The following is a 108,082-nucleotide window of genomic DNA, read 5'->3' on the forward strand; positions in this document are numbered from 1 at the left end:
CGGGGTCGGGGTGAAGCTCGACGGCAAACTGATTGCCAGCGGCGGCGACATTCAGCTCGACGCAAACGGGCAACTGAGTCTGGCCGACACCTCGGCCACCGGCGCGGTCAACGTCAAAGCCGCCAGCCTCGACGCGCAAGCTCCGGTCTACGCAGGCACATCGCTCAACGTGCAAACCCAAGGCAACCTGACCAACCGCCAGACCCTCGCCGCCCGCGACAGCGTGGTGCTCAGCGCCGGCGGGCAACTGACCAACGCCGGCGCCATCGAAGCCGGGGTCAATGCCGACGGCAGCCGTAACAGCAACGGTGATTTGAGCCTTCGCGCACAGAATCTGAGCAACAGTGGCAAGAGCCTCAGCGCCAGCCGCAACCTGACGGTCAACGCCGCGCAGACCCTGAACAATCAGGGCGGTACCCTCAGTGGCCAGACCACGACGGTCACTGCCGGGACGCTGGATAACCGCAATGCTGGCAAAGTGCAGGGCAACAATAGCCTGGCCCTGACCGCCAATCAGGTGCTGAACAATCAAGGCACGCTCACCAGCACCGGCAAACTCACCGGCAACATCGGCCAGCTGATCAACAGCAACGGTGAGCTGGGTAGTCAGAGCGACGTGGTACTGACAGTCACCTCGCTGGACAACGTCGCCGGCCTGATCAGCGCTGGCCGTCTACTCGACATCACCGCCTTCGGCGCCATCAACAACCGCACCGGGCAGATCGGTGCGAAACAGGCCTTGATGTTGAAAGCGCAACAACTGGACAACAGCCAGCAAGGCCAGTTGACCAGCGAGGGCACACTGACCACGCGCATCAGCGACCAGTTGAGCAACCAGAACAAGGGCCTGATCCAGGCCAACGGTGCGATGGACGTGCAGGCCACGCGCCTGGATAACCGCGCCGGCAAGATTTCCGGTCTCGACACCCTGACCGTCAGCAGCGCGACCACCGACAACCGTGCGGGTGTTTTGCGCGCCGACAAAGCGACGACGCTGCTGATCGATAATCTGGATAACCGCGACAAGGGCCGCGCCGAGAGCAAGGCAGCGCTGACCTTCGAAGGCAGCACACTGAACAACAGCAATGGCGGCTTGCTGACCTCGACCGGACTATTGAGCCTCAAAGCCCGGGATGTCACCAACGATGCCGGACGGATTTCCGGCAAGGGCGATATCGCCGCCAGCATCGACAACTTGACTCAGCAATCGGGCGAGCTGGTTGCCGAAGGCAATCTGAAACTCACCGGCAAGACTCTCAACAGTCGTCAGGACAGCCTCGTCGGGTCGCTCAAGACCCTGACTGTCAACGTCGACCAGATCGACAACCGCGCGAGCACCTTGTCCAGCCAACTCGACCTGCATATCAACGGCAAGCGTCTGGACAACAGTGAAGGCGGCAAGGTGCTGTCCGATACCACGCTGGGCCTGAAAGTCGCGCAGATCATCAACGCCACCAATGGCCTGATTTTCAGCAAGGGCGCAGCGACGCTCAGCGGCATCGGTTTGAGCAACGTGGGCGGGCGAATCGTCAGCCAGAACACACTGAACCTCACCTTCGACAATGCCCTCGACAACCAGCAAGGCCTGATCAGCAGTGAAGGGCAGATGACCCTGAATGTCGGCAGCCTCGACAATCGCCTGGGCAAGCTGTCGAGCCTTGAAGCGATGGCACTGACCAGCGTCGCCGCGGTGCAAAACCAGAGCGGTCTGATCGCCTCGCAGAAGGGCCTGACGTTTACCAGCGGCAGCCTTGATAACAGTGACAACGGCATTATCAGCGCCAAGGCCGATTCGACCCTGACCACCGGTGAGTTCAAAAACCGTCAGGGCGGCAGCCTTGCCACGGACGGGACGCTGTTGCTGACCACCGCGCACCTGGATAACTCCGGTGGCATCATCGGCAGCCAGAAAAAACTGCAGGCTTCCGTTACTTCGCTGCAGCAGGATGGCGGCGAGCTATTCAGCAATGCCGACCTGACGCTCGACCTGAATAACGGTCTGCTCGACAACCAGCGCGGCTATATTCATACGCCTGGCCAGTTGCTGCTGAAAAACCTCAAAGAGGTGAACAACGGCGGAGGTGAAATTTCCGCCGCCAAGGCCTGGAACCTCAACGCACAAAGCCTGAACAACGACGGCGGCAAGCTGCTCAGCAATGAAAAACTCACCCTGGTCATCGACCGTGCGCTGAGCAACGTAAAAGGCCTGATCGCCTCCGCTGGTCTCGAAGCGCGCAGTGCCAGCCTCGACAACAGCGGCGGTGAGATTCGTGGGCGTGGCGCGGTAGATTTCACCGTCACCGATCTGTTCGACAACCAGGCTGGCGTGGTCATCGCCGACGATGGCTTGACGCTCACTGCCGCGCGTCTGGATAACCGTCAGGAAGGCCTGGTCGGTTCGACCCAAGCGCTGCAGCTGGTCGTCGACCGTGTCGACAACCGCAGCGGTGAACTGTCGAGCAAGGCCGGTGTGAGCCTGATCGGCGCCTGGCTCGACAACAGCGACAGCGGCTACATGCTGGCGGGCGGCAATCTGGCGTTGACCGTCAACGAGGTAATCAACCGCAACAACGGCGTGCTGTCCGGCGCCACCGGCCTGACGCTGGTCGGCAAAAGTCTGGAAAACAGCGCTCGCCTGGCCACGCAACAAGACCTCGCCATCACTCTTTCCGGCGAGCTGAACAACGCGCAGGGCAGTCTGTTCAGCGAAGGTGCGCTGGCGATCGATGCGCAAAACCTCAATAACGATGGCGGTACGCTGTCCAGCGCCAAAGCGCTCAGCGTCGACACACGCGGTGCGGTCAGCAACCGTGGCGGCCAGTTGTTGACCGATGCAGCGTTGACGCTCACCAGCAGCGCGCTGGACAACCAGCAGAAAGGCGTGATCAGCAGCAAAAGCAATCTGCACATCACTACCGGCGAACTCAATAACAGTCAGGCGAGCATTTACGCCGCCGATCAGCTTGAGTTGAGCGCCGGCAAAGTGACCAATACGGCTGGCAGCCTCGGCGCTGGCAATGCGTTGACTGCCGATATTCAGGGCCTCGATCAGCAGGGCGGCAAACTGTTCAGCAGCCACGCCAGCGTCAGCGTCGACCTGCACGGTGGTGCGCTGAACAACCAGGGCGGGGTGATCAATGCGCCGGGACAGTTGCTGCTGAAAAATCTCGCTGAGGTGAACAACCGTGGCGGCGAGATTTCCAGCGAGCAGGCCTTTGAACTGATCGCCAAATCGCTGGACAACAGCGGCGGCCAAGTGTTGAGCAATCAGAAACTGAGCCTGACCCTCGACAAGGCTCTGACTTCGATCAAAGGCACGATCGCAGCAGCAGCGTTGCAGGTTCGCGCGGCCAGTCTGGACAACAGCGATGGCGGCGTATTGCTCAGTGACAGCGATATCTCGGTGACCGTCGATGGCCTGCTCGACAACCACAACAAGGGCAGCATCCGCGCCGCGCAACAACTGACCCTCAACAGCACCGGCCTGAACAACCAGAACGGCACATTGGTGGGCGCCGCCGGCATCGCCATCGATCTGGGCGCCACCGCGCAGGATCTCAACAACCAGGGCGGGGTGATCAGCAGCAAAGGCGCGCTGAGTATCGCGCACCTGCGTGACCTCAATAACCAGGACGGCGTGATCAACAGCAAAGGCGTGCTGAGCATCGCCACCCTGCGTGACCTGAACAACCAGAAAGGTGAAATTTCCAGCGTCAACAGCTTCAGCCTCAACGCCAACAGTCTGGACAATCGCGGCGGCAACCTGATCAGCAATCAGCAACTGACCCTCACGGCGGCCGAGCTGAAAAACAACGGCGGCCTGATCTCAGGCTGGATCGGCGTGACCCTGGCCGGCGGCACTATCGATAACAGCCTCGGCGGCGCGATCTCCAGCCAGCTCGGCAATGTCAGCATCGACCTCAGTGGCGCGCTGATCAACCACAGCCAGGGTGGCGTCGGCAGCAAGGGCGAGCTTTACATCAAGGCCGCCAGCCTCAACAACAGCGCCGGCACGCTGACCAGCGACGGCAAGCAAACCCTGACCGTGCTCGGCGGCGAACTCAACAACGCCTCCGGTGGTTTGATCAAAAGCGCTGAAACCCTTGATATCCGTGCTGCGAGCCTGAACAACGCCTCGGGTAACCTGAACGCGAAAAAAGCCATGACCTTCACCGGTGGTGCGTTGAACAACACTGGCGGCAGCCTGGTCGGCGATGACCGCGTCACACTCGACCTGCTCGGCGCGCTGACCAACGTCAACGGCGCACTCGGCAGCACCGGGCCGTTGTTGCTGACGCGCTCTACCGGTGTCGACAACCGTGGCGGCCAGATCATCAGCCAGAACCTGCTGAGCCTGCTCACCAGCGGCGATCTCAACAACAGCCAGCGCGGCACAATCGCGGCCAGCAGCCAACTGAATCTCACCGCCGACGGCCTGCTGCGCAACGACGGCGATGGCCTGATTTCCAGTGGCGCCGCCGACGCCACCCTCACCGCAGCCGCACTGAACAACGCCGGCGGCGCCGTGCAAAGCATGACCGCGCTGACCGTCAACACCGGCAACGGCGCAATCGACAACCAGGGCGGCAAGATCATTGCGCAGAACGGCGACCTGAACCTCACCGCCGCCAGCCTCGACAGCCGAGGCGGCGTGCTGTCGAGCCTCAAAGGTCTGCTGCAAACCCGTCTGACCGGTGTCCTGCGCAACGGCCAGTCAGGCAAGATCGAAGGCAGCCGCCTCGACCTGCGTGCATTGGGCGGCATCTACAGCGACGGCGGGCGGATCGCCGCCAACAGCGGCGACATCCTGCTCAACGCCGGCGGCAACGCCCTCGACAACAGCGGCGGCGGCATCTATGCCCGTGGCCAGGTGAACGTCACCGCCGGCGCGATGAACAACACGGCCGGCCAGGTCAGCGGCAGCCTCATCGGCCTCGGCCTTGGCGGCAATCTCACCAACAACGGCGGCCTGATCGAAAGCGCCAGCACCCTGGCGATTCGCGCCGCCAACCTCAACAACCAGAGCGGCAAACTCCGCGCCCTCGGCGGCAGCGGCAAAACCGATTTCCAGATCGGCAGCCAGTTCGACAACCGCAATGGCCTGGTGGAAACCGCCAACACCGACTTCACCCTTGCCGCACCGAGCTTGCTCAACGCTGACGGCACGGTGACCCATGTCGGCCTCGGTGAGTTCGGCATCTCCACCGCCAACGTAATGAACGCCGGCGGCTCACTGGTGACCCGTGGCGGCCTGACCCTGAACGCGGACAGCTGGACCAACAGCAGCGTGATTCAGGCGGGGCGGTTGACGGTAAATGTCGGCAATTTCGTGCAGACGGCCAGTGGGCAGTTGCTGGCCTCGAATCAGTTGGTGGGACGTGGCGGGAACTGGACGAATGAGGGGTTGATTGCCAGTGATGGCTTGCTCGATATTCAGCTGAGCGGCAATTACGGCGGCAATGGGCGAGTGAGCAGCGTCGGCGATCTGGGGCTGCTGGCTTCGCGCATCGATTTAAGCAGTGTGGCGAGCATCACCGGTGCATCGACCGCCACGGTCACCAGCCGTGGCACCCTGACCAATCTGGGGCGGCTCACCTCGGCCGACAGCCTGACCGTCAATACTGCGTCGCTGGTCAACAACGGGACGTTGGGCAGCGCTGGCAATCTGCGGATCAACAGTGATTCATTGCTCAACGAGAACGGTCTGATCTTCAGCGGCCGTGACATGAACCTGCGCGTCGGGTCGCTTACCAACCGTTACGCCGACATCTATGGCATGGGCAATATCAGTATTGCCCGCGACGACAGCAACGGCTGGAGCTCTTCGATCAATAACATTTCGGCGACGATCGAAAGTGTGGGTGATCTGAGTCTGGCGGCCGATCACATCGAGAATCGTAAGGATGTGTTTGAGGTTGCTGCCGGTGGCGGGCTGGTCTCGGGAACCATTGGTGTTCGATGCACGACGTGCACCTCGTTCAGTGGCCTCAACTTCGAGAGCCGCTTGCCCAGCCACTTGGTCTGGGTTGAAAAATACCACTCGACCATTGTCAAGGACTCGGCATCAGGCACCTTGACTGCCGGGCGCGACCTTACGGGCAACGGACGCGAATTTATTAACAACGCCTCGGTAGTCAGCGCGGGCCGCAATTTAACTTTCAACGTACAGAACTTCACTAACCAGGGGGCGACGGTTGGGGATTACACGGTCACGCGCTGGATTGATACGCCTAAGGCAGCCAGAGGCTGGAACTTCTGGCAGGACGTTTTGAATTACAACGCCGCTAACGATCCGGATTACGACTCAGGTTTCACCGGAGTGCTGAACGGCAAAAGAACGATGGTTCCCAATATTCATACCTGGGACATGAATGAAGTCGAATCACTTACCAGAATAGGCGGGCGTCAAGGGGGCGGCGAAGCGATCAGATACCTCATGTTCGGCTCGATCGCTGTCGAGTACGATTCCGGAAAGCTCCACTATGCTGCACCCAGTTACGACACCGGCGTACGTGCAGAGGCGCCGGACTTTATCAAGAACGCGGCATTCACCAGAAATACCATCACTGAAAGCTCCCCGACGGCCAACGCCAACGCGGTCGTTCAGGCAGGTGGCACCGTCTACATAAATGCTACCAACAAACTGGACAACGGCGTGGTTCGTAACGGTAACGCCGCTGCCGCGGGCGCTTCTCGTCTGGGCTCGACTCAATTGGCGGGCCAGGTAACGCCGACCGTCATTCGCATCAACGCGCAGTTGCCTCCAGACTTGGCCCAACAACAGGTCAACCCACTGGCCTTGCCGGGCTTCACCCTGCCGAGCGGCGACAACGGCCTGTTCCGTCTGAGCAAAAAGGACGGTAGCGAGCAGGCGATGGTGGCCGCCGAAGCCTGGAAGATCAGCTCCATCAGCGCCGCACCCTCGACACATGCGGGCGGGATGCCGGTCCGACATGCGACCGATTTCAAGATCGACGACAACGCCCCGGTCTCGGTGAAAAACCGCGAACTGGCACTGGCTGATCGTCAGTCGCTGAATCTCAACGACAAGACCGCAATGATCAGCGTCAATGCCGCCGAGAGCGGCGGACTTGTCCGGGTTTCAGCGCCTGATCGTGGCAATGTTTCCTTTGACGTGCCACGTGTACAGGGTCTGCCTGACACCAGCGTGCGCTCCAACCCGCACAAATACCTGATCGAAACCAACCCGGCGCTGACCGACATCAAGCGGTTCATGAGCTCGGACTATCTGCTGGACAAGCTCGGCTACGACCCCGACACCAGCGCCAAGCGCCTGGGCGATGGCCTGTTCGAACAGCGCATGGTGCAGCAGGCCGTGGTGGCCCGTACCGGCCAACGCTTCATCGACGGCCAGACCTCCGACGAAGCGATGTTCAAGTATCTGATGAACAACGCCATCGCCAGCAAGGATCAGCTCAACCTGTCGATGGGCGTCACCTTGACCGCGCAACAAGTCGCAGCGCTGACCCATGACATCGTCTGGCTCGAAGAGCACGAAGTGAATGGCGAAAAAGTGTTGGTGCCGGTGCTGTATCTGGCCCAGGCGGACAACCGGCTCGCACCCAATGGCGCGTTGATTCAGGGCAACGACGTAACCCTCATTGCCGGTGGCAACCTCGATAACGCAGGCACGCTGCGCGCCTCCAACAACCTCTCGGCTGAAGCTGGCAACAACCTCACCAACAGCGGTTTGATCGAAGCGGGCGAGCGCCTGACGCTCAAGGCCGGCAACGACATCATCAACAAGTCCGGCGGCATCATTTCCGGCAAGGACGTCACCCTGACCACGGTCAACGGTGACGTCATCAACCAGCGTGACGTGAACAGCGTTGACGTCAGCCGGGGCGGCAACGTGTTCCACCGGGACTACCTGGACAACGCCGCCCGGATCGAGGCAGCCAACGATCTGACGATCAAGGCTGGCCGCGATATCAATAACATCGGCGGTGTTTTGAAAAGCGGTCAGGACATGACGCTCGATGCAGATCGCGACGTCAATATCACTTCGGTTCAGGACCGTAGTACGAATGGGCGGGGTAGTAGCTTCCTCAACCAGACCATCACCCAGCACGGCGCTGAAGTGACGTCCGGACGGGATCTGTCGATCAGTGCTGATCGCGACGTGGCGATCGTGGCCAGTCGACTGGATGCCAAGCGCGATCTCAGCGTCGATTCGGGTAACGACATCGTCATCACTTCGGCCGCCGATGAGAGCGACTACGTTTCGCGCAGCAAAAAACGCGCGAACGAAACTCACAGCATCACGCAGCAATCATCAGTGTTGAACGCCGGTCGCGACATCGCGCTGAACGCCGGCAACGACCTGGGCATCATTGCCAGCCGCATCAAAGCGACCGAGGACATCAGCCTCGATGCCGAGCAGGACATTACCGTAGCTTCGGCGAAGGATGAGAGTTCGTCTTATTACTACAAGAAGAAAAAGGGTTCATTCGGTAAAAGTAAAACCACAGAGCGAGGAAGCTACGACAGCACCAACGTGGCTTCTGTGATTGAGGCTGGCCATGATCTGACGGTCAACACCACCCAGTCGGCCGAAGGCGGCGTCTCTTTGAATGGAGGCCACGACGTTACTGTCATTGGCAGCCAAATGAAGGCTGGTAATAACCTTGTCCTGGGGGCGTTGAACGATATCTCGGTGCTCTCCAGTGTTGACGAGCACAGTGACTACAGCAAAACCACCAAGAAGGGATCTTTCGGTCTCTCCAAGAGTGGCAAAAGCGCAGTCAACACGAGCACCAGTCAGATCGCCAGCGAGTTCCAGGCTGGCAAAGACGTAGTCGTTGCTTCAGGCAAGGATTTCCTGTTGCAGGCCAGCACCGTTTCAGCGGCCAACGACGTCGAGTTCCGCGCCGGTCTGGTCGATGACAGCGGTGACATAAACCTGATTTCGGCCGACGAAACCGACTACAGCCGAAGTGAAGCCTACAAAAAGAAAACCGGGCTTTCTGTTTCCGGCGGTTTCCTTTCCCTTTCTTCAGCCAAAGAGGCGGGACGGCTGGGTGAAGGCAGCACGAGCGTTGGCAGCATGGTCAGCGCCGGGCGGGACACGATCCTGAGCGCCGAGCGCGATATCAACGTTCTAGGCAGCGGCATCGATGCCGGACGCCACGTCAGCATGGACGCGGGTCGAGACGTCAGCATAGTCGCCGCTTCCGACGAAAGTGCCGAGCAGGCCTGGTCGAAATCGAAAAAAGCCGGTATCGGCGTTTCCAGTGACGCTAATGGCGTGAGTTTCTTTGCCGGTGCCGATGGGCTCAAGGAAAAGGACCGGCGCGAACAGCAGACCGGTGCCGCCAGCCAGATCAGTGCCGGCCAGGATCTGAGCATCAACGCCAAACGCGACATCAACCAGACCGGCTCGGATCTGGTGGCGAATAACGACATCAACCTGACCGCCGGGCGCAATATCAACATTGACGCGGCTCGCGAAACGCTTTTGGTGGAACAGCAGCGCGAGGCCGAACGCAATGGCTTGGGCGTGAGCCTGAACCATAACTACGGCCAGACCAAAGACGCTGTAAATGGCGCCGGTAAAGGTGAGGACAACGTCAGCAAAGGCTCGAGCACCCTCAAGGCGGTGGATGCAGTCGGCCAATTTGTTTCGGGCCCGACTGCGGACGTCAAGTTCGGCAACAGCAAGCAAAGCAGCAGTCAGCAGAGCATCGAGCAGAGCAATCGTTCGTCAACCTTGAATGCCGGCCACGACCTGAACCTGAATGCCAAAAATGATGTGACGGTAAAGGGTGCGAAGTTCCAGGCGGGGCGCGACATCAATGTCGTCGGACGCGATGTCACCTTCGACGTCGCCAAAGGCAATGTCAGCCAAGACAGTACCCAGCGCGAAAGCTGGGGCGGCATCCATGGCGGAACCAGTGGTGGCTTCAAGATCGGTGTCGGCGGCAGCTACGGGGTCGCCACTGAAGATGGTTCACATGGCACTTCCACGCCGACTCAACTGGGTGCTGGCCGGGACGTCAATCTGCAAGCCGAACACGATCTCAACCTGATCGGTACTCAGGTCACGGCTCGCCGTGATATCGAGCTCAACGCTTTCAATGACCTCAACATCCGCTCGACACAGAACGACAGCAGCAGTGACCGCAACCGCCACAACGGCGGCGGGGAGCTGGGTCTGGTATTCGGTTCCGAGGGTGTTGGTGTGTACGCCAGCGTCAACCTGGGCAAAGGCAATCTGGAGCGTGAGGGCGAGCGTCAGCAGGAGGCTTACCTCTATGCAGGCGACCGACTGGGCTTCACCAGCGGCAAGGACACCAATATCGCTGGCGCTACGTTGCGTGGTGATGAGGTCAATGGGCGCGTGGGCGGTGATCTGAATGTCTCTTCGGTCCCTGACACCGGGAAAGTGAAGGGTAAAGAGTTCGATATCAGTGTAACCGCCACATTTGGTCCGGGCGCTGGTGTCAGCGGTTCAGTCGGTTACGGCCAGACCACCGGCAAGACGAACTGGATCGAACAGCAAACCAGCATTACCGGTAAAAGCAAAGTCGATATCCGTACCGAAAATCACACTCAACTGGACGGTGCACTGATCGCTGCCGACAACGGTAATTTGAAACTGGATACCGGCACGTTGGGCTTCAGTGACATCGCCGGTACAGACAAAGAGCACGGTTATTACCTGAACGTCGGTGGCAGTTACACCGCTGGCAAAGGCAGCGGTGCTCAGGACGGCAGCCAGGTTGGTAAAGGCAAGGAAGGCGAAACTGGCTGGAGCGTCAACGGCTGGAAGTACGACAAAGACCGAGAACAGATCGTGCGCGGCACCGTCGGCGCCGGCGAGATCGTGGTACGCCAGGACGCCGAAACGGGCAAGGATTCGACTGCCGGTTTGAATCGCGACGTAGACAAAGGTTACGAAATCACCAAGGACAAGGAGTCTCGCACCGATCTGTACGTGAGCAAATCGTCACTTGAGGCCGTCGCCGATCCTTCGGGCACATTGAAGGACTGGGCAGAAAAAATAGAGAACTACGGTGACGCCACTCAGGGCTCTATCGAAGCTGCGCTGTCCCTCGTCACAGGGCCTGTCAACCTGGTTGGTCAGGCCTGGAACAATCTTCAGGCACAGCGAGTATCGCTGGATGAAGTGCCAGCCTCGGCGCGTCAGGATCTGGGGGACGAACTGGCACTTAGCATTGCCAAAAATCTGGTGCGCAATGGAGGGAAGCCGGGGGATATAAATGATCTGAAGCCTGAAGACGTAATAGTCATTCGCAAATTCGCGCAGGTATTCGTCACATTCGCACAGCAGCAACAGGGCTGCAGTGATTCAACCGGATGTGGTGATAAAAGTCAGGCATCGGATCCGGTTCATACCCACTTCCGGGACACGGATGGCGAAAATCGCGCCATCGGAACCGTAAATCTGGTTCCCGATTCTCCGGGCGACAAGCTCCTGTTTGAGGCTGAAAAGCTACAAAGCTACATGGACGCGCTACCCAAGGAGCAAGTTCAGCTACTTGGCCTCGCCATTCAGGCAGCGATGGGGCCAGCAAAAGCTGCTGTTGGTCTGGCAGGAAATGTCCTGATCGCCAAGCTATTCGGCGACAAGATTGATGCCGCCAAGGATGCAATTGCCAAGGGGATTGCCAGCGAGCTCAGCGGTGAAGACAAGAAACGCCTGGAAGCCAGCGATAACGCCTTCAAGAAGATGTTTGGGCTCGGTGTAAGCGATCAAAAGGGCGACGTTTATGTGCGCGGGGCCACTACGCTGCTGAACATCGCGCTAGGCACCGCAACCAACATGGCAGGTAGCATCACTGGCAAGGTTTTCAGTATCGCCGGAAACAAGGGAACCGGCGGCGGGAAGCTGACAGATCCTATAGATCCCAAGCATCCGGGTTGGGCAGATGAACTTGGCGACTCCCCAGGCAAAGGCTGGGTTGACGGACCAAAGGCCAATCCACCTGTTTCCCCGTTCCATGGCGATGCGCCCAAGACTCACGTCGAGACGGTTGTTAAAGTCGATACCACCAAGTCCGTCAAGGGTAGCCATGAATATGAACTGCTCAACAATCCTGCTGCCAGAAGCCCGAACACCCGTTATGAGCTTGATAACGGCACAAGCTTCACCACCAACAGCAAAGGCATGGTCGAGGAATTGACATTTACACCGACCAAAGAGAAGGTTCCTCGGGATCCGAGACAAACTGAAGCAGGCAAGGAAGGCAGAGACACGGATGTGGGCGGGCATGCGCAAGCGTGTAGCCAGGGCGGCACGTGCGATGGGTACAATCTGTTTCCACAGGATAAGAATTTCAACAATTCGGCCTACAAGGTTTTCTATGAAAATAGAATCAAGGAGGCGCTCAATGATCCTTCTAAAACTGTAGGGCAGACGACAATCAAGTTCGAGAGAGCAGATCCAGGCAATCCGAGACCCGATTCACTAATATTGACGTACACCATAGATGGCAAGCCAAAAACCGTGACGTTTAAAAACGAAGCCAAGCATGTTCCAGAGGTAAAAGCGTGATTACTCAGGATTTTGAAATCGTCAACCAGATTTTTCAATTGGTTGAAGCCGGGATTGTCAAGGGATACGACGCTTTCAGCTACAGCGTCGAATGGGGCGGTAACTATATGGAAGCAGAGCTTTCCGTTGAGAAAGACGGTGTTGAGAGGTGGGATGCCGAAACGGATTTTAATAATTCAAAAATCTACATGCTCGTGGAGAAGCTTCACGAAAATGCAGCTGTAAGGGGCGAACCATGGAAATCCTTCGTGCTCTCGTATCGCGATGGCGAACAAGTGCGAACGAAATTTGGTTATTGAACCACGGGGCGTCGAACGGACAGGCATGGTCATCGAAGATCTAGAAGTCATTAAAAGCATTTTCCGAATCGTTCATGGCGGCATCGTCCACGGCTACGACTCTTTTCGTTACGAGATCGAGATGGGAGAAGGGTTTATGGAAGCCGAGTTGACCGTCGAAAAGAACGGCATTGAAGTGACGGATGCCGAGATCGATTTTAATATTTCCGACGTGTATTTTCTGGCAAAAGAACTAAAAGCCAACGCCGTGCAACGTGGAGAGCCTTGGAAGTCTCTCGCCATGTCATACCGCGAGGGCGAACAGGTGAGAACGAATTTCAGCTATTGACCTCTCACCAGACTCATACAGCGGATCAAACTGCGCAACCCACGATCTCTGCATCTGTGCCGCCACTCAGAGAGAACTCTGCATCCGACGCAAGCTGGAGTTTTTACAGTGATTACCGAAGACATAAAGATCGTTCAAGAGATCTTTCAGTTGGTCGAAGCCGGCATCGTCCATGGCTATGACGCGTTTCGTTATGGCGTGGAGTTGGGGGAGGGCTACATCGAGACGGAGCTATGCGTTGAGAAAGATGGCGTCGAGGACTGGAACGCTGAAACTGATATTAACGGGGCGATTATCCTTCGTTTGGTCGACCAGCTTCAGGAAAACGCAGTCAAGCGTGGCGAGCCATGGAAGTCATTCGTCCTCTCCTATCGAGAAGGCGAACAAGTCAAAACGAAATTCGAGTATTGATTTCGGACTTTCCGATCAAAAGATCGCAGCCTTCGGCAGCTCCTACACACAATCCGTAGGATCTGCCAGAGGCTGCGATCTTTTGCGTTCACTTCGGATAAAGCGGCGGCAACCCGCTTTCACTCACCGGATCCTGCACTCGTTCCGCTGCCGGTATCGTGCGAATCGCCCGCCACAAATCCTCACCCTGCCAGTGCTGCCCGGTCTCGCTGTACAGCGCGCCATTCAACCCGTCCAGCGCATCCGATAACGGCACAAACCGCGCCGCCATGTCTGCCAGTGTCTCCGGTTGTTGCCGCGCCCAGGCGTCCAGTGCCTGGCGGGTGGCGTGCGGGTCGTTGGCCTGGCTGGCGCGTTTGATGTCGTCGAGCAGGGTGCGTGGGCTCGGGCCGGTCTGGGCGGCGCGGTGGATTGCCGGTTGCCAGCGGGCGCGCCACCAGAGGCCGAAGCCGAGCAGGGTGGTGCAGGCGAGGATCAGGGTGCTGAGCTTCCACCACCATAGGGTGTCGTTGTCGGCTGCGCTGGGTTGCAGGGTGCCGGCCGGGGTGTCGATTTGCAGGCTCGGGTTGTTCGCGATTTGCAGAGTGCGTGCGGGCAGGCTGCTGTGTTCGAGGTGGTCTTCGAAGGTGTTCCACCAGACCACGTCGACGGTCGGCAGGTCGATCGCGCCGCTGCGGCTGGGCACCAGGGCTTCGCGTTCTTCGCGGCTGCCGATGATGCCGCGGTCGCTGCTCTGGTTGCTCAGTACCGGTTGGTCGGGGTAGCGGCGCAGGCCGTTGACGTCGGTGGCGGGCAGGGCCGGAAGTTGCGAACTGGCCAGGCCTTCGACTTTCAGGGTCAGGCTGCGGGTCAGGGAGTCGCCGACCTGGGTGTGATCCGGTTCCGGGCTCCAGCTTTCGCTGAGGCTGAGGCTGCGTGCCGGCAACCATGGTGCATCGACCGGGTAAGTCAGCGGTTTCGGTTTCACCGTCAGCGGAATCGAAGAAGAACTGACGCGCATCAATTTACCCGGCTTCGGCCCCGAGGCGTCCGGTGATGGCTGGGTATCGACCAGCGTGGCACTGAAAGTCTGCGGGGCGATGGTCAGCATGCCGCTGTGCTGCGGATAGATCGCGTAGCGCATCTCGATCACGCCGTGGCGCACGCCGTTGATGTCTTTCTCGTAAGTGCGGGTGTCGCCGAGCTGTTCGATACGCGCATCGGCGAGTTGCAACGGGCTCAGGCTGCTGTCGTCGTACAGCGACACCGAGTGGTAAATGCGCAGGGTCAGAATCGCTTGGGCCTGCACGTAGACACTGGTCTGATCGAGGCTGGCTTCGATGAACACCGGATCGAGGCTGTTGTTGTCTTCGCGGTTATCGCTGGCGATCACTTGCACGGTGATCGACTGGCTCTGCGCGTCGCCCAGTTGCAGCGGCGGAATCACCACGCTGCCGTTCTCTTTCGGCAGCAGGGTGATGATCCAGCGTGTGGTCGCGCGAGTGTCACCGTTGAGCGAATTGAGCTGGTTGACCTGCCGCGTGCCGCGCACTTCGAACAGCGATTCCAGCGCTGAAAGGTCAGGCTTGCCGAACTGCGTGACGTCGTCCGTTTCGAGGGTGAGCTCGACCGTCTCGCCGGAGTTCAGGCGACTGCGATCCACGCTGGCGGTCAGCTCGCCCGCTTGAGCGGTGGCCGTGCAGATCAGCAGGGGCAGCAAGAGAGCGGTGAAGCGGGTCATCGAATGTTTTCCTGATCTTGATCCTGATGTTGCTGCTGTTCGTACCAGAATTTGCGCCTGAGCAGTTCGCCCGGGTCGTCCGGGATCTTGCCCAGCCATTGCTCGAGTGCCTGACGCTGCTCGCCTTCGAGATTGTTCTCGCTCGGTCGCAGGGTCGGCACCGTGTCGGTTTCTTCTTCCTCGTTGCCGGCGGGTATTTCGTTGGGGCCTGGCAGCGGCGGGGCGGTTGGCGGCGGTTCGCTGGCGGACTCGGTCGGTTGCGCCTCGCTCCGGGTTTCGCTGCTCACCGCCGGAGGGGGCGCGGTGGTGGGCGAGGGTTCATCGCCGGGCAGACTTTGTTCGTTCGGCTGATTGTCCGGTTCGGTCGGCGGCGGGGCGTTTTTCTGCTTCAGCAGGTTTTCCACCAGCGTCTTGTTGGTCTGCGCCGGGCGCAGATCCGGTTGCAGTTCCAGCGCCTGTTCGTAGGCGTCGATCGCCGCTTCCAGCTCGCCGCTTTTCGCCAGGGCGTTGCCACGATTGTAGTGGGCGCGGGCATCGCCGCCCTCGGCGAAGCGCTGAGCGGCGCCACTGTAGTCGCCGGCCTCGTACAACGCCACACCTTGCCACTGGTGATCGTCGAAATGCTGCGCGGCCTCGGCCGGGCGTTTCTGCTTGAGCAGGTGCAAACCCTGCTGGTCGGGTCGCAGCCACAAGTCTTCGAAGTCGAAAGCGTAGCTCGGTTGCGGCAGGCACCACAGCAGCGGCAGGCAGAACAGCCAGCCGCGGCGCCCGGCACAGGCGGCGAGCAACAGCAGCGGCAAAAGCAGCCAGTAACCCTGATCAGCCCATGTGTCGAGGCGCACCGTCTGGCCGTCATCGCGCAGGCTGCGCGGGCCGTTGAGCAGACCAAGGGCGCCGAGATCGGCCTCGTCGAGACGCGCCGGGTGATACTCGCCGCCAACGCTGTCAAGGAAAGTCGCCAGGCCCGGGCTGTCGAGTTGCGGCACACGAATCGCGCCTTGCTCGTCCTTGAGGAAACTGCCGTCTTCCTGGGCAATCGGCGCACCTTCGGCGGTGCCGACGCCGAGCATCAGCAATTGCGTCGACTCACCACTGAGTGCGCGGCGGATACCCCGGCGTTCTTCTTCATTGAGCGACGAACCGATCAGCAAAATCCGTCCCTGACCGAGCGCACCTTGCTTGAGCAGCGCCAAGGCTTTGCTCACGGCCAGATCAGCGCGGTGGCCGCTTTGTGGCATCAGCGACGGCTTGAGGGCGTCGAGCAGATTGCGGCTGGTCGCCAGATCATCGGACAGCGGCACCAGCGTGTGTGCGCTGCCGGCATAAACGACGATGGCGGTCTGCGCATCGCTACGCGCCTGCAACAGGTCGAACAGCTTGCGCCGCGCCTGTTCGAGGCGTGTTGGCGGCGAATCGGTGGCGAGCATTTCCGCGGTCAATTCCAGCACCACCACCAGTGGATCGGCGGGTTTCTGGCTGGTCTGTTCGACACGTTCCCAGCTCGGCCCGAGCAAGGCCAGAATCGTCAGCAGCCAGGCCACGCCGAGGGCGATCCACGGCAGTCTGCTCTGACGACCGCTGCCGCCACTGAGCAGCGCAGCATGAAACGCAGGCGGCAGAATCATCTGCCAGCGACCGGCGCGTTTCTGTCGGTGCCAGAGTTGCCAGAGCAGCCAGCCGAGCAGCGGCAACAACAGCAGCCACCAAGGGCGGAACCAGTGCGGCCAGAGCGCGATCATCGGCGCCTCCGCAGACGCAGGCGTTGCAGGCGCTCACGCCAGTCAGGCAGCGGACTTTGCAAATACAGTTGCTTGGTAAACAGGCGTTGCAGTGGATTGTCCGGCCACAGTTCGCGGACGACCAGCAACAGACTCAACCACAGCGCCAAGGCCAGAGGCCAGTGATACAAGGCTTGCGCCGGGCGCGCCTGAGTCGGTTGCTGAGTCACCGGTTCGAGCTGATCGAGGGTGTCCTTGATCGCTTGCAGCTCCAAGCCGTCGTGGGCGCGGAAGTACTGGCCGCCGGTGACTTCGGCGATGGCCTTGAGCGCCGGCTCATCCAGATCGAGGCTCGGATTGACGCCGAGAAGGCCGGTCGAGCCGCTGTCCTCGGGGTTGGCGCCGATGCCGATCGGATAAATCCGCACGCCTTCGCTCGCCGCCAGTTTTGCAGCGGTCAGCGGATTGATTTCGCCGCCGTTGTTGGCGCCATCGGTCACCAGAATCAGCACGCGACTTTGCGCCGGCCGCAGGCGCAGGCGTTTCAAGGCCAGACCGATGGCATCGCCAATCGCGGTGTTTTTGCCAGCGATACCGATCCGCGCCTCGTCGAGCCACACCCGCACGGTGCGTCGATCAAAGGTCAGCGGCGCTTGCAGGTAGGCCTGACTGCCAAACAGGATCAGACCGACGCGGTCGCCGTCGCGGCTTTCGAGGAAGTCGCCGAGCAAATGCTGCACCAGCGACAGGCGACTGACTTCTTCGTCCTGCCACTGCATGTCGGGGAAATCCATCGAGCCGGACACGTCCACCGCCACCAGCAGATCACGGCCACTGGCGGCAATCGGCAGCGGATCGCCGAGCCATTGCGGACGGGCCGCAGCGATCAGCAGAATCAGCCACAACAGAATGAACGGCGCCTGCTGACGCCAGGCCGGCAAGTTGGCACGGGCACGGCGGCGGGCCAGGCCTTCGAGGTCGGCGAGGAAACTGACTTTCAGCGCCGGCTCGCCGCTGTCGGCCACCGGCAAGACCAGACGCATCAGCCACGGCAGCGGCAACAGCACGAAGATCCACGGCCAGGCGAACTCAAACATGTTTGCGAATCCACGTCTCGACCGCCTGAGTCAGGCCGGCGATGGCTTTGTCGTCGAGTTTGCATTCCGGTTTGTAGGCGCCTTCGACCAGCACCATCCAGCGCGTCAGGCCGGCGGCGGGGCAACGGTTATCGAGGAAAGCCAGCCATTTACGCCCGTTGAGCGTGTGGCTCTGGCTGTAGGGATAGTGGTTGCGGCACAAGCGCTTGAGCAGGCCGTTGAGTTGCTGCAGCCAGGCGCCGGCCGGCGCGCCGTCGTAGGGTTTGGGCATCTGCGCCAGTTCGGCGAGGGCGGCGACGCGCACCGGATCCAGTGGTTGTTCGGCGCGCACTACCGGGCGTTTCTTCATTGGAATGAACCGCCGCAGCTTCCACACGGCAAAGCCCAGCAGCGGCAACAACAGAAGCAGCAGCCACCAGCCCGGCGCCGGTGGCCAGAAGGCAATCGGCGGTGGCGAAATCAGCGGTTGCAGTTGCTCGAGGCCGTTCATCGACCTTTCCCCGGACGCTGCGGGTTCAAGAACTCGCGCATCTGCTCGACCATCTCGCTCTGCGTGCTCAACGGCATCAGCAGCACCCGCAGTTTCTGCGCGAGCAACTCCCAGCGAGCGATGCGCGCTTCGGCCTGGGCGCGATAAGTCTGGCGCAGGTCGAAGTTCAGCGTGTCGATTTCCAGCTGCGCGCCACGCTCGGCGAAGCGCAGCAGGCCGGCGGCGGGCAGGGCGTGATCGAGCGGATCGGACAGCGGCAACATCAGCAGATCGCAATGCCGCGCCAGCAGGCTCAGTTGCTGCTCGGCGCTGTCGGACAGCGCGCGCTCGTCGCAAATGACAATCGCCAGACTGCCCGGTCGCAGCACTTCCCGCGCCCGGCGCAGCGCTACGCCGAAGGCATCGCGATCCGGCTCACGCTCGCTGTGCAGCGACTGGTTCACCTTCACCAAGCGGTTGAGTAACTGCAACAGACTTTGTTTGCTGCGGCGCGGCTTGATTTCGTAGTGCTCGTTGTCGCCGAACACCAGCCCGCCGACGCGGTCGTTGTGTCCGAGCGCGGCCCAGCCAATCAACGCCGCGACCTGCGCCGCCAGCACCGACTTGAACATCAGCCCCGAGCCAAAAAACAGCCGAGTGCTCTGCTCGACCATGATGAAAATCGGCCGCTCGCGTTCTTCATGGAACAGCTTGGTGTGCGGTTCCTGGGTGCGCGCGGTGACGCGCCAGTCGATGGTGCGCACATCGTCGCCGGCCTGATAGACCCGCACCTGATCGAAATCGACGCCCCGGCCACGGAATTTCGAGTGATGCAGGCCGATCAGCGGGCTGCGCTGACTCGGCGTGGAAAACAGCTGCACCTCGCGCACGCGGTGACGCATTTCGATCAGCTCGGCGAGGCTGATGCGGATACCGGGTGCGGAGGGCAGGGCGGCGTTCATGGGGGTCAAGCGACGGCGACGACGTCGAGAATCCGTTGCACGACGCGATCCTGATCGATGCCGGCGGCTTCGGCTTCAAACGACAGAATGATGCGATGGCGCAGCACGTCGAACAGCACGGCCTGGATGTCTTCGGGGCTGACGAAATCGCGACCGGCCAGCCAGGCATGAGCGCGGGCGCAACGATCAAGGGCAATCGAGCCACGTGGACTGGCGCCGTAGGCGATCCACTCGGCCATTTCCGGATCGAACTTGGCCGGGTTGCGCGTGGCCATGACCAATTGCACCAGGTATTCCTCCACGGCGTCGGCCATGTACAACCCGAGGATTTCCTTGCGCGCGGCGAAAATCGCCTGCTGGCTGACCCGGCGCTCGGGTTTGGTCTCACCGTTCAGCGCCTCGCCACGGGCCTGCTGGAGGATGCGCCGTTCGACGGCGGCGTCTGGGAAGCCGATCTTGACGTGCATGAGGAAACGGTCGAGCTGAGCTTCAGGCAACGGATAGGTGCCTTCCTGTTCGATCGGGTTCTGCGTGGCCATCACCAGAAACAGCGGCGACAGCTCATACGTGCTGCGCCCGACGCTGACCTGACGCTCGGCCATCGCTTCGAGCAAGGCCGATTGCACCTTGGCCGGCGCCCGGTTGATTTCGTCCGCCAACACCAGGTTGTGGAAAATCGGCCCCTGCTGGAACACGAAACTGCCGGTTTCCGGGCGATAGATCTCGGTGCCGGTGATGTCGGCCGGCAGCAGGTCAGGGGTGAACTGGATGCGATGGAACTGGGCTTCGATGCCCTCGGCGAGTTCTTTGATCGCTTTGGTCTTGGCCAGACCCGGCGCGCCCTCGACCAGCATGTGGCCGTCGGCAAGCAGGGCGATGAGCAACCGCTCGATGAGTTTTTCCTGGCCGAGAATCTGCGTTGAAAGAAAGGTTCGCAGCGCCAGCAGCGCTTCACGATGTTCCATCGGTGACTGTTCCTGGAAAGGGGCTGGCCCGAGGCGTCTGGATAACGCCGGGGCTGGGGGCGTTACTTTAATCCATCGCGGGGGGCGGCGACTAACGGGATTTTGTGCAAAAGAGCAAAAGATCGCCGCTTTGGACAGATCCAGAATTGGAATGCAATCCCCTGTAGGAGCTGCCGAAGGCTGCGATCTTTTGATCTTCCGTCAGCAGGAAATTTATCGGGTGCTGGTTCCGGCCTCTTCGCGAGCAGGCTCGCTCCCACATTTGGTATCCGTACACCAAATCCTGTGGGAGCGAGCCTGCTCGCGAAAGGGCCAGACCGGTCAGCATCAAACCTCGCTGATAAAGGTCCCGGTGCCATCGAGAATGTTCTTCAAGGTCTCGACAACCTCATCCATATCCACCATGTCCGGGTTGAAGCTGATCTCCAGCACATCATCGCCATTCAGCGCATCGGCATCCGCTGCGGCAATTTCGATCTTCAACAGATTCGCAGTCAGCGTGGCTTTCACACCATCGAGCGTCGAGGGCTCGCCATCCAGCGTGATCTCCAGCTCATCCTCATCCGGATAACGGCTCATCAGGAACATCTCGCCCTTGTCGCTGTGGCAGCAGAGCATGGCCATGTTGTCTTCTTCGTCGTCGCACGGGTTGACGATCAGTAGGGCGGTGGTCATTTGCATGGTCAATTCCTGCCTCAAAGGGCGTGTCGGTCGCTAATCGGCGCGATTCTGCCAGCCCTCGGGAATTTCTGCATGTGAGAGTGTCAGAGAATGTGTCGTGAACGCGACGTGGATCAATGGTCATTCCTTGCACGCATGTACCGTAAAAACGGGCATTCAGATCGGCGTATTCCACCACGACTGCTAGTGTTTACAGGTGCCAAGCCCTCGGTTTACGTGCCAATGACCGAATATGTCGCAGCACCGCAAGCAGACACATTGTCGCACCCATTAAGCTGCGCAACGGATGAGCACCCGTAAAGGCATTGTCGGCGCCGCTGGCAGTCGCTTTTGCAGATGCTCATTCATGGAAGGTGAATGTGACCTGAGTGTCCCGTCCAGCTTCACCCACCTGTCTCCCTGTGTCCTCTGCCCGAGAATCAGGAACAGGGCGACACCGGCCCCGAAAGGGGTGTTGCACGCGACGCTTTCCATCAATAACAAGCTTAAGCGGAGTACCACAGATGGCGTTCTTCACCGCAGCCAGCAAAGCCGACTTCCAGCACCAACTGCAAGCGGCACTGGCGCAGCACATCAGTGAACAGGCACTGCCACAAGTGGCGCTGTTCGCTGAACAATTCTTCGGCATCATTTCCCTGGACGAGCTGACTCAACGTCGCCTCTCCGACCTCGCTGGCTGTACGCTCTCTGCGTGGCGCCTGCTTGAGCGCTTCGATCACGCGCAACCGCAAGTGCGTGTCTACAACCCTGATTACGAACGCCACGGCTGGCAGTCGACCCACACCGCGGTCGAAGTCCTGCATCACGACCTGCCATTCCTGGTCGATTCGGTACGTACCGAGCTGAACCGTCGCGGCTACAGCATTCACACCCTGCAGACCACCGTGCTCAGCGTGCGTCGTGGCAGCAAGGGCGAATTGCTGGAAATCCTGCCCAAAGGCAGCACCGGCGAAGGCGTGCTGCACGAATCGCTGATGTACCTGGAAATCGACCGTTGCGCCAACGCGGCCGAGTTGAATGTGCTGAGCAAAGAGCTGGAACAGGTGCTCGGTGAAGTACGCGTCGCCGTCGCCGATTTCGAGCCGATGAAGGCCAAGGTGCAGGAGATCCTCACCCGCCTCGACAACAGCGCCTATCCCGTCGATGCCGACGAAAAGAACGAAGTCAAAAGCTTCCTGGAATGGCTGGTGGGCAACCACTTCACCTTCCTCGGCTACGAAGAGTTCGTGGTCACCGATCAGGCCGATGGCGGCCACATCGAGTACGACCAGAGCTCCTTCCTCGGCCTGACCAAACTGCTGCGCACCGGCCTGACCTACGAAGACCTGCGCATCGAAGACTACGCCGTCGCCTACCTGCGCGAACCGACCCTGCTGTCGTTCGCCAAGGCTGCGCACCCTAGTCGTGTGCACCGTCCGGCTTACCCGGACTACGTGTCGATCCGTGAGATCGACGCCGACGGCAAAGTCATCAAGGAACACCGTTTCATGGGCCTGTACACCTCTTCGGTGTATGGCGAGAGCGTGCGGGTCATCCCGTTCATCCGCCGCAAGGTCGAGGAAATCGAGCGCCGCTCCGGCTTCCAGTCCAAGGCTCACCTGGGCAAGGAGCTGGCGCAGGTTCTCGAAGTGCTGCCGCGTGACGACCTGTTCCAGACCCCGGTCGACGAGCTGTTCACCACCGTGATGTCGATCGTGCAGATCCAGGAACGCAACAAGATTCGCGTATTCCTGCGCAAAGATCCGTACGGCCGTTTCTGCTACTGCCTGGCTTACGTGCCGCGCGACATCTATTCCACCGAAGTCCGTCAGAAGATCCAGCAAGTGCTGATGGAACGCCTCAAGGCTTCCGACTGCGAATTCTGGACGTTCTTCTCCGAGTCCGTGCTGGCCCGCGTGCAGTTGATCCTGCGCGTCGATCCGAAAAACCGTCTCGACATCGACCCGGTGCTGCTGGAAAAAGAAGTGGTTCAGGCCTGCCGCAGCTGGCAGGACGACTACGCGGCACTGACCGTCGAAAGCTTCGGCGAAGCCCACGGCACCAACGTGCTGGCCGACTTCCCGAAAGGCTTCCCGGCCGGCTACCGCGAGCGTTTCGCGGCGCATTCGGCCGTGGTCGACATGCAGCACCTGCTGAGCCTCAACGAAAAAAATCCGTTGGTCATGAGCTTCTATCAGCCGCTTGGCCAGGTCTCCGGCCAGCGCGAGCTGCATTGCAAGCTGTATCACGCCGACACGCCGCTGGCACTGTCCGACGTGCTGCCGATTCTGGAAAACCTCGGCCTGCGTGTACTCGGTGAATTCCCGTATCGCCTGCGTCACACCAACGGCCGCGAGTTCTGGATTCATGACTTCGCCTTCACCGCCGCTGAAGGTCTGGATCTCGACATCCAGCAACTCAACGACACCCTGCAGGACGCGTTCGTCCACATCGTGCGTGGCGATGCCGAGAACGATGCGTTCAACCGTCTGGTGCTGACCGCCGGTCTGCCATGGCGCGACGTTGCGCTGCTGCGGGCCTACGCCCGTTACCTGAAGCAGATTCGTCTGGGCTTCGATCTGGGTTACATCGCCAGCACCCTGAACAACCACACCGACATCGCTCGCGAATTGACCCGGTTGTTCAAGACCCGATTCTATCTGGCGCGCAAACTCAGCGAAGACGATCTGGAAGACAAGCAACTGCGTCTGGAACAAGCGATTCTGACCGCGCTGGACGATGTCCAGGTGCTCAACGAAGACCGCATCCTGCGTCGTTACCTCGACCTGATCAAAGCCACCCTGCGTACCAACTTCTACCAGACTGACGCCAACGGCCAGAACAAGTCGTACTTCAGCTTCAAGTTCAACCCGCATGCGATTCCCGAGCTGCCGAAGCCGGTACCGAAGTTCGAAATCTTCGTCTACTCGCCACGCGTCGAAGGCGTGCACCTGCGCTTCGGTAACGTCGCTCGTGGTGGTCTGCGCTGGTCCGATCGTGAAGAAGACTTCCGCACCGAAGTGCTGGGCCTGGTAAAAGCCCAGCAAGTGAAGAACTCGGTCATCGTGCCGGTGGGTGCAAAGGGCGGCTTCCTGCCGCGTCGCCTGCCACTGGGCGGCAGCCGGGACGAGATCGCGGCCGAGGGCATCGCCTGCTACCGCATCTTCATTTCCGGCCTGCTCGACATCACCGACAATCTGAAAGACGGCGCGCTGGTGCCGCCGGTCAACGTCGTGCGTCATGACGACGATGACCCGTACCTCGTGGTTGCGGCGGACAAAGGCACTGCGACCTTCTCCGACATCGCCAACGGCATCGCCATCGACTACGGCTTCTGGCTGGGTGACGCGTTCGCGTCCGGTGGTTCGGCCGGTTACGACCACAAGAAAATGGGCATTACCGCCAAAGGCGCGTGGGTCGGTGTTCAGCGCCACTTCCGCGAGCGCGGCATCAATGTTCAGGAAGACAGCATCACCGTGGTCGGCATCGGCGACATGGCCGGCGACGTGTTCGGTAACGGCCTGTTGATGTCTGACAAGCTGCAACTGGTGGCCGCGTTCAACCACATGCACATCTTCATCGATCCGAACCCGAACCCGGCGACCAGCTTCGTCGAGCGTCAGCGTCTGTTCGACCTGCCGCGTTCGGCCTGGACCGACTACGACACCAGCATCATGTCCGAAGGTGGCGGGATCTTCTCGCGCAGCGCGAAGAGCATCGCGATTTCGCCGCAGATGAAAGAGCGCTTCGACATCCAGGCCGACAAGCTGACCCCGACCGAACTGCTCAATGCCTTGCTCAAGGCACCGGTGGATCTGTTGTGGAACGGCGGTATCGGCACCTACGTCAAGGCCAGCACTGAAAGCCACGCCGATGTCGGCGACAAGGCCAACGATGCATTGCGCGTGAACGGCAACGAACTGCGCTGCAAAGTCGTGGGCGAGGGCGGTAACCTCGGTATGACCCAATTGGGTCGTGTGGAATTCGGTCTCAATGGCGGCGGTTCCAACACCGACTTCATCGACAACGCCGGTGGTGTGGACTGCTCCGACCACGAAGTGAACATCAAGATCCTGCTCAACGAAGTGGTGCAGGCCGGCGACATGACCGACAAGCAACGTAATCAGTTGCTGGCGAGCATGACCGACGAAGTCGGTGGTCTGGTGCTGGGCAACAACTACAAGCAGACTCAGGCCCTGTCCCTGGCGGCCCGTCGTGCTTACGCACGGATCGCTGAATACAAGCGTCTGATGAGCGATCTGGAAGGCCGTGGCAAGCTCGACCGTGCCATCGAGTTCCTGCCGACCGAAGAGCAACTGACCGAGCGCGTCGCTGAGGGCCATGGCCTGACCCGTCCTGAACTGTCGGTGCTGATTTCCTACAGCAAGATCGACCTCAAGGAGCAGCTGCTGGGCTCGCTGGTGCCGGACGATGACTACCTGACTCGCGACATGGAAACGGCGTTCCCGCCGACCCTGGTCAGCAAGTTCTCCGAAGCCATGCGTCGCCACCGCCTCAAGCGCGAGATCGTCAGCACCCAGATCGCCAACGATCTGGTCAACCACATGGGCATTACCTTCGTACAACGACTCAAAGAGTCGACCGGCATGAGCCCGGCGAACGTTGCCGGCGCTTATGTGATCGTGCGTGACATCTTCCACCTCCCGCACTGGTTCCGTCAGATCGAAGCGCTGGACTACCAGGTCAGCGCTGACGTGCAACTGGAGCTGATGGACGAGCTGATGCGTCTGGGCCGTCGCGCTACGCGCTGGTTCCTGCGTGCCCGCCGCAACGAGCAGAACGCTGCCCGTGATGTCGCGCATTTCGGTCCGCACCTCAAAGAGCTGGGTCTGAAACTGGACGAGCTGCTCAGCGGCGAAATCCGCGAGAACTGGCAGACGCGCTATCAGGCTTATGTCGAAGCCGGTGTGCCGGAATTGCTGGCGCGTATGGTTGCCGGTACTTCGCACCTGTACACGCTGCTGCCGATCATCGAAGCGGCGGACGTCACCGGGCAGAACCCGGCGGAAGTGGCCAAGGCGTACTTCGCCGTGGGCTCTGCGCTGGACATCACCTGGTACCTGCAACAGATCAGCGCGCTGCCGGTGGAAAACAACTGGCAGGCTCTGGCCCGTGAAGCGTTCCGTGATGACGTCGACTGGCAGCAACGGGCGATCACTATCTCCGTCCTGCAACAGGGCGACGGCTCCCAGGACGTGGAAGCACGCCTGGCGCTGTGGATGGCCCAGCACGAAAGCATGATCGAGCGCTGGCGCGCCATGCTGGTGGAAATCCGCGCAGCAAGCGGCACGGACTACGCCATGTACGCGGTGGCCAACCGTGAACTGCTGGATCTGGCGTTGAGCGGGCAAGCGATCGTGCCTGCTGCTACTGCGACTGCCGAGCTTGAACTGGCGTAAGTAGTGGTTGAATGAAAAAGCCCCTGCATTGTGAGATGCAGGGGCTTTTTTATGCTTGGGGGTTTTGTGGTGTCTGGTCTGGCGCCTTCGCGAGCAGGCTCGCTCCTACAGGGAAACGCGCTGGATCGGCTATCAGTTTTCCAACGGAATCAACACTTGCTCATCCGGAGCCAGCACCATGAACACCAGCAACTTCGCCGGTTTGCTCGGGCTGGCATTTTTCGATACCAGATGCTCGGAGCCGGCCGGTTCGTACCAGAACTGGCCCTTTTTGTAGGTGATTGGTTGTTCGCCTTTGACCTGGGAAATCACTTCGCCTTCCAATACATAAGCCATCGCCGTGCCTTCGTGTTTGTGCGCGATGGAGGACTGGCCGGGTTTGTAGTCGACTTCGATCATCATGGCTTTCTTGCCGGGGGCGTTTTTCAGCAGTTGTTCCTGCAGGACGGTGATTTTCTCGGATGGGTCGTGGGCCATCGCTGAAGCGGACAGGGTGAAGGCGAGGGCGGCAGCGAAGATGGGCAGAGCTTTCATGGCGGGTTACCTGTGAGGGTTGGAGGTGCAATCACAGTAGTGCGCAGAGTGGCCTATTCAAACGGCCAATATTCGGGAAGATCAGGTGACCAATTCTTGAGCCAAAAGCAAAAGATCGCAGCCTTCGGCAGCTCCTACAGGGAACGCATTCCAAGGTAGGAGCTGCCGAAGGCTGCGATCTTTTGATCTTGCTTTCAAACAATAGGAAAACTATTGAAATCGACGCTATTGGCCAACCGGCTATCAATCAAGTCAATAAACCCCTGAGCCTCGGGCCGGTTGAAATGCGCCTGCATCGCCGCTTCCGATTGCCAGCGCGCACTGACTGTCCAGCGGTGGCTGTCCTCGGGGCAGCGGTCGACCATATAGGAATCGCAGCCCGGGGTTTCGCGCAGGGTGTCGACGATCTTCTGCAACTGCCTGCCCAGCTCTTCCGAGCGGCCCGCAGCAGCCTTTACCTGAACCGTGTTGATCACTTCGCTGGACATTGCTCACACTCCTGAATCAGGCCGGACGAATCCTGCTCATTGAGGGATAACGCCTGTGCAGAATAGGCCTGGCGCCATTAATCACCAATAACCAATCGGCAGGAAAACCCTTATACCAACGGCTCATGACAGCTGTTCGAGGATGTCGCGCAGGCGATCCAGAGCGATATCGATGTCCAGGGTTTCGATAGCACCGAAACCGAAATACAGGCCTTCTTTGGCTGGCTGCTGATCATAGAAACCGCTGATCGCATACAGGCCGACTTCGACCTTTTTCGCCAGCCCGATGACCAGCGGCAAATCGATCGGCACCTTGCAGAACACCGCCATGTGAAACCCGGCGCTGGCCGGCACGGCTTCCAGCCACGGCGCAAGGTCAGTCGCCATGCGCGCCAGAATCCGCTCGCGGCGCTGCGCGTAAATCGTATGGCAACGGCGGATATGCTTGAGCAGGCAGCCCTCGGCGATGAACTTGGCCAGCGCCCATTGCGGCAGGGTCGAGGCGTGCAGATCGGTGAGCTGCCGGGCGCGAATCACGGCTTCGAGAATCGCTGGCGGCAGGATCGTATAGCCCAGGCGCAACTCCGGCAGCAGGGTTTTCGAGAAGGTGCCGACATAGGCGACGATGCCGCGCTGATCGAGGTTGTACAACGAATCCGTGGGCCGGCCCTCGTAGCGGAATTCGCTGTCGTAGTCGTCCTCGATGATGATCGCGCCCAGCTCGTGGGCGCGGGCGAGCAAGGCTTCGCGGCGCGCCTGACTCATCGCCATGCCCAGTGGGAACTGGTGCGAAGGCGTGACATAAATCAGCCGCGTGCCATCGGGAATCTGCTCGACCTGAATGCCCTCGGCGTCCACCGGCACGCCGACCACCTCAGCCCCGTGGGTGCCGAACAGCAAGCGCGCGGGCGGATAGCCGGGGTCCTCCATCGCCACCCGACTGCCGGGGCGGATCAGCACGCGGGTGATCAGATCCAGCGCCTGTTGCGCGCCATTGCACACCACGATGTCTTCGTCCTGACAGTTGATGCCACGGGAAAACGCGATGTGCCGGGCAATCGCATTGCGCAGCGCCGGCAAGCCTTCGGCGACGCTGTAGAAACCTTTCGACTGCGCCATCTGCCGCATCGCATGGGCGACGCAGCGGCGCCAGTCATCCTGGGGAAATTGCGCTTTGCTGGTGGCGCCGCCGATGAAGTCGTAGCGCAGCGAACCTTCGAGCGTCGGATGGCGTAGGAACACTGGCAGATTGCGCCAGCTCTCGATCACCTCGGCGCTGGCCAGCTCGGTGTGGCTTTGCTTGCGCTGAACCTGCGCCTGACGGGCGTTGACGTAGGTGCCCTTGCCAATCACCCCGGTGAGGAAATTTTCGTAGGTCAGCTGCGCGTACGTGTCGGAAATGGTCTTGCGCGAGATCCCCAACTGTTCAGCGAGCAAACGGCTGGGCGGCAACTGCGTACCCGCCGCCAGCCGCCCGGATTCGATGGCGGCGCGCAACTGCTGATACAACTGACCGGCAAGATCCTTGCGGCCGTTGATCACGACGTGAAGTTCCATACCGACGAGGCTCCCAAGGGTGTTTGGCGTGCCCGCCAGATTACCGCTGTTGTGGGATGGGCAATAGTTGCGTACCCGAAAAACCCGGAATTGGCGCAAATCCCTGTAGGAGCTGCCGAAGGCTGCGATCTTTTGATCTGGCTTTTATAAAAAAACAAAATCAAAAGATCGCAGCCTGCGGCAGCTCCTACAGGGGGATTGGTGTTTGGCGCGGATTCAGTGGTGTGGCGGTTTTCCGTGCAATTGGGGCTGTAATGCTTGGTTGTCTGCGCTTACCGTGAACTCATCATTCCGCCTCCCGAGACCCGCGCCATGTCCCTGCGTCTGGATTACTACAACGCTTCGCCCAAGGCGATGAAAGCGATGCTTGCCATGGAGGCGCTGACCAGCAACCTGAGCATCGAAGCGCCGCTGCTGCAACTGATCAGAATCCGCGCCTCGCAACTCAACGGCTGCGCCTTCTGTACCGACATGCATTCGGTGGACGCGCGGCGGGCCGGGGAGAGCGATCGGCGCTTGTATGCGATTGCGGTGTGGCGCGACAGCAACTTCTTCAACCCGCGTGAGCGGGCAGCGCTGGCCTGGGCCGAGGCGGTGACGCTGTTGTCCGAAAGCCACGTGCCGGATGACGTCTACCAGCAGGCGCGTGAACAGTTCAACGAAGGCGAATTGGTGGATTTGACCGTGGCGGTGAGCACGATCAACAGCTGGAATCGCCTGGCGGTGAGCTTCCGCCAGACCCCGAGCGACTAAAGATCAAAAGATCGCAGCCTTCGGCAGCTCCTACACGGCGTGATGCACGTTTCCCTGTAGGAGCTGCCGAAGGCTGCGATCTTTTGATGTTGACCTTGCCCTAATTCGGCGGCCGCTGCGGTTTGACCGAGGTGCCAAAGGTGTTGCCCATGCGCGTGCTGGTCGCGGCAGGCGTCGCCAGCCCCACCTGATTCGGCGCTCGCTTGTGCGCCGGCACATTCAGCGCTTCCATGTTCTTTTGCGCCGCCGCCGCGCCTTCGGGATTGTTGCCCATCTGCTGGCTCAGGCAATCGTAATTCGGCGCCTTGTAACCGCCGACCGTGACCTCGACACAGCCCAGCGGCTCCTCCGCCTGCGCTGCGCCAGCCGTCATCAGCAAGACCAAAATCCACCGTCTGTTCATGTCCGCCTCCTGGCCCGCCCGAATGGGCCGCTCTGGGTTTGAGTCTAGTGCAAGCGCTGTGCAAATCCCGTGATGGTTTTTTTGCACCACCCGTCATACCAGAGTCATAAATGCCCCGCAGGATAGCGATTTTCAGGGGTGCGCCAGTCGTGCAGCGAGGCAGTTCGCGGATCAGTCTTCAGCGCTCGGCGACGCTGGTGCGTCGCATCGGCGTGGGGTGGCTGCTCGGCTTGCTGGCCAGTGTCGCCGCTGCTGACCCAGCACCCTCGGACATGCGTCTGACCTTGCACATCCCGGCGCAGGAGCTGGCCCTGGCGCTGGATCAGTACAGCCGCGCCACCGGCGTCGCGGTGCTGGTCGACAGCCAGTTGAGCCGTGGCCGCCGCTCCCTTGCCGTGGATGGTGAATACACCGCCGCCGACGCCTTGCGCCATTTGCTCGGCGGCACCGGTTTGATGGCGCGCTACGCCCGCGCCGACGCGTTCACCTTGCAAGCGGCGCAGGTCGAAGAGGTGCCGGTGGCGACGGACATACCTTCGCCGGCCAGTGTCGCGGTCAATCGCAGTTATGCGACGGCAGTGCAAGCGGCGATCGAGCGCAAACTGTGCCGTTCACCGCTGACCCGGCCGGGCAGTTATCGCGCGGTGTTGCAGGTGTGGGTCGGGCGCGACGGCGTAGTTCAGCACAACCGGTTGGTGACTTCGACCGGCGATATACGGCGCGATAACGCGCTGGTGGAAAGTTTTCGCAACCTCAAAATCGATCGGCCGACGCCCAGCGCCTTGCGCCAGCCGGTCACGTTGCTGTTGTTACCGGAGTCGTCAGGGAAACGCATGGAATGCACGAGATGGGAAGGAGTTTCCGGGGGATGAAAGACGCCGGACCAAGCACGATGGGCCAGTTGTTCCTCAGCTCCTACGAGGATTTTCGCGTGCGCCTGCGCCGCCGCCTCGGCTCCGAGGACTTGGCCAACGACGTGCTGCACGAAACCTGGCTGCGGGTCGATCGCATGGAGACCCCGCCGAATCTGCTCAAGCCCAACGCCTACCTGTATCGCATGGCCCTGAACATCGCCGCCGACCGCCGTCAGGCCGATGCGCGCCTGCTCACTGGCACAGAAGTCGAAGAACTGCTGCAACTGAGCGACGAAGCCCTCGATCCAGCACGCGTTGTCGGCGGACAAAAGGAAATGCAGGCCCTGCTCAGCGCCTTGTACGAACTGCCGGCACGGCGTCGGCGGATCTTTATCGCGGCGCGGCTGGAGGAGGCGCCGCACCTGGAAATCTCCCAGCGTTTCGGCATTTCCACGCGCATGGTCGAGAAGGAAATCAAAGCCGCGTTGGGCTTCTGTGCGGCGAAACTGGAAAGAAAAGTGTTTCAGCGGTTCGGTCGCGGGGCCGGAAAACCGTCTAGCGAATAGTGACCCGATTAATCCGTTGAGAATTTGCCCGTTTGAACATCTTTCGACTGAAACCCGCCGAACCCCCGGCCGACGAGTCCCTGCACAGCGAAGCCCGCGACTGGCTGATCCTGCTGACCTCGGGCCGCGCCACCGTGGCCGACGCCCGCGCCCTGCGCGAGTGGTGCGCACGAAGCGGCGAGCACGCGCGGGCGTTCGAAGAAGCCAAGCGGCTGTGGCATCGCCTGCAACCGGCCGCCGAAGCCTTGCAGGGCCGACGCAGTTTTGGTCGACGGGCGTTTCTCGGCGGCGCGATTGCCGCGTCCGCCGCATTCCTGCTGGTGCGCGGCACGATTCCCGGCGGCTTCCAAGGCTTGGGCGCCGACTACATCACCGAAGTCGGCCAACAACGACGGGTCGAACCGGCGCAAGGTGTCAGCCTCGAACTCAACACCCAAACCCGGATCAACCAGCGCAGCGTCGAGAACGGCGTGCAGGGTTTTGAACTGGTCAGCGGCGAAGTCGAAGTGCAGACCGCACGCCTGCCACTGGCGATGCAGGCCGGGGCAGGGTGGTTGCGCACCAGTCAGGCCCGCTTCAACCTGCGCAACACCGACCAGCAAGTTTGCGTGACCTGCCTCGACGGTGCAGTGGAAGTGGACGTCGCAGGCCGCAGCCTGCGCCTCGAACCGGGGCAGCAAGTGACCTACGACACGCGCCAGGTCGGCAGCGTACAGAGCGTCGACACCGCAGCGGTGATGAACTGGCGCCAACAGGTGCTGGTGTTCAACGACGCCACCCTCAGCCAGATGATCGACGAAATCAACCGCTACCGCCCCGGCATGCTCCTGCTGCTCAACCGTGAACTCGGCCAACGCCGCGTCCAGGCCCGCTTCAACCTCGACCAACTCGCCGGCGTCGCCCTGCTGATCCGCGACGCCTACGGCGTCAAATGCACCGAACTGCCGGGCGGCGTCGTAGTGCTCAGCTAACCAAAGCCCATCACAATCCAAATGTAGGAGCCGCCGAAGGCTGCGATCTTCTGATCTTGATCCTGCCTTCTGTGGGAGCTGGCTTGCCAGCGATGACGGCCTCACAGCCAACCAATCCCCAACTGCCTACACCCAATCCAAATGTAGGAGCTGCCGAAGGCTGCGATCTTTTGATCTTGCTTTTGCTTTCTGTGGGAGTGAGCCTGCTCGCGATGACGGCCTAACAGCCACTCAATCCTCAACTGACCCACCACCCATCTACTGTGGGAGCGAGCTTGCTCGCGAAAGCGGTCTACCAGTAACAACAATGCTGACTGACCCACCGCAATCACGAGCAGGCTCACTCCTACAAAAAAGCCGCGGTGATCCCGGCTATTGCAACAACCCAATCACCTGCCGATACCGCTCACCCCCCTGCGCCGTCTGCCGACTCAAGCGAATCTCCAACCCCAACGGATCCTCCTGCCGATTGCCGCTCAACTGCCGCCACCCCTTATCCACCTCCCAAACCCGCACCTGCACATCACTCACCTCACTCAACACCGCAACCCCATTCCCAGGCGCCGGCAACGGATAGCGACTGCGCGCCTCAGCCACCGCCCGATACAACGTATCCCCCTTGACCCACCAGCGCACCCGCTGCAACGCCCCCGGTTGATCCGCCGCGCTGCGAATAATATCCAGCCGAAACCCCTTGCTGTCACTACTGCGCACCGTCACCGCCGGCGGCGCAGTCGGCGCCTCATCCTCAGCCCCAACCTTGCGCGGTTCACTCAACTCGACCCCCGCGCGCATGTCCACATCGCGCTGCAACTGATTCAACACCCGCAACAACCCATCGCTCTGCTCACTGCTCGCCTGCAAATGACTGTCCGCTCGCGTCACACTGTCCAGCCCGCGCCAGGCAATCAGACTCACCACCGCCATCAGCAGAATCGCGACCATCACCTCAATCAGAGTGAACCCTTGCTGAGTCTTCATTGAATACTGATCCGCCCACTGCCATCGCGCAGCACACTCAGCCGATTGGCCCCATCCGACAAAACCAGCCGCAACGGCGGATTGATCCACTCGGCATTCAGCACCACCGTCTGCCGAGGCTCCACACGCACCTCCACCTTCGGGCTCTGCCACGCACGCGGGCGCAACTGCGCATCCTCCTTGAACGACTCAAACCCCACGCCACCATCCCCGCGCCGACCAAAGCGAAACCCCTTGGCATCCGCCACCCACACAATCGGCCGGCCATCCGCACGAGCCTCCGCCTGCGCCACCTGCAGCAACTGCGCCACACGCTCGGCATCCTTGCGCAACAACTGCAACGGATCGGGCCTGATACTCAAACTGATCGCCGCACTGGCAATCCCGATGATCACCAGCACCACCATCAACTCGATCAACGTAAAACCCTGCTGCCTGCTCATCACCCACGCGCTCCTTGGCGTCCCACCCCATCGTGCCCGGCGAACATGTAAGGCATGTGAAATAAAACGGAGAGAATTGCCGCGTAGGCTGGCAACAGGGACAACAAGGAGCGACAACCCATGAAACTCACCGCACGGATTACCCCGGCGCAAACCGTCCAGGCCCTGGCACTGCTCGCCGCCCTGGTGGGCATCGCGACATGGTCGTCGTTGCTGCTGACCTCGGCGGAATCGCACACACCAGCCGCCACCCCGCAAGTGCTCGCGGCGAGGAGTGATAGCCCGGCGTTGCAGTGGTTTTCCAATGAGACTGCGCCGGTGGACATCAAGGTGAGTGGGGTGATCGCCGGAGGGAGTGGGACGGTGGCGATATTGAGTTTGAACGATGGCGCGCCGAAGAGTTTTTTGGTGGGGGAGAAGGTTGGGGTTGGGGTGAAGTTGGTGGGGGTTGAGGGGGATGGGGTGGTGATTGAGCGGGGTGGGGAGAGGGTGAGGTTGGGGGTGGAGAGGTTGGGGGAGGGGGTGGAGATGCCTAGGCTGATCCGGCCGGAATTGTAGAGTGGGGAAAATGGAAAACCACAAGTTCTTGGCGTTTGCTTTTACCCAAAAACCAACAACTGAGTTTGTCCGCTATCGGCCAGAAGCGGACCTTCATTTCAAACGCATGCATTCGCCTATAGTGGCCTGTAGTAGGATGCGGATTTGAACAAAAGAAGCTTCATCATGGATGTTCATGCACTTGAAGAAAGCAGTGTCTTATCGATCACAGTGGACCAAGCCCATCGCTATTTCGAGATGATTGTCAGACTGGATGACGGGACCAGAAATAAGCTGATGGCATGGAACGCGGACGGCACTGACCTAACTATCAGGCTTGGCGCTCTTAACGTTCAAAACTCCAGCGAACTCGGAGAGCTTGAAGGGATAAACATCGTTGATAATGTTCTATCCCTTGAAGGTGATTTTGGAGATATAACGATCACAGCTACCTCGATTTTGATTGAAAAACTGACGTAACTACCGTGCGGGAGGCTACTTCGAGCTGGATGCTACCCGTCACGGATGTCTGCTTCTGGCCGAACTGCGACCACCGCTCGTTCTGACTGATCCATCCGTGTCCTCCATCAACATGGAGGACACGCCATGAATACCGCTACTAGATCCCGCCATCAGCCTTGGAACAAGGGAAAGCTTGTCGGGCAGAAAGCCCCGCTCCGAGTCAGAGATATCTGGGCCATCCGGATCAGACTCCAGCTCGCAGAGAGGACACGTGATTTGGCGCTTTTCAACTTGGCCATCGATAGCAAACTGCGTGCCTGTGACTTAACCAAGCTGCGAGTCCGAGACATCGCCCATGGGGAGCATGTGTCCTCACGGGCCATCGTGATGCAGCAGAAAACTCAGCATCCAGTGCAATTTGAAATCACTGAGCAAACTCGAACGGTATTGGAAGCTTGGATGCATCGGGCGCGTCTTCGAAGCGAGGACTGTTTGTTTCAGAGCCGATTGCACGACTCAGGCCATCTTTCCACCAGGCAGTACGCCCGAATAGTCAAAGCGTGGGTGACCGCTATTGGCCTTGACCCAACCATGTACGGTACTCACACGCTACGGCGGACAAAGGCATCGTTGATCTATCGCAGGACGAAGAATCTGAGAGCTGTCCAACTCCTGCTTGGTCATACGAAACTCGAAAGCACTGTCAGGTACTTGGGCATCGAGGTCGATGATGCTTTGGAAATGGCAGAGCAGACAGAGGTTTAACCAACACTGCGACGGTCTGGGCCAGACCGTCGCTATCCGGCCAGAAGCGGACGTATTGGCGTTTGTGTAGTATCTGCCTCTCTTCCCACCTGTATGAGGTGCCCGATGTCTAGCCGACACTCCCCATCCCCTACAAGAGCTTCCCTAGACCTGCAAAACGCACGTTCGCTTTTGGGAAAGCGGCTGAGTGTGCTGCTGCACGATCAGTACTATTTCAACGACGAGAAAGATCTGGGAGACATAGGTTCTCTAGAGTGGCGTTTTGGCGAGCGAGAAGTTGTATCCATGTATCTCTTGAGTGATGGCGAGAGAGTAGGCGCGGACTTGTTGCCTTCTTATACGCCGGCTGCCTTCGAGATAGAGCCGAACGTGACCTGCTCCTGGAAGAGGGAAAACCTACTTGCAGGTCTATCAGCAACCCACCTTGAGAACACAAAAATTTGCGCAGTTGAGGGGATTCTTGACTCTTTCAACGGGCAAGAGCCTTGGCTGGCCGGATTCAGAGTTACGTTCGAGACCGGTGACTCATTGATCTACCTTAACCAGGGCGACGACGCCGTCGTATTGATTAATGCGCTACCGCCAGTAAGTGTAGGTCTCGAAACCCGCTTCGTTACCTCAATTTAATGACAGCTATGGGTCGACTCCCGCCCATAGTGAACGGCAGAGTTCGGTCAAGGTGGACCCGCGAGCTATGCCAGCATATGAAGCATGTCTATGAACATCGGACCTGAGAGATCACGTATCTCTCCGTCGTCAGCAACCAAGCAACCTACAGCGCCAGCGAATGACTCTTGGTCATACGCTGGGATGTCCAAGCTGCAAATGATCCTAATAACGGAACAGCCAGCCGCAGGCGACCCGACCGCACAGTTCTACCGTTTGATGATAGCCATCAACGGACAGGGGACGGGCACCGTGGGTCTGCGCAAGGTTATATGCTGCACTGTCGGTAGATTCGCGTTGGGAAGATTCGTTGCTCATACGCACTCGAAATGGCTGGTATAGCAGTCGATTATCTACTCATTTGGTTTGAATGTCTGGGCACCCGCTCTGGGTCGATTACGGTCCTCCCTACAGGCAGAGATCGGCCAAAAGCAGCCAGATGCTGCGAATCGTACTGGTCGGGATTGCTGTTTATTTTTGCAGGCGCTAGCCTCACCAAATTTCAACAGCACAAATCAAGGCCATGCCGATGTAGGGCAGCACCTGATGAAAAAATGCGTTCGTAGAGATCGAGAAGCGATTATGACTGTACGCCCCGCAACTGATTGTGATCGAGCAGCCCTCTTTGATTTGCATCGAGCAGTCTTCCACGGTTACATCGAGAAAATATGGGGCTGGAATGAAAGTTGGCAACTCTCAAATTTTGCAGCGGAGTTCGCGTGCGCAGCCACTTCAGTTATCGAAGCCGATGGCCAGATTATTGGATACGTTCAGATCCTGGACAAGGAAGATCGAATCTATGTTCAGAACATCGCTGTTTCACAGGAGTTCCAAGGCAAGGGCATTGGCACCCGCATTCTAAAGAAACTCCAGCTGAACGCGGCTGCCCGAAATGTGCCCTTGCAATTGGGTGTTTTCCGAACGAACACGTTGGCACAGAGGCTCTATGAACGTCTGGGCTTTCGTCGGACTGGCGAAACAACCACACATATCGAAATGTCTTGGGCTGCAACCTGAAATTCGAGTTGTATCTAAGCCTTAAGTAGCTAACGGCCAGAAGCGGATGGTTGAACCGTCGCTGATTTTGTAGAAGCTGAATGACCGCTTTTGGCCGGTTAGCGACCCTTACTCTGGTCAGCCATCCTTGTCCTTCGACACGTGGAGGACTGGGCATGAACATCTTCGCTAGCTGCAGCCGCCAGCCTTGGAATAAAGGAAAACTGGTCGGGCAGAAAGCTCCACTCAGACTGAGAGATATCTGGGCCATCCGGGTAAGGCTTCAAATTGCAGAACGAACCCGTGATCTTGCGCTCTTCGATCTTGCCATCGACAGCAAGCTTCGGGCATGCGACTTAACCAAGCTTCGTGTGCGCGACGTCGCCCATGGCGAGCACGTATCACCACGCGCCATGGTGATGCAGCAGAAAACGTTGCGGCCAGTGCAGTTCGAAATCACCGAACAAACACGGTTTGCTATCGCGACCTGGATACACCAGGCCCAACTCCGGAGCGAGGACTGCCTTTTTCCGAGCCAGCTGCATACCTCAGACCATCTTTCAACGCGTCAATACGCACGTATCGTCAAAGGCTGGGTGGAAGCAGTTGGCCTTGATCCAGCCATGTATGCCACTCACACAATGAGGCGTACGAAGGCATCGCTGATCTATCGCAGGACGAAGAATCTGCGAGCGGTTCAACTGCTGCTTGGCCATACGAAGCTGGAGAGCACCGTTCGATACCTGGGAATTGAAGTCGACGACGCCCTAGAGATGGCGGAACAGACCGAGGTTTGAATATGCATAGCGACGGTCGAGCCCTGTCCGTCGATAACCGGCCAATCGCTGTCTGTTGTAATCGACTGAAATAGACCCGAAGCGGACGCTGGCAATGGTAGAGGTTGACTGTCTATCTAACTGCATAGCAGCATGCCGGCCAGCACTCTTTCGCTAATCCGCCGATGCAAGGACGCCTATGTCTGTAGATCTTTATGAGTTGTTGGAAAGCGTAAACGATGAGCAATCGTTCATCGGGTTTATCCAGGCGCTTGGTTCTGATTTTTCCAATGAGCGTGTGTTGGAAAAGATGACACCATCATCCCCCTATGGACCAGTTGCCTTGGGGTGGGAAAATGGGTCTGTAGATACGTTTCTTGATGCAGCGGCTGCTTGGGCGAGCGCCAATAGCAGGAACTCTCTATCGAATGCTCCAGTATCAAACGTATGGCTGCGTTGCGCGACCATATTGTTGGCTGGCAAGTTTTATGAGTGAGCGCCAGCTCTCTCTACCTTCAGAGTGAATCGAAAAACTCATTCAGTCCGCTTTTGGTCGTTGGCAGTCGATCTCGATGGGCCGCAATCGACCAGAGGCATGCTGACCGCAAGTTATCTTAATCGAAGGAGCGTTTTTAGTGAGCGGCCATAACCACGAGTTGAGAACCGACTTCATAGAGGCGCTCAAGGAAATCACCGCGCTGATGTCCATTGCATACGAACAAACCGGCCCAGTACCGGATGACCATGCGTTAGCTCAGGCAGGTTTAGAGAATGGTGGTGAAATCGTTCTCGATTATGTCGATCACAACGAGGCTGGAATAGCGTTCGAACACCTGCTTTACATGATTAATGAGCCACCGCTTATTGTTTCTGAAGAATGCTCAAAGAGATTGGACCGAATCGCGAAGACCCTGGATATGCCGTTTACAGGGGACGAAAGCAGCCGCCTATGAAAGGCCGCTATTGGCCAACAACTGCCCTCCAGGAAAGGGCAGTTGTTGGCCGAAAGCCGCCGTTGATGTTTAGGGCAGAATTAGGGCATATCGGAGGCCGCTTGGGCCCGCTCGACGCCAACGGCGAAGAGCGAAAGCGCCGCTTTCGATGGGCTAAAGCGGTCTGCATCGATTCCAGAAGGGGTTCGAATCCCTATCTCTCCGCCATTATTGAACAAGACTAAGCCCCCGTAATCATCGATGATTACGGGGGCTTTTTCGTATGTGGGAAGATATAAAGGCAAGACGTCAATCTGCCGTTGCTCAATCTTGCTACAGGGAGACGAAGAAAGCGGCGCTAAGCAAGCAGTTCGGCGGGCGCGGCGATTAGTCCATCCATTCCTTAATCGAGGCCAGCCAGCGGCTGCTTTCGGCCGATAGCAGCCGTTTGCACGCGTGAAACTAAGCTCAGCAGGCCGACGCGGGAAGAATCTGCCCCGCCCAATCTGGCGCGATTGCTCCTAGTAAACACAAGCGTTTAAAAAAACATCTCCAGTCACGCTCCCAGGCTACATATCCTTGCGCCTTTGCCTACAGCTACGCCAGAATCCGCCGGCTTGTGCGCCTTGGGGGTGGGTTCTATTGTGGTGCGGTCGCTGACGAATCAGCGATCGGATTTGACCGTCCGCCCAATATCAAGGCGCGCCAGCGTTCTGCACCTGTTCAGGCATTGTCTGAAATTCTGTTGCGGTGGCTGTGCGTGGGACACCTTCGGGTGTGCCGGATTCCTTGATGTCCGGTCGGTCAACCCGCGTACAGCTGCCACCCTGTTTGTTTGACCGCGAACGGTGGCGGCTCCAGTCATCAAGGAGCTTCACCATGAGCAAGCCAACACCCAACCCACCCGAAACCGATCCCACGCCTCCCTACGAATCCCTCGATTCCAACAAGCTCCACGAAGCCGCTGATCGCGCGCTCGATCATTACCTGTCGCCAAACAATCTCCTGCCTCCGCAGCGTAAGGCGCGTGGGATGTATGCGGTGACGGCGGATACCAAGAATGAAGAACTGCTGGCTGATGCGAGTGAAACGCTGGCTTCGGCGAAGACGATTGCTCAGGACATTTCCAGTTTGTTGCCGGCGCCGCAGCGGCGGGCTTTGTTGGGGGTTGCTCAACTGATCATGCTGGGGGAGCTGGCGGTGAATCGGGCGCTAGATAATTTGGAGTTGTAGGGTTGATGTGGAGTAGGGCTGGCAGCGATGGCAGATGCGCTGTTTCTGCTGCCTGATAATCCGCTATCGCCAGCAGGCTGGCTCCCACAGGGTTCTGCGTTGGTCACGGATGTTCTGTTCGCCGCTGAAACCTGGGGGAGCGGGTCGGTTTAGTTTTACGTGATTATTGAGGCGCATCAGGACATTCACGGGTCCATCGCGTGACTGTCATGTCACTGAAGTGCTCACCTATCGTATCGACGCGCAGGCAAGCGCCTTTCTTCGAGTAGTACAAGATGCAGCGCGAGCTATCAAACGAGCAGGTGTCCAGTTCGAAGTAGTTGCGTGCAGCCAGCTCCTTCTCCACGCCACTGGATTCATAACCGTCGGTGGTGTGCATCGGTGTTGGCTTCCATCCTTGTTTGACGAGCTTGGATTTGGCCGCAGCCAAACGCTCACCGACGACGATGCGGGCTGGCCCGTGAATGTCGCTTGGCGTCTGTGAGCCATTGGCAAACGCTGCGCTGATATCCATGCAATAAAGTGCGACAAGTACAAGGATCGAAGCTTCGATTTCACAGTTCCTTCAGCTGACTTGTAGCTCGACAAAACCAGTCATGACTACCACGCACCCGAGCGGATCTGCCCGTTTGCCTTTAATTCACGAAGCTTTTCTTGCCATTCGGCGCGATCGGTCTTGGGAGTTACCGGATCGAAAGCGTGATACTGCCCGTCACACCACGCATCGATTTGGCCGAGCCAATAGGTTTGGCCGGCGTGCCCCGTGTCGAGGCGTTTCAGCAAGTAGCCGAGTTGTTGCCACGTCGGAACAAGTCGGAAAATGGTGCTGCGCCGTTTCGACGTAAGCTCATGCCAGTCTTGATCAAGTTTGGCCGTCAATCTGATGTTCAATACGGACCACGGTATTTTGTCCAGCTTCGCAATCACCACCGCAAATACTTTCTCCGAAGGATCATCAAGCGCCTCGAATAGCTCAGACAGTTGATCATCGCGAAGCAGGCGTGTCGCGGCTTGTCGCACGGTCACATAGGTCGAGCGCAGCGCAGGTGCATGCCATCGCTCTGGCAACTCCACAGCCAGTTCTGCGGCGAGGCCAATCACGCCCAGCCAATGTTGTTTTACCGTGGGTAGATGCTGGCTTAAGCGCTGGGTCAGGACTGCGCGCGCATCAACTTCGTTACGACCTGCAGCCCAAAGCGCGAGATTGCGGACCGCCGGTGAAACATCCAACAAAGTTTCGCGCAGTACAGGTTTCGGATCGGCGAGCAGCGGCAGCAGCGCATAAAGCACGCGTACGCGGATTTTGGCACCGGGGTGAGACATGGCTTCAAGGAGCAACGGCAGGCTCTGCGTCGCCGGCAGTGTCAGGCTCGCCGACACCGCCATCAACCGTACGGTCAACTCGCGATGAGCCAACGCGCTGCGTATCAGCGTTTCGGCAGTCTCGGGGGCTTCAAGCAAAAGCGTAAACAGGTAGCGCGCGGCTTTGCCCTGGCGATTCAAGAAGTCGGCGTAGACCTCATCCCAGCAGTCCACCGATTGCAGCATCGCTCGAACCGCCGACAGTGTCTGGGCGTGGTCGACCCGGCGTTGCGCTGCCAATGCCATCAAGGGTTCCAGTGCTGATAACCATGCCTGGGTGTGAGCTGGTGACAGGTAGTGCTTCAGGCCATCCGCTGCCAAGTCGCGAACCTGAGGGACCCAATCGTTCAGACGTTCGATCAACACGGCTAATGCTTCGGGGGACGGTTGCCTGCACAGTTCTCGCACAGCGACTTCCCGGACGAAACCGTTGGAGTGATTGCTCACGTCTGCCCATGTACCGGTGTTATTGAAGTGAGCGAGTATCTCCAGCGCCTCGTTGCGCCGATAGTTTTCATAATGGGAAAGCTGTCCTTGATTGCGTGCCAACCGAGCCAGCCAGTCTTGTGTCGTGTTCATGGGCAGTCCTGTGCGTCCTTGCGGGTGCATATTGTTTGTGCAAAAGCAGCAGCCTACGCGACTTGCTCTCGCGGGCAAAATTCTGGGGGTAACGGGACAGATCTTTTCAGGAGGTAGCGGGGCAGTAATTTTTCGACGATCGTTCATGTTTAAAAAGACATCTCCTGTCACGCTCCCAGGCTACATATCCTTGCGCCTTTGCCTACAGCTACGCCAGAATCCGCCGGCTTGTGCGCCTATGGGGCGGGTTCTATTGTGGTGCGGTCGCTGACGAATCAGCGATCGGGTTTCGCAGCCCGGATCAATCAAGGCGCACAGCGCTCCAAATCTCGTTGCCATTTTCGGCGATGTTGCTTTATGGCGGCTGTGCGCGGGATACCTTCGGGTATGCCGGGTTCCTTGATTCCCGGTCTGCGAACCTGCGTACAGCTGCCACCTCTCTTCGTTTCGCAGCGAAACGTGGCGGCTCCGATAATCAAGGAGTTGCACCATGATCAAACCAACACCCAACCCGCCCGAAACCGATCCTACGTCTCCCTACGAATCCCTCGATTCAAACAAACTCCACGAAGCCGCTGACCGCGCGCTCGATCATTACCTGTCGCCAAATAATCTCCTGCCTCCGCCGCGTAAGGCGCGTGGCATGTATGCGGTGACGGCGGATACCAAGAATGAAGAACTGCTGGCTGATGCGAGTGAAACGCTGGCTTCGGCGAAGACGATTGCTCAAGACATTTCCAGTTTACTGCCAGCGCCGCAGCGGCGGGCGTTGTTGGGGGTTGCGCAGTTGATTATGTTGGGGGAGCTGGCGGTGAATCGGGTGATGGATAATTTGGAGGTGGCGGGGTGAGGTAGATGTCCGGGGGCGTCAGATGGTGATTTGTCGTTAGAGCTGGCGCCTTCGCTATCCTATCGCGTGGCCCCGTTACTCATCCCATCCGTGCTCTGCGTAGGACATCTGATCATGCTCGGGAAAGTCTGTCCGGTATTCACCCCACTCCATGAAGGAATAGTATTTGGTCATCGCCTCGAAGTAACTGTCAGCTTCGACTGTCCAGATCAGCTGGGAGTTTGGTGAAAGTAGACTGCGCGCGTCATCACCGTGAATTCCGGCCAGGCAGAAAGTCTGGCAACCATCAGGTTCCAACCAAAGTTCATGTTTCATACTCATAGCTCGTTTCCCCTGCCTTTATGGCGGACGTGCAGGCACCTATCTCAAGGTCGATGCAGCCCTTTCGCATCCCGCCAGTACAAGGTTTGTTCGAATTGAAAGCTAATTAGAAAGAAGGCGGGACATGACTGCGATATTGATTCAGCGATTTTATCCAAATCCTCCATAGGAGAGTGTCCCTCAGGGTCAGCCCCTTTTATTCTGATGGTGCAACGCAAAGCGACAGGAAACTCGATACCCTTTTTATTCTCAGCGTAGATCGTAGAGTCATCTGTTACGTCGCCGCCGCTCACACTGAGTCCCGAGGCAAATATGGCTAACAAGCCATCACCCGCTACGTCTATTTCCAGAGCTCCTGCATTCTCAAGGGCGCTTTTCAGCGCTGAAATTGTGAGCGCGCTATCGGCTTCCAAGTGCAGATCAAGACTCATGAATCCCTTTTCTCCCTGAACAGTTGCATCAGACTTTGAGCAATTTTGCGAGTGTATATGGTCAATGGCTTGAAGGTCTGCTTCTGGCTCAGTAACTGTCGGGGATAAGGGGAGCTGCTATCAGGCGGGGTTGCAGACTATGGTAGTCGACTGACCTACGCCAGTGCAGCTTCGTCGATCGCAGCCATCGATTCCCTGCGCTTCGCAATTAGCTCAAGCCTGTCCGAGCTCGAAAGATGTTTTCCTGGTGTAGGCAAGGCGGAAGCTGTGGCTTCGCACCAACGTGAATACAGAACGCTGGTACTGGCGAAATCTGCTAGTTGCGCCTTGCGCGCCAATGCCCGCTCAATCTGTTCAGCGATTATGGGATTGAGTTTGGAGTAAGCAAACTGCGAAGAAGGGTGATTAACCACTGCCACAGGTATACCGCCCGCTAGCGCGGTAACTCGATCTCCGTTTCGTTTGCTGAAGCAGACGATCAACTCTGGTGCCAGCACCTCCAAGACTTCAGTAAACGATTGCTTACCTTTCTCCCAAGCTGCGGCCGATGGCGCTTTGCGGATGCCGGGCAAAAACTCTTGGATGAAATTGTAGTAGGCAATGCTGTGCCAGAATTCACTCCTATCTGTTTTGGAAAAGTGCTTCCTAGCATTCAGGATAGAAGCCATTATTTTGGTGAAATGTGCATGTTGTCGGAGCTTAGTTGTCGCTTGAGGGTGTTTCTGACCCAAGGCCAGGGCCTTCAATACCTCGGGTGTGGCTGTCGGGCGTTCATGTTCTTTGGCGCCATAGTGAGATTCGCAGACCACGAGAATGCGTAGACCGTGGATGCCGCGCTCGTAATGGGCGCCGACCCATGGTGCGAAACGGACCGTAGATTTGCTCATTGCCGTCCTTAGTTTGTTTGCTCAGGCCAACACTTTTGGCTCAACCGTAATCACATCATTATTTTTCAATACTAGCGACCGGATTTTGAAGCCGGATTGGATACCGTCATGGTCGCTGAAATTTGTAGAACCTGGCTGGTAAGGCTGGCGGAGGCACATGTGATCATTCGGTGCCTGATACTGCGTTTTCGCGAGCAGGCTCGCTCCCACAGGGAATTTGGGTTGGTTGCGGGAGGGAATCAAAAGATCGCAGCCTTCGGCAGCTCCTACTGGGGGCGGGTCAGTAGGGTTTCGAGTTTCGCTAGTGGCGGGGCATCTTGATTGCGGTCGAATACTTGGATTCCAACCTTGAGCAGCCGTCCGTTTTCTACGGGGGCGATTATCTGTTCGCAGCGCAGCAAGAGCCGCCCTTGATCACATTCAATGGACTTCATCCCATTCGGCAACCGGCCTTCCAGTCGTAGCTCAGCCATCCGACTCTGCGCGGCAATCGACGCAATCGATCTATCCCGCAGCACCCCATTGCTCTGCGTCATCAACCCCGCGACGCGCACGGCGGCGGACATGGCGACGGCGACGATCGCCAGTGCCACCAGCACTTCAATCAGGGTGAATCCTTCCTCTCGCGTTTGCGCACGCATACATGGCCCAAAACCAAAACCCAGCCCTCGACGCTAGCCCCCGTCCTTGACGGCTTGACGACGGAAACACCCGAGGATTTTCAACATCCCTGACATATCTTCTTGCAACACTGCGCGTCGAAATCAGGTCATGCCAGGGAATGTCGAGATGGATATCGCACCTTTGAAAACGCTCAGTCAGTCGCCGCGCAAGCCACGTGGTCAGCAGGGTTTTACCTTGATCGAGATCATGGTGGTGGTGGTGATTCTGGGGATTCTGGCGGCGATGGTGGTGCCCAAGGTGCTTGATCGGCCGGATCAGGCGCGGGCGACGGCGGCGAAGCAGGATATTGGTGGGTTGATGCAGGCGTTGAAGTTGTATCGCCTCGATCACGGCACGTATCCGAGCATGAATCAGGGGCTGAAGGTGTTGGTCGAGCGGCCGGCGGATGCGAAGAACAGCAACTGGCGTTCGTACCTGGAGCGTTTGCCGAATGACCCGTGGGGCCGGCCGTATCAGTACCTCAACCCAGGCGCGAATGGTGAGGTCGATATCTTTTCCCTCGGCGCCGATGGCCAGCCTGACGGCGATGGCGTGAATGCCGATATCGGTTCCTGGCAGTTGTAAGGCCGGCCGTGAAAACGGGTTCGCTCAACGGGGCGAAGCAACGGGGCATGGCGATTATCAGCGCGTTGTTGATTGCTGCCGTGGTGGCGGTGATAGCGGCGGGGATGTTGACGCGCCAGAGCGTGGCGACCCGTGCGCTGGAGGCCGATCAGCAGCGGGTGCAGGGGCGTTGGGTGGCGCAGGGTGGTCTGGAGATCAGCCGGCAATTGCTCTGGGATGCGCGGCTGAGTGATCCGTTGACCCGGCGTGATCAGCCTTGGGCGCAGCCGTTGTTGGTGGCGGGTTTTGCCGGGCGGCTGGAGGATGAGCAGGGCAAGTTCAACCTGCGCAACCTGGTGGCCAACGAGCGTATCGATGAAGCGCAGGTGCAGGCGTTCGAGCGTTTGTGCGAGCTGATTGGTGTGAGTGGCGTTGTCGGCCAGCGCATCCGCCAGCGGGTGATTGCGAGCTACCCGCATTTGTTGAATGCGCAGATTGGCGCGACGGGCAAAGCCGGTTTCGACAGTGGCCGCGCCACTTCGCCCGATGCCGATCACAAACCGCAACCGCCGAAGGTGCCGATGCTGCGCACACTCGATGATTTGCGCAGCGTCGAAGGCGTGACGGATGCGCTGATCGGCCAACTGGCGCCGTACGTGACGGTGATTCCGGCGACGACGTGGATCAACGGCAACACCGCCACGGCGCAGGTGCTGGCGGCGTATGTGCCGGGGCTTTCGCTGGAGCGGGCGACGGCGTTGATTGCCGAGCGTGACGCGGGGCGCTGGTTTATCAATCGCGGCGATTTTGTGAACCGCTTGCGCATGCCGCAGTTGGAGGTGAGCAGCGTCAAGGTCGGCATCACCAGCGACTGGTTTCGTTTGCGCGGTGAGGCGCGGCGTGATCAGCGCCGGGTCAGCCTCGATGCTTTATTGCATCGCAGTGAGGATCGGCTGCCCCAGGTGATCTGGTCGCGGGTGGGCGCATGAGTCAGGTGCGCGTCGCGTTGCCGCCGTTGGCGGAGCTGGAGTTGCACAGCGAAGTGAGCTGCGCCTGGCTGGATCGTCAGGGGCAGGTCAGCCGTGAAGAAAGGCTAAGCCTGAGTGAATTGGGGCAACGGCCAAAGCAACCGCCGCTGCTGTGTTTTCTGCATCCGGCGGACAGCCTGCTCGCCAGCATTGATCTGCCGCCGCTGCCTGCGAACAAAACCGCGGCCGCTGTGCAGTGCGCGGCGCAGGCGTTGATGCTCGGCGACAGCAGCCAGATGCATATCGGCCACAGCCCTCGGGATGCGAGCGGGCAGGTGCAGATTGCCTGGGTTTCGCAGCAGCACTTGCAGCGATTGGCGGCAGCGCTGAAGCAGGCGGGGTTGAGTCTGCGCGGTTTGTATCCGGCGCCGTACAGCCTGCCGGTGCTGCCGGGTGTTGTCGCTTGTGTGGCGGACGGTCATTTGCTCAGGCGCGAGAGTTTGAACAGTGCGCAGGTTGAGCCGTTGCTCGGTGATGAAGTCGACGAGGCGTCGTTCGAAGCCGGATCAGCACAACGCTGGATCGGTCCCTTGCCCGGTTGGGGTTTGCACGGCGGTTTGCAGCAATCCGGCGGCGAACAACGTGGCTGGGGTCGTGCGGTCGGCTGTGTGGCTTTGGCGGTGGCAGTCTGGGTGATCGGCCTGAATCTGTACGCCGCTCGCGAAGCGCGGCAGGGCCAGCAGCTCAAGGCGCAGATGAGTCAGCGGGTGAAGCAGGCGTTTCCTGAATTGCCGGTGATTCTCAACCCGTTGCAACAGGCGCGTCAGCAACTGGAGCAGCGGCAAAAAGGCGCGGTCGATGACCCGGCGCAGAACTTCAATCGGCTGGTGTTGCAGGCCGGCACGGGCATGCCGTTCATGGCCGGCAGTGTCGAGCGCCTGACTTACCGCGACGGTGCCTTGCAACTGGCGTTGCTCAGCGATGCAAACCGTGGCGGCAACGACAAGGACTGGCAAAGCACCTTGGCCCAGGCCGGCATCAGCGTCAGTGCCGATGACGAGGGCTGGACGTTGCGCCCGGCCGACGAATCCACCTCCAGCGACAGCGAAGACGACAGCAGCGAGGCAGACGATGAGTAGGGCGACGCTGGCGATTTACCGTACGCGCTGGCAGCGCTTCAGCAGCCAGTTGCAGGCGCGCTGGCAGCCGTTGGCGCTGCGCGAAAAACGCATGGTCGCCGGCATGACGCTGGTGCTTGTCGGTCTGCTGATCTGGCTGACGCTGGTCAAGCCGCCATTGGCCAGGATCACTTTTTGGCAGAGCGAAACGCCCAAGTTGCGCGCGCAGACCGAAGCACTGGAAGTGCTGTTGCGCAGCGTCAATGTGCGGCCGCAGGGGCAAAGCGTTGGCCAGTCGTTGGAGCAAAGTCTGCAAGCGGCGGGGCTGGCCGGGCATTACCAGTTACAAGCGGCGGACGGCGGAGCGTGGCAGTTGAATGTCGACGCCGCGCCCGCCGATGCGCTGCTCGACTGGCTGCTCAGCCAGCCGTCACAACTTTCTCTGCAGGTGGTCGAGGCGCAGTTGCAACGCGCAAGCGAGACCTCGACCGAAGTCACCGCCGGCACATTGTCAGGCACCGTTCGCATGGATCAGGCGCAGGGCGCTAAGGAAGCTTCATGAAGGAGTCACGCTGCAAACCGGCACGTCTGGCGCTGCCGTTGTTGCTGATGGCGTTGAGCGCGTGCAACAGCACCACGGCCCCGCAGAACCAGCCACCGCTGCTGGTCGACAGTGAACTCGGCCGGCCGTTGGCCAACACCCAGCGCAGCGGTGATGCGGTGGCCGATCGCGAACGGGCACAGGCCCAGGCGCGGCCGGTGCCCAAGCAACTGCACAACATCAGCCAGCGCGGGCGCGGTGGTGGCGCTGCGCCGAGCAACGCGGTTGCGCGCAATCCATTGGGCGAGCAACCGGTGACGCTGAATTTTGTCGAGGCGGATATTCAGGCGGTGGTGCGTGCATTGTCGCGGGCCACTGGGCAGCAGTTTCTTGTCGATCCGCGGGTCAAGGGCAATCTGACGTTGGTCTCGGAAGGTCAGGTGCCGGCCCGTCAGGCCTACGACATGCTGCTCGCGGCGTTGCGCATGCAAGGCTTCAGCGTGGTCGATGTCGGCGGCGTGGCGCAGGTGGTTCCCGAGGCCGACGCAAAACTGCTCGGCGGGCCGATCTACAGCGCCGACAAACCGGCCGGCAACGGCATGCTCACGCGCACGTTTCGCCTGCAATACGAAAACGCGGTGAACCTGATCCCGGTGCTACGCCCGATCGTTTCGCCGAACAATCCGATCAACGCCTATCCGGGCAACAACACCGTGGTCATCACCGATTACGCCGAGAACCTCACCCGCGTCGCGCAGTTGATCGAGAGCATCGACACGCCCAGCGCGATCGACACCGATGTGGTGCAGATCCAGAACGGCATCGCGGCCGACATAGCACCGATGGTGGCAGACTTGCTCGACGCGCCGGGCAACGATCCGACGCAGAAAATCGCGGTGATCGGCGACCCGCGTTCCAACACCATCATCATCCGCGCCGGCAGCCCCGAACGTACCGAGCTGGCGCGCAATCTGATCTACAAACTCGACAACGCCCAGAGCAACCCGAGCAATCTGCATGTGGTTTATCTGCGCAACGCGCAAGCGGCGAAACTGGCGCAGGCATTGCGCGGTTTGCTCACCGGCGAGAGCGACAGCGGCAGCAGCGACGCGGCGCGTTCGGTGCTCAGTGCGATGGGTAGCAGCACCGGCGGCAATGCCGGGCAGAACGGCCAGAGCAGCACGCCGAGCACGGGCACTTCGACGACGACTGGCAGCGGCGGTACCGGCGGCAGCTATGCGCAGGGCAATGGCGGTGCGGCGAGCAATGGCGGTACGCAGAGTAGCGAACAGAACGTCGCCTTCAGCGCTGGCGGCGTGACGATTCAGGCCGACGCCACCACCAATACGCTGCTGATTTCTGCGCCGGAACCGCTGTATCGCAACTTGCGTGAGGTCATCGACCTGCTCGACCAGCGCCGCGCGCAAGTGGTGATCGAAAGCCTGATCGTCGAGGTTGGCGAGGACGATGCCAGCGAATTCGGTGTGCAATGGCAGACCGGCAATCTCGGCGGCAAAGGCGTGATCGGTGGCGCCAATCTGGGTGGCGCGGGGCTCAACACGGCGGCCAAGAACAGCATCGACGTACTGCCGCAGGGTTTGAACCTCGGTTATGTCAACGGCACGGTCGACATTCCCGGCATCGGCAAGATTCTCGACCTGAAAGTGCTGGCCCGGGCGTTGAAGAGCAAGGGCGGCACCAACGTGCTGTCGACGCCGAATCTGCTGACCCTGGACAACGAAGCGGCGAGCATTTTTGTCGGCCAGACTATCCCGTTTGTCAGCGGCAGTTACGTCACCGGCGGCGGGGGCACCAGCAACAACCCGTTCCAGACCGTGACCCGCGAAGAGGTCGGCCTCAAGCTCAACGTGCGCCCGCAGATTTCCGAGGGCGGCACGGTCAAGCTGGATATCTATCAGGAGGTCAGCAGTATTGATGAGCGCGCCTCCAACAGCGTGACCTCGGCGGGCATCGTCACCAACAAACGGGCGATCGACACCAGCATTCTGCTCGACGATGGGCAGATCATGGTTCTCGGCGGGTTGCTGCAGGACGGTTACAGCCAGAGCAATGACGCGGTGCCGTGGCTGTCGACGATTCCGGGACTCGGCGCACTGTTTCGCAACGAACGCCGGGCGATCACCAAGACCAACCTGATGGTGTTCCTGCGCCCGTACATCATCCGCGACAGCGAAGCAGGGCGCAGCATCACCCTCAACCGCTACGACTTCATGCGCCGCGCCCAAGGCGGCTTGCAGCCGGAACGCAGCTGGGCGATGCCGGACATGCAGGCGCCGCAATTGCCAGCGGCGGCGCAAGGCGTCCCGCCTATTGGTCCGCGCGCCACCATCAAAGCGGTGCCGATCGAAGCGGGCCCCCGCCTATGAGTCATGTGCTAACGGCGGTGAGGGAGCTTGCTTCCGCTGGGCTGCGCAGCGGCCCCACCTGCCAACCGGTTCCTTCAGACACCCCTCGCATGCAGGGATTGCGGGTGCTTCGCCCCCGAGCGGGAGCAAGCTCCCTCGCCACAGGGGGGGTGGGTGGATTTGAGATCAGTGTTCTTGCCTTGACCGTCGGGCAGCGGGGAGTTCCTGCGCCAACGGATGGGGGCCCGATGATGCCCGTGGCGAGGGAGCTTGCTCCCGCTGGGCTGCGTAGCGGCCCCACCTGCCAACCGATTCCTTCAGACACACCTCGCATGCAGGGATTGCGGGTGCTTCGCCCCCGAGCGGGAGCAAGCTCCCTCGCCACAGGGGACCGGGTTGCCACAGGAATCGGGTGCAACACCGTACCTGTAGGAGCTGCCGAAGGCTGCGATCTTTTGCTTTTGCTTTTTTCGATGCCGCTGAAGATCAAGATCAAAAGATCGCAGCCTTCGGCAGCTCCTACGGGGAGGTGTTTGTCGTGAGTCGGTTGCCGTATGCCTGGGCCAAGGCGCAGCGGATTCTGCTGCGCGACGATGTGCTGACCGTGTGCCCGTCAACCCCAGGCTGGTCGATCAGCGAAGTGCGCCGGCAGTTCGGCACAACCCAGATCGAGCGCGTGCGCGATGATGAACTCGATGGTCTGCTCGCCAGTGCTTACGCCGACACCGGCAGTGCGGCAGCGGTGGTCGGTGCCGCTGAAAACGAAGTCGACCTCGATCGGCTGATGCAGGACATGCCGGAAATCACCGACCTGCTCGACACCCAGGACGGCGCGCCGGTGATCCGCATGATCAACGCCTTGCTCACCCAGGCCGCGCGGGACGAGGCCAGCGATATTCATATCGAACCGTTCGAAACCCATTCGGTGGTGCGCTACCGCGTCGACGGCACCCTGCGTGACGTGGTGTCGCCGCGCAAGGCCTTGCACGGTGCGCTGGTGTCGCGGATCAAGATCATGGCCCAGCTCGATATCGCCGAAAAACGCCTGCCGCAGGACGGCCGTATCGCTTTGCGCGTAGCGGGGCGGCCGATCGATATTCGGGTGTCGACGGTGCCGACCGGCCACGGCGAACGCGTGGTCATGCGCCTGCTCGACAAACAGGCCGGACGTCTGCATCTGGAAACTTTGGGCATGGATGCGCAGGTGCTGGCCAAACTCGACCATTTGATCCGCCAGCCCCACGGCATCGTGCTGGTGACCGGGCCGACCGGCAGTGGCAAGACCACCAGCCTCTACGCGGCGCTGGCGCGTCTGGACGCGAGCACCAGTAACATTCTCACCGTGGAAGATCCGGTGGAATACGACTTGCCGGGGATCAGCCAGATACAGGTCAACGCCAAGATCGACATGACCTTTGCGTTGGCGCTGCGGGCGATTCTGCGGCAGGACCCGGACATCATCATGATCGGCGAAATCCGCGATCTGGAAACCGCGCAGATTGCCGTGCAGGCCTCGCTCACCGGTCACCTGGTGCTGGCGACCCTGCACACCAACGACGCGGTGTCGGCGGTCAATCGCCTGATCGACATGGGCGTTGAGCCGTTTCTGCTGGCCTCGTCGATGCTTGGCGTCCTCGCGCAACGGCTGGTACGGCGCCTGTGCAATCAATGCAAACAGGAAGACCCGGCCACACCCGGCACTTGGCGTCCGGTCGGTTGCGCAGCGTGCAATCACACCGGTTACAGCGGCCGCACCGGCATCCACGAATTGTTCTGTATCGACGATGACATCCGCACGCTGATTCACCAAGGGGCAGGGGAGCAGGCCCTGCGCGCGGCTGCTTCAAAAGCGGGGATGTTCAGTTTGCGCGAGGACGGTGAACGCTGGATTAGCAGCGGCGCCACCGCGCCGGAAGAAATTCTTCGCGTGACACGGGACGCCTGATGAATCGCTATCGTTTCGAAGCGGCAGATGCCAGCGGAAAAATCGAGTCCGGGCACCTTGAGGCCGACAGCCAGAGCGCGGCGTTCAGTGCCTTGCGCGGGCGCGGTCTGACGGCGTTATCGGTGCACGAAGAGAGCAACGTCGCTCGGCAATCTGGCGGCGGATTGTTCAGTGCCAAACTCTCCGACAACGACCTCGCGTGGGCCACGCGGCAACTGGCGAGCCTGCTTGGCGCCAGCCTGCCACTCGAAGCGGCGCTGAGTGCCACAGTCGAGCAGGCCGAGAAAAAGCATATTGCCCAGACCCTCAGCGCGGTGCGTGCCGATGTGCGCAGCGGCATGCGTCTGGCTGAATCGCTGGCGTCGCGGCCACGGGATTTTCCCGAGATTTACCGTGCGTTGATCGCGGCAGGCGAAGAGTCCGGCGACCTGGCCCAGGTGATGGAGCGGCTGGCCGATTACATCGAGGAACGCAACAACCTGCGCGGCAAAATTCTCACTGCGTTCATCTATCCGGGCGTAGTCGGGCTGGTGTCGATCGGCATCGTGATTTTCCTGCTCAGCTACGTGGTGCCGCAGGTGGTCAGCGCGTTTTCTCAGGCGCGTCAGGATTTGCCGGGGCTGACATTGGCGATGCTCACCGCCAGTGATTTCATTCGTGCCTGGGGTTGGTTGTGTGCGGCGCTCATGGCCGGGGCGTTCTGGAGCTGGCGTTTGTACCTGCGTAATCCGGCGGCGCGTTTGAGTTGGCATCACCGCGTGCTGAAGTTGCCGCTGTTCGGGCGTTTCATTCTGGGGCTGAACACCGCGCGGTTCGCCTCGACCCTGGCAATCCTCGGCGGCGCCGGGGTGCCGCTGTTGCGTGCACTGGAAGCGGCGCGGCAGACGTTGTCCAATGATCGTCTGAGCCTGAGCGTCAGCGAGGCCACGGCCAAAGTGCGCGAAGGCGTCAACCTCGCGGCCGCACTGCGGGTGGAAAACGTGTTTCCACCGGTGCTGATTCATCTGATCGCCAGTGGCGAAAAAACCGGTTCACTGCCACCGATGCTCGAACGGGCGGCGCAGACCTTGTCCCGGGATATCGAACGGCGGGCGATGGGTATGACCGCGTTGCTCGAGCCGCTGATGATTGTGGTGATGGGCGGGGTGGTACTGGTGATTGTGATGGCGGTGTTGTTGCCGATCATTGAGATCAACCAGTTGGTGCAATAATCGGTAGTGATGCTGTCAGGTCGCGCCTCTTCGCGAGCAGGCTCGCTCCCACAGGGGAAACGCATTCCAACTGTGGGAGCGAGCCTGCTCGCGAAAGCGCCGGTGCGGACAACACAGAACTCAAATATTTTTCACCGGCCTGACCATCACCCGAGTCCCATTCCCACCATCCTCGGGTTCTCCTTTCTGTCATCTGCAACGACGCTTCGCCGGTTCCAGCCCGATCCGCTGAAAACCCCGCTCCAGAGCTGCCGCCTACCCACGCAAACACCCGAGAAATCTGCGCAGGAATCCCCCCGCAGCTCCCGAGGTTTTTTCCTTTATCTGTCACCGGAAACTGCGAATTTCTCAGTGCGACTTAACCACGGCCAGCGTTAGCGAGGGCCTGTTGAGTCCTCCCAGTGTCATGCAAGCAATCTGAAACCCTGTGTTCACACCCCTACGTTGAAAAGGAGATTCTTCATGTTCAAGCGCACTCTGATCGCAGCTTCCCTGACCCTCGCTGCCCTGGCTTCCGCCCAGGCCATGGCCGCCAACGTAACCGGTGGTGGCGCCTCACTGCCTGCCGCTCTGTACAAAGGCTCTAGCAACAGCATCCTGCCTGCCAACTTCAGCTACGCCGTGACCGGTAGCGGCATTGGCAAAAGCGCTTTCCTGACCAACAACGCTGCCCAGTTCAGCACCACCGGCACTGTGCATTTCGCCGCCAGTGACTCGATCCTCAGCGCTTCGGAGCTGAGCACCTACAACACCAACTTCGGTGCTTCGTACGGTCCACTGATTCAATTGCCATCGGTGGCCACTTCGGTTGCCATTCCGTACAAAAAAGCCGGCAACACCACCCTCAACCTCACCAGCGCTCAGTTGTGCGACGCCTTGTCGGGCACCAAGACTACCTGGGGCGCGCTATTGGGTACTGCCGACACCACCGCCATCCGCGTGGTTTACCGCAGCACTTCGAGCGGCACCACCGAAATCCTCAGCCGTCACCTGAACGCGATCTGCCCGACCAAGTTCGCGGTCAACACCACCTTCACCAACGCCCGTCTGCCAGCCGGTTCCGCGCTGCCGTCGAACTGGGTAGGGGTGGCCAACACTGCTGATGTTGCTCCGACCGTGAACGCGGTTGATGGCTCGATCGGTTACGTCGGTCCGGACGGTGTCAACGCTGCGAGCAACGCTGTCGTTGCTCGTATCAATGGCGTTCAGCCAACCAGCGCCAACGTCAACACTGCTCTGGCTTCGGCTCCACTGCCAACCAACGCGGCCAACCCGGCGCAGTGGTCCCCTGTGGTTGCCAACCCGTCCAGCGGTTATGCAATGGCGGCTTACACCAACTTCATTTTCGGCCAGTGCTACAAGGACGCAGCCGTGGCCGCTGATGTCAAAGCGTTCCTGACCCAGCACTACAGCACTCCGGGCAACGCCGTAGCTACCGCTGCTCACGGTTTCATCCCGGTTCCGACCAACTGGAAATCGGCAGTGACCGCCAACTTCATCACCAACTCCACCGGCAACAACCTGGACATCAACAACGCCAGCGTCTGCAACGCTGTGGGTCGTCCTTTGTAAGTCCTGCTACACGCGCAATGAAATGGCAGCAGCCTTCGGGCTGCTGCCATTTTTTTTGGCCGATTTACACCTCAATCATGAAGTTTGTGTGACATCCGTTCGGTCGCGCCTCGCGCCAACTGCCTATGTCGTAACAGCAGGTTTTTGCTGGCCTGCAGCTTTATGTGGCAATCAAAAAGGATCTCGTAGTGATGCTCGCTCGCCCATCCCGTCGCAGTACCCGTGCCCAAAATCTCAAGCGTGAGGTCAACGACCCGGGGTTGTGGCTGCTCAAGCCCTTGGCGCACGCCGTGGCGCTTTGTCTGGTGGCGGGCAGTGCGCAGGCGCAAACGGCGTTCAGTTCCAGCTGGTTTGCCGCCAAGGGCGCTGCGCAACAAGCGACGGCCGCTCGACCGAGTTTGGGAGGGCTGCCGGGGGGGACGCCGCCGCTGGCGCAGCAGCAAAAAGCCAATCAGCAGTTGCAGCGCTCGCTGCAGACGCTCAACAACACCGTGGCGGCGATTGCCGCACAACAGGCGGCTCAGGCGGCCGGGCGGGCGGCTGCATTGGGCACCGTGCAGGTAGTGCCGGACGGTTTGGGTGAGGGTGGCCTGAAAGTCGATAACAGCCTCACACAGGGCTGGCTGAACGCCAAGGGGCCTCAGCAGACCCAGGCTGACGGCAAGACCACGGTGAAAATCGAGCAGACCGCCGACAAGGCGATTCTCAACTGGGAAACCTTCAACGTCGGCCGCAACACCACGGTCGAATTCGCTCAGCAAACCAACTGGGCGGTACTCAACCGGGTCAACGATCCGAACGCGCGCGCCAGTCAGATTCAGGGCCAGATTACAGGCGACGGCACGGTGATGCTGATCAACCGCAACGGCATCGTGTTCAGTGGCAGCAGCCAGGTCAACGTACGCAATCTGGTGGCCGCCGCGGCCAACATCACCGACATCCAGTTCCGCGACCGGGGCCTGTACTTCGACAGCAGTGGCACCCAGCCGACCTTCACTGACGCGGCCGGCAAGGTGCTGGTGGAACGTGGCGCGAGTATCCAGACCCATACACCCAAAGCGTCGACGGCCGCCGGTGGCTACGCCTTGCTGTTGGGCAACGAGGTGCAGAACGATGGCAGCATCAGCACCCCCAAAGGCCAGACGGTGCTCGGTGCCGGCGATCGCTTTTACATCCGCAAGGGTTCAGGTACCGATGGCAACGCGGTGTCCACGACCTTCGGCAATGAAGTTACTCCGGGCTTCAAGGCCGGTGCCGTGGCCGGCAAGGTCAGCAACAATGGCCTGATCCAGGCCGCCACTGGCGACGTCAGCCTGACCGGCCATGAAGTGCTGCAAAACGGTGTATTGCTGGCGAGCACCTCGGTGGCCACGCGCGGCACTGTGCACTTGCTCAACCCGGCGAGCGACAGCGACGGCAGCGTCACGCTCGCTCAGGGCAGCGTCACCGCGATCATGCTCGACAGCAGCGACCTCACCGCGCTCGACAGTCAGCGTGACGCATCGCTACAGGCTGTCAGTGCCAATAACCGCATCCGTGGTGATCAGTCGCGCATCGACATCGGCAGTGGCGGCAGCGTCGAATTTCAAAACGGTTCCATCACCCTCGCCACCGGTGGCCAGGTCGCGGTATCGGCGGGGCGTCGCAGCCTGGTGCGCGATGGCGCGTTGATTGATGTGGCTGGCGCCGTCGGGGTGAAAGTGGCGATGGAAGCCAACAACATCAAGATCAACGTGCAGGGCAACGAGCAACGCGATGCGCCGGTCAATCGCGAAGGTGGGGCGCTCAACAGTAACGATATCTGGGTCGATGTACGCGAACTGGTGTACGTGCCGGCCGGCACCAACGGCTATGCCACCGACCGGTGGTACACCGCTGGCGGTTTGCTCGAAGTCGGTGGTTATCTGGGCACTCAGGGGCACAGGATCGGCGAGTGGATGGCCCAGGGCGGCAGCGTGAATTTTTCCGGCAACGACGTGGTCACCGAGAAAGGATCGCTGATCAATTTGTCGGGTGGCACCCTTGACGTGCAGAGTGGCGAGATCCGTCAGACCTGGTTACGAGGGACTGACGGACGTCTGTACGAAGTCTCGCGGGCGCCGGGAGATCTGCTGTATACCGGGCTGTATAAAGGTTATGAAGACAGCAGCGAGCGTTGGGGCCAGACGCAGTTTTACCATAACCCGCTGATTGCACCGACGTCGCGCCAGGAGTCGGGCTACACCGTCGGCCGCGACGCTGGTCAATTGGTGATAGGCACCCGCAACGCGATGGTCGATGGGCAGATTCTCGGCGAGGTGTTCCAGGGTGACCGCCAGACACAAGCCCCCCGCGCGGTGCTCGATGGCTATGAGCAGAGTCAGACCGCGCGGGCTCGCCGGGCCCGGTTGATCGTCGGGCAATACGATCCGGCCTGGTCGGCGACTGCTGGTGGCCTGCAATACCAGCTCGATGCGCTATTGAATCAAGTGCAGATCGGCGCAGGCCCCACAGCGGCGCTCACAGCGCCCGGCCTGGCAGATGCCGTGGCGCAGGAGCGGGTCGGTAAACTGTTTCTGGCCAGCGATCTGCTCAACGGCTTTCAGCTCGGCGCGTTGAAGGTCGCCGCCGCGACATCCATTGTCATCGATCAGGCAGTAACCGTTGATTCAGGTGGCGACATCACCTTGTTCGGCCCGCAAGTGCAGGTCAATGCGAACCTGACGGCACGCGGCGGCAGCCTGAATCTGGGTGATGTGTTGACGGGTAACCCCGGATTGACGACGCCAGCCGGGACGCCTGTCGGGGTCACGGTGGCCAGGGATGCGCAACTCGATGCTCGCGGTCTGTGGAGCAATCTGGGCACCGACCCGGACGACGTCAACAGTCTGGCCTACCTCAATGGCGGTGTGGTGTCGTTGCGCAGTACCGGCAAGGTCAGCCTGGGCAGTGGCAGTCTGCTTGACGTGTCGTCCGGCGCGGCGCTGTTGGCCAATGGCAAGACGCGCGGCGGCAAGGGTGGCGACGTGACTGTGGAGTCGACGCCGCTGACCGGCGCGACGCCGTCACAGGTGATCCTTGATGGCGACGTGCGGGGCTACGGTGTGACCGGGGGCGGCAGTCTGACGATTCAGTCCGGCAAGGTTGTGATCGGTGGATCCGGCGTGGCACTGGCCGACAACACGCTGCATCTGGCCCCGAGTCTCTTCAGCACAGGTTTTGCCGGTTATAGCGTCACCGGCCTGAATGGGCTGGAAGTCGCGGACGGCGCTCAGGTCGATGTGGTGATGCCGGTTTATCGGTTCGGCGAAGCAGCGCCGCACCAATCCAGCGGCGTCGATCCGCGCACAGCGCTGCAATTGTGGACCCCCACACTGTTTCAGGAGAACCCGGGCAAAGGTGTTCTGACCCAGCGTGGCGGCGCCAGTCTGGCGCTCCAGGCCGGTTCCAGTGAACTGGCACTGATTGACCCGGCGAACAGCCCGCTGTCGATCGGCCACGGTGCACGTATCAGCGTCGACCCGGGGCAGCGCATCAATCTGCGCGGTGCCGGACAGATCACGGTCGATGGGCAATTGCATGCCTGGGGCGGCACCCTCGATATTCGTCAGCAACAGTTTGGCTCGCTGGACGTGGCAACCAAGGTGCAGAACGCCGACCCGCAGGCCCATAACCGTTCGATCTGGATCGGCGCAGACGCGGTGCTGGATGTTGCCGGTCGCGCTTATACCGCCGTGGATGCGTTGGGTCGGGTGTACGGTCAGGTCGGCAAGGGCGGCAGCATTATTCTCGGTGGCGAGATCGATTCGAAGAAACTCACCGCGACGTCAGCCGACGCCTACGTGATCGTGCGCGACGGAGCTAGGCTGGACGCTTCCGGCACGCACGCAGTCCTGGACGTCGCCGGGCTCGGAATGACTGACGTCGTCACCGATGGCGGGCGCATTGCCTTGAGCTCGTACAATGGCGTGTTCCTCGACGGCCAGTTGAAGGCTGCTGCGGGCGGCATCGGTGCCTCGGGTGGGCGTCTGGAGATTGTCCAGGACGCGCCGCTCTACCAGGTGAATCTGGCGAGCAACGAAGTGCGTGCGCCGCGTGAATTGATCATCAGCCAACGTGCGGATGGATCGCTGCTGCCGGCCGATCTGCAAGTCGGTGAAGGTGCGGCGCAGCTGCGTTACGGTCAGACGCGGCTGAGTGCCGAGCGCTTGATGTCGGCTGGCTTCGATCACCTGAGCCTGATGAGTAACGGCTTGCTGACGTTCGCCGATGATGTCGATCTGCGCATGAATCGAAGCCTGAATGTGTACGCCGGCTCGATCTCGCTGGCGCAGGCCGCCAGCGATACGGCGCGGGTCAATCTGGCCGCGCCGAACATGCGTTTGTCGGGGCTGGGTTTTTACTTGTCGTCGGATATCAGCATGCGCCCACGGGTGCTGGCCACCCCGACCACACAGGTAGCGAACGCTCGATTCACCGCCACCGCTGACTTGCTCGATCTGAGCAACACCTTGTCGTTTGGCGCCGAGGGCACGATTGCGCAACTCAGTGCGCCGGCCCTTGCCGTCGTCCGTCGGGGTTTCGATCAGGTCACTCTGGACAGTCGTGGCGACATGCGGTTTCTCGCACCGAACGACAACGAACGCAGCTCGCGCTTGTGGACGGCCGGTGACCTCAACTTGCGCGCGGCGCAGATTTATCCCGCCACCGGGGTGTCGGCCGATGTCCGGGTCGGTTATCAGGGCCCTGTCCCGATCGCCGAGGATGCCCGCACATTGCGCATCAGCGGCCATGGCGAAGCACCGCGGGCCTTGCCGTATTCCGCGTTTGGCAGCCTGTTGCTGGTGGCCGGAAAAATCGAGCAGGGCGGCGTCATCCGAGCTCCGTTGGGGTTGATCCAACTGGGGGAGAACTCGCTGGGCAAAACCCGCGAGCTGCACCTGTTGCCAGGCAGTGTCACCTCGGTCAGCGGCGCGGGTCTGGTCATGCCCTATGGCGGCACCACCGACGGCATCGACTATCGCTACAACGGCAAATCCGTAGGGTTGCACGGAATCGCCGGTGCTCTGGATGGCGTGATCCTCACCGGGCAGTACGTCGATGTACAAAGCGATGCGTTGATTGACTTGTCGGGCGGCGGTGATCTGCGAGGCGCAGGTTTCGTTTCCGGGCGCGGCGGTTCCACCGACGCCCGGTTCAATCCGCTGGTGCGCAACGCTGCCGATGGCACGTTCAGTTTTCCGGGGCTTGGCAGTAACCCGGTGTACGCCATCGTCCCGGGTAACCAAAGTGCCTTTGCTCCGGCACTTGCCGAGGCGGGTGCGAGCGATCCGCGTCTTGGCCAGCAAATCACCATCGGCGCCGGTGTACCTGGTCTGGCCGCCGGAACCTACACGTTGCTGCCTTCAACCTTTGCCTTGCTGCCCGGCGCGTTCCGGGTCGAGGTCAATGGCCAGGCAACTCCTGGCATGACCAGCGGTGCGCTGAAAATGCGCAATGGTTCGTGGTCCAGTGCCGGTGTGATGTCGATTGCCAACAGCGGTTTGCGCGACAGTCTGCCGAGCCAGGTGATCCTGACGTCGGCCGATGTTCTGCGCCGCTATTCGCAGTACAACGAAACCAGCTTCACCCAGTTCATCCAGAGCGATGCAACCCGGCGGGGTGTGCCACGTGCGTTGGCGCCGATGGATGCGAAGTCGCTGATATTCAAATTGACCGCCGACGATCAATACGACATCGGCATGAATTTCCAGGGCAAGGCCCTGTTCGCTCCCGGTGCAGGCGGCGTTGCTGGCACTGCGACCGTGTCGGCAACGCAGATGGAAGTGCTCGGGCAAGGACAGTCGCGCACGCCAGGCTTTGGCGGCGTTTCGGTATACGCCGACAGCCTCAATCGTCTCGGTGCCGGTCGCCTGAGCCTCGGCGCGACGCCCACCGTCGAATACGGCACGGCAGGGAACTTCATACGGTTTGACGGTAATGCGTCCGACATTGCTTTGCGTAACGGCGCGGTGTTGTCTGCGCCCGAGGTGCTGCTACGCACGACGACCACCAGCGGCGGTATCACCGTCGAAGCGGGGGCGGGGATCAACACACTCGGCCTGGGCAAAGCACCTTACGACTCGAACGACGGTTTCATTTATCAACCGGGCGCCGCCAGCCTGTTGGTTGTGTCCAACGGCTGGACCAATGTCCTCGCGCCGACGGCCGGGAACAGTCTTGATGGGGCCGGCAGTATCCGCATCGGCACTTGCGCGGCGCAGCCGTGCACCCAGCCGTCTCTGCTGTATTCCAATGGCAGCATCAGTGCCGCCACCGATAACCGGTTCGAGCTCAACGAGGCCGTACGTTTTGGTACTCGTCACCTTGCTCTGGCAGTCGGTGCAATAAATGCCGGTAGTGCTGAAGCGATCGCCGCGGCGGGCCAGGTTCCGAGTGGTCTGAACCTGAACCAGAACGTTCTGGACCGTCTGCTGCGCGGCGACACGCAGTTCGGTGCTCCGGCGCTGGAAACCCTGAGCCTGACCACCCGCGATTCGTTCAACTTTTTCGGCAACGTCAGCCTCGATACGATCGATCCGCAGACCGGCGTCAGTCGCCTGCAGAACCTGTTATTGGCCACGCCCGCCGTTTATGGTTGGGGCGAGGCCGGCGATGTGGCGACCATTCGCACCGCCAACCTGATCTGGAGCGGTGCGACCCAGGCGCCAGGTGCGGTGGCCAGTGGCGGGGCGGGAACGGGAAGCGGCACGCTGGACATTCAGGCGCAACGCATCGAGTTCGGTTATGGCCCGAACCCGCAGCCCAATGGCCTGGATCAGAACAACCGACTGGCGTTGGGCTTTGCCACCGTCAATCTCACCGCCAGCGAGCGCATCACCGCCAACCACAAGGGCAGCCTCGCGGTGTACCAGGCGCAGGGCGCTTACGATCCTCTGACGGGTTATGCCTACAGCGGCGGCAACCTCAATCTGCGCACGCCGTTGCTCACCGGTGAAGCGGCGTCAGTCAACCTGCTCAAGGCGGGCGGCAACCTGCGGGTCAGTGGCAGCGCCAACTCGGCATCGGCTGATGCTCTGGGCGCGGAGCTGACGCTGCAAGCGCAAACGGTGCAACTTGATGGGCGCATTGCGCTGGCCAGCGGCAAACTGGTGGTCAAGGCGCAAAACGATCTGACCCTGACTACGGCGGCGCAACTGGATCTGGCCGGACGTACCTTGCCGTTCAATGACGTCAGCAAATACAGCTGGGGCGGCGATGTGGCGCTGTACAGCAGCGATGGCAATATCCGCCAGGCGGCCGGTTCGCGCATCGATCTGTCGGCGCACAACAATCAGGCTGGCCATCTCAGTGCGGTGGCGCTGGCGGCAGACGCGGGTGTGGTCGATTTGCAAGGCGAGATACTTGGCGCCAGCAGCGGTTATTACGATGCCGGTGGCACGCTGGTGCCGTACAAGGCCGGTGGCGTTGACATTCGCGCACAACGACTGGGCGACGATTTGAACCAGGGCTTCGCTGCGTTAAACCAGCGCTTGAACGCCGGGCAGGTGTTCGGCAGCCGCAGCTTCCAGCTCAAGCAGGGCAGCCTGGTGATCGGCGACGGGCTCAAGGCCGGTGAGATCAGCGTCTCGGTGGACAATGGCAGCCTGACCGTGGGCGGACTGATCGACGCCAGTGGCGAGCGGGTCGGCAGCATTCGTCTGTCCGGCAACAACGGTCTGACACTGACCGGCAATGCCGTGCTGGATGCCCATGGTCGTGTGCTGCGGGTCGACAGCTACGGCAAGATTATCGATGCCCCCAACCGCGCCATGGTCGAACTCGATTCCGGTGATGGCCTGCTGACGCTGGCCGCCGGCGCACGGATCGATTTGCGCCATGGCACCGGCGCTACGTTGGGCAGCGCGGCCGGTCAGAACGATGGTTTGCCGCGCGGTACACTGGAGCTCAATGCACCGCGTATCGGCGCAGGGGACATTGCCATCGATGCCAGTGGCGCGCTGAATATTCAGGGCGCGCGCTCCATCGGCCTGAATGCCATGCGGCGTTACACCGATGCTGCCGACGGCACCGATGCGGCAGCCAGCGGACGCCCGTATCAGGTGATCGATCAGGCTTATCTGGACCGTATCCATGCCGACAGCACTGCGTTCATCGATGCTGCGCTGGGCAACAGCCAGTTGCTCCAGGGAAAACTCGCCGGGCTGAACAATGCCACCTACGCCGACGCTTTCCGTGTGCGCCCTGGCGTAGAGATCGCCAGCAACACCGCTGATGGCGATCTGGTGGTGCAGGGCGATCTGGATTTGTCCGGTTATCGCTATGCCAGCCTCAATCCACACACGGCAAAAACCGCCGTTTATGGCTCGGGAGAATCCGGCAGCCTGTTGATCCGCGCGGGTGGCAATCTGGATATTTACGGCAGCATCAACGACGGCTTTGCGCCGCCACCGGAAACCGTAGACGACGCCGGATGGAAACTGGTGCCGGGCATCCAGCCCTTTGGTGGCGACTTGATCGTTCCGGGCGCCGGGGTAACGCTGGCAGCAGGCACTTTGTTTCCGGTCGGCACGACCCTCAATTACGACTTGCCGATACAGAGCGCGACACTCGCCAGCGGCACGCTGCTGCCAACCCAGGGCATCCTCGCCGGGCCTTACACAATGACGGCCGGCACGGTGTTGGCCGGTGCGGTACATGATGCCGCTGGCAACCTGCTATACGCCGCCGGTACCTTGCTCAATGACAACGTGACCCTGCCGCCCGGCAGCCGCCTGGGGGCCGGAACCCGGTTGAATGCCGCCACGGACATGCAGGCGATGCTGTGGCCCAAAGGCGTGCCGTTGCCGGGCACGTTTGCCGATAACCAGATTGTCGGGGTGAAGTTAAGCACCGAATTGGCGCTGTTGCGCGGCTCGCTGATTCCGTCGATGACCAACGTAGTGCTGGCTGACGGCACGGCCTACATCGATTTGCGTCCGTTGAACGGCACGCAACAGGGACGGAACTGGGCCCTGGCGAGCATGCTGCCGTCGGGCAGTACGTCATGGTCAATGCGCGTGGTTGCCGGGGCAGACCTTGACGCTGCCGACACTCGTATCGTCAAACCGCTGACCAGCGAAGGTCATTTGCGTCTGGCGGATACGCATTACGGCATGCTCGTCACCACGAAAGTTCTCGACACCACCTGGGCGGTGGACAACCCGTTGGGGTTCCCGGCCGGGGAGGTGGTCAAGGAAGACGAAATGTTCTGGTGCGATATGATCCCCGGCGTCTGCATCGCGCCTGCCAAGTTCCTCTGGGCGGATGGCAACGTGTTGGGCATGCCGACTGGCACCCCGGTTTCCGAAGGCGATTTGTTCTGGTGCGACATAGACCCCACTTGGTGCCTGCCCAATGTCGGCGGCACCACGGTGTCGACGCATACGCAGATGTTCAGCGTACTGCGCACCGGCACCGGTGACCTCGATGTGCTGGCGGCTGGCGACCTGAGTATGGAATCACCCTTCGGTGTGTACACGGCGGGTACGCAGTCAAGCGATGTCGAGGCGCATGACAACCAGCCACGTGGGCGTCTGTCGGACGACGGTTCAGTGCTCGGCAGCGCTGGCAGCGATAACGAGAAATGGGTCGATGGCGGCAGCGACAGTTTGTATCAAGCCTGGTATCCACAACTGGGCGGCAATCTGACGATCGGGGCCGGTGGTTCGATTTCCGGTGACGCTCTGGGAAGGCGATCCATTTCACTGCAGGTTGATACGCGGGCGCAGATTCCAAGTGTGGCGGTGGGCAATTGGCTGTGGCGCCAAGGCACTGGCAACGCAGATGTACCGACTGCCTGGTGGATCAACTTCGGTAGTTACGCGACGTCGCCCCTGCCCAACCTCGACGATGACCAAGGGCCATATCTGGTCGGCTTCACCGGTTTCGGCACCTTGGGTGGCGGCAACATCAACCTGCGTGCCGGCGCGGATGCCGGCATGCTCAGACCGTCCGGCGACGGCCGCTCGAACCTTTACCCGCGCAGTCAGGGTCTGATTGTGGCCGTCGGCAGTACGGGGCGGGTGGACAGCGATGGAAGCTTGCAATTGACCGGTGGCGGTGACATCGATATCCGTATCGGGGGCTCTCTCAATCCGTCACTGGCGGCCCGCGCCGGGGATTCCGGCACGCTGGCGCCGCGTCATGATCTGCAAGGTGCATTGATCAACCTGCGTGGCGATGCGCAGTTCACTGCCAGTGCCCTGGGCGGCGTCAATTTGCACTATGGCGCCTTTGCCCTGGATCAGGACCCACGGGAAACTCGCGCGTTCGACCCCTTCAAAGCGACCATCGGCAGCGCGGCTGGCGGGCTGGTGCTGATTCCGGGGGATTCAGGGATGCGCCTCAGTACCCGTGGGGATCTGGTCATGGGCGGGGCGGTGGACCCGGGCCGGGTGCGTTTGCAGAACTCCTCGCCGTTTACCGACGCGCAGGGCGTCTATCATGCTGGCGGTGGCCTGGCAGGTTTCTCGCTGTGGACCGACCACACTGCGATCGATCTGTTTTCAGCCGGGGGTAACCTCACTCCGAGCACACAGTTGGCCGAAACGACGACATCGGTCGTTACCGGCCTCAATACCTCACCCACTGACCGACGTTTTGTCTATCCATCCATCCTGCGTGCAGTCGCCGCTCAAGGTTCGATCTTCGCTGGCCCATCGGCTGCTTTCGGTACGGGCAATCCGGCGCCTGCGACAAGCTACTCGCTGTTGCTTGCGCCGTCGACCGCCGGTCAACTTGAATTACTGGCCGGTGATTCGATTTATGCCGGCGGTTATGCGATCAACCAGTCCGCTGCCAGCCCGACTGCCATCGCCACACCGTTTGCGCCGTCCTTCAATGGTTTTGCCAGCAACACCGCTGGCGTCCCGATCATGACCAATAACAGCGTTGACGGCGTCACGGCCAGCCGGAATGCCCGTTATCCATTGTTCGCCTTCGGCGCCGACAGCTACTCGGAGTCTGGCGCGGTGCAGGCACCCGCCAGGATCTACGCCCTGACTGGAGACCTGGTGGGCGTACGCAGTGGTGAGACGCTGACGTACACCAAAAGTGGTGTCGTGCAACGCAATTGGTATGAAGCCGCCGGGCCGGTGTGGATGTTGGCCGGGCGCGATATTGTCGCCTCAGGGACCAATCTGGGGCAGCCGACCGAGGTGGTGGACGAGGTGTCAATTGCGAATAACGAAGTGATCAGTTCCAGCGGCAACCTGTTCGTCCACAATGACCCGCGAGATGTATCCCGGGTTTCCGCTGGCCGCGACATCCTCTACAGCAGCTTCGACATCGCTGGCCCCGGCCTGCTGGAAATCAGTGCTGGACGTAACATCCTGATGGAAGACCGTGCCGGCATTACTAGCCTGGGCCCAGTCGTGGCCGGCGACAATCGACCGGGCGCGAGCATCGCAATGCTGGCGGGTGGAGGCGTGCGAGGGCCGGATTATTCACGCTTCATCGCGCGCTATCTGAACCCGCAAAACGTTGCGGATTCGACTGTGGCCCTGAGTGGACAACCGGGCAAAGTGGTCAAGACCTACATCAATGAATTGCAGAGCTGGCTGAGCCTCGGTTATGGCTTCAAAGGCAGCGATGAACAGGCGAAAGCCTTCTTCGCCGCGCTGTCGGGCAGCGAGCAGGCTATCTTCGCCCGCCAGGTGTACTTCGCCGAACTGCGTGCCGGTGGCCTGGAATACACCGATGCCGACGGCCCGCGCAAAGGCAGTTACCTGCGCGGTCGCAACGCCATTGCGGCGCTGTTCCCGACCACTGATGTGGCGGGCAATCCGATCCGCTACGACGGCGACATCACGATGTACGGTGGCGCCGGGGTCAAGACGCTGTTTGGCGGCGATATTCAGATGCTCACGCCGGGCGGTGGTCAGGTGTTCGGCATCGAAGGCGCCGCACCGCCGTCCACAGCCGGGATCATCACCCAGGGTTCGGGCGATATTCAGCTGTACTCGCAAGGCAGCATCCTGCTCGGCCAGAGCCGGATCATGACCACCTTCGGCGGCTCGATTCTCGGCTGGTCCGCTGAAGGCGATATCAACGCCGGTCGCGGCTCGAAAACCACCGTCGTCTACACGCCGCCAAAACGCGTGTACGACACCTGGGGCAACGTCACCCTGTCACCTTCGGTGCCGAGCACCGGCGCCGGTATCGCCACGCTCAACCCGATCGCTGAAGTGGCGCCGGGCAACATCGACCTGATCGCGCCACTGGGCACCATCGATGCCGGCGAGGCGGGGATTCGCGTCTCCGGCAACGTCAACATCGCCGCACTGACGGTGGTCAACGCCGCGAACATTTCGGTGCAGGGCAAAGCGACCGGCGTGCCCGTGGTGTCGGCGGTCAACACTGGCGCAATCACTTCGGCCAGTTCGGCTGCTTCATCTGCTACGCAAGCGGCGGAAGACGTCGCTCGCCAGCAGCAAGCCGCAGCGCGACAGAATCAGGCCTCGGTGTTCACCGTGCAGGTACTGAGTTTCGGCAACGAGCAACTGGCGCCGTCGCGCGATGGTGCCAGTCGCGCACCGGCGACCGGCTACAACCCGGACAGCCCGGTGCAGGTATTGGGCGCCGGGGCGCTGGATGAACAGGCGAAACAGCAGCTGACCGAGGAGGAGCGTGGGCAGCTGACGTTGTAAAGGGACTCTCGTGCAGTACGTTTGGGCGGCCGGTTGGCCGCCTTTTTTTTGGGGGCGAAAGGTCAGGGATATTTCTTTCGGGCATGAATTACCAGGAAATCAGCTTTTGATCACCGGGCTGACAGCCGCCGCTCAAACCGGCGGCCACAGCCACGCCGCACTCAGTTGCCGTCCGCCACCTTGCGCTCGATCTCGTCGACTTTGCGCTGCAGCTCTTCCGCTTCCTGCTCTTTTACCCGAGTGGAAGAAGGCGTGATGACCTTGTCCACGCCTTCGGTCTTGCCATCGCGGTCCTGCAGATCGCGCTCGACTACATTCACCGGTTTGCCGCTGGCGTCGGTGGGCTGGGCGTTGGGGGTTTTGTCGTCGTTGGGATTCATGGCGCTGGCCTCCTGTTGGTGTACACATTGGAGACAGCGGGGCGGCAGACGTTCGAATTTTTTCAGCGCCAAGGCCCTCTCCCGCAGGAGAGGGCACTGCGGCGTTTTTTCAGTCCTTGAGAATGTCGCGATCCTTGGTTTCCGGCAGGAAGAAAGTGCCGAGTACGGCCGTCGCGACTGCAATCACGATCGGGTACCACAGCCCGTAGTAGATATCGCCGGTGGCCGCGACCATGGCGAACGCCACGGTCGGCAGGAAACCGCCGAACCAGCCGTTGCCGATGTGGTAGGGCAGCGACATCGAGGTGTAGCGGATGCGCGTCGGGAACAGTTCGACCAGCCACGCGGCGATCGGGCCATAAACCATGGTCACGTAGATCACCAGCACGGTCAGCAGGAGCAACATCATCGGATAGTTGATTTTCGCCGGATCGGCTTTTTCCGGGTAACCGGCGTCTTTGAGCGCCGCGCCAAGGTTGGCGGTGAAAGCGTCGTTGCGGGTCTTGAAGTCGGCTGCGGGGAGGGCGCTGCCTTCGAAACTCTCGACGACCCGGTCACCGATGCGCACCTGCGCGACTGTGCCCGGTTCGGCGGCGACGTTCTCGTACGGGATCGCGCGTTTCGCCAGCAGAGTCTTCGCCAAGTCGCAGGAACTGGTGAATTTGGCCTTGCCCACCGGATCGAACTGGAACGAGCACTGCTCGGGATTGGCGATCACCTTGACCGGATTTTTCTCCTGGGCGACGAACACGTCCGGGTTGCCGTACTGGGTCAGCGCATGAAAGATCGGGAAGTAGGTCAGCGCCGCCAGAATGCACCCAGCCATGATGATCGGCTTGCGCCCGATGCGATCGGACAGGCTGCCGAAGATCACGAAGAACGGTGTGCCGATCAGCAGCGAGCCGGCGATCAGCAGGTTGGCGGTCTGCGCGTCAATCTTCAGGGTTTGCAACAGGAAGAACAGCGCATAGAACTGCCCGGTGTACCAGACCACCGCTTGCCCGGCCGTACCGCCGAGCAGCGACATGATCACCACTTTGAGATTGTCCCAGCGCGCAAAGGATTCCGTCAGCGGCGCCTTCGAGGCCTTGCCTTCGTCCTTCATTTTCTGGAATACCGGCGACTCGCTCAGTTGCAGGCGGATGTACACCGACACGGCCAGCAGAATGATCGACAGCAGAAACGGAATCCGCCAGCCCCATGCCTCGAACGCTTCGTTACCCAGCGCCGTGCGACAGGCGAGAATCACCAGCAGCGACATGAACAGCCCGAGGGTGGCCGTGGTTTGAATCCACGAGGTGAAAAAACCGCGGCGGTTGCGCGGCGCATGCTCGGCCACGTAGGTTGCCGCGCCGCCGTATTCACCACCCAGCGCCAGACCTTGCAGCAGGCGCAGGGTGATCAGGATAACCGGGGCGGCGACGCCAATGGTCGCGTAACCGGGCAACAGACCGACGATGGCCGTCGATACGCCCATGATCACGATCGTGATCAGGAACGTATGCTTGCGTCCGATCATGTCACCGAGGCGACCAAACACAATCGCGCCGAACGGCCGCACCGCGAACCCGGCGGCAAAGGCCAGCAGGGCAAAGATGAACGCGGTGGTTTCGTTGACGCCGGCGAAAAAGTGCTTGGCGATGATCGCCGCCAGTGAGCCGTAGAGGTAGAAGTCGTACCACTCGAAAACCGTGCCCAGCGAGGAAGCGAAGATGACCTTGCGCTCCTCCCTGGTAATGCCGCCGCTGCGGGGCGGTGTGCCGGTGGATGCTGTGTCGATTGTGGCCATGGGTGTTCTCCGTCGTGCTTATTGTTGTAGGCCGGAGTCCCCCGTTACTGCCTGTCGCACTCTGGCCCGTCGGCATCTGCCGCCATTGCTGTCGCGTGAAGCTTGCACAGTCTGAGCGCCTCGCAGGGCTGCAAGGTTTCCTGAAGCATAATCAGCTTTTGGCAGATATCCACTCGCCACCATGAGGACTTACGCTTTCACCCAGCGCTGCCGGCTCCAGGCGCTTAACCAGTCGACCAGAAACACCAGCAACAGCATCGCCAGAATCACCGTGCTGGCCTGCGCTTCCTGGAACAGGCTCAGGCTGACATAGAGCATCTGCCCCAAGCCGCCAGCGCCGACAAAACCCAGCACGCTGGCCATGCGGATGTTGTTCTCCCAGCGATACAGGCAGTAGGCGAGCAGTTGCGGGGCGAGATTCGGCAGGGTGCCGTAACAGAACGCGAGGAGCGGATTGCCGCCCTGCAAGCGGATCGCCTCGGCGGGCTGCGGCGGGGTGTTTTCCAGCGCTTCGGCGAACAGCCGACCGAGCACGCCGGTGGTGTGCAAGGCGAGGGCGAGGGTGCCGGCGTTCGGCCCGAGGCCGGCGGCAAGCACCATCAGCGCAGCCCAGACCAACTCCGGAATCGCCCGCAAACCGTTGAGCAGCAGGCGCGCCGCGCTTTGCAGCGGCCAGCCGAATCGCCCGGCGGCGGGCAGCGCGAGGACGATGCCGAACAGCGCCGCGAGCAGCGTGCCGAGGGCCGACATGGCCAGGGTTTCCAGCGAACCGTGAGCGATGGCTTTCAGATACCCGGCGCTGAGGTCCGGGTCGAGAAAGCGCTGCACATAACTGCCCATCTGCTTGAGGCTGTTGGCGCTGCCCAGTTCGGCGAGATCCAGCTCCAGATAGGCAAAGGACGTGAACACCGCAAATGCGATGGCGACGATCAGCAGCAGGTTGATCAGGCGCCTCATGTCAGCCTCCAGCGCAGCAAACGGCTGAGTTGATCGGCGCACAACACCAACAGCAGGAAGGTCAACAACATGCTGGCCACTTCACCGCCGGCGAACATGCGGATCGATAAGTCGATCTGTTGCCCCAGGCCGCCGGCGCCGACAAAACCCATCACCACCGACGCACGAATCGCGCACTCCCAGCGATAGACCGTGTAGGAGAGCAGTTCAGCCGCGACGTTCGGCAACGTGCCGTAGGCAAACGCCGCCAGTCGACCGCTGCCGGCCTGCAAAAACGCGTGCGCCGGGCGCTGATCGGTGGATTCGAAAATCTCCGCGTAGACCTTGCCGAGCATGCCGCTGTAGGTGATGGCGATGGCCAGCACGCCGGCTGCCGGGCCGAGGCCCACCGCACGCACGAACAACAGCGCCCAGACAATCTCCGGCACGCTGCGCAGGAAAATCAGCAAGCCGCGAACCGGCCAGCGCAGCAGGCGGCCAAACAGGCTCGGCACGCCACCGCGTGACGCAGCGGACAGCGACAACGCGCGGCTGGCGATCAGACTTGCCGGCACCGCCAGCAACAAGGCCAGCGCCATGCCCGCCGTGGCAATTGCCAGGGTTTGCAGGGTGGCCTTGAGCAGTAATTGCAGGAACGCTTGATCGTGCGCCGGTGGCCAGAACGCCGAAACAAACCGGCCCATTTCGTTTTGGCTATCGGCCTGAAACAACACACCCAGATCCAGCTCGCTGAGCTGAATGCCCGGCCACAGCAGCGCAAGCGCGAGCAGCGCCAGCAACAATCGCGGCCACGCCGCCGGATCCCGTGAATCAGCCTTCAGCATCGCGGAATCTGCACGATCAGAGGTGCCACCGTCGCGACCGGCGATTGCAGTTGTTCGTTGGCGTACAGCGCATCGAGTTTGTCGCGGCTGACCTCATTGGCAGGGCAGTCGAAGAGAATCTGCCCGTCGCGCAAACCGATGATCCGCGCAAAGTGCGCCAAGGCCAGATCCACCGCGTGCAGGCTCGCCACCAGCGTGACGTTATGCTCGCGGGCGTGGCGCGAGAGGATCGACAGCGTGTGCCCGGCGAGCACCGGGTCCATCGCCGAGACCGGTTCGTCGGCAAGCAGGATTTCCGGCGCCTGATACAGCACCCGGGCAATGCCGACGCGCTGCAACTGCCCACCAGACAACTGTTGGCAATGGGCGAACAATTTGTCGCCCAGGTCCAGCCGCGCCAACGACGCGCGCGCGCCCGCCACATCCAGCGGATGCAGCAGATTCAACAGACTTTTCCCCAGACTCCACTGGCCAAGTTTACCGGCCAGCACCGCCGTGATCACCCGCTGACGCGGGGGGATCGGCGGCGCCTGATGCACCAGGCCGATGCGCGCACGCAGGCGCTGACGCAGGCGCGCCGACAAGTGCCAGGCGCGTTCGCCGAGCACTTCGATGTCGCCACTGCTGGGCTTGAGCGCGGTCGCCAGCAGATTGAGCAGGCTCGATTTGCCGGCGCCGGACGGGCCGATGATCGCGACCTGTTCGCCAGCGCCAATCTGCACATCGATCGTGCGAAGGGCCTCGACGCCGTTGGCATGACGCAGGCTGCCCTGGGTGAGGCGTAGGGTCATTTCAGCAGTTCGGCGGCGCGGGCGGCTTCCTCGATGCCCTTGTAGTTCTCAGGCTTGGTATCGATGAAGCGACTGGCGGCCTGCAGATCAAGAATCTTCTTCTGCTCAGGGTTGGTCGGATCAAGGTCGAGGAAGGCCTTTTTGATTTTCGCTGCCAGCGCCGGGTCGAGGGTGCCGCGCACGGTCCAGTTGTAATCGAAGTAGGTAGGGGTGGTGGCGAAGACCTTGACCTTGCTGGTGTCGACCTTGCCCGCATCGACCAGTTTCTGCCAGACGCTGGCATTCAACACACCGGCATCGACCTTGCCGGCCTGCACCCAGGCGACGGTGGCGTCATGGGCGCCGGAGTAGGCGACGCGACTGAAATAGCCCTCAGGCTTGATGCCGTCGTTTTTCAGCATGAAGTAGCGCGGCATCAGGCTGCCCGAGGTGGACGACACCGCACCGAAGGCGAAAGTCTTGCCCTTCAAATCGGCGAGGCTTTTTACATTCGGGTCAGCGGTGATGAATTTGCTGGTGAACTGCGCATCCTGTTCGCGCTGCACCAGCGGGATCACTGGCGTGGTGGCGTCAGTCTTCAAGCGTGCCTGCACAAAGGTGAAACCGCCGAGCCAGGCCATGTCGAGGCGATCGGTAGCCAACGCTTCAACCACCGCCGGGTAGTCAGCGACGGGCACGAACTGCACCTTCATGCCCAACTGCTGCTCAAGATACGCGCCCAGTGGTTCGAACTTGCGCAGCAGCTCGGTCGGCGCTTCGTCAGGAATCGCGCTGACCCGCAGAACGTCAGCGGCTTGCGTCATCAGGGCAGAAAAAGACAGCGCCAGACCGGCGGTGAGGGCGAGGGTACGCTTGAGCATAGAATTCTCCGTTTCATAAGCGTCGACAGGCGAAACGCAACCGCTACTGCGGGGCGCCACGTCAGGTTAGACGAAACGGCGAGGTTATACGCATTCGCGCGCAGAATGGCCAGCCTCCCTGCCGGCGCGTTGTGTCAGTTTGTGTGCTGTGCCGTTCACGCAGCTTCAGGCAGTTTCGCAATCACCTTGATTTCGAAATCGAAACCCGCCAGCCAGGTCACGCCGACAGCCGTCACGGTCGGAAACGGCGCCTCGCCCCAGAACTCCGGCACCACGCTCCAGATCGTTTCGAATCTCGATTGCGGATCGACCATGAACACGGTGACATCCACCGCATCAGCGAAGCTGCAACCGGCCGCAGCGAGGATCGCGTTGAGATTGTTGAACGCCGTGCGCACCTGATCGCGCAGATCCGCCTCGGGTGAGCCGTCCTCGCGGCTGCCGACTTGTCCGGAGACAAACAGAAAACCATTGGAGCGAATGGCCGGGGAATAGCGGTGACGCTCGTACAGGGCGTGGCGGGCGGGTGGGAAAACAACATCGCGCTTGGACATGACAGTGACTCCATCAGTGGATTGATGGGATGACTTTAGGTATTTGCACGGCGCTGATAAACGCGCAAGCTTGGCGTTCACTGTTTGTGAATCCCAAACAATCGAGGGGAGCGGATGGACCGGTTCGATGCGATGCAAGCCTTTGCCCGAGTGGTCGAGGCGGGGAGTTTCACCAAGGCTGCCGAAACCTTGCACATGAGCAAGACCACGGTGACGCAACTGGTGCAGCAACTCGAGGCGCGGCTGCGGGTCAAGTTGCTCAACCGCACCACGCGCAAGGTCAACGTCACGGCCGACGGCGCGGCGTATTACCAACGGGTGGTTGCGTTACTGGCCGACCTGGACGACGCTGAAACCAGCCTGCCGGGCGCCGCCGCACGGCCAGGCGGGCGCTTGCGCATCGACGTACCGAGCCCGTTTGCGCGGCTGATCCTGGTGCCGGCCCTACCGGAATTTCATGCGCGCTACCCGGACATCCAGATCGACATGGGCGTCAGCGACCGCATCGTCGACATCATCGATGAGAACGTCGATTGCGTGGTGCGCGGTGGCGAACTGCTCGATCAATCGCTGATGGCGCGCAAGCTCGCCGATCTGCCATTGGGCGTATTTGCCGCGCCGGCATATCTGGCCCGCGAAGGCACACCTCTACATCCGCGAGAACTGGAGGACTCCAATCATCGCGTGGTCGGCTTTCTCTGGGCGCGCACCGGCAAGCCTGTGCCGTACGCGCTACACAACGCCACGGAAAAACTGCAGATCAAAGGCCGTCACGTGCTTGCTGTGGATGATGGAAACGCCTATCTGGCGGCGGGACTGGCCGGCATGGGCGTGCTGTGGTTGCCCACCTACATGTCCGCCGCGCATGTCACGCGCGGCGAGCTGGTGCCGTTGTTCGAGGACTGGCAGCTTGAACCCATGCCGCTTTATCTTGCCTATCCGCCGAATCGGCATGTCAGCCTGAAGTTGCGGGTGTTTATTGATTGGGTGGTGGGGCTGATGGCCGCGCCGACGCCAGTTGTGACGCACCAGTCGCAACCATGATTGACTCTCGCACCGAACCAGCCAACTATCGCTGCATAACAATGAACGATGGACCCGACCTTGATTGAACGACGTCAATTCAGCGGTGGCATGAAGGGTAAGAACCTGCGCTATCTGAATGAACAGAACACCGATCACACCGGCGTGACCCGCACCGGTTTCCTGTTGCTCGAACATTTTTCGCTTCCGGCCTTCACCCAGGCGCTGGACACCGTAGTCACCACCAACCTGTTGCGCCCTGGACTGTTCTCGTCGCGCACCTTCGGGTTGGGCGATGGCGAGGTGATCAGCGACCTGGGCCTGGTGATTCGCCCTGATGGGCGTCTGGACTCTGTTGCGCTTCACGAGCTGGACTTGCTGGTGGTGTGTGGTGGCTATCGCACCGAACTGCGCGCCAGCGACGAATTCATCGGCCTGCTCAAAGGTGCGGCGGAGCGGGGCGTGAGTCTCGCCGGGTTGTGGAACGGTTCGTGGTTTCTCGGACGCGCCGGTTTGCTCGATGGCTATCGTTGCGCGATCCATCCGGAGCATCGTCCGGCTCTGACCGAAATTGCCAAGAGCACCCACGTCAGCAGCGAGCCTTACGTGATCGATCGCGACCGGCTCACCGCATCGAGCCCGTCCGGGGCGTTCCACATGGCGCTGGACTGGATCAAGGGCTTGCACGGCAAGGCGTTGGTCGAGGGCATCGAAGACATCCTTGCCTTCGAAGAGTCGCGCTATCGGCGGATCAAACCGGATGAGAACATCTGTGTCAGTGCGCCGCTGCGTGAAGTGATCAAACTGATGGACGCCAACCTCGAAGAGCCGCTGGAACTGGAACAACTGGCGGTCTACGCCGGCCGCTCACGGCGTCAGCTCGAGCGCCTGTTCAAGGAGCAACTGGGCACCACGCCGCAGCGCTATTACCTGGAACTGCGCATCACCGAAGCGCGACGCCTGCTGCAACACACCGAGCTGTCCCAGGTGGAAGTGCTGGTGGCTTGCGGTTTTGTTTCACCGAGCCATTTCAGCAAGTGCTACAGCTCGTATTTCGGTTATCGGCCTTCGAAGGAAAAACGGCTGGTCAAATAGCACCAGCCGTTTAATGATCCCGAAGGTTTTCTTCAGAGATGGTCGGCATCCACTACTGCCTGGGCGAACGCCTGCGGAGCCTCTTGGGGCAAATTATGTCCGACCCCACCCTCGATCAGCCGGAACTGATATTTGCCGGTAAAGCGCTTGGCATAGTCCTCAGGCTTGGGATGCGGCGCGCCGTTGGCATCGCCTTCCAGGGTAATCGTCGGCACGCTGATCGAAGGCGCAGTAGCCAGTTTCTCTTCCAGCGCGGCATATTTCGCCTCGCCCTGCACCAGGCCCAGACGCCAGCGATAATTGAACACGGTGATCTCGACGTGATCGGGGTTCTGCAACGCCTTGGCACTGCGGTCGAAGGTGGCATCGTCGAATTTCCATTGCGGCGAAGCCAGTTGCCAGATCAGTTTGGCGAAATCGTGAGTGTTCTTTTCATAGCCGGCGCGGCCGCGTTCAGTAGCAAAGTAGAACTGGTACCACCACTGCAATTCGGCTTTCGGCGGCAGTGGATTTTGCCCGGCGGCCTGATTGCCGATCAGGTAACCGCTGACCGCCACCAGCGCCTTCACGCGCTCCGGCCACAGTGCCGCGACGATGTCCGCCGAACGCGCGCCCCAATCGTAGCCGCCGAGCACCGCTTGCTTGATCTTCAGCGCATCCATGAAGTCGATCACGTCGTTGGCCAGCGCGGCCGGCTGGCCGTTGCGCAAGGTGTCCTTGGACAGGAACTGCGTATCGCCATAACCACGCGCATAGGGCATTAACACGCGATAACCCTTGGCTGCGAGCAGTGGCGCGACTTCGTCGTAGCTGTGAATGTCGTAGGGCCAGCCGTGCAACAGAATCACCACTGGGCCATCGGCGGGGCCGGTTTCGGCGTAGGCCACGTCGAGTAAGCCAGCCTTGATGTGTTTCAGCGGGCCGAAAGGCGAGGGCGCGAAATAGCTGACGGCGGGCGGTTCATTGGTTTGCGCCTGAGCGCTGCCGACGGTGCCAAGCAGTGACAGCGCCAAGACCGACAAGCCGAGCGCGGCGGTGATTTTAGAGGTGTGCAGAGCCTGTTTCATGCTGACGTCTCCTTTGCGAGCCATTGGCCAAGGGGCCGGAAGACCCCTTGAAACCCTGGGTGCATTGAAGCGTGGCGGGGTATCTGCTCTGTGTCCTCGGACGGGACTTTTGCAATGACGTGTATGGCGGCGGGGCGCGTACACAGTGTGATACACAGCCGCAAAACCCAATGTTTTTGCGCGAAAATAATAAGTGGCTGTTTTAAAACAAAAAAAATTTCATCTCGGGCTTCCCAAACGAAATGAATGTTGATAAATTGCGCCCCGTTCTCACGGCGATCCTCACGGAGCCGCCGAGCAGAGCTACAGGGGCGTCGCCAAGCGGTAAGGCAGCAGGTTTTGATCCTGCCATGCGTTGGTTCGAATCCAGCCGCCCCTGCCATCTACGAAAAAACGCCAACTTCGCAAGAAGTTGGCGTTTTTTTATGCCCGCGATTCGGCGCAGGGCAGAGGAGCAGGCCAGCGCGATGCCGAAGCACCGCGCTGGCCGTTCACTCAGTGCGGCGCGCGCGGGATGGTTTTCATCAGGTCTTCAGGGCTGATGTGGCCGACCACGCTGCCCGGTTGCGGCAGGTTGAGAATGTGGCCTTTCATCTTGCCGATGATGTGCATCTCGCACGGCTTGCAATCGAACTTCAGCGTCAGCACTTCATCGCCGTGGATCAACTGCATCGGCGCGACCTTGGTGCGCACGCCGGTCACGCCCTTGGCCTGTTTCGGGCACAGGTTGAAGGAGAAGCGCAGGCAGTGCTTGGTGATCATCACTGGCACTTCGCCCGGTTCTTCGTGGGCTTCATACGCCGCGTCGATCAGCTTCACACCGTGACGGTGGTAGAAGTCGCGCGCCTTCTGGTTGTAGACGTTGGCGAGGAACGTCAGGTGCGAATCCGGGTACACCGGCGGCGGTGTGGTTTCAGCCTTGCGGCTGCCACGCGGATGTGCAGCGACACGGGCGGCAGTCAGCGCTTCGATCACTTCCCGGCGCAGGGCTTTGAGCTGCGAGTTGGGAATGAAGAAAGCCTGCGGCGCATCGAGTTTGACGTCGGTGGCGTGGTATTGCGTGGTGCCGAGCTGGCCCAGCAGGTCACGCAATTGTTCCAGTGCCTGTTCCGGCTTATTGGCCACGCCGAACGGCCCTTCAAGGGTGACGCTGGCACTGATGCCTTCTTCGCTGGTCGCGGTGACTTCCAGCTGTTCTTCGCGCAGACGGGCGACCCAGCTCAGCGCTACGCGTCGTTCCGAAGAAGTCTTCTGCAGCGCCTGTTGCCAGTTGTGATCGAGGTTGCGATTCAACGGGTGATTCGGCCGCAGCTTGTACAGGCCCTCGGGCATTTCGTTCGGCTCGACGCGGTAGCGATAGCGCTTTTGGCCGTCCTCTTCGAACTCGCCTTTGGCTTCGGCGATGTTGGCGCGGAAACCGACCACTTCGCGTTTGACCAGCACGTTCAGGCCGTCGCCGTTGGACAGCGGCTCTTGGGTGACAACCTGCATATCACGCTTGCCGACTTTTTCCACGGTACCGACAGGCAGGCCGGTGAACGTCGGTGAATCGAATGCGCCGATGTCGATCTTGCGATCTGTCACGAAATAATCGGTGCTGCCGCGGTGGAAGGTCTTTTCCGGGTCGGGCAGGAAGAAATGCACGGTACGGCCGCTGGAGGCGCGTGCCAGATCCGGGCGATCTTCGAGCACGTCATCGAGGCGCTGGCGGTAATAGGCGGTGATGTTCTTCACATAGCCCATGTCCTTGTACCGACCTTCGATCTTGAACGAACGCACGCCGGCCTCGACGAGGGCGCGGATGTTGGCGCTCTGGTTGTTGTCTTTCATCGACAGCAGGTGTTTTTCGTAGGCGATCACGCCACCCTTTTCATCTTTCAGGGTGTACGGCAAGCGGCACGCCTGGGAGCAGTCACCACGGTTGGCACTGCGCCCGGTCTGCGCATGGGAAATATTGCACTGACCGGAGAAGGCCACGCACAACGCACCATGAATGAAGAACTCGATAGCCGCGTCGGTTTCATCGGCGATGGCGCGGATTTCTTTCAGGTTCAGCTCACGCGCCAATACCAGCTGCGAGAAACCGGCCTGATCGAGGAACTTCGCCCGCTCCAGCGTGCGGATGTCGGTCTGCGTGGAGGCATGCAATTCGATGGGCGGAATGTCCAGCTCCATCACGCCCAGGTCCTGGACGATCAGCGCATCGACACCGGCGTCGTACAACTGATGGATCAGCTTGCGTGCCGGCTCCAGTTCGTTGTCGTGCAGGATGGTGTTGATGGTGGTGAAAATGCGCGCGTGATACTTGCGGGCGAATTCCACCAGTTCGGCGATTTCGCTGACTTCGTTGCAGGCGTTGTGGCGCGCACCGAAGCTCGGGCCGCCGATGTACACGGCGTCGGCGCCATGCAGGATGGCCTCGCGGGCAATGGCGACATCGCGGGCAGGGCTGAGCAATTCCAGGTGATGCTTGGGCAAGGACATAGTTTTTTTAGTCAGGCGGTCACGGTCAAGGCGCGCATTCTACCCGTGAAACGCGCAACGGGCACGCGTGTGCTGCCCGATGGTGGCTTGCAATCGGGGCTGCATACAAAACCCTTGTAGGAGTGAGCCTGCTCGCGATAGCGTCGGGTCAGTCAAAGCATCTTCGCCTGACACACCGCTATCGCGAGCAGGCTCACTTCTACAGGGGGTTGTGCCATTCCAGAGCAAGTGAAATGACGCTCTGCATTTCAATCAGCCCTTGGCCGCCATCGCCGTCACTTCCACACGCATCCCTTCAACCGCCAGGGACGCCACACCCACTGCCGCGCGCACTGGCCAAGGCTTGGCGAAGAAGCGTTTGTAAACTTCGTTGAAAGCCGCGCGATCAGCCATGTCGGTGAGGTAGATGGTCAGGTGCATCACGCGATCCATCGAACTGCCGGCGCGCTCCAGCGCGACTTTCAGCGCCTGCAGGGTGCATTCGCTCTGCTCGGTGATGCCGCCGAGTTCCAGGCTGCCGTCGGCGCGGGTCGGAATCTGCGTCGAGAGCATGATCCCGCCGAAGGTGGCGACGTCGGATGAAATCGAGTCGGTGTCCGGATCTGGCGTGAAGGTGATGTCTTGATTGGCCATGCGCATCTCTTGTCTGAGTGATTGAAAATTGCGCCAGTTTACAGATTCCCATCCGTCATGGCCCGCGTGGCCGCCGGCTCGACCTCAGACAGGCAGTGTCGCCGCTTCCGCGGCAATGGCCGAAAGCACGCTGGGCCGCGCGCCGACACGCTGCTGGTAAGCGCTCAAGGCCGGCCATTGGGCGATATCGATGTTGAACGTCGGCAGCCAGGTCAGCACCGTGAACAAATAGGCGTCGGCGACGCCGAAGCCAGTCATCAGAAAATCCTGATCCGCCAGCCTGCGATTGAGGTAATCGAGCCGTTTGAACAGCCTCTGCCGGAAAACCGCTTTAACCGATTGCACAATGTCCGGGTTGAACAGCGGTGCACTGGCGCCGTGGATCTCCGAGCTGATGAAGTTCAGATGTTCCTGCAGCCGTATACGCTCCCAAGTCCCTGCTGCCGGGGCTAATGTATTGCCGGGCACCTGATCGGCGAGAAATTGCAGGATCGCCGGGCCTTCAGTCAGCACCTCGCCATTATCCAGCCGCAGCGCCGCCACGTAGCCCTTCGGGTTGATCTCGCGAAAGTCATGGCCGTCGGCCGTGCGTTTGGTGTGATTGTCGACGCGGATCAGCTCGAACGGCAGGCCGAGTTCTCTCAGAACAATATGCGGTGACAGAGAGCAGGTCATTGGGGCGAAGTACAGTTTCATGGCATGTCCTTGCAAACAGAAGAGGCGCCAGAATCGTCCGCTCGCGAGGCTTTCGCAAAGGTCATTTGCGATGCTAGCGTATGACAAATTCTCATGTGTGACGCAGGCCTAATGAGCATCCGACTTCCTTCCCTTAATGGCTTGCGTGCATTCGAAGCCGCCGCCCGGCATATGAGCTTTACCTTGGCGGCATTAGAACTCAACGTCACGCAAACTGCGATCAGCCATCAGATTCGCCGCCTCGAAGCCGAGCTGGGCGTGGCATTGTTCCTGCGCCTCAAGGATGGCCTGGCGCTCAGCGAACAAGGACGCGCCTACTTGCCAGGTGTGCGCTCGGCGTTTCAAGCGCTGCGCCATTCGACACAACAGTTGCTCGAACTACGTGGGAACAGCGTGCTGACCATCAGTACATTGGTCTCGTTCGCCTCGAAATGGCTGCTGCCGCGCTTGCCGGATTTTCAGCAGACATTCCCGAAAATCGACGTGCGCATCAGCGCGACTACCGATCTGGTGGATTTTCGACAGGGCAGCATCGACGCGGCGATTCGCTACGGGCGCGGTGACTGGAATGGCTTGCGTGCGGACTTTCTCATGGCTGATGAGATCTTCCCGGTGTGCAGTCCGACAATGGCGGGGGCACTGGACGCGCCAGCGGCTCTGGCCAGTCACACCCTGGTCCAGGTCAGCGGTGTCACCGCCGATGACTGGCACGCCTGGCTTGGGGCCGCCGACCAGCCAGCGGAGCTGGCCACTGGCCCGAGGCTGACCTTCGATCTGGCGATGATGGCCGTGCAAGCAGCGATTGATGGGCAGGGCGTGTGCATCGGGCGCTCCACTTACGTGAACGATGATCTGCGTGCCGGCCGACTGGTGGCACCCTTTGCCCTGCGTTTGCAGGACAGTCTGGGGTTCTACCTGGTAACGCCCCATGAAACTGCTGATTCGAAAAAACTCAACGCTCTCAGAAAGTGGCTTTTGCAGGCGGCGCGGGACTCATTTGTATAAGCGTGTATCAACACTCAGCGGATACACACGGCAACACCAAACAGCGTCTTCAGGACACATCCTTCCTACATGCCGCGCTCAAAGTAGTGTTCACACCAACGCTACGCTTGAGAGGGCATCACCATGTTCCGTCCATTGTTTCTGGCTTCCACCGTTGTACTCACTTGCCTGACCGGATTTGCCCACGCGGCTGACGGGGCGGCGACGAGCTGGCAGAAAGGTCTGAGCCGTACTGATCTGGTTCGACAGGATCTCGGCGCTGACAACCGCGAAGTGATTCAGGCCCGTATCGACTTCGATGCCGGCGTCAGCGCGCCTCGGCATGCCCACCCCGGCGTCGAAGTTGCCTATGTCATCAGTGGTACGTTTGAATACCAGCTGGAAGGGCAGGCGCCAGTAACACTCAAGGCGGGCGACTCCTTGTTCATCCCGGCGGGCGTCGCGCATGTGGCGAAGAACATCGGCAGCGAGAAAGGTGTGGAACTGGCGACGTATGTTGTGCCCAAAGGCGAGCCGCTGCTGATTCTCAAGCCGTAACCTGAGCCGGCCGCTATCTTTTACGCGATGGGCTCATTGAACGTTTGATACGCATCCAGTCCTGGTAGGCCGCTGATCTTTTGGCGTCCGCCAGGGCTTTGGCCTCAGTGAAGCGCGCCCAGACTTCGGGGTTGTCCATATCGGTTTCGATGATTTTATAGGCGGCCTCATCCAGCAAATCCGCCTCGCGAAACATTGCCGCGTTATTGGCCATTTCCTCATCCCAACTGCGGCCAAATCCATACTTCAATATGTGCTCATTCATTTCGCCTGATCCTCTTCCCACACCAGCGAAGCGGATTGACGCCAATGTACGTCAGTCACGCCGAATCGTTCCGCCATGGGTTTGGAAAAGCGTTTCAATGGCGGCCGGCCAGGGCGCGGAATGGGCGCAATGCCCGCGTCACAACTAGCCCACTGCCAGGCCTCGGCATTATTCATTTGCGCCGTTCTTATGATGAATGACCTGGGCTTGCCATGAAGCAAGTAATCGATCACGTACAAATCCGCTTGGCTCATAACTTTCCTCCACAGGCCTATGAAGGAATGAGGTCTGGCGCACTGAATAATTCAGAGTAATTGCTCGATCCGTCGTCTTTGTCTGACGAAGCGACTTTGAGCGTTATACGTTTAGTTCGCTGTGTATAGCTTTGTTCAGTGGCAAGTGCGCCGAAGCACAAATGTCCCGCGCATGCGATAGGCAGGAAATATCAGGAATAAATACACGAGCAGACGAAATCCGCATGCACTTCGGTAGTTTCGACCGCCGTGACAAGCCCGGCATGCAAGGCTTCTTCCGGATTGATAATGCGCGGTGCCGCTGTCAGGTATTTTTCCGTTTCGAGCATGTTTTTCCCATGGCTTGTACGCTCCGCGACTATCTGCGCGTACAGGTGCAGGTCATAGTCCAGACTCATGGCGTATTCCGACATGCGTGAGTGATCGACCGCGCCCTGCAGGTGCCAATGGAAAGGATGGAAAAGAAATTTGCTATGGGTACATGCAGTGCGGCGCTGGCCGGCCAGGAAGACGATGTTGCCCATTGATTCAACCGTGCCCAGGTTATGGGTATGTACGGGTATGGGCAGTGCGAGCAGGAAGTTGTACATCGTGAAGCCGTAACTGCATTCACCGCCCATGGTGGCCATGTTCAGAATCAGTCTGGGAGCATCTTCCCTCACCGCAAGTGAAGCTTTATCGATCAATTGACCACAGGTTGATGCGTTGATCGGACCGGTAAAGTTAATGACATGGACAGGCATGGCGATTTCCTCAACGGGTCAGACCGCTCAGCAAACGCGGTGATGCGGTCCAGACAACTCTAGCGCAAGCATTGAGACGTTCAGTCAGGAGCAGCGTTCGTAAGTTGGCTGTGTGACGGTTTCCTTGGTGTTTTCAGAGTTAACGATCGACTGCCTGCGCTCATAACATTGCTGACGGGCGCGATCGCCGTGCTGGGGATGGCCAGGTTTCCCTTCAATGCAGGGTTGCGAAGGTTTTTGCGCAGAACGGTGGGTATTCGCGGCAGTACTCATGATTTGTGCTCCATCGAATGATCACAAAGGGCAGCGAGGCTGCCCTTTGTACGGCTCATTTACGACTTGCGACTTCCACCGCCGCTGGATTGCCCGCCTTTGCGACCAGCTTCGGATGCTTTTTCACGATCGTTGGCGAAGTTGCCGCCAGACTGTCCGCCTTTTTTCCCGGACTCTTGCGTCTTGTCACGATCGTTGCCGGCGCTGCCTGTATTTTTATTTCCGGTGGTCATGATAGCTCTCCGATATCTATTAACGTTTCGCTAGTGATGTCCGTTGTCGCAATGGACACCTACTTCGATTACGCATCGGTTCGCAGTGTTTTCAATTTTTTTGATTGGGCCGATGAGCGGCACTTCGCTGTTCAAACCCACGAGAATCATTCGCTACATTGAAAGAGCCGAAGCAAGTCGGCTCTTTCAAAGGGCGGCAGGTGGGGTGACTGCGTAATCGACTATCTGAACCGTGGCAATGGCCGATCAATCGGCTTGAGCGTCGACAGCGTGTCGCGAATCAGCGGGGCGTCCTTTTCAATGTCATGCAGCCGATCACGAATGCGCAACGCCGTCGGATGCCCGCCCTGATGATCGACCCAGTCGGCGATCTCCTTGCAGGCCGCTGCGAGGCGCGCCTGGCGCGCGTCGAGCAGGGTGAGGAGGGTGGTGATGGACTCTTTCTCGGACATGGAACACCTCCGTTCGAGGAAACGGCTGAGTTGCAATAAGTAGCCCGTGTGGCGCGAGGCTTTCAGATCAACTATAGAAGGCCTGTGCAATCGTGCAAAAAATATACAGCCCAGCTCTTCGGCGAAACCCTGTAGGCGTGAGTCTGCTCGCGATGGCGGTGGGTCAGGCACATCATTGTTGGCCGTTACGCCGCTATCGCGAGCAGGCTCACTCCTACATGGAGGCAGAGTGTGCCGGGAATCACGACGCCTCGGTCATTTCACACATGCGTTCAAGAAACATCGCCAATGCCACTTCCTCGGCGCGTAGACCTTTGCGCACGCGTGGGCGCGGCAGTTCGGCGAGGGCGCCGAGCATGAAATGTTCGACTACTGCGGGGTGGATGTAGCACTTGCGGCACACCGCCGGCGTGTTGCCCAACTGTTTGGCGACATTCTTCACGGCTTCGACCACATGGCGTTTGGCTTCGGTTTCCGATTCATGTTGCAACTCGCGCAACACCGACAACGCCAGGGCGCTTCCCGCCCAGGTGCGGTAATCCTTGGCGGTGAACGCAGCGCCGGTGAGCTTTTGCAGGTAGGCGTTGACGTCGGAGGAAGTGACGGTGTGGCGTACGCCGTTTTCATCGAGGTATTGAAACAGGTTCTGCCCGGGAATCTCCAGGCAGCGCTTGACGATCCGCGCCAAGCGTCGATCCTTCACCGTTATCTGGTGTTCGATGCCGCTCTTGCCCCTGAACTGGAACAGTATCGCGCTGCCGTTGACCTCGACATGACGGCTGCGCAAGGTGGTCAGGCCGTAGGAGCGGTTGTCCCGTGCGTATTGCGTATTGCCGACGCGAATCAGCGTGGCGTCTAGCAAGGTGATCACCGTGGCCATGACCTTGTCACGGCTGAAACCCGGCGCGTCCAGCAGCGCCTCGAGCTTGCGCCGCAGTTTTGGCAGAGCCAGACCGAATTCGCGCAAGCGCGAGTATTTGTCGGCATCGCGCACTTCGCGCCAGCGCGTGTGATAGCGGTACTGTTTGCGCCCGCGCGCATCGCGACCGGTGGCTTGCAGGTGGCCGCAAGGGTCGGCGCAGATCCACACATCGGTGTAGGCCGGCGGCACCGCAAGCGCGTTGATGCGTTTGATTTCGTCCGGGTCAGTGATGCGCTGGCCTGACGGTTCGAAATAGACGAACTTGCCACGCAGTTTTTTCCGGGTGATACCAGGCTGGGTGTCATCGACGTAATGCAGATCGGCGGGCAGTGCATCTGTCAGCACGGTATCGGGCATGGCGGCTTCCTTCGGTCATACGGCAGTCTGTATCTGCATTGACCGCAGGCGCTGGCCGTCGTGCCGAATGATTCAGGCGAGCACCGCCACCGCTTTGATCTGCGCCCAGAGCCGTTGGCCCGCATGCACGTTCAATTGATCACGAGAGAACCGGGTAATCCGCGCCAGCAGCGGCGTACCACCGGCGTCCAGCCGGATCAGCACGTGAGCGTTGTTGTCGGCAGCCTGTTCGCTGATCACCGTGACCGGCAGCCGATTGAGGATGCTGCTGGCTGCATCGTTGTCCAGTGCCAGGCTGATGTCGCGCGCATGCACTTTGCAGCGCAAGGCCTGGCCGAGGGCCATCGGCGCGTGCGTCACGCGAATGTTCATTTCGGTGGCGGGCAATTGCAGGCTGAGCAATTGATAGGTCGCGTCGTAGGCGCTGACCTGGCCTTCGATGATGACACCGGCGTCATCGCCCATCGCCAGGGGCAAATCCAGACGCGCCAGAGTCTCGCCAATCGGTCCGCTGGCGAGGGCTTTGCCGTCATTGAGCAACACCAGATGATCGGCGAGCCGTGCCACCTCATCGTGCGCATGGCTGACATACAACAGCGCAATGTCCAGTTCGTCATGCAGGCGTTGCAGGTACGGCAGGATTTCGCTTTTGCGCCGGCTATCGAGGGCCGCCAAGGGTTCGTCCATCAACAACAGTTTCGGGCTGGTCAGCAGGGCGCGGGCGATGCCGACACGTTGCCGCTCGCCGCCGGACAGGTGCTGCGGATCACGCTCAAGCAAATCGCCGATGCCGAGCAGTTCGGTGGCTCGGTTGATGTCGACCCGGCGTTGGGATCTGGCGATGCGTTTGAGGCCAAACTCCAGGTTGCCCCGCACCGATAAATGCGCGAACAGGCTGGCTTCCTGAAACACGTAGCCGAGCGCGCGTTTGTGCGGCGGCACGAAGATGCCCTTGGCACTGTCCTGCCAGACTTCGTCGTTGATCTGCACGAAGCCTTGTTCTGCGCGCTCCAGCCCGGCAATGCAGCGCAGGCAGGTGGTTTTGCCGGAGCCGGAATCGCCATACAGCGCCGTGACGCCCCGGCCGGGCAAGTGCAGATCGACATCCAGATTGAAGCCCGGATAGGCGAGTTTCAGACGTACGTCGATCATTGATCAGCTCCAGCCTGCGCGGGTTTTGCGGCTGGAATACAACGCCAGCAATACCAGAAACGAAAACACCAGCATCGCCCCGGACAGCCAGTGCGCCTGGGCATATTCCAGGGCTTCGACATGGTCGTAGATTTGCACGGACACCACGCGGGTTTTGTCGGGAATGTTGCCGCCGATCATCAGCACCACGCCGAACTCACCGACGGTGTGAGCAAATCCGAGGATCGCCGCCGTGATGAAGCCGGGGCGCGCCAGAGGCAGGATCACACTGAAAAAAGTGTCCCAGGGATTGGCGCGCAGCGTTGCGGCCACTTCCAGCGGGCGAGTGCCAATCGCCGCGAACGCGTTTTGCAACGGTTGCACCACGAAAGGCAGCGAGTAGATCACCGAACCGATCACAAGCCCGGTGAAGCTGAAGGTCAACGTGCCCAGCCCCAGCCATTGGGTGAACTGGCCGAGAAAACCGTGCGGCCCCAACGCCAGCAACAGATAAAAGCCGATCACCGTCGGTGGCAGCACCAGCGGCAGGGCGACGATCGCGCCCACCGGGCCGCGCAACCACGACGACGTGCGCGACAGCCATAACGCGATTGGCGTGCCGATCACCAACAGGATCGCGGTGGTCAGCGACGCCAGTTTCAGGGTCAGCCAGATGGCGGCGAAATCGGCACTGGTCAGCGACATTTACAGTTGATACCCGAACGACCTGATCACTGCAGCGGCCTTCGGCCCCTTGAGATAATCGACCAGAGCTCGGGCGGCGGCGCTGTCCTTGCCTTTGTTGAGGATGACCGCGTCCTGTTTGATCGGATCATGCAGAGCGGCCGGGACAATCCACGCCGAACCGCTGCTGACTTGGCCGTCCTTGTAGATTTGCGACAGGGCGACAAAACCCAGCTCGGCATTGCCGGTATACACGAATTGGTAGGCCTGAGTGATGTTCTGGCCTTCGACGATTTTCGTTTTGGTGGCTTCGGTCAATTGGAGCTTTTCCAGCACCTGGGTGGCGGCCAGACCGTATGGCGCAGCTTTAGGGTTGGCGATGGCCAAGTGTTGATAGGCATTGTGTTTCAGCACCTCGCCCTGTGCGTCCACGAAGCCTTGTTTCGCCGACCACAGTGCCAGGGTGCCGATGGCGTAAGTGAAGCGCGACCCTTTGACGGCCTCGCTTTCCTGTTCAAGTTTTGCTGGGGTGGTGTCGTCGGCGGCGAGGAACACCTGGAACGGCGCACCGTTCTTGATCTGGGTGTAGAACTGGCCGGTCGCGCCATAGGCGGCCACCAGTTTGTGCCCGGTGTCTTTTTCGAAGTCGGCAGCGATGGCCTGGATGGGCGCGGTGAAGTTGGCGGCGACTGCCACTTGCACTTCATCAGCCTGAGCCGCACCAAAATTGAAAATCGCGAGCAGTGAGGCGAGGCAGACAGGGACAAAGCGTGTGGCAGCAAAGGTCATGTAAAGCTCCGTGATCGGCAGTCAGTGCTTGAACGACAGACGCCGATACACGGGCGCAATCGCTATATAAGGAAATATATAGCGAGAGGGCGCCGGGTGGCGAGGGAATAAATCCGCTCATCACCCCCTTCAATGACGCTGGAGTTTCGCCAATGCGCCCTCAGCCAGTTGCCGGGTCAGTTCGGCGCTGCCGATATCCTTGCCCAGCGTGAACGCCTGACCGGCCCAGAGGTTGGCAAAGTCGGCGTCATCTTTCGCCCGCAACGGCATCAGCGCACCACCGGCCAATGGAAACGCCGGCGCCTTCGGCGACATCGGGCCAAGTTCGCGCATCACCCGGTTGAGAATGCCGCGCGCCGGGCGCCCGGTGAAAATGTTGGTGAGGGCCGTCTCGCTTTCCCTGGCGGTGCGCAGGGCTTTGTGATGCGAGGCGCTGACTTTGGCTTCCGGAGTGAACAGATACGCCGTACCGACTTGCACGGCTGATGCGCCGAGCATGAAGGCTGCTGCAACGCCCCGGGCATCGCTGATCGCCCCGGCGGCGATCACCGGCACTTTCACGGCGTCGACCACTTGCGGTACCAGAGCAAACGTGCCGACCTGAGTGCTCAAATCATCACTCAAGAACATCCCGCGATGACCACCGGCTTCGTAGCCCATGGCAATGATCGCGTCGCAGCCACGTTGCTCCAGCCAGATCGCTTCTTCGACCGTGGTAGCAGACGAAAGAATTTTCGCCCCGGTCGCCTTGACCCGATCGAGCAACGATTTTTCCGGCAGGCCGAAATGGAAACTCACCACCTCGGGACGAAATTCTTCGAGCACTGCGCACGCGGCTTCGTCAAACGGCGCACGGTTGGACACCGGCGTCGGTGCATCGAAATCGGCAGCCAGTTCGCGATAGTACGGCTCGAGCAGATTTTTCCAGTCGCGGGCTCGCTGTTCATCAGGCGCCGGCGGCTGGTGGCAGAAAAAATTGACGTTGAACGGTTTCGCGGTGTGCTGGCGAATGGTTTTCAGCTCCTCGCGCAGTTGCTCGATGCTCAGCAGTGCCGCTGGCATGGAGCCGAGACCGCCGGCATTGCACACGGCAATCACCATCGAAGAATAGGTCGCGCCGGCCATCGGGCCCTGGATGATCGGCAGTTCGATACCGAGAAGATCGAGGATGCGGGTGTCTGGCCACTGGCTCATGAAGCGATTCTCCGAACGATGATACGGGCAGGGACGGCAGAGCCGGTTTTTAGCAGCAAAACCGCATGCAGGGCCAGTCTGAAATTCTGAACATCCTGTGCAGTTTTTCAGTGTCGGTACGGGTCGCTGGCGCAAAGTCGAGTGTGGCAATGTGTTGCGATGTGTTATTTCAAGGCACGTTTTCTTTCACATCATCTCGAGAGGCCGTCATGTTCAATGCCATTGTGATCGACAAAGACGACGCCGGTTATCGCGCCGGTCTGCAGCAAATTGATGAACAGCAATTGCCCGACGGCAACGTCACCGTGAACGTGGCGTACAGCACCCTCAACTTCAAGGACGGTCTGGCAATCACCGGCAGCAGCCCGGTGGTGCGCAAGTTTCCCATGGTGCCGGGAATCGATCTGGCGGGAACTGTCGAGTCCAGTTCGCACCCTGAATTTCAAGTCGGCGATCAAGTGCTGCTTAACGGTTGGGGCGTCGGTGAAGGCCATTGGGGCGGACTGGCGCAAAAGGCCCGGCTCAATGGCGACTGGCTGATTGCGCTGCCGAAAGCCTTTACGCCAGCGCAAGCCATGGCCATCGGTACGGCAGGGTATACGGCGATGCTGTGCATTCTGGCGCTGGAACGCCATGGCGTGACACCGGATCAGGGCGAAGTGCTGGTCACCGGGGCCAACGGCGGCGTCGGTAGCTTTGCCATCGCCTTGCTGGCCAGGTTGGGATATCGGGTGGTGGCGTCTACGGGCCGGGTGTCCGAGCAGGAATATCTGCAGCAACTGGGCGCGGCCGAAATCATTGATCGAGCCAGCTTGTCCGAGCCGGGCAAACCGTTGGCGAAAGAACGCTGGGCGGCAGTGGTCGATTCGGTAGGCAGTCACACTTTGGCCAACGCCTGCGCCAGCACGCGTTCGGAAGGTGTGGTCGCGGCGTGTGGGCTGGCTCAGGGTATGGACTTTCCCGCATCGGTGGCGCCGTTCATTCTGCGCGGGGTGACCCTGGCCGGGATCAACAGCGTGACCCAGCCCAAGGCACGCCGGATCGAGGCCTGGGAGCGACTGGCCAAGGATCTGGATTTCTCCTTACTGGCGTTGATCAGTCACGAAATCGGTTTGAGCGAGGCCATTGCGGCCGCGCCCAAATTGCTCGCCGGGCAACTGCGCGGCAGGGTGGTGGTCGACGTCAATCGTTGAGCTCGCGCTCAAGCAACTGGCGCTTGCGCTCGACGCCCCAGCGGTAGCCGGAGAGATTGCCGTCGCTGCGCACCACGCGGTGGCAGGGAATCGCTACCGCCAGGCGGTTGGCCCCGCACGCCTGGGCCACCGCGCGCATCGAGGTCGGTGCACCGATACGGTGGGCGATCTCGGCGTAACTGGCGGTGCTGCCCGACGGGATCTCGCGCAACGCCTGCCAGACGCGCTCCTGAAACGCTGTGCCGCGTATGTCCAGCGGCAAGTTCAGGCCCATTGCTGGTGCTTCGATAAAGCCGACGACGCGGGCGATCAACTGTTCGAATTCGCGGTCGGCGCCGATCAGGTTGGCATTGCGAAACTGATCCTGCAGATCGCAGACCAGTTGATGCGGATCGTCGCCAAGCAGAATCGCGCAAATCCCGCGTGCGCTTTGTGCCACCAGAATCGCTCCGAGCGAACATTGGCCCACGGCGAAGCGGATGTCGTTGTTCTGCCCGGCGGCGCGGTAGTCAGTCGGCTTCATGCCCAGCAGTTGATTGGCTGATTCGTAGAAGCGGCTGTTGGAATTGAAGCCGGCGTCGTACAGCGCATCGGTCACTGAGTCGCCGTCTGCCAGTCGCGCACGTACCTTGCGCGAGCGCTGGGCCGTGGCGTAGGCCTTGGGGGTCAGCCCCGTGGCGGCTTTGAATATCCGGTGGAAATGAAACGGGCTGAGGCCGGCGCTGGCCGCGAGGCTATTGAGAACCGGCAGATTCTCGGATGCCTCGATCTGACGACAAGCTGCGGCGATGATCGCTGCGTGCTGCGCGTCGCTCTGATCCTTGCTGGCGCGTTTACTCGGCCGATAACCGGCTGCTTCGGCCAGTTCCGCAGTTGCGAAGAACTCGACATTCTGCGGTTTGGGCAGACGCGCAAGGCTGCTCGGCCGGCAATAGATCCCGGTAGTTTTCACCGCGTAGACAAATTGCCCGTCCGCCCGTGGATCGCGGGCAACCACGGCGGCCCAGCGTGGATCTTCTTCAATGCTGATCGTGTGCGAAAGCGTGTCCATGAGGTGGAGTCCGTTGACCTGTTTGAGTCAGGTTAACCAGCATCGTAGCGCACGACACTCCGGGCCTTGCGGTCAAACTTTTGTCGGGTCGCCGGCGATGCGAAACGTCAGGTTGATACGTCGTTCGCCCAGGCGTGGGTGGTGCCCGGGTTTGATCGGCAGCACGCCGTGATAGCGCAACCGGTCTACGCCGCCCCAGACGGCCATGTCGCCATGCAACAGCGGGATGCGCTGGCTCTTGTCGCTGCGTTCGAAGCCGCCGAACAGAAACATCGCCGGCAAACCCAGCGACAACGAAACGATGGGCGCCGCGAAGGCCTTTTCGTCTTTATCTTGATGCAACGACATTTTTGCGCCCGGAACGTACTGGTTGATCAGGCACGAATCAGCCTGGAAACCCGTGAATCCGGCCCGTTCTGCCGCTTCGCGCGCCAGATCGGCAAACACCGCCGGCATCGAAGGCCAGGGCGAGCCGCTGAGGGGGTCGACGCTGGAATAGCGGTAGCCGCTGCGATCGGTGATCCAGCCCAGCTGTCCGCAACTGCTGGTGCCCACCGACATGCTGAAACCGCCGGGCGTGACCATGTGGCGCAGCGGGGCGACGGCAAGAATGGCGCCCAGCCCGGTCAGCAATTCATCGACCCGTGACAAGGCAAAACTGCGCAGCACCCACGATTGCTCACCGATCTGCTCGGCTCGGGGCTGCTGCACGGGTTCGTTGTCGGCGAACAGGTCAAGTGTGGTCGGTTGCATGGTGTCGGTTACAGCGCTTTGCTGACCTTGATGTCACTGAGTTCTTCCTTAGTGTGCATTTTTTTCAGCGCCGCTTTGGCTTCCTCGTCAGTGCCGGTTTCCAGCTCGGCGAACTCGAAACGCTGTTCACCGTCCAGTTTGTACTTGATCACGTATTTGGTTTTTTGCGCCACGGTGTTGGGTTCCTTTCAGAATAGGCTGCGTTTCAGCTCAGTTTACTGCTGGAGCGACGGATGATCTTGATCGAATGGGTCAGCGTCGGCTTGCGCGTCACGCTGATCGCGCGGCGGTTGACGGTGTCGATGGTGATGTTCCAGAACCCGGTGCTCGGTGCGGTGATGCGCGCCGGGAACGTATCGAACGCGCCGCCGTGGTAGGTGTGACGGCCGCCGTTCTTGAAGCTGCGAAAGTTGGCGTCGTTCATCAAACGGATGTTGCACATTTGCGAGCATTGAATAACGACGATGTCGTCTTCGTTGAGGTGCTCGCGCTGGTGAATGAATTTCATGGGGGCGCCTCCAGAAGGGCTTTTTCTACAAAATCAAAACGATAGCTTGTCGATGGGCGCAGTTTATCAGCCCGCACGGGTTATTATCCGGCCGTCGGGCGTTGCTTTGACAAATTTTGAACAGATATTCGCAATGGCATGCGGGTTAAATGCGCAAGGCCCCGGAGAAAAGCGGCATTCATGCTGTCGGACGGTCTTTAACGGAGGATTTGTATGAAGTGGGGTGTGTTGTGTGTGCCGTTGATTCTGGCGATGGCCGGTTGTGCAAATGTTTCCGAAATCAATGAAACCCTGCCGACCATGAGCGTGATCTCCGGCAAAAAGCCCCAGGAGTATGCGCAGTGTCTGACCGACAGGCTCGCCGACAGCCGCGGTGCATTGCAGGTCCAGCCGCAGAAAGATGGCGTGCGAGTGATCGTTCCGGGCAAACTCTCGTCAGGCCCGGCGGCAGTCTTTGATATCGAAGATCGCGCTGGCGGCAGCAGCATCAAGCTGCATGAGCGCATGTCCAACGTGCCGGTTCGCCCCCACGATGTGCAGAAAGCCGCAAACGCCTGCATTTCCGGCTGATAGACTGACGGACATCAGCACCGAATGCCGTCACAGTCCTGCTGTGGCGGCATTGTCATTTATGGAGTCGCGATGAAGCGAGAGCACGTGCGGGATTGCCACGCAGAGGGCCTGATCTCTGCCACCCATGTCATTCAGAATCCGGCAAATCCCGGTGAATGGATCGTGTTTTTCAAGAAGAGTGCAGGGCGCAGCTACTTCCTTGTGGATGACCATGACGAAGTGGAGTCCTTCGGTCGGCTTGACGATCTGATCGAGGTCGTCCGTGGCCTCGGGATCAAATTCGCTGAAATTCACATGTAGCGACTATTTGCAGACCACCACGACGTTGCGGGTTTTGTAATTGCCAACGTCGACGCCCAGAGTCTTGTCGTCTTCCTGGGGCGCCGGTGTACCGTCAGTGCCGACGATGCGATAGCCGGTGCCTGCGCAAGAGGCATCGGCTTTTTCGTAGCACATCGCCCAGGAGTTGGCTTCGCCGGAGCAATCGATGCTCAAGCCCTGTTCGCCATTGTTCAGATAAGTCGGTTGCGAGGTGGCACAGCCGCTCAGTACCAGCACCGCGAAGAGCGGCTGCAGTTTGTTCAGGTTCATGGTTAGGTCTTCAAGTGGGGGACTGGATGCTCTGACAGCGGCGTGATGAAAAGGTTATAGCGAATGGCCACTTGTTTGTGAACAAGGCACAAAAAAGCCCTGCGTGCTGGCAGGGCTTGGGCGCGTCTGACGTGAGGATCAATCCTGATCCTTGCCACGGCGCTTGGGCGACGCAGGCGTATCGGTGAATACCGAGGCCACATCCGTCGCCATCTGCTCGCTGTCGAAAGGCCCGGCGATGTGTTCGCCATTGGTGGTGGTCAGCGTCCACTTGCCGTCTTTCTTGTCGATCACATACCCGTTGATGATTTTTACCGCGGCCATCTAGTCTGTCTCGTTCGCAGGTTCAAAGGCGCCATGATACCGGCAAATCCTCGCATTGTGGGCCGTTAAGCGTATGGTGAGCCAGTTTGGGCGGATCTTGAGCTACGCTGAATTTGCCGCTTGAACCCGGATGGAACTATCCGCGCGAATATTTCTCTATGTTGGCATCGCTTAGCCATCGCGGGGCATTGTAAGGCGCACGCCGCCTGATTAGACTGCCTCGAAACTCGTACACACAGCCTTTTCAAGGACTTATATGATCAAGAAATGCTTGTTTCCAGCAGCCGGTTACGGCACTCGCTTCCTGCCAGCGACCAAAGCCATGCCTAAAGAAATGCTGCCGGTGGTAAACAAGCCACTGATCCAGTACGGCGTTGAAGAAGCGCTGGACGCGGGCCTGACTGAAATCTCCATCGTCACCGGTCGTGGCAAGCGTGCGCTTGAAGACCACTTCGACATCAGCTACGAGCTGGAAAACCAGATCAAGGGCACCGACAAGGAAAAGTACCTGGTCGGTATCCGCAAGCTGCTGGACGAGTGCTCGTTCTCCTACACCCGTCAGACCGAGATGAAAGGTCTGGGCCACGCGATCCTGACCGGTCGCCCGCTGATCGGTGACGAACCGTTCGCCGTGGTGCTGGCGGACGACCTGTGTGTCAACATCGACGGCGACGGCGTCCTGACCCAGATGGTCAAGCTGTACAAGCAGTTCCGCTGCTCGATCGTCGCCATTCAGGAAGTCGATCCGCAGGAAACCAACAAGTACGGCGTGATCGCTGGCGAAATGATCCGCGACGACATCTATCGCGTGCACAGCATGGTCGAGAAGCCAAAACCGGAAGACGCGCCGTCGAACCTGGCGATCATCGGTCGTTACATCCTGACGCCGGACATTTTCGACCTGATCGAACAGACTGAGCCAGGCAAGGGTGGTGAAATCCAGATCACCGACGCGCTGATGAAGCAGGCCCAGAACGGCTGCGTCATGGCCTACAAGTTCAAGGGCAAGCGTTTTGACTGCGGTGGCGCTGAAGGCTACATCGACGCGACCAACTTCTGCTTCGAAAACTTCTACAAGACTGGCAAGGCTTACTGATAGCGTTTGTCCCGTCTGCAAGAGAAAGCCACCTTCGGGTGGCTTTTTCATTTTCCGCCCTCATATGGTTGGCAGTGCTTGCCCAACGGGCGACTGCAGGTATGCTGATGGCCTGCCGAGGAGATAGAAATGGCCTACGATTTTGACCTTTATGTGATTGGCGCCGGTTCCGGCGGTGTGCGGGCTGCGCGGTTTGCCGCCGGTTTCGGGGCGAAAGTGGCGGTTGCCGAGAGTCGCTACCTGGGCGGCACCTGCGTCAACGTCGGCTGCGTGCCGAAAAAACTGTTGGTGTACGGCGCGCATTTTGCCGAAGACTTCGAACAGGCCTCAGGTTTTGGCTGGAACCTGGGCGAAGCGAATTTCGACTGGGCCACGCTGATCGCCAACAAGGATCGCGAGATCAATCGCCTCAACGGTATTTATCGCAATCTGCTGGTCAACAGCGGCGTGACCCTGCACGAGGCGCACGCGAAAATCGTCGGGCCGCACGAGGTTGAGGTCAATGGCAAGCGCTTCACGGCAAAAAACATCCTGATCGCCACTGGCGGCTGGCCGCAGATCCCTGAGATCCCGGGTCATGAGCACGCGATCGGCTCCAACGAAGCGTTCTTCCTGAAAGAATTGCCCAAGCGTGTTCTTGTCGTCGGTGGTGGTTATATCGCCGTCGAGTTTGCCGGGATTTTCCATGGCCTTGGCGCCAACACCACGCTGCTATATCGCGGCGATCTGTTCCTGCGCGGTTTCGACGGCTCGGTGCGCAAGCATTTGCAGGAAGAGTTGACCAAGCGTGGCCTCGATCTGCAATTCAACGCCGATATCGCGCGGATCGACAAACAGGCTGACGGCAGCCTGAAAGCGACGCTCAAGGACGGACGGGTACTCGAAGCCGACTGCGTTTTCTACGCCACAGGCCGCCGTCCGATGCTGGACAATCTGGGGTTGGAAAACACTGATGTACAGCTCGACGACAAAGGTTTCATCAAAGTCGACGACGAGTACCAGACCTCCGAGCCATCGATCCTGGCGCTGGGCGACGTGATCGGGCGGGTGCAGCTGACGCCGGTCGCATTGGCTGAAGGCATGGCTGTGGCACGGCGACTGTTCAAGCCGGAGCAATACCGTCCGGTGGATTACAAGATGATCCCTACTGCCGTGTTCAGTCTGCCGAATATCGGCACGGTAGGTTTGACCGAAGAAGAGGCGCGCGAGGCAGGCCATGAGGTGATGATCTTCGAGAGCCGCTTCCGGCCGATGAAGCTGACCCTGACGGATTGTCAGGAGAAAACCCTGATGAAACTGGTGGTCGATGCCAAAACCGACAAGGTGCTCGGCTGCCACATGGTTGGCCCTGATGCCGGCGAGATCGTTCAGGGGCTGGCGATTGCCTTGAAGGCAGGCGCGACCAAGCGTGACTTCGACGACACGATCGGGGTGCACCCGACGGCCGCCGAAGAGTTCGTCACCATGCGCACGCCGGTCAGCGCTTAAACATCCTTCGATTTGGCCGAGTCTGGCGCTGTCGTCACGGCAGCTGCCAGGCGCTGGCTGTCCTCCAGGCTCGCTTGAGCCTTGAGCAATTCCTTTTCCAGTGACTGATTGAGCTGTGTCTGCTCGTCGACGCTCTGCTTGAGTGCCTGGCTTTCCAGTGTCGCGACGCGCAAACGTTCCTGGAGGAGGGTGCGTTCGCTGTCCATCCGTGTGGCCTGTTCGAGCAACTGATCCTGACGCTGATTGCTCTGCCTGAGCTGATCCTGCAGCAGGTTCAGCTCGCGCTGGGTGCCACGGTTCTCAGTGAGCAGGCGTTCGTTGTCGCGGTGCAGTTGAGTGATTTCATCCTGACGCACCAGCGCACTCTGCTGTGCCTGACGCAGTTCTGCCTGAATCTGCTGGATCTGCCCTTCGTGGCGGGCCTGTTCCTGCTCGCGCTGTTCCTTGGTCGCGTTGCGGTAATGCTCCAGCGCGTCGCGGGCGTGCAGGTGTTTTTCTTCCAGCGAGCGGATCTGCTCGTCCTTGTCCTGCAGGCGCAATTCAAAATCAGCCAGGGCCTGATTCAGCCCGGCGTTGCGCGTCTGTTCGGTTTGCAGCATCGAGCGGGTGTTGCCCAGCGCCTCGGATTCGCGTTGCAGCGCGGCGCCTTGAACGTCGTGCTCGTGTTCGAGCTTCTCCAAGGCCTGGCGCGCCTGATTCAGCTCGGCCTCCAGTGCTTCGCGTTGTTCTTCGAACTGCTCGCGGGCCTGCTCGATGGGCTCCTGGGCCTGTTCTTTCAGGCGTTGGGCGAGGCGTGAGACGAGGGCGGTCAGTTCACCATCGATCGGTTCCACCGACGCTTCCGTCGGTTGGGCGCCGTCATCCAGCTCCTTCAGATAGCGATGGATCGTGGTTTTGGAGCCAGTGTTGCCCATTTCGATGCGTACTGCATCGATGCTCGGGTGTTCGCCGCGAGCCAGGATCGCTGTGCGTGCGATCTGCACCAGCGCTTTGGTAATGCCGCCACGGGCCATGTCAACTCCTACGGTTACGTACTGTGGTACATGCCACTAAAGTACGCAGTGTACCATGCTGAAAGTAAAGGTGAATCTTTGAAATAAAACAGGCGGGATATACTGGTATTACCCAGTGTCAGGCGGCAAGATGCGCATCTGCCCGCCCGATCCAGTACGCCAGCGAGAAAAACCGCCCATGAGTGACATCGATCGCTATCTGCAAGCCGCCACTCGCGACAACACCCGTCGCAGCTACCGCATGGCCATCGAGCACTTTGAGGTGACGTGGGGCGGATTCCTGCCGGCCACCGCCGATAGTGTTGCGCGCTATCTGGCGGAACACGCCGGGGTGTTGTCGATCAACACGCTGAAGTTGCGTCTGTCGGCGCTGGCGCAGTGGCACAGCAGCCAAGGCTTTGCCGATCCGACCAAGGCACCGGTGGTGCGCAAAGTGTTCAAGGGGATCCGCGCATTGCATCCGGCGCAGGAAAAACAGGCCGAGCCGTTGCAGTTGCAGGATCTACAGCGCGTGGTCGATTGGCTGGAACAGGAGGCGCAAACCGCGCGGCAAGAACAGGATCGCCCGACCTTGCTCAAGGCGTATCGGGATCGCGCGCTGATTCTGTTGGGCTTCTGGCGCGGCTTTCGCAGCGACGAGTTGTGCCGCTTGCAGATCGAGCATGTGCAGGCGAGTGCTGGCAAAGGCATCACCCTGTATCTGACGCGCAGCAAGGGCGACCGGGAAAACCTCGGGCAGACTTATCAGGCGCCGGCGCTGTTGAAGCTGTGCCCGGTGCAGGCTTACATCGACTGGATCACTGAAGCAGCGCTGGTGCGCGGCGCGGTTTTTCGCAGCATTGATCGCTGGGGCAATCTGAGCGAGGAGGGCTTGCACGCCAACAGCATCATTCCTCTGTTGCGTCAGGCCTTGCAGCGCGCCGGCATTTCCGCCGCCGGCTACACCAGTCATTCCCTGCGTCGTGGCTTTGCTACCTGGGCGCATCAGAGCGGTTGGGATCTGAAATCTCTGATGAGTTATGTCGGCTGGAAAGACATGAAATCGGCCATGCGCTATGTTGAGGTCAGCCCGTTCCACGGAATGGCTCGGATTACGGACAACCCGGCTTCGTCGTAGATATCGTTTTCTTCTATTAATACAGTCAGCTAATAGCGAAAACAAATCAGCAGCATCAGGTTTGCCAATGAGCCTTCCGTCGCGTGAGTGGGTAGGATTCACCCATCAACTTCATAACCCCTGACGGAGAGTCATCGATGCCTATCATCAACAGCCAAGTAAAACCGTTCAAAGCTACCGCGTTCAAAAACGGCGACTTCGTTCAAGTCTCTGACGCTGACTTGAAAGGCAAGTGGTCCGTGGTGTTCTTCTACCCAGCCGACTTCACCTTCGTTTGCCCAACCGAGCTGGAAGACCTGGCCGACAACTACGCCGAATTCAAGAAGCTGGGCGTTGAAATCTACAGCGTTTCGACCGACACCCATTTTGCTCACGCTGCCTGGCACAACACTTCGCCAGCCATCGGCAAAATCGAATACACCATGATCGGCGATCCAACCCACGTCATCTCGCGCAACTTCGACGTGCTGATTGAAGAAGCGGGTCTGGCTGACCGTGGCACCTTCGTGATCAACCCTGAAGGTCAGATCAAAATCGTTGAACTGAACGATGGCGGCGTTGGCCGTGACGCTTCCGAGCTGCTGCGCAAGATCAAGGCTGCTCAGTACGTCGCTGCTCACCCAGGCGAAGTTTGCCCGGCCAAGTGGAAAGAAGGCGAGGCCACTCTGGCTCCGTCGCTGGACCTGGTCGGCAAGATCTAAGTCTGTGACACGCAACGCAGGGCGGTACGCCGCACCTTCATAAGTCAGCTGCACCGCCCAATAAAAATGCCCGGGCGAGATTCGCTCGGGCTTTTTTTCGCCTCAAATAAAGGAAATCGCCCGTATGTTGGACGCCAATCTTAAAGCCCAGTTGAAATCGTACCTGGAACGGGTCACCCAACCGATCGAGATCGTTGCATCCCTCGACGACGGTGCGAAATCCCGCGAAATGCTCGACCTGCTGAAAGACGTTGCCAGTCTTTCGAGCCAGATTACCCTGATCGACAGCGGTGACGATGCCCGCAAGCCATCGTTCTCGATCAACCGCCCCGGGGCTGACATCAGCCTGCGTTTCGCCGGTATCCCGATGGGCCACGAGTTCACCTCCCTGGTGCTGGCCTTGCTGCAAGTCGGCGGTCACCCGTCCAAAGCCAGTGCCGAAGTGATCGAGCAGATCCGCTCGCTCAAAGGCGAGTTCAGCTTCGAGACCTACTTCTCGCTGTCTTGCCAGAACTGCCCTGATGTCGTTCAGGCCCTGAACCTGATGGCGGTGCTCAACCCGAACATCCGCCACGTCGCGATCGACGGCGCGCTGTTCCAGGACGAAGTCAACGATCGCAAGATCATGGCCGTGCCAAGCATTTACCTGAACGGCGAAAACTTCGGCCAGGGCCGCATGGGCCTGGAGGAAATCCTCGCCAAACTCGACACCGGCGCCATCGTGCGTCAGGCCGAGAAGATCAGCGCCAAAGAAGCCTTTGACGTGCTGGTCGTCGGCGGTGGCCCCGCTGGCGCTTCGGCAGCCATATATGCCGCACGTAAAGGCATCCGCACCGGCGTTGCCGCTGAGCGCTTTGGCGGTCAGGTGCTGGACACCATGGCCATCGAGAACTTCATTTCCGTGCAGGAAACCGAAGGGCCGAAACTGGCCACGGCGCTGGAAGAGCACGTCAAACAGTACGACGTCGACATCATGAACCTGCAACGTGCCGACAAGTTGATCCCCGGCAAGAGCGGCGAGCTGCACGAAGTTCACTTCGCCAGCGGCGCAACCCTGAAGGCCAAGAGCGTGATTCTCGCGACCGGCGCACGCTGGCGCGAAATGAACGTCCCCGGCGAACAGGAATACCGCAACAAAGGCGTGGCGTACTGCCCGCACTGCGACGGCCCGCTGTTCAAGGGCAAGCGCGTCGCGGTTATTGGCGGCGGTAACTCCGGCGTTGAAGCAGCCATTGACCTGGCGGGTATTGTGTCGCACGTAACCCTGCTGGAATTCGACGTGCAACTACGTGCCGATGCGGTGTTGCAACGCAAACTGCACAGCCTGCCGAATGTCACCGTGATCACCAGTGCGCAAACCACTGAAGTCACTGGTAACGGCGAGAAGGTCAACGGCTTGCGTTACAAGGACCGCACCAGCGATGAACTGCGCACGGTCGAGCTGGAAGGCATCTTCGTGCAGATCGGTTTGCTGCCGAACACCGATTGGCTGAAAGGCACCATCGAGCTGTCGCCCCGTGGTGAAATCATCGTCGATAACCGTGGCGAGACTTCGATCCCGGGGATCTTCGCTGCCGGCGACGTGACGACCGTGCCGTACAAGCAGATCGTGATCGCAGTAGGCGAGGGCGCCAAGGCTTCGCTGAGTGCGTTCGATCACCTGATTCGGACGTCGGCGCCGGCCTGACTGCCCGGCCGGAAATGAAAAAACCCATGAGCGATCATGGGTTTTTTTATGCCTGACACAGAACCACGTGTGGGAGCGAGCCTGCTCGCGAACGCCGAGTGTCATTCAACGATGATGTTGGCTGACCAGACGCCTTCGCGAGCAGGCTCGCTCCCACACATGGATTTATACCGTCAGTTACAGCGGTGCAGGCTGAATGATCTCGACCCAGTAACCATCCGGATCTTTGATAAACGCCAGACTCTTCATCCGGCCATCGGTCAGGCGCTTCTGGAAGTCACAACCCAGCTCTTCAAAACGAGCGCATGCCGCAACGATGTCCGGCACCGAAATGCAGATGTGGCCAAAACCACGCGGATCGGTGTTGCCGTTGTGGTAGGCGAAGTCGGCATCGTTTTCGGTGCCGTGGTTATGGGTCAGTTCAAGAATACCGGGGATCGATTTCATCCACTCGGTGCGTGCGGCGGCGTCGGCAGGGATCTGCGCTTTATCGACCAGTGCGAGGAAGTACAGGCTGAACTCGGCTTCCGGGAAGTCGCGCTTCTCGACCAGGGAGAAACCCAGCACGCGGGTGTAGAAATCCAGCGACTTGGTGATGTCCTTTACACGCAGCATGGTGTGGTTGAACACGAAATTGCGGGTTGCGCTGTCTGGCGTGGCTGTAACGCCTGGGAAAGTGTTGAGTTCGTTGAGGCTCATGGGCCCTCCAATAACAATGGGCGAGTGAATGGGCGCAATGATACGCATGCCGGCCGGCATCGCCAAATGCAACGCGGGCTTGCCCTGCGAGTGGGCGGGGCTCAGACTTTGCCTTCTATCTTCGAGTGCGTCCGGCAATGATCCGACTGTTTAAAACCGTGTTTGTTTTTTTTGCTTTGTCGACGGTCGTGATTTTCCCGGCCATGGCCGAACCGAGCATTACATGGCCCGCTGGATGGGAGGTCGAGGTATTGCCTGACACTCCGCCAATCTCGCGACAGAGGGCAGTGAAGCACGATGCCGATGGTAACCAGGTGATGGTGATGGAGCTGACCATGACTGAGGTGGAGCCGGGCCATCAGGTCAATCTGCAGGGAGTGCTGCTGGAGATGCGCAAGTCCATACAAAAGGACTTTTTGCGCAGTGGCTACCAGAGTGTCTGCAACAGGATTCATCCGTCTGCACTCGGTTCAGCGGCGGGATTTGAGACGACCTGCACCGTAACCGAGAACGGTCGACACGTATTATCACAAACGTTGGTGGCAGCTGTGCAAGCGGACAAGGCCTATGTACTTTCATACGCCGGACAGGCAGAGGTTTATAAGGCTAGCGGGGACGAGATAGCGGCAGCGCGTGACAGTCTGAAATTATAAACGTCCGTACTAAGTAGCCATCTTTTGAATGTCCGAATGGATTAAGCACAAAGTTTAATCCTGCGCTTGCAGCAACATCGCGCAGCAAAATATTTGGCCGGATGATTCAGTAGCGTTACACAAATTTTTAACTTGTTCGATGAAAATCATTTCATTTGTTAGATATTGTCAATAAAAAGCCCCGCATCAAGCGGGGCTTTTTATTGAATGAAGATTAACCGCGCAACCAGGAATCGACGGTGGCTGCACCGTACTGTTCCTTCCAGGCTTTCAGGCCGCGATGGTTGCCGCCCTTGGTTTCGATCAGTTCGCCGGTATGCGGATTCTGATAGACCTTGACTACGCGAGCGCGGCGAGTCTTAGGGGCTGCAGGCGCTTGCAGGCCCGATTTTGCGGGGTTCGGATCGAGAATGGCGATGATGTCTTTCAGGCCTTTGCCATAGGTTTTCATCAGTCCCTGGAGCTTTTCTTCGAATTCGATTTCTTTCTTGAGCCCGGCATCGTTCTTCAGCGATTCCAGCTGCTTGAGCTGTTCCTGAAGGGCCTTTTCAGCTGCACGAAATTCAGCGAGTCTGGACAATATCTTTACTCCAATAGTGTGTTCGGCTGATACCAACCGCAAACAAAGCTATAAGCCAAGAGCCTTGAAACGACTCGGTGATAATTGGCTCACCTGCCAGTCTGGCTCAGGTTTGAAAAAATTGTAGTAGTTAATGCGACAAGAGTAAATCCTGATGTTGTCGTCATGTAACCGTAAAGACCTTTTGTATCAAATTGGTGCGCCTGTCCGGCGGGCGGGGTTACTCAGTTAATGATCACTTAATGCTCTGATGAAATCAGCCGCAGGCATCGGTTTGCCGAACAGATAGCCTTGCAGGAAGTTAACGCGATGGGCGGTCAGATAATCGGACTGGGCCTGAGTTTCGACACCTTCGGCAACAATACCCAAGTCCAGTTTGGCCGACAGCTCGATGATCGAATCGAGGATATGCCGCGACAACGCATCGACACCAATCATGGCGACAAAGCTCTGATCGATCTTGAGATAGTCGACATTGAAGGTGCGCAGGTAACCGAGGCTGGAATGACCGGTTCCAAAATCGTCGATGGCGATTTTCACCCCCAAGGCATGCAGTTGCTCGAACAATTGCACGGCGATGGCGCTCGGCTCGATCAGTTCTCGCTCCGTCAACTCCAGGACCAGGTCTACGCTGCCCGGCGCAAATGCTTGCAGAAATATTCGACAGTCCTCGACCAGTTCCAGATCCCGACAATGGCTGGCGGTGATGTTGATGCCGATGTGGAACGGTTTGGTGAAGTTCGGCGATTGTGGCCCCAGGATTACGGCGGTTTGCTGCATCAGGGCGCGCGTCATCGGCACGATCAACCCCGAGTGCTCGGCGAACGGAATAAACAGATCCGGGCGCACCAGACCTTCTTTGGGGTGATTCCAGCGCATCAGCACTTCGGCGCCTGACCATTGCTTGCTGTCGCCGTGAACCACCGGCTGGAAGTACGGAATAAACTCACCGGCTTCCAGTGCGCGGAGCATTTCGTGACTGGGCGAGGTTGAGCGTTGCTGTAAGAAGTGGCCAATGGCGCCTGAGACCGCACCAAAGAAAATCAGCAAGCTGAACAGCGGAGGATATTCAGCCGCCATGTAACGCCAGGTTTCGCCCTTGGGATAACCGGCCGAAACATCAAAGCCATAACGTGCCGATTCCAGCACGCTTTGTGCAACCGGTAATGCTGGCAGAGGCCCGCGGTGTACTTTGCCGTCGGCAGACAGCCAGTTCTCGCCCACTTGCAACATCAGTAATGTCTGGCGGCCGATCAGGCGCAGCATGTTGCCCAGGTGATAACCATCAAGCGTGGTCAGCGCGCCGCCGCGACCGTTGCTGAGGCGATAGACCAGCAACGCCGTATCAGGCGTCACCGGGTTACCGTCCATCAGCCACAGTTTGCCCAGATGATAGTTCCCGGCACTGACGGCCTCCCTGAATTCTCCGAACAGCGAGCTGCAATAGAGATTGTCGTCCCAGACCAGATTGGTCGATCTTACAAAAGGCCGTCGAGTCACCTGCTCGCGCAGCGCCAGCTTCACCTCTTCACAGTTTTTTCCTGCCAGTGGCAAGAGAACCCGGGCTGCCTCGGCGGTGTTATCGAGCATCAGCTCGAACTGGCGCAAGGCCTGCGCGGCCGTCTCGGCGGCGCTTTGCTGCAGAGTGCGTTCGGCCTGCATATAAAGAATCGCACTGCCCAGCACGATCGGCAGTAGACCGCTGAGTAACGTCACAATGATGCGGGTGCTGCGTTTGCGGCGGGGTCTGACGGTCAGCGGCATGGGCACATCCTGTGAATTCTGAACTGGGCCTGACGCTGGGGTGCGCTCTGAATCGTTTGGGCCACGAGGGAGAATAGATGGCAGATGCAGGTGCGACAAACCCCTTGCACCTGTCGCGAAAAAGCGGATTTTATACGTAGGGCAGACAAGCCAGGTTACGCTGTGTAGAATCGGTTTACGCATACAATAATAATCGTCTTCTGGCAGCAGAAGCCTCGCCCGCAAGAGCCTTGGGTCGACAATGAAGATATTCGGGTTTCAACTGATCTACGGAGACTTCCTCGCCCGCAGCGTGCGTGGCATCTCCTGCGCGCCTCCCTCGACCTCGCTTTCCTGACAAATAACCCTGGTTAATTGATAAGAAAAGATGAGGCGTCACCATGGCAGATTTATACGAAAACCCAATGGGCCTGATGGGCTTTGAGTTCATCGAGTTCGCTTCGCCGACTCCGGGCATGCTGGAGCCGATCTTCGAGATCATGGGCTTCACCAAAGTCGCGACCCACCGCTCCAAGAACGTACACCTGTACCGTCAGGGTGCGATCAACCTGATCCTCAATAACGAACCCAACAGCGTCGCTTCGTACTTCGCTGCCGAGCACGGCCCGTCCGTATGCGGCATGGCATTTCGCGTCAAGGATTCGCAAAAGGCCTACAACCGCGCGCTGGAACTCGGCGCTCAGCCGATCCATATCGAAACCGGCCCGATGGAACTCAATCTGCCGGCGATCAAAGGCATCGGCGGCGCGCCGCTGTACCTGATCGACCGTTTCGGCGAAGGCAGTTCGATCTACGACATCGACTTCGTGTTCATCGAAGGCGTGGATCGTAACCCGGTCGGCGCCGGCCTCAAGATCATCGACCACCTGACCCACAACGTTTATCGCGGTCGCATGGCCTACTGGGCGAATTTCTACGAGAAGCTGTTCAACTTCCGCGAAATTCGTTACTTCGACATCAAGGGCGAGTACACCGGCCTGACCTCCAAAGCCATGACGGCTCCGGATGGGATGATTCGCATCCCGCTCAACGAAGAGTCGTCCAAGGGCGCGGGGCAGATCGAAGAGTTTCTGATGCAGTTCAACGGCGAAGGGATCCAGCACGTTGCGTTCCTCACCGACGACCTGATCAAGACCTGGGATCAGTTGAAGAAGATCGGCATGCGCTTCATGACCGCGCCGCCGGACACTTACTACGAAATGCTTGAAGGTCGCCTGCCGAATCACGGCGAGCCGGTCGATCAACTGCAATCGCGCGGCATTCTGCTCGACGGCGCGTCGGAGCAGGGCGACAAGCGTCTGCTGTTGCAGATCTTCTCGGAAACCCTGATGGGCCCGGTGTTCTTCGAATTCATCCAGCGCAAAGGCGACGATGGTTTCGGAGAGGGCAACTTCAAGGCCCTGTTCGAATCGATCGAGCGTGACCAAGTGCGTCGTGGTGTGCTTGCCACCGAATAATCCGCGACTGAAATGAAAAATCCCGGCCTGCGGAGAAGCAGGGCCTGGATTTTTCAAGAGCAAAAGATCGCGGCCTTCGGCAGCTCCTACAGGAAAAATGCATTCCAAATGTAGGAGCTGCCGAAGGCTGCGATCTCTTGCTTTTAGCTCAATTCAAGCCAGATCGGCGCATGGTCCGATGGCTTTTCCATGCCGCGCAGTTCGTAGTCCACGCCCGCGTCCTTGACCCGTGGCAGCAAACCATGGGAAGCCAGAATCACGTCAATGCGCAGGCCGCGCTTGGGCTCGTCTT

The 108,082-nt window shown here is 60.0% G+C and carries 90 protein-coding genes, 1 tRNA gene and 3 pseudogenes; 43 read left to right on the forward strand and 51 right to left on the reverse strand.

Annotated features, from left to right (window positions below):
* The 4 genes and pseudogenes from VNV36_RS23165 to VNV36_RS23180 form a co-directional block, all read left to right on the forward strand.
* Positions 1–11,032 (forward strand): annotated as a pseudogene (locus VNV36_RS23165) (hemagglutinin repeat-containing protein); the annotation flags it as partial.
* A 1,502-nt stretch (positions 11,033–12,534) separates the two neighbouring features.
* On the forward strand, positions 12,535–12,837 hold the full coding sequence (locus VNV36_RS23170; RefSeq protein WP_325720951.1) for a hypothetical protein: 303 nt from the start codon (positions 12,535–12,537) through the stop codon (positions 12,835–12,837).
* Between the two features lie 25 nt (positions 12,838–12,862).
* Positions 12,863–13,165, forward strand: a complete 303-nt coding sequence (locus VNV36_RS23175) for a hypothetical protein (protein WP_325720953.1) — start codon at positions 12,863–12,865, stop codon at positions 13,163–13,165.
* 108 nt (positions 13,166–13,273) lie between these two features.
* A complete protein-coding gene (locus VNV36_RS23180) occupies positions 13,274–13,576 on the forward strand; it encodes a hypothetical protein (protein WP_325720955.1) in 303 nt (100 codons plus the stop codon).
* A gap of 88 nt (positions 13,577–13,664) precedes the next feature.
* On the opposite strand, the gene VNV36_RS23185 is transcribed toward VNV36_RS23180, so the two are convergent.
* The 7 genes from VNV36_RS23185 to VNV36_RS23215 all read right to left on the reverse strand — a co-directional run bounded on the left by VNV36_RS23185 (position 13,665) and on the right by VNV36_RS23215 (position 21,188).
* Positions 13,665–15,296: a BatD family protein gene (locus VNV36_RS23185; protein WP_325720957.1), complete on the reverse strand. Its 1,632-nt coding sequence runs from the start codon at positions 15,294–15,296 to the stop codon at positions 13,665–13,667.
* On the reverse strand, positions 15,293–17,035 hold the full coding sequence (locus VNV36_RS23190) for a vWA domain-containing protein (RefSeq protein WP_325720959.1): 1,743 nt from the start codon (positions 17,033–17,035) through the stop codon (positions 15,293–15,295). The genes VNV36_RS23185 and VNV36_RS23190 overlap by 4 nt, the downstream gene beginning before the upstream one ends.
* Complete coding sequence (locus VNV36_RS23195) at positions 17,032–18,111, reverse strand: vWA domain-containing protein (protein WP_325720961.1); 1,080 nt, start codon at positions 18,109–18,111, stop codon at positions 17,032–17,034. The genes VNV36_RS23190 and VNV36_RS23195 overlap by 4 nt, the downstream gene beginning before the upstream one ends.
* Positions 18,104–18,601 (reverse strand): DUF4381 domain-containing protein, encoded by a 498-nt coding sequence (locus VNV36_RS23200; RefSeq protein ID WP_325720963.1) that lies wholly within the window; start codon positions 18,599–18,601, stop codon positions 18,104–18,106. The genes VNV36_RS23195 and VNV36_RS23200 overlap by 8 nt, the downstream gene beginning before the upstream one ends.
* Positions 18,598–19,542 (reverse strand): DUF58 domain-containing protein, encoded by a 945-nt coding sequence (locus VNV36_RS23205; RefSeq protein ID WP_325720965.1) that lies wholly within the window; start codon positions 19,540–19,542, stop codon positions 18,598–18,600. Before VNV36_RS23205 ends, VNV36_RS23200 begins: the two co-directional genes overlap by 4 nt.
* 5 nt (positions 19,543–19,547) lie before the next feature.
* Entirely contained in the window at positions 19,548–20,507 is a 960-nt protein-coding gene (locus VNV36_RS23210) for an AAA family ATPase (protein ID WP_007913915.1), read from the reverse strand.
* Between the two features lie 327 nt (positions 20,508–20,834).
* Positions 20,835–21,188, reverse strand: a complete 354-nt coding sequence (locus VNV36_RS23215) for a hypothetical protein (RefSeq protein ID WP_325720977.1) — start codon at positions 21,186–21,188, stop codon at positions 20,835–20,837.
* 503 nt (positions 21,189–21,691) lie between these two features.
* On the opposite strand from VNV36_RS23215, the gene VNV36_RS23220 reads away from it, so the two are divergent.
* Positions 21,692–26,587, forward strand: a complete 4,896-nt coding sequence (locus VNV36_RS23220; RefSeq protein WP_325720979.1) for an NAD-glutamate dehydrogenase — start codon at positions 21,692–21,694, stop codon at positions 26,585–26,587.
* Positions 26,588–26,719: 132 nt separating this feature from the next.
* Here VNV36_RS23220 and VNV36_RS23225 read toward each other — a convergent pair whose 3' ends face one another.
* The 3 genes from VNV36_RS23225 to pdxR all read right to left on the reverse strand — a co-directional run bounded on the left by VNV36_RS23225 (position 26,720) and on the right by pdxR (position 29,166).
* A complete protein-coding gene (locus VNV36_RS23225; RefSeq protein WP_325720981.1) occupies positions 26,720–27,121 on the reverse strand; it encodes a cupin domain-containing protein in 402 nt (133 codons plus the stop codon).
* Positions 27,122–27,315: 194 nt separating this feature from the next.
* Positions 27,316–27,609 (reverse strand): putative quinol monooxygenase, encoded by a 294-nt coding sequence (locus tag VNV36_RS23230; RefSeq protein WP_325720983.1) that lies wholly within the window; start codon positions 27,607–27,609, stop codon positions 27,316–27,318.
* 123 nt (positions 27,610–27,732) lie between these two features.
* The gene (gene pdxR / locus VNV36_RS23235; protein WP_325720985.1) at positions 27,733–29,166 is read right to left on the reverse strand and encodes a MocR-like pyridoxine biosynthesis transcription factor PdxR; all 1,434 of its coding nucleotides are present in this window, start codon (positions 29,164–29,166) and stop codon (positions 27,733–27,735) included.
* A 312-nt stretch (positions 29,167–29,478) separates the two neighbouring features.
* Here pdxR and VNV36_RS23240 point away from each other — a divergent pair, with 312 nt between their 5' ends.
* A complete protein-coding gene (locus VNV36_RS23240; protein WP_325720987.1) occupies positions 29,479–29,919 on the forward strand; it encodes a carboxymuconolactone decarboxylase family protein in 441 nt (146 codons plus the stop codon).
* 100 nt (positions 29,920–30,019) lie between these two features.
* Here the strand turns inward: VNV36_RS23240 and VNV36_RS23245 are convergent, their stop codons facing one another.
* Positions 30,020–30,322, reverse strand: coding sequence for a hypothetical protein (locus tag VNV36_RS23245; protein WP_325720989.1), 303 nt, complete (start codon positions 30,320–30,322; stop codon positions 30,020–30,022).
* Positions 30,323–30,528: 206 nt separating this feature from the next.
* On the opposite strand from VNV36_RS23245, the gene VNV36_RS23250 reads away from it, so the two are divergent.
* The 3 genes from VNV36_RS23250 to VNV36_RS23260 are packed head-to-tail and all read left to right on the forward strand — an operon-like array spanning position 30,529 to position 32,713.
* Entirely contained in the window at positions 30,529–31,194 is a 666-nt protein-coding gene (locus VNV36_RS23250) for a secretin and TonB N-terminal domain-containing protein (protein ID WP_325721127.1), read from the forward strand.
* Positions 31,191–31,742, forward strand: a complete 552-nt coding sequence (locus tag VNV36_RS23255) for an RNA polymerase sigma factor (protein WP_325720991.1) — start codon at positions 31,191–31,193, stop codon at positions 31,740–31,742. Before VNV36_RS23250 ends, VNV36_RS23255 begins: the two co-directional genes overlap by 4 nt.
* A 32-nt stretch (positions 31,743–31,774) precedes the next feature.
* Entirely contained in the window at positions 31,775–32,713 is a 939-nt protein-coding gene (locus tag VNV36_RS23260) for a FecR family protein (protein ID WP_325720993.1), read from the forward strand.
* A gap of 372 nt (positions 32,714–33,085) precedes the next feature.
* Here VNV36_RS23260 and VNV36_RS23265 read toward each other — a convergent pair whose 3' ends face one another.
* Both VNV36_RS23265 and VNV36_RS23270 read right to left on the reverse strand, forming a co-directional pair.
* Positions 33,086–33,694, reverse strand: coding sequence for a type II secretion system protein GspJ (locus tag VNV36_RS23265; RefSeq protein ID WP_325720994.1), 609 nt, complete (start codon positions 33,692–33,694; stop codon positions 33,086–33,088).
* On the reverse strand, positions 33,691–34,137 hold the full coding sequence (locus VNV36_RS23270) for a GspH/FimT family pseudopilin (protein ID WP_325720995.1): 447 nt from the start codon (positions 34,135–34,137) through the stop codon (positions 33,691–33,693). The genes VNV36_RS23265 and VNV36_RS23270 overlap by 4 nt, the downstream gene beginning before the upstream one ends.
* Positions 34,138–34,257: 120 nt before the next feature.
* On the opposite strand from VNV36_RS23270, the gene VNV36_RS23275 reads away from it, so the two are divergent.
* The 9 genes from VNV36_RS23275 (at position 34,258) to VNV36_RS23315 (ending at position 40,504) form a co-directional block, all read left to right on the forward strand.
* The gene (locus tag VNV36_RS23275) at positions 34,258–34,695 is read left to right on the forward strand and encodes a type II secretion system protein N (protein ID WP_325720997.1); all 438 of its coding nucleotides are present in this window, start codon (positions 34,258–34,260) and stop codon (positions 34,693–34,695) included.
* A gap of 165 nt (positions 34,696–34,860) precedes the next feature.
* Positions 34,861–35,154 carry a hypothetical protein gene (locus VNV36_RS23280; protein ID WP_325720999.1) on the forward strand — a complete coding sequence of 98 codons (294 nt, stop codon included), beginning with the start codon at positions 34,861–34,863 and terminating at the stop codon, positions 35,152–35,154.
* A gap of 126 nt (positions 35,155–35,280) precedes the next feature.
* Complete coding sequence (locus tag VNV36_RS23285) at positions 35,281–35,901, forward strand: tyrosine-type recombinase/integrase (RefSeq protein ID WP_325721001.1); 621 nt, start codon at positions 35,281–35,283, stop codon at positions 35,899–35,901.
* A gap of 189 nt (positions 35,902–36,090) precedes the next feature.
* Positions 36,091–36,528: a hypothetical protein gene (locus VNV36_RS23290; RefSeq protein ID WP_231986859.1), complete on the forward strand. Its 438-nt coding sequence runs from the start codon at positions 36,091–36,093 to the stop codon at positions 36,526–36,528.
* Between the two features lie 621 nt (positions 36,529–37,149).
* Positions 37,150–37,584, forward strand: a complete 435-nt coding sequence (locus tag VNV36_RS23295) for a GNAT family N-acetyltransferase (RefSeq protein ID WP_325721004.1) — start codon at positions 37,150–37,152, stop codon at positions 37,582–37,584.
* Between the two features lie 155 nt (positions 37,585–37,739).
* Complete coding sequence (locus tag VNV36_RS23300) at positions 37,740–38,360, forward strand: tyrosine-type recombinase/integrase (RefSeq protein WP_325721006.1); 621 nt, start codon at positions 37,740–37,742, stop codon at positions 38,358–38,360.
* Positions 38,361–38,538: 178 nt separating this feature from the next.
* Positions 38,539–38,835 (forward strand): DUF7660 family protein, encoded by a 297-nt coding sequence (locus VNV36_RS23305; protein ID WP_325721008.1) that lies wholly within the window; start codon positions 38,539–38,541, stop codon positions 38,833–38,835.
* Between the two features lie 139 nt (positions 38,836–38,974).
* Positions 38,975–39,292 carry a MafI family immunity protein gene (locus VNV36_RS23310; protein WP_325721010.1) on the forward strand — a complete coding sequence of 106 codons (318 nt, stop codon included), beginning with the start codon at positions 38,975–38,977 and terminating at the stop codon, positions 39,290–39,292.
* An 858-nt stretch (positions 39,293–40,150) separates the two neighbouring features.
* Positions 40,151–40,504: a DUF6124 family protein gene (locus VNV36_RS23315; RefSeq protein WP_325721012.1), complete on the forward strand. Its 354-nt coding sequence runs from the start codon at positions 40,151–40,153 to the stop codon at positions 40,502–40,504.
* 163 nt (positions 40,505–40,667) lie between these two features.
* Here VNV36_RS23315 and VNV36_RS23320 read toward each other — a convergent pair whose 3' ends face one another.
* Both VNV36_RS23320 and VNV36_RS23325 read right to left on the reverse strand, forming a co-directional pair.
* Entirely contained in the window at positions 40,668–41,018 is a 351-nt protein-coding gene (locus VNV36_RS23320) for a hypothetical protein (RefSeq protein WP_325721014.1), read from the reverse strand.
* Between the two features lie 86 nt (positions 41,019–41,104).
* The gene (locus tag VNV36_RS23325; protein WP_325721016.1) at positions 41,105–42,445 is read right to left on the reverse strand and encodes a HEAT repeat domain-containing protein; all 1,341 of its coding nucleotides are present in this window, start codon (positions 42,443–42,445) and stop codon (positions 41,105–41,107) included.
* A 490-nt stretch (positions 42,446–42,935) separates the two neighbouring features.
* On the opposite strand from VNV36_RS23325, the gene VNV36_RS23330 reads away from it, so the two are divergent.
* Complete coding sequence (locus tag VNV36_RS23330; RefSeq protein ID WP_016774969.1) at positions 42,936–43,295, forward strand: DUF6124 family protein; 360 nt, start codon at positions 42,936–42,938, stop codon at positions 43,293–43,295.
* Between the two features lie 75 nt (positions 43,296–43,370).
* Here the strand turns inward: VNV36_RS23330 and VNV36_RS23335 are convergent, their stop codons facing one another.
* From VNV36_RS23335 to gspI, 4 genes are all read right to left on the reverse strand, one after another.
* Complete coding sequence (locus VNV36_RS23335) at positions 43,371–43,610, reverse strand: hypothetical protein (RefSeq protein WP_083352611.1); 240 nt, start codon at positions 43,608–43,610, stop codon at positions 43,371–43,373.
* 50 nt (positions 43,611–43,660) lie between these two features.
* The gene (locus VNV36_RS23340; RefSeq protein WP_281924293.1) at positions 43,661–44,047 is read right to left on the reverse strand and encodes a hypothetical protein; all 387 of its coding nucleotides are present in this window, start codon (positions 44,045–44,047) and stop codon (positions 43,661–43,663) included.
* Between the two features lie 155 nt (positions 44,048–44,202).
* Complete coding sequence (locus VNV36_RS23345; RefSeq protein ID WP_325721021.1) at positions 44,203–44,934, reverse strand: hypothetical protein; 732 nt, start codon at positions 44,932–44,934, stop codon at positions 44,203–44,205.
* A gap of 266 nt (positions 44,935–45,200) precedes the next feature.
* Positions 45,201–45,575 (reverse strand): type II secretion system minor pseudopilin GspI, encoded by a 375-nt coding sequence (gene gspI, locus VNV36_RS23350; protein ID WP_325721023.1) that lies wholly within the window; start codon positions 45,573–45,575, stop codon positions 45,201–45,203.
* A gap of 148 nt (positions 45,576–45,723) precedes the next feature.
* Here gspI and gspG point away from each other — a divergent pair, with 148 nt between their 5' ends.
* The 9 genes from gspG to VNV36_RS23395 all read left to right on the forward strand — a co-directional run bounded on the left by gspG (position 45,724) and on the right by VNV36_RS23395 (position 68,550).
* Entirely contained in the window at positions 45,724–46,182 is a 459-nt protein-coding gene (gene gspG / locus VNV36_RS23355; protein WP_325721024.1) for a type II secretion system major pseudopilin GspG, read from the forward strand.
* Between the two features lie 47 nt (positions 46,183–46,229).
* Positions 46,230–47,150 (forward strand): type II secretion system minor pseudopilin GspK, encoded by a 921-nt coding sequence (gene gspK, locus VNV36_RS23360; RefSeq protein WP_325721026.1) that lies wholly within the window; start codon positions 46,230–46,232, stop codon positions 47,148–47,150.
* Positions 47,147–48,268 carry a type II secretion system protein GspL gene (gspL, locus tag VNV36_RS23365; protein WP_325721028.1) on the forward strand — a complete coding sequence of 374 codons (1,122 nt, stop codon included), beginning with the start codon at positions 47,147–47,149 and terminating at the stop codon, positions 48,266–48,268. Before gspK ends, gspL begins: the two co-directional genes overlap by 4 nt.
* Positions 48,261–48,809, forward strand: a complete 549-nt coding sequence (gene gspM, locus VNV36_RS23370; protein ID WP_325721030.1) for a type II secretion system protein GspM — start codon at positions 48,261–48,263, stop codon at positions 48,807–48,809. The genes gspL and gspM overlap by 8 nt, the downstream gene beginning before the upstream one ends.
* Positions 48,806–51,175 (forward strand): type II secretion system secretin GspD, encoded by a 2,370-nt coding sequence (gene gspD / locus VNV36_RS23375; protein ID WP_325721032.1) that lies wholly within the window; start codon positions 48,806–48,808, stop codon positions 51,173–51,175. The genes gspM and gspD overlap by 4 nt, the downstream gene beginning before the upstream one ends.
* Before the next feature lie 517 nt (positions 51,176–51,692).
* Positions 51,693–53,099: a type II secretion system ATPase GspE gene (gene gspE, locus VNV36_RS23380; protein ID WP_325721033.1), complete on the forward strand. Its 1,407-nt coding sequence runs from the start codon at positions 51,693–51,695 to the stop codon at positions 53,097–53,099.
* Positions 53,099–54,310, forward strand: coding sequence for a type II secretion system inner membrane protein GspF (gene gspF, locus VNV36_RS23385; protein WP_325721034.1), 1,212 nt, complete (start codon positions 53,099–53,101; stop codon positions 54,308–54,310). Before gspE ends, gspF begins: the two co-directional genes overlap by 1 nt.
* A 462-nt stretch (positions 54,311–54,772) precedes the next feature.
* Positions 54,773–55,882: a substrate-binding domain-containing protein gene (locus VNV36_RS23390; RefSeq protein ID WP_325721036.1), complete on the forward strand. Its 1,110-nt coding sequence runs from the start codon at positions 54,773–54,775 to the stop codon at positions 55,880–55,882.
* A gap of 191 nt (positions 55,883–56,073) precedes the next feature.
* A complete protein-coding gene (locus tag VNV36_RS23395) occupies positions 56,074–68,550 on the forward strand; it encodes a filamentous hemagglutinin family protein (RefSeq protein ID WP_325721038.1) in 12,477 nt (4,158 codons plus the stop codon).
* Positions 68,551–68,711: 161 nt separating this feature from the next.
* Here VNV36_RS23395 and VNV36_RS23400 read toward each other — a convergent pair whose 3' ends face one another.
* The 7 genes from VNV36_RS23400 to VNV36_RS23430 form a co-directional block, all read right to left on the reverse strand.
* Entirely contained in the window at positions 68,712–68,930 is a 219-nt protein-coding gene (locus tag VNV36_RS23400) for a hypothetical protein (protein WP_122750503.1), read from the reverse strand.
* A 109-nt stretch (positions 68,931–69,039) separates the two neighbouring features.
* On the reverse strand, positions 69,040–70,719 hold the full coding sequence (locus VNV36_RS23405; protein ID WP_325721041.1) for an MFS transporter: 1,680 nt from the start codon (positions 70,717–70,719) through the stop codon (positions 69,040–69,042).
* Positions 70,720–70,908: 189 nt separating this feature from the next.
* On the reverse strand, positions 70,909–71,676 hold the full coding sequence (gene phnE / locus VNV36_RS23410) for a phosphonate ABC transporter, permease protein PhnE (RefSeq protein ID WP_325721043.1): 768 nt from the start codon (positions 71,674–71,676) through the stop codon (positions 70,909–70,911).
* Positions 71,673–72,500: a PhnE/PtxC family ABC transporter permease gene (locus VNV36_RS23415; RefSeq protein WP_325721045.1), complete on the reverse strand. Its 828-nt coding sequence runs from the start codon at positions 72,498–72,500 to the stop codon at positions 71,673–71,675. The genes phnE and VNV36_RS23415 overlap by 4 nt, the downstream gene beginning before the upstream one ends.
* Positions 72,494–73,291, reverse strand: a complete 798-nt coding sequence (locus tag VNV36_RS23420; RefSeq protein WP_325721047.1) for a phosphonate ABC transporter ATP-binding protein — start codon at positions 73,289–73,291, stop codon at positions 72,494–72,496. The genes VNV36_RS23415 and VNV36_RS23420 overlap by 7 nt, the downstream gene beginning before the upstream one ends.
* Positions 73,288–74,151, reverse strand: coding sequence for a putative selenate ABC transporter substrate-binding protein (locus VNV36_RS23425; protein WP_325721049.1), 864 nt, complete (start codon positions 74,149–74,151; stop codon positions 73,288–73,290). Before VNV36_RS23425 ends, VNV36_RS23420 begins: the two co-directional genes overlap by 4 nt.
* Before the next feature lie 155 nt (positions 74,152–74,306).
* Positions 74,307–74,705, reverse strand: a complete 399-nt coding sequence (locus VNV36_RS23430) for a RidA family protein (protein WP_325721051.1) — start codon at positions 74,703–74,705, stop codon at positions 74,307–74,309.
* 114 nt (positions 74,706–74,819) lie between these two features.
* Here VNV36_RS23430 and VNV36_RS23435 point away from each other — a divergent pair, with 114 nt between their 5' ends.
* Complete coding sequence (locus VNV36_RS23435) at positions 74,820–75,749, forward strand: LysR family transcriptional regulator (protein WP_325721053.1); 930 nt, start codon at positions 74,820–74,822, stop codon at positions 75,747–75,749.
* 48 nt (positions 75,750–75,797) lie between these two features.
* Positions 75,798–76,823, forward strand: a complete 1,026-nt coding sequence (gene souR / locus VNV36_RS23440) for a transcriptional regulator SouR (RefSeq protein ID WP_325721055.1) — start codon at positions 75,798–75,800, stop codon at positions 76,821–76,823.
* Positions 76,824–76,855: 32 nt separating this feature from the next.
* Here the strand turns inward: souR and VNV36_RS23445 are convergent, their stop codons facing one another.
* Positions 76,856–77,890, reverse strand: a complete 1,035-nt coding sequence (locus VNV36_RS23445) for an alpha/beta fold hydrolase (RefSeq protein WP_325721057.1) — start codon at positions 77,888–77,890, stop codon at positions 76,856–76,858.
* A gap of 307 nt (positions 77,891–78,197) precedes the next feature.
* Here VNV36_RS23445 and VNV36_RS23450 point away from each other — a divergent pair.
* Positions 78,198–78,272, forward strand: a tRNA-Gln gene (locus tag VNV36_RS23450).
* A gap of 113 nt (positions 78,273–78,385) precedes the next feature.
* On the opposite strand, the gene VNV36_RS23455 is transcribed toward VNV36_RS23450, so the two are convergent.
* The 3 genes from VNV36_RS23455 to gstA form a co-directional block, all read right to left on the reverse strand.
* Positions 78,386–80,374, reverse strand: a complete 1,989-nt coding sequence (locus VNV36_RS23455; protein ID WP_325721059.1) for a peptidase U32 family protein — start codon at positions 80,372–80,374, stop codon at positions 78,386–78,388.
* Positions 80,375–80,626: 252 nt separating this feature from the next.
* Positions 80,627–81,007 carry a RidA family protein gene (locus VNV36_RS23460; RefSeq protein ID WP_325721061.1) on the reverse strand — a complete coding sequence of 127 codons (381 nt, stop codon included), beginning with the start codon at positions 81,005–81,007 and terminating at the stop codon, positions 80,627–80,629.
* 84 nt (positions 81,008–81,091) lie between these two features.
* Positions 81,092–81,703, reverse strand: coding sequence for a glutathione transferase GstA (gene gstA, locus VNV36_RS23465; RefSeq protein ID WP_325721063.1), 612 nt, complete (start codon positions 81,701–81,703; stop codon positions 81,092–81,094).
* Positions 81,704–81,814: 111 nt separating this feature from the next.
* Between gstA and VNV36_RS23470 the strand changes: the two genes are divergently transcribed.
* Both VNV36_RS23470 and VNV36_RS23475 read left to right on the forward strand, forming a co-directional pair.
* Positions 81,815–82,708 (forward strand): transcriptional regulator GcvA, encoded by an 894-nt coding sequence (locus VNV36_RS23470; RefSeq protein WP_325721065.1) that lies wholly within the window; start codon positions 81,815–81,817, stop codon positions 82,706–82,708.
* Positions 82,709–82,831: 123 nt separating this feature from the next.
* Positions 82,832–83,245, forward strand: coding sequence for a cupin domain-containing protein (locus tag VNV36_RS23475; protein WP_325721067.1), 414 nt, complete (start codon positions 82,832–82,834; stop codon positions 83,243–83,245).
* 13 nt (positions 83,246–83,258) lie between these two features.
* Here VNV36_RS23475 and VNV36_RS23480 read toward each other — a convergent pair whose 3' ends face one another.
* From VNV36_RS23480 to VNV36_RS23525, 10 genes and pseudogenes are all read right to left on the reverse strand, one after another.
* On the reverse strand, positions 83,259–83,510 hold the full coding sequence (locus VNV36_RS23480) for a hypothetical protein (RefSeq protein ID WP_325721069.1): 252 nt from the start codon (positions 83,508–83,510) through the stop codon (positions 83,259–83,261).
* Complete coding sequence (locus VNV36_RS23485) at positions 83,507–83,764, reverse strand: DUF6555 family protein (RefSeq protein WP_325721071.1); 258 nt, start codon at positions 83,762–83,764, stop codon at positions 83,507–83,509. Before VNV36_RS23485 ends, VNV36_RS23480 begins: the two co-directional genes overlap by 4 nt.
* 191 nt (positions 83,765–83,955) lie before the next feature.
* Positions 83,956–84,507 (reverse strand): ATP-dependent Clp protease proteolytic subunit, encoded by a 552-nt coding sequence (locus tag VNV36_RS23490; RefSeq protein ID WP_325721073.1) that lies wholly within the window; start codon positions 84,505–84,507, stop codon positions 83,956–83,958.
* Between the two features lie 332 nt (positions 84,508–84,839).
* A pseudogene (locus VNV36_RS23495) lies at positions 84,840–84,956 on the reverse strand (KGG domain-containing protein); the annotation flags it as partial.
* A gap of 278 nt (positions 84,957–85,234) precedes the next feature.
* Complete coding sequence (locus VNV36_RS23500) at positions 85,235–85,465, reverse strand: hypothetical protein (protein ID WP_016774936.1); 231 nt, start codon at positions 85,463–85,465, stop codon at positions 85,235–85,237.
* Positions 85,466–85,706: 241 nt separating this feature from the next.
* Positions 85,707–86,744 carry a DNA topoisomerase IB gene (locus tag VNV36_RS23505; RefSeq protein WP_325721077.1) on the reverse strand — a complete coding sequence of 346 codons (1,038 nt, stop codon included), beginning with the start codon at positions 86,742–86,744 and terminating at the stop codon, positions 85,707–85,709.
* A 72-nt stretch (positions 86,745–86,816) separates the two neighbouring features.
* Positions 86,817–87,896, reverse strand: a complete 1,080-nt coding sequence (gene modC, locus VNV36_RS23510; RefSeq protein WP_325721079.1) for a molybdenum ABC transporter ATP-binding protein — start codon at positions 87,894–87,896, stop codon at positions 86,817–86,819.
* Between the two features lie 3 nt (positions 87,897–87,899).
* Positions 87,900–88,580: a molybdate ABC transporter permease subunit gene (modB, locus tag VNV36_RS23515; protein ID WP_325721081.1), complete on the reverse strand. Its 681-nt coding sequence runs from the start codon at positions 88,578–88,580 to the stop codon at positions 87,900–87,902.
* A complete protein-coding gene (gene modA, locus VNV36_RS23520; protein ID WP_325721084.1) occupies positions 88,581–89,348 on the reverse strand; it encodes a molybdate ABC transporter substrate-binding protein in 768 nt (255 codons plus the stop codon).
* A 129-nt stretch (positions 89,349–89,477) separates the two neighbouring features.
* Positions 89,478–90,542, reverse strand: a complete 1,065-nt coding sequence (locus tag VNV36_RS23525; RefSeq protein ID WP_325721086.1) for an NAD(P)H-dependent flavin oxidoreductase — start codon at positions 90,540–90,542, stop codon at positions 89,478–89,480.
* A gap of 209 nt (positions 90,543–90,751) precedes the next feature.
* Between VNV36_RS23525 and acuI the strand changes: the two genes are divergently transcribed.
* Positions 90,752–91,735 carry an acrylyl-CoA reductase (NADPH) gene (gene acuI / locus VNV36_RS23530; protein WP_325721088.1) on the forward strand — a complete coding sequence of 328 codons (984 nt, stop codon included), beginning with the start codon at positions 90,752–90,754 and terminating at the stop codon, positions 91,733–91,735.
* Here the strand turns inward: acuI and ada are convergent.
* The 4 genes from ada to VNV36_RS23550 form a co-directional block, all read right to left on the reverse strand.
* A complete protein-coding gene (gene ada, locus VNV36_RS23535) occupies positions 91,725–92,786 on the reverse strand; it encodes a bifunctional DNA-binding transcriptional regulator/O6-methylguanine-DNA methyltransferase Ada (protein WP_325721090.1) in 1,062 nt (353 codons plus the stop codon). The two genes, acuI and ada, sit on opposite strands and share 11 nt — an antisense overlap.
* A gap of 72 nt (positions 92,787–92,858) precedes the next feature.
* Positions 92,859–93,539: a DNA oxidative demethylase AlkB gene (gene alkB, locus VNV36_RS23540; protein ID WP_325721092.1), complete on the reverse strand. Its 681-nt coding sequence runs from the start codon at positions 93,537–93,539 to the stop codon at positions 92,859–92,861.
* Between the two features lie 8 nt (positions 93,540–93,547).
* The gene (locus VNV36_RS23545; RefSeq protein WP_325721094.1) at positions 93,548–93,712 is read right to left on the reverse strand and encodes a hypothetical protein; all 165 of its coding nucleotides are present in this window, start codon (positions 93,710–93,712) and stop codon (positions 93,548–93,550) included.
* Between the two features lie 32 nt (positions 93,713–93,744).
* Positions 93,745–94,047, reverse strand: a complete 303-nt coding sequence (locus VNV36_RS23550; RefSeq protein ID WP_057400164.1) for a DUF1883 domain-containing protein — start codon at positions 94,045–94,047, stop codon at positions 93,745–93,747.
* A 213-nt stretch (positions 94,048–94,260) separates the two neighbouring features.
* Between VNV36_RS23550 and VNV36_RS23555 the strand changes: the two genes are divergently transcribed.
* Both VNV36_RS23555 and VNV36_RS23560 read left to right on the forward strand, forming a co-directional pair.
* On the forward strand, positions 94,261–94,617 hold the full coding sequence (locus VNV36_RS23555) for a hypothetical protein (protein ID WP_325721100.1): 357 nt from the start codon (positions 94,261–94,263) through the stop codon (positions 94,615–94,617).
* A 72-nt stretch (positions 94,618–94,689) separates the two neighbouring features.
* Positions 94,690–94,920: a hypothetical protein gene (locus VNV36_RS23560; protein ID WP_325721102.1), complete on the forward strand. Its 231-nt coding sequence runs from the start codon at positions 94,690–94,692 to the stop codon at positions 94,918–94,920.
* A 3-nt stretch (positions 94,921–94,923) separates the two neighbouring features.
* Here the strand turns inward: VNV36_RS23560 and VNV36_RS23565 are convergent, their stop codons facing one another.
* Both VNV36_RS23565 and VNV36_RS23570 read right to left on the reverse strand, forming a co-directional pair.
* A complete protein-coding gene (locus VNV36_RS23565) occupies positions 94,924–95,211 on the reverse strand; it encodes a hypothetical protein (RefSeq protein ID WP_325721104.1) in 288 nt (95 codons plus the stop codon).
* A 138-nt stretch (positions 95,212–95,349) separates the two neighbouring features.
* Entirely contained in the window at positions 95,350–95,535 is a 186-nt protein-coding gene (locus VNV36_RS23570; protein WP_325721106.1) for a hypothetical protein, read from the reverse strand.
* A gap of 256 nt (positions 95,536–95,791) precedes the next feature.
* On the opposite strand from VNV36_RS23570, the gene galU reads away from it, so the two are divergent.
* Positions 95,792–96,631, forward strand: a complete 840-nt coding sequence (gene galU, locus VNV36_RS23575; RefSeq protein ID WP_024013124.1) for a UTP--glucose-1-phosphate uridylyltransferase GalU — start codon at positions 95,792–95,794, stop codon at positions 96,629–96,631.
* A gap of 129 nt (positions 96,632–96,760) precedes the next feature.
* Positions 96,761–98,119, forward strand: a complete 1,359-nt coding sequence (gene gorA / locus VNV36_RS23580; protein ID WP_325721110.1) for a glutathione-disulfide reductase — start codon at positions 96,761–96,763, stop codon at positions 98,117–98,119.
* Here the strand turns inward: gorA and VNV36_RS23585 are convergent.
* Positions 98,116–99,132 (reverse strand): DNA-binding protein, encoded by a 1,017-nt coding sequence (locus VNV36_RS23585; RefSeq protein WP_325721112.1) that lies wholly within the window; start codon positions 99,130–99,132, stop codon positions 98,116–98,118. The genes gorA and VNV36_RS23585 overlap by 4 nt on opposite strands.
* Positions 99,133–99,310: 178 nt before the next feature.
* On the opposite strand from VNV36_RS23585, the gene VNV36_RS23590 reads away from it, so the two are divergent.
* From VNV36_RS23590 to ahpF, 3 genes are all read left to right on the forward strand, one after another.
* On the forward strand, positions 99,311–100,249 hold the full coding sequence (locus tag VNV36_RS23590; RefSeq protein ID WP_325721114.1) for a site-specific integrase: 939 nt from the start codon (positions 99,311–99,313) through the stop codon (positions 100,247–100,249).
* Positions 100,250–100,386: 137 nt separating this feature from the next.
* Positions 100,387–100,950, forward strand: coding sequence for an alkyl hydroperoxide reductase subunit C (gene ahpC, locus VNV36_RS23595; protein ID WP_016774916.1), 564 nt, complete (start codon positions 100,387–100,389; stop codon positions 100,948–100,950).
* A 124-nt stretch (positions 100,951–101,074) separates the two neighbouring features.
* Positions 101,075–102,637: an alkyl hydroperoxide reductase subunit F gene (ahpF, locus tag VNV36_RS23600; protein ID WP_325721117.1), complete on the forward strand. Its 1,563-nt coding sequence runs from the start codon at positions 101,075–101,077 to the stop codon at positions 102,635–102,637.
* Positions 102,638–102,814: 177 nt separating this feature from the next.
* Here the strand turns inward: ahpF and gloA are convergent, their stop codons facing one another.
* The gene (gloA, locus tag VNV36_RS23605; RefSeq protein ID WP_039762746.1) at positions 102,815–103,336 is read right to left on the reverse strand and encodes a lactoylglutathione lyase; all 522 of its coding nucleotides are present in this window, start codon (positions 103,334–103,336) and stop codon (positions 102,815–102,817) included.
* A 137-nt stretch (positions 103,337–103,473) separates the two neighbouring features.
* Here gloA and VNV36_RS23610 point away from each other — a divergent pair, with 137 nt between their 5' ends.
* Positions 103,474–103,989: a DUF4946 domain-containing protein gene (locus VNV36_RS23610; RefSeq protein ID WP_325721120.1), complete on the forward strand. Its 516-nt coding sequence runs from the start codon at positions 103,474–103,476 to the stop codon at positions 103,987–103,989.
* 214 nt (positions 103,990–104,203) lie between these two features.
* On the opposite strand, the gene VNV36_RS23615 is transcribed toward VNV36_RS23610, so the two are convergent.
* Together VNV36_RS23615 and VNV36_RS23620 are read right to left on the reverse strand one after the other, a co-directional pair.
* The gene (locus tag VNV36_RS23615; protein WP_325721121.1) at positions 104,204–104,569 is read right to left on the reverse strand and encodes a histone-like nucleoid-structuring protein, MvaT/MvaU family; all 366 of its coding nucleotides are present in this window, start codon (positions 104,567–104,569) and stop codon (positions 104,204–104,206) included.
* Between the two features lie 228 nt (positions 104,570–104,797).
* The gene (locus VNV36_RS23620; protein ID WP_325721123.1) at positions 104,798–106,333 is read right to left on the reverse strand and encodes an EAL domain-containing protein; all 1,536 of its coding nucleotides are present in this window, start codon (positions 106,331–106,333) and stop codon (positions 104,798–104,800) included.
* A 380-nt stretch (positions 106,334–106,713) separates the two neighbouring features.
* Here VNV36_RS23620 and hppD point away from each other — a divergent pair, with 380 nt between their 5' ends.
* Positions 106,714–107,790 (forward strand): 4-hydroxyphenylpyruvate dioxygenase, encoded by a 1,077-nt coding sequence (gene hppD, locus VNV36_RS23625; RefSeq protein WP_325721125.1) that lies wholly within the window; start codon positions 106,714–106,716, stop codon positions 107,788–107,790.
* A gap of 143 nt (positions 107,791–107,933) precedes the next feature.
* On the opposite strand, the pseudogene VNV36_RS23630 reads toward hppD, so the two are convergent.
* Positions 107,934–108,082, reverse strand: a pseudogene (locus tag VNV36_RS23630) (exodeoxyribonuclease III); the annotation flags it as partial.

It is taken from the genome of Pseudomonas sp. (assembly GCF_035554175.1).
Taxonomy (GTDB): domain Bacteria; phylum Pseudomonadota; class Gammaproteobacteria; order Pseudomonadales; family Pseudomonadaceae; genus Aquipseudomonas.

Excerpts from the sequence above, each read along its gene's own strand:
- VNV36_RS23175 (WP_325720953.1), top strand. The coding sequence starts at position 12,863 with ATGGTCATCGAAGATCTAGAAGTCATTAAAAGCATTTTCCGAATCGTT.
- VNV36_RS23185 (WP_325720957.1), bottom strand. The coding sequence starts at position 15,296 with ATGACCCGCTTCACCGCTCTCTTGCTGCCCCTGCTGATCTGCACGGCC.
- VNV36_RS23190 (WP_325720959.1), bottom strand. The coding sequence starts at position 17,035 with ATGATCGCGCTCTGGCCGCACTGGTTCCGCCCTTGGTGGCTGCTGTTG.
- VNV36_RS23195 (WP_325720961.1), bottom strand. The coding sequence starts at position 18,111 with ATGTTTGAGTTCGCCTGGCCGTGGATCTTCGTGCTGTTGCCGCTGCCG.
- VNV36_RS23200 (WP_325720963.1), bottom strand. The coding sequence starts at position 18,601 with ATGAACGGCCTCGAGCAACTGCAACCGCTGATTTCGCCACCGCCGATT.
- VNV36_RS23205 (WP_325720965.1), bottom strand. The coding sequence starts at position 19,542 with ATGAACGCCGCCCTGCCCTCCGCACCCGGTATCCGCATCAGCCTCGCC.
- VNV36_RS23210 (WP_007913915.1), bottom strand. The coding sequence starts at position 20,507 with ATGGAACATCGTGAAGCGCTGCTGGCGCTGCGAACCTTTCTTTCAACG.
- VNV36_RS23215 (WP_325720977.1), bottom strand. The coding sequence starts at position 21,188 with ATGCAAATGACCACCGCCCTACTGATCGTCAACCCGTGCGACGACGAA.
- VNV36_RS23220 (WP_325720979.1), top strand. The coding sequence starts at position 21,692 with ATGGCGTTCTTCACCGCAGCCAGCAAAGCCGACTTCCAGCACCAACTG.
- VNV36_RS23225 (WP_325720981.1), bottom strand. The coding sequence starts at position 27,121 with ATGAAAGCTCTGCCCATCTTCGCTGCCGCCCTCGCCTTCACCCTGTCC.
- VNV36_RS23230 (WP_325720983.1), bottom strand. The coding sequence starts at position 27,609 with ATGTCCAGCGAAGTGATCAACACGGTTCAGGTAAAGGCTGCTGCGGGC.
- pdxR (WP_325720985.1), bottom strand. The coding sequence starts at position 29,166 with ATGGAACTTCACGTCGTGATCAACGGCCGCAAGGATCTTGCCGGTCAG.
- VNV36_RS23240 (WP_325720987.1), top strand. The coding sequence starts at position 29,479 with ATGTCCCTGCGTCTGGATTACTACAACGCTTCGCCCAAGGCGATGAAA.
- VNV36_RS23245 (WP_325720989.1), bottom strand. The coding sequence starts at position 30,322 with ATGAACAGACGGTGGATTTTGGTCTTGCTGATGACGGCTGGCGCAGCG.
- VNV36_RS23255 (WP_325720991.1), top strand. The coding sequence starts at position 31,191 with ATGAAAGACGCCGGACCAAGCACGATGGGCCAGTTGTTCCTCAGCTCC.
- VNV36_RS23265 (WP_325720994.1), bottom strand. The coding sequence starts at position 33,694 with ATGAAGACTCAGCAAGGGTTCACTCTGATTGAGGTGATGGTCGCGATT.
- VNV36_RS23270 (WP_325720995.1), bottom strand. The coding sequence starts at position 34,137 with ATGAGCAGGCAGCAGGGTTTTACGTTGATCGAGTTGATGGTGGTGCTG.
- VNV36_RS23275 (WP_325720997.1), top strand. The coding sequence starts at position 34,258 with ATGAAACTCACCGCACGGATTACCCCGGCGCAAACCGTCCAGGCCCTG.
- VNV36_RS23280 (WP_325720999.1), top strand. The coding sequence starts at position 34,861 with ATGGATGTTCATGCACTTGAAGAAAGCAGTGTCTTATCGATCACAGTG.
- VNV36_RS23285 (WP_325721001.1), top strand. The coding sequence starts at position 35,281 with ATGAATACCGCTACTAGATCCCGCCATCAGCCTTGGAACAAGGGAAAG.
- VNV36_RS23295 (WP_325721004.1), top strand. The coding sequence starts at position 37,150 with ATGACTGTACGCCCCGCAACTGATTGTGATCGAGCAGCCCTCTTTGAT.
- VNV36_RS23300 (WP_325721006.1), top strand. The coding sequence starts at position 37,740 with ATGAACATCTTCGCTAGCTGCAGCCGCCAGCCTTGGAATAAAGGAAAA.
- VNV36_RS23305 (WP_325721008.1), top strand. The coding sequence starts at position 38,539 with ATGTCTGTAGATCTTTATGAGTTGTTGGAAAGCGTAAACGATGAGCAA.
- VNV36_RS23315 (WP_325721012.1), top strand. The coding sequence starts at position 40,151 with ATGAGCAAGCCAACACCCAACCCACCCGAAACCGATCCCACGCCTCCC.
- VNV36_RS23320 (WP_325721014.1), bottom strand. The coding sequence starts at position 41,018 with ATGGATATCAGCGCAGCGTTTGCCAATGGCTCACAGACGCCAAGCGAC.
- VNV36_RS23325 (WP_325721016.1), bottom strand. The coding sequence starts at position 42,445 with ATGAACACGACACAAGACTGGCTGGCTCGGTTGGCACGCAATCAAGGA.
- VNV36_RS23330 (WP_016774969.1), top strand. The coding sequence starts at position 42,936 with ATGATCAAACCAACACCCAACCCGCCCGAAACCGATCCTACGTCTCCC.
- VNV36_RS23335 (WP_083352611.1), bottom strand. The coding sequence starts at position 43,610 with ATGAAACATGAACTTTGGTTGGAACCTGATGGTTGCCAGACTTTCTGC.
- VNV36_RS23340 (WP_281924293.1), bottom strand. The coding sequence starts at position 44,047 with ATGAGTCTTGATCTGCACTTGGAAGCCGATAGCGCGCTCACAATTTCA.
- VNV36_RS23345 (WP_325721021.1), bottom strand. The coding sequence starts at position 44,934 with ATGAGCAAATCTACGGTCCGTTTCGCACCATGGGTCGGCGCCCATTAC.
- gspI (WP_325721023.1), bottom strand. The coding sequence starts at position 45,575 with ATGCGTGCGCAAACGCGAGAGGAAGGATTCACCCTGATTGAAGTGCTG.
- gspG (WP_325721024.1), top strand. The coding sequence starts at position 45,724 with ATGGATATCGCACCTTTGAAAACGCTCAGTCAGTCGCCGCGCAAGCCA.
- gspK (WP_325721026.1), top strand. The coding sequence starts at position 46,230 with ATGGCGATTATCAGCGCGTTGTTGATTGCTGCCGTGGTGGCGGTGATA.
- gspL (WP_325721028.1), top strand. The coding sequence starts at position 47,147 with ATGAGTCAGGTGCGCGTCGCGTTGCCGCCGTTGGCGGAGCTGGAGTTG.
- gspM (WP_325721030.1), top strand. The coding sequence starts at position 48,261 with ATGAGTAGGGCGACGCTGGCGATTTACCGTACGCGCTGGCAGCGCTTC.
- gspD (WP_325721032.1), top strand. The coding sequence starts at position 48,806 with ATGAAGGAGTCACGCTGCAAACCGGCACGTCTGGCGCTGCCGTTGTTG.
- gspF (WP_325721034.1), top strand. The coding sequence starts at position 53,099 with ATGAATCGCTATCGTTTCGAAGCGGCAGATGCCAGCGGAAAAATCGAG.
- VNV36_RS23390 (WP_325721036.1), top strand. The coding sequence starts at position 54,773 with ATGTTCAAGCGCACTCTGATCGCAGCTTCCCTGACCCTCGCTGCCCTG.
- VNV36_RS23395 (WP_325721038.1), top strand. The coding sequence starts at position 56,074 with ATGCTCGCTCGCCCATCCCGTCGCAGTACCCGTGCCCAAAATCTCAAG.
- VNV36_RS23400 (WP_122750503.1), bottom strand. The coding sequence starts at position 68,930 with ATGAATCCCAACGACGACAAAACCCCCAACGCCCAGCCCACCGACGCC.
- VNV36_RS23405 (WP_325721041.1), bottom strand. The coding sequence starts at position 70,719 with ATGGCCACAATCGACACAGCATCCACCGGCACACCGCCCCGCAGCGGC.
- phnE (WP_325721043.1), bottom strand. The coding sequence starts at position 71,676 with ATGAGGCGCCTGATCAACCTGCTGCTGATCGTCGCCATCGCATTTGCG.
- VNV36_RS23415 (WP_325721045.1), bottom strand. The coding sequence starts at position 72,500 with ATGCTGAAGGCTGATTCACGGGATCCGGCGGCGTGGCCGCGATTGTTG.
- VNV36_RS23420 (WP_325721047.1), bottom strand. The coding sequence starts at position 73,291 with ATGACCCTACGCCTCACCCAGGGCAGCCTGCGTCATGCCAACGGCGTC.
- VNV36_RS23425 (WP_325721049.1), bottom strand. The coding sequence starts at position 74,151 with ATGCTCAAGCGTACCCTCGCCCTCACCGCCGGTCTGGCGCTGTCTTTT.
- VNV36_RS23430 (WP_325721051.1), bottom strand. The coding sequence starts at position 74,705 with ATGTCCAAGCGCGATGTTGTTTTCCCACCCGCCCGCCACGCCCTGTAC.
- VNV36_RS23435 (WP_325721053.1), top strand. The coding sequence starts at position 74,820 with ATGGACCGGTTCGATGCGATGCAAGCCTTTGCCCGAGTGGTCGAGGCG.
- souR (WP_325721055.1), top strand. The coding sequence starts at position 75,798 with ATGGACCCGACCTTGATTGAACGACGTCAATTCAGCGGTGGCATGAAG.
- VNV36_RS23445 (WP_325721057.1), bottom strand. The coding sequence starts at position 77,890 with ATGAAACAGGCTCTGCACACCTCTAAAATCACCGCCGCGCTCGGCTTG.
- VNV36_RS23455 (WP_325721059.1), bottom strand. The coding sequence starts at position 80,374 with ATGTCCTTGCCCAAGCATCACCTGGAATTGCTCAGCCCTGCCCGCGAT.
- VNV36_RS23460 (WP_325721061.1), bottom strand. The coding sequence starts at position 81,007 with ATGGCCAATCAAGACATCACCTTCACGCCAGATCCGGACACCGACTCG.
- gstA (WP_325721063.1), bottom strand. The coding sequence starts at position 81,703 with ATGAAACTGTACTTCGCCCCAATGACCTGCTCTCTGTCACCGCATATT.
- VNV36_RS23470 (WP_325721065.1), top strand. The coding sequence starts at position 81,815 with ATGAGCATCCGACTTCCTTCCCTTAATGGCTTGCGTGCATTCGAAGCC.
- VNV36_RS23475 (WP_325721067.1), top strand. The coding sequence starts at position 82,832 with ATGTTCCGTCCATTGTTTCTGGCTTCCACCGTTGTACTCACTTGCCTG.
- VNV36_RS23480 (WP_325721069.1), bottom strand. The coding sequence starts at position 83,510 with ATGAATGAGCACATATTGAAGTATGGATTTGGCCGCAGTTGGGATGAG.
- VNV36_RS23485 (WP_325721071.1), bottom strand. The coding sequence starts at position 83,764 with ATGAGCCAAGCGGATTTGTACGTGATCGATTACTTGCTTCATGGCAAG.
- VNV36_RS23490 (WP_325721073.1), bottom strand. The coding sequence starts at position 84,507 with ATGCCTGTCCATGTCATTAACTTTACCGGTCCGATCAACGCATCAACC.
- VNV36_RS23500 (WP_016774936.1), bottom strand. The coding sequence starts at position 85,465 with ATGTCCGAGAAAGAGTCCATCACCACCCTCCTCACCCTGCTCGACGCG.
- VNV36_RS23505 (WP_325721077.1), bottom strand. The coding sequence starts at position 86,744 with ATGCCCGATACCGTGCTGACAGATGCACTGCCCGCCGATCTGCATTAC.
- modC (WP_325721079.1), bottom strand. The coding sequence starts at position 87,896 with ATGATCGACGTACGTCTGAAACTCGCCTATCCGGGCTTCAATCTGGAT.
- modB (WP_325721081.1), bottom strand. The coding sequence starts at position 88,580 with ATGTCGCTGACCAGTGCCGATTTCGCCGCCATCTGGCTGACCCTGAAA.
- modA (WP_325721084.1), bottom strand. The coding sequence starts at position 89,348 with ATGACCTTTGCTGCCACACGCTTTGTCCCTGTCTGCCTCGCCTCACTG.
- VNV36_RS23525 (WP_325721086.1), bottom strand. The coding sequence starts at position 90,542 with ATGAGCCAGTGGCCAGACACCCGCATCCTCGATCTTCTCGGTATCGAA.
- acuI (WP_325721088.1), top strand. The coding sequence starts at position 90,752 with ATGTTCAATGCCATTGTGATCGACAAAGACGACGCCGGTTATCGCGCC.
- ada (WP_325721090.1), bottom strand. The coding sequence starts at position 92,786 with ATGGACACGCTTTCGCACACGATCAGCATTGAAGAAGATCCACGCTGG.
- alkB (WP_325721092.1), bottom strand. The coding sequence starts at position 93,539 with ATGCAACCGACCACACTTGACCTGTTCGCCGACAACGAACCCGTGCAG.
- VNV36_RS23550 (WP_057400164.1), bottom strand. The coding sequence starts at position 94,047 with ATGAAATTCATTCACCAGCGCGAGCACCTCAACGAAGACGACATCGTC.
- VNV36_RS23555 (WP_325721100.1), top strand. The coding sequence starts at position 94,261 with ATGAAGTGGGGTGTGTTGTGTGTGCCGTTGATTCTGGCGATGGCCGGT.
- VNV36_RS23560 (WP_325721102.1), top strand. The coding sequence starts at position 94,690 with ATGAAGCGAGAGCACGTGCGGGATTGCCACGCAGAGGGCCTGATCTCT.
- VNV36_RS23565 (WP_325721104.1), bottom strand. The coding sequence starts at position 95,211 with ATGAACCTGAACAAACTGCAGCCGCTCTTCGCGGTGCTGGTACTGAGC.
- VNV36_RS23570 (WP_325721106.1), bottom strand. The coding sequence starts at position 95,535 with ATGGCCGCGGTAAAAATCATCAACGGGTATGTGATCGACAAGAAAGAC.
- galU (WP_024013124.1), top strand. The coding sequence starts at position 95,792 with ATGATCAAGAAATGCTTGTTTCCAGCAGCCGGTTACGGCACTCGCTTC.
- gorA (WP_325721110.1), top strand. The coding sequence starts at position 96,761 with ATGGCCTACGATTTTGACCTTTATGTGATTGGCGCCGGTTCCGGCGGT.
- VNV36_RS23585 (WP_325721112.1), bottom strand. The coding sequence starts at position 99,132 with ATGGCCCGTGGCGGCATTACCAAAGCGCTGGTGCAGATCGCACGCACA.
- VNV36_RS23590 (WP_325721114.1), top strand. The coding sequence starts at position 99,311 with ATGAGTGACATCGATCGCTATCTGCAAGCCGCCACTCGCGACAACACC.
- ahpC (WP_016774916.1), top strand. The coding sequence starts at position 100,387 with ATGCCTATCATCAACAGCCAAGTAAAACCGTTCAAAGCTACCGCGTTC.
- ahpF (WP_325721117.1), top strand. The coding sequence starts at position 101,075 with ATGTTGGACGCCAATCTTAAAGCCCAGTTGAAATCGTACCTGGAACGG.
- gloA (WP_039762746.1), bottom strand. The coding sequence starts at position 103,336 with ATGAGCCTCAACGAACTCAACACTTTCCCAGGCGTTACAGCCACGCCA.
- VNV36_RS23610 (WP_325721120.1), top strand. The coding sequence starts at position 103,474 with ATGATCCGACTGTTTAAAACCGTGTTTGTTTTTTTTGCTTTGTCGACG.
- VNV36_RS23620 (WP_325721123.1), bottom strand. The coding sequence starts at position 106,333 with ATGCCGCTGACCGTCAGACCCCGCCGCAAACGCAGCACCCGCATCATT.
- hppD (WP_325721125.1), top strand. The coding sequence starts at position 106,714 with ATGGCAGATTTATACGAAAACCCAATGGGCCTGATGGGCTTTGAGTTC.